The sequence below is a fragment of the Ancylobacter terrae genome (assembly GCF_045108345.1).
Lineage (GTDB): Bacteria > Pseudomonadota > Alphaproteobacteria > Rhizobiales > Xanthobacteraceae > Ancylobacter.
Genome location: NZ_JBJGXH010000002.1, coordinates 224,494 through 337,211 on the forward strand (window position 1 = coordinate 224,494; position 112,718 = coordinate 337,211).

At 68.2% G+C, this 112,718-nt stretch carries 103 protein-coding genes, 1 tRNA gene and 7 pseudogenes (2 of these 111 only partly in view); 62 read left to right on the top strand and 49 right to left on the bottom strand.

The features are described 5' to 3' along the window. Both ACEUEL_RS15320 and ACEUEL_RS15325 read left to right on the top strand, forming a co-directional pair. Positions 1–266, top strand: the 3' portion of a protein-coding gene (locus ACEUEL_RS15320; protein WP_405707167.1) for a F0F1 ATP synthase subunit epsilon. The gene continues 154 nt to the left of window position 1, outside the view; 266 of the gene's 420 nt are visible here — the last part of the coding sequence; its start codon lies off the left edge, out of view; it ends in the stop codon at positions 264–266. 156 nt (positions 267–422) lie between these two features. Further along, the gene (locus ACEUEL_RS15325) at positions 423–1,157 is read left to right on the top strand and encodes a GntR family transcriptional regulator (protein ID WP_405707169.1); all 735 of its coding nucleotides are present in this window, start codon (positions 423–425) and stop codon (positions 1,155–1,157) included. A gap of 240 nt (positions 1,158–1,397) precedes the next feature. On the opposite strand, the gene infA is transcribed toward ACEUEL_RS15325, so the two are convergent. Continuing rightward, positions 1,398–1,679, bottom strand: a complete 282-nt coding sequence (infA, locus tag ACEUEL_RS15330; RefSeq protein WP_013168254.1) for a translation initiation factor IF-1 — start codon at positions 1,677–1,679, stop codon at positions 1,398–1,400. Between the two features lie 71 nt (positions 1,680–1,750). Continuing rightward, positions 1,751–3,199 carry a DEAD/DEAH box helicase gene (locus tag ACEUEL_RS15335; RefSeq protein ID WP_405707172.1) on the bottom strand — a complete coding sequence of 483 codons (1,449 nt, stop codon included), beginning with the start codon at positions 3,197–3,199 and terminating at the stop codon, positions 1,751–1,753. Positions 3,200–3,445: 246 nt separating this feature from the next. On the opposite strand from ACEUEL_RS15335, the gene ACEUEL_RS15340 reads away from it, so the two are divergent. Beyond that, positions 3,446–4,174, top strand: coding sequence for a class I SAM-dependent methyltransferase (locus ACEUEL_RS15340; protein ID WP_405707174.1), 729 nt, complete (start codon positions 3,446–3,448; stop codon positions 4,172–4,174). An 82-nt stretch (positions 4,175–4,256) separates the two neighbouring features. Next, positions 4,257–5,105, top strand: a complete 849-nt coding sequence (locus ACEUEL_RS15345) for a DUF6236 family protein (RefSeq protein WP_405707176.1) — start codon at positions 4,257–4,259, stop codon at positions 5,103–5,105. A 6-nt stretch (positions 5,106–5,111) separates the two neighbouring features. Here ACEUEL_RS15345 and metW read toward each other — a convergent pair whose 3' ends face one another. After that, on the bottom strand, positions 5,112–5,744 hold the full coding sequence (gene metW / locus ACEUEL_RS15350; protein WP_405707587.1) for a methionine biosynthesis protein MetW: 633 nt from the start codon (positions 5,742–5,744) through the stop codon (positions 5,112–5,114). Positions 5,745–5,776: 32 nt separating this feature from the next. Next, complete coding sequence (metX, locus tag ACEUEL_RS15355; protein ID WP_405707589.1) at positions 5,777–6,862, bottom strand: homoserine O-acetyltransferase MetX; 1,086 nt, start codon at positions 6,860–6,862, stop codon at positions 5,777–5,779. A gap of 353 nt (positions 6,863–7,215) precedes the next feature. Between metX and hisC the strand changes: the two genes are divergently transcribed. Together hisC and ACEUEL_RS15365 are read left to right on the top strand one after the other, a co-directional pair. Then, positions 7,216–8,325 carry a histidinol-phosphate transaminase gene (gene hisC / locus ACEUEL_RS15360; RefSeq protein WP_405707178.1) on the top strand — a complete coding sequence of 370 codons (1,110 nt, stop codon included), beginning with the start codon at positions 7,216–7,218 and terminating at the stop codon, positions 8,323–8,325. A gap of 14 nt (positions 8,326–8,339) precedes the next feature. Next, complete coding sequence (locus tag ACEUEL_RS15365) at positions 8,340–9,275, top strand: prephenate/arogenate dehydrogenase family protein (RefSeq protein WP_405707180.1); 936 nt, start codon at positions 8,340–8,342, stop codon at positions 9,273–9,275. 12 nt (positions 9,276–9,287) lie between these two features. On the opposite strand, the gene ACEUEL_RS15370 is transcribed toward ACEUEL_RS15365, so the two are convergent. Then, positions 9,288–10,472 (bottom strand): DUF2125 domain-containing protein, encoded by a 1,185-nt coding sequence (locus ACEUEL_RS15370; protein ID WP_405707182.1) that lies wholly within the window; start codon positions 10,470–10,472, stop codon positions 9,288–9,290. A 2,546-nt stretch (positions 10,473–13,018) separates the two neighbouring features. Between ACEUEL_RS15370 and ACEUEL_RS15375 the strand changes: the two genes are divergently transcribed. Continuing rightward, positions 13,019–13,567, top strand: a complete 549-nt coding sequence (locus tag ACEUEL_RS15375; RefSeq protein ID WP_405707183.1) for a gamma-glutamylcyclotransferase — start codon at positions 13,019–13,021, stop codon at positions 13,565–13,567. A 254-nt stretch (positions 13,568–13,821) separates the two neighbouring features. Here the strand turns inward: ACEUEL_RS15375 and ACEUEL_RS15380 are convergent, their stop codons facing one another. The 4 genes from ACEUEL_RS15380 to ftsE all read right to left on the bottom strand — a co-directional run bounded on the left by ACEUEL_RS15380 (position 13,822) and on the right by ftsE (position 16,534). Continuing rightward, on the bottom strand, positions 13,822–14,148 hold the full coding sequence (locus ACEUEL_RS15380) for a hypothetical protein (RefSeq protein ID WP_405707185.1): 327 nt from the start codon (positions 14,146–14,148) through the stop codon (positions 13,822–13,824). Between the two features lie 124 nt (positions 14,149–14,272). After that, the gene (locus ACEUEL_RS15385; protein ID WP_405707591.1) at positions 14,273–14,863 is read right to left on the bottom strand and encodes a YdcF family protein; all 591 of its coding nucleotides are present in this window, start codon (positions 14,861–14,863) and stop codon (positions 14,273–14,275) included. A 65-nt stretch (positions 14,864–14,928) separates the two neighbouring features. Further along, positions 14,929–15,882 (bottom strand): cell division protein FtsX, encoded by a 954-nt coding sequence (locus ACEUEL_RS15390; RefSeq protein WP_405707187.1) that lies wholly within the window; start codon positions 15,880–15,882, stop codon positions 14,929–14,931. Then, entirely contained in the window at positions 15,875–16,534 is a 660-nt protein-coding gene (gene ftsE, locus ACEUEL_RS15395) for a cell division ATP-binding protein FtsE (RefSeq protein ID WP_405707189.1), read from the bottom strand. Before ftsE ends, ACEUEL_RS15390 begins: the two co-directional genes overlap by 8 nt. A gap of 207 nt (positions 16,535–16,741) precedes the next feature. On the opposite strand from ftsE, the gene hpt reads away from it, so the two are divergent. Further along, the gene (gene hpt / locus ACEUEL_RS15400) at positions 16,742–17,281 is read left to right on the top strand and encodes a hypoxanthine phosphoribosyltransferase (protein ID WP_405707191.1); all 540 of its coding nucleotides are present in this window, start codon (positions 16,742–16,744) and stop codon (positions 17,279–17,281) included. Positions 17,282–17,290: 9 nt separating this feature from the next. Here the strand turns inward: hpt and kduD are convergent, their stop codons facing one another. From kduD to ACEUEL_RS15415, 3 genes are read right to left on the bottom strand one after another with little or no spacing between them, the layout of a single operon-like run. After that, positions 17,291–18,055, bottom strand: coding sequence for a 2-dehydro-3-deoxy-D-gluconate 5-dehydrogenase KduD (kduD, locus tag ACEUEL_RS15405; RefSeq protein ID WP_405707193.1), 765 nt, complete (start codon positions 18,053–18,055; stop codon positions 17,291–17,293). Beyond that, on the bottom strand, positions 18,055–18,894 hold the full coding sequence (gene kduI, locus ACEUEL_RS15410; RefSeq protein WP_405707195.1) for a 5-dehydro-4-deoxy-D-glucuronate isomerase: 840 nt from the start codon (positions 18,892–18,894) through the stop codon (positions 18,055–18,057). The genes kduD and kduI overlap by 1 nt, the downstream gene beginning before the upstream one ends. A gap of 37 nt (positions 18,895–18,931) precedes the next feature. Continuing rightward, positions 18,932–19,609 carry a GntR family transcriptional regulator gene (locus tag ACEUEL_RS15415; RefSeq protein ID WP_405707197.1) on the bottom strand — a complete coding sequence of 226 codons (678 nt, stop codon included), beginning with the start codon at positions 19,607–19,609 and terminating at the stop codon, positions 18,932–18,934. 113 nt (positions 19,610–19,722) lie between these two features. Here ACEUEL_RS15415 and ACEUEL_RS15420 point away from each other — a divergent pair, with 113 nt between their 5' ends. The 16 genes and pseudogenes from ACEUEL_RS15420 (at position 19,723) to ACEUEL_RS15495 (ending at position 34,702) form a co-directional block, all read left to right on the top strand. Next, entirely contained in the window at positions 19,723–20,511 is a 789-nt protein-coding gene (locus ACEUEL_RS15420; protein WP_405707199.1) for a 2-keto-4-pentenoate hydratase, read from the top strand. A 109-nt stretch (positions 20,512–20,620) separates the two neighbouring features. After that, complete coding sequence (locus tag ACEUEL_RS15425; protein ID WP_405707592.1) at positions 20,621–21,586, top strand: TRAP transporter substrate-binding protein; 966 nt, start codon at positions 20,621–20,623, stop codon at positions 21,584–21,586. Between the two features lie 91 nt (positions 21,587–21,677). Beyond that, entirely contained in the window at positions 21,678–22,199 is a 522-nt protein-coding gene (locus tag ACEUEL_RS15430) for a TRAP transporter small permease (RefSeq protein WP_405707201.1), read from the top strand. Then, positions 22,199–23,479: a TRAP transporter large permease gene (locus ACEUEL_RS15435; RefSeq protein WP_405707203.1), complete on the top strand. Its 1,281-nt coding sequence runs from the start codon at positions 22,199–22,201 to the stop codon at positions 23,477–23,479. Before ACEUEL_RS15430 ends, ACEUEL_RS15435 begins: the two co-directional genes overlap by 1 nt. 156 nt (positions 23,480–23,635) lie before the next feature. Next, entirely contained in the window at positions 23,636–24,541 is a 906-nt protein-coding gene (locus tag ACEUEL_RS15440) for a LysR family transcriptional regulator (RefSeq protein WP_405707204.1), read from the top strand. 273 nt (positions 24,542–24,814) lie between these two features. Continuing rightward, positions 24,815–26,020 (top strand): NAD-dependent formate dehydrogenase, encoded by a 1,206-nt coding sequence (locus tag ACEUEL_RS15445; RefSeq protein WP_405707205.1) that lies wholly within the window; start codon positions 24,815–24,817, stop codon positions 26,018–26,020. 373 nt (positions 26,021–26,393) lie between these two features. Further along, positions 26,394–26,533: pseudogene (locus tag ACEUEL_RS15450) on the top strand (transposase); the annotation flags it as partial. A gap of 185 nt (positions 26,534–26,718) precedes the next feature. Beyond that, positions 26,719–27,663 carry a YeeE/YedE thiosulfate transporter family protein gene (locus ACEUEL_RS15455; protein ID WP_405707207.1) on the top strand — a complete coding sequence of 315 codons (945 nt, stop codon included), beginning with the start codon at positions 26,719–26,721 and terminating at the stop codon, positions 27,661–27,663. A 213-nt stretch (positions 27,664–27,876) separates the two neighbouring features. After that, complete coding sequence (locus ACEUEL_RS15460) at positions 27,877–28,473, top strand: thioredoxin family protein (protein WP_405707209.1); 597 nt, start codon at positions 27,877–27,879, stop codon at positions 28,471–28,473. Positions 28,474–28,530: 57 nt separating this feature from the next. Beyond that, positions 28,531–30,108 carry an FAD-dependent oxidoreductase gene (locus ACEUEL_RS15465; protein WP_405707211.1) on the top strand — a complete coding sequence of 526 codons (1,578 nt, stop codon included), beginning with the start codon at positions 28,531–28,533 and terminating at the stop codon, positions 30,106–30,108. Further along, positions 30,105–30,473 (top strand): 4Fe-4S binding protein, encoded by a 369-nt coding sequence (locus ACEUEL_RS15470; protein WP_405707213.1) that lies wholly within the window; start codon positions 30,105–30,107, stop codon positions 30,471–30,473. Before ACEUEL_RS15465 ends, ACEUEL_RS15470 begins: the two co-directional genes overlap by 4 nt. Beyond that, positions 30,470–31,306, top strand: a complete 837-nt coding sequence (locus ACEUEL_RS15475) for an ABC transporter ATP-binding protein (RefSeq protein ID WP_405707215.1) — start codon at positions 30,470–30,472, stop codon at positions 31,304–31,306. The genes ACEUEL_RS15470 and ACEUEL_RS15475 overlap by 4 nt, the downstream gene beginning before the upstream one ends. A 12-nt stretch (positions 31,307–31,318) precedes the next feature. After that, a complete protein-coding gene (locus ACEUEL_RS15480) occupies positions 31,319–32,179 on the top strand; it encodes an ABC transporter permease (protein ID WP_405707217.1) in 861 nt (286 codons plus the stop codon). A gap of 48 nt (positions 32,180–32,227) precedes the next feature. Continuing rightward, positions 32,228–33,256 carry an aliphatic sulfonate ABC transporter substrate-binding protein gene (locus ACEUEL_RS15485; protein ID WP_405707219.1) on the top strand — a complete coding sequence of 343 codons (1,029 nt, stop codon included), beginning with the start codon at positions 32,228–32,230 and terminating at the stop codon, positions 33,254–33,256. A gap of 181 nt (positions 33,257–33,437) precedes the next feature. Next, positions 33,438–33,752: a hypothetical protein gene (locus tag ACEUEL_RS15490; protein ID WP_405707221.1), complete on the top strand. Its 315-nt coding sequence runs from the start codon at positions 33,438–33,440 to the stop codon at positions 33,750–33,752. Then, positions 33,704–34,702, top strand: coding sequence for an MFS transporter (locus tag ACEUEL_RS15495; RefSeq protein ID WP_405707594.1), 999 nt, complete (start codon positions 33,704–33,706; stop codon positions 34,700–34,702). The genes ACEUEL_RS15490 and ACEUEL_RS15495 overlap by 49 nt, the downstream gene beginning before the upstream one ends. 174 nt (positions 34,703–34,876) lie before the next feature. On the opposite strand, the gene ACEUEL_RS15500 is transcribed toward ACEUEL_RS15495, so the two are convergent. From ACEUEL_RS15500 to epsC, 3 genes are read right to left on the bottom strand one after another with little or no spacing between them, the layout of a single operon-like run. After that, on the bottom strand, positions 34,877–36,823 hold the full coding sequence (locus tag ACEUEL_RS15500) for a family 2A encapsulin nanocompartment cargo protein cysteine desulfurase (protein ID WP_405707222.1): 1,947 nt from the start codon (positions 36,821–36,823) through the stop codon (positions 34,877–34,879). Beyond that, entirely contained in the window at positions 36,798–37,745 is a 948-nt protein-coding gene (locus ACEUEL_RS15505; RefSeq protein WP_405707224.1) for a family 2A encapsulin nanocompartment shell protein, read from the bottom strand. Before ACEUEL_RS15505 ends, ACEUEL_RS15500 begins: the two co-directional genes overlap by 26 nt. Positions 37,746–37,756: 11 nt before the next feature. Beyond that, positions 37,757–38,779 carry a serine O-acetyltransferase EpsC gene (gene epsC, locus ACEUEL_RS15510; RefSeq protein ID WP_405707226.1) on the bottom strand — a complete coding sequence of 341 codons (1,023 nt, stop codon included), beginning with the start codon at positions 38,777–38,779 and terminating at the stop codon, positions 37,757–37,759. Positions 38,780–38,977: 198 nt separating this feature from the next. On the opposite strand from epsC, the pseudogene ACEUEL_RS15515 reads away from it, so the two are divergent. Together ACEUEL_RS15515 and ACEUEL_RS15520 are read left to right on the top strand one after the other, a co-directional pair. Further along, positions 38,978–39,892 (top strand): annotated as a pseudogene (locus tag ACEUEL_RS15515) (molybdopterin-dependent oxidoreductase); the annotation flags it as partial. Between the two features lie 111 nt (positions 39,893–40,003). Then, positions 40,004–40,187 (top strand): annotated as a pseudogene (locus ACEUEL_RS15520) (transposase); the annotation flags it as partial. 255 nt (positions 40,188–40,442) lie between these two features. Here ACEUEL_RS15520 and ACEUEL_RS15525 read toward each other — a convergent pair. From ACEUEL_RS15525 to ACEUEL_RS15555, 7 genes and pseudogenes are all read right to left on the bottom strand, one after another. Continuing rightward, positions 40,443–41,462, bottom strand: a complete 1,020-nt coding sequence (locus ACEUEL_RS15525; protein ID WP_405707595.1) for an HAD family hydrolase — start codon at positions 41,460–41,462, stop codon at positions 40,443–40,445. 126 nt (positions 41,463–41,588) lie between these two features. Further along, entirely contained in the window at positions 41,589–43,124 is a 1,536-nt protein-coding gene (locus tag ACEUEL_RS15530) for a DUF1254 domain-containing protein (RefSeq protein ID WP_405707228.1), read from the bottom strand. An 82-nt stretch (positions 43,125–43,206) separates the two neighbouring features. Beyond that, a complete protein-coding gene (locus tag ACEUEL_RS15535; protein ID WP_405707229.1) occupies positions 43,207–44,703 on the bottom strand; it encodes a DUF1254 domain-containing protein in 1,497 nt (498 codons plus the stop codon). A gap of 109 nt (positions 44,704–44,812) precedes the next feature. Then, positions 44,813–45,790: an AraC family transcriptional regulator gene (locus ACEUEL_RS15540; protein WP_405707231.1), complete on the bottom strand. Its 978-nt coding sequence runs from the start codon at positions 45,788–45,790 to the stop codon at positions 44,813–44,815. A gap of 543 nt (positions 45,791–46,333) precedes the next feature. After that, a pseudogene (locus ACEUEL_RS15545) lies at positions 46,334–46,636 on the bottom strand (MFS transporter small subunit); the annotation flags it as partial. Further along, on the bottom strand, positions 46,567–47,577 hold the full coding sequence (locus tag ACEUEL_RS15550; RefSeq protein WP_405707233.1) for a cache domain-containing protein: 1,011 nt from the start codon (positions 47,575–47,577) through the stop codon (positions 46,567–46,569). The pseudogene ACEUEL_RS15545 and the gene ACEUEL_RS15550, both read right to left, overlap by 70 nt. Further along, entirely contained in the window at positions 47,561–48,895 is a 1,335-nt protein-coding gene (locus ACEUEL_RS15555; protein ID WP_405707235.1) for a sigma-54-dependent transcriptional regulator, read from the bottom strand. The genes ACEUEL_RS15550 and ACEUEL_RS15555 overlap by 17 nt, the downstream gene beginning before the upstream one ends. A gap of 199 nt (positions 48,896–49,094) precedes the next feature. Here ACEUEL_RS15555 and ACEUEL_RS15560 point away from each other — a divergent pair, with 199 nt between their 5' ends. Further along, on the top strand, positions 49,095–49,394 hold the full coding sequence (locus ACEUEL_RS15560; RefSeq protein ID WP_405707236.1) for a hypothetical protein: 300 nt from the start codon (positions 49,095–49,097) through the stop codon (positions 49,392–49,394). Here the strand turns inward: ACEUEL_RS15560 and ACEUEL_RS15565 are convergent. The 9 genes from ACEUEL_RS15565 to ACEUEL_RS15605 form a co-directional block, all read right to left on the bottom strand. After that, positions 49,358–49,879 (bottom strand): hypothetical protein, encoded by a 522-nt coding sequence (locus ACEUEL_RS15565; RefSeq protein WP_405707238.1) that lies wholly within the window; start codon positions 49,877–49,879, stop codon positions 49,358–49,360. The two genes, ACEUEL_RS15560 and ACEUEL_RS15565, sit on opposite strands and share 37 nt — an antisense overlap. A 142-nt stretch (positions 49,880–50,021) precedes the next feature. Then, positions 50,022–52,244 (bottom strand): mechanosensitive ion channel family protein, encoded by a 2,223-nt coding sequence (locus tag ACEUEL_RS15570; RefSeq protein ID WP_405707240.1) that lies wholly within the window; start codon positions 52,242–52,244, stop codon positions 50,022–50,024. A 131-nt stretch (positions 52,245–52,375) separates the two neighbouring features. Continuing rightward, on the bottom strand, positions 52,376–53,122 hold the full coding sequence (locus ACEUEL_RS15575; RefSeq protein WP_405707242.1) for an ABC transporter ATP-binding protein: 747 nt from the start codon (positions 53,120–53,122) through the stop codon (positions 52,376–52,378). Next, complete coding sequence (locus tag ACEUEL_RS15580) at positions 53,119–54,039, bottom strand: ABC transporter permease (protein ID WP_405707244.1); 921 nt, start codon at positions 54,037–54,039, stop codon at positions 53,119–53,121. Before ACEUEL_RS15580 ends, ACEUEL_RS15575 begins: the two co-directional genes overlap by 4 nt. Further along, positions 54,036–55,013: an ABC transporter permease gene (locus ACEUEL_RS15585; protein WP_405707596.1), complete on the bottom strand. Its 978-nt coding sequence runs from the start codon at positions 55,011–55,013 to the stop codon at positions 54,036–54,038. The genes ACEUEL_RS15580 and ACEUEL_RS15585 overlap by 4 nt, the downstream gene beginning before the upstream one ends. Before the next feature lie 568 nt (positions 55,014–55,581). Then, positions 55,582–57,222 (bottom strand): ABC transporter substrate-binding protein, encoded by a 1,641-nt coding sequence (locus tag ACEUEL_RS15590; protein ID WP_405707245.1) that lies wholly within the window; start codon positions 57,220–57,222, stop codon positions 55,582–55,584. Between the two features lie 106 nt (positions 57,223–57,328). After that, entirely contained in the window at positions 57,329–58,378 is a 1,050-nt protein-coding gene (locus ACEUEL_RS15595) for a dipeptidase (protein WP_405707247.1), read from the bottom strand. A gap of 75 nt (positions 58,379–58,453) precedes the next feature. Then, the gene (gene uraD, locus ACEUEL_RS15600) at positions 58,454–59,344 is read right to left on the bottom strand and encodes a 2-oxo-4-hydroxy-4-carboxy-5-ureidoimidazoline decarboxylase (protein WP_405707249.1); all 891 of its coding nucleotides are present in this window, start codon (positions 59,342–59,344) and stop codon (positions 58,454–58,456) included. Positions 59,345–59,495: 151 nt separating this feature from the next. After that, entirely contained in the window at positions 59,496–60,890 is a 1,395-nt protein-coding gene (locus tag ACEUEL_RS15605; protein ID WP_405707251.1) for a nucleobase:cation symporter-2 family protein, read from the bottom strand. Positions 60,891–61,159: 269 nt separating this feature from the next. Between ACEUEL_RS15605 and ACEUEL_RS15610 the strand changes: the two genes are divergently transcribed. The 12 genes from ACEUEL_RS15610 to ACEUEL_RS15665 all read left to right on the top strand — a co-directional run bounded on the left by ACEUEL_RS15610 (position 61,160) and on the right by ACEUEL_RS15665 (position 74,273). Next, entirely contained in the window at positions 61,160–61,813 is a 654-nt protein-coding gene (locus ACEUEL_RS15610) for a TenA family protein (protein WP_405707253.1), read from the top strand. Positions 61,814–62,038: 225 nt separating this feature from the next. Then, a complete protein-coding gene (locus ACEUEL_RS15615) occupies positions 62,039–63,280 on the top strand; it encodes a glutamate-5-semialdehyde dehydrogenase (RefSeq protein WP_405707597.1) in 1,242 nt (413 codons plus the stop codon). A 32-nt stretch (positions 63,281–63,312) separates the two neighbouring features. Further along, a complete protein-coding gene (locus ACEUEL_RS15620; protein WP_405707599.1) occupies positions 63,313–63,942 on the top strand; it encodes a nicotinate-nucleotide adenylyltransferase in 630 nt (209 codons plus the stop codon). 128 nt (positions 63,943–64,070) lie between these two features. Then, on the top strand, positions 64,071–64,478 hold the full coding sequence (rsfS, locus tag ACEUEL_RS15625; RefSeq protein ID WP_405707601.1) for a ribosome silencing factor: 408 nt from the start codon (positions 64,071–64,073) through the stop codon (positions 64,476–64,478). Positions 64,479–64,486: 8 nt separating this feature from the next. Beyond that, positions 64,487–64,969, top strand: a complete 483-nt coding sequence (gene rlmH / locus ACEUEL_RS15630) for a 23S rRNA (pseudouridine(1915)-N(3))-methyltransferase RlmH (RefSeq protein ID WP_405707255.1) — start codon at positions 64,487–64,489, stop codon at positions 64,967–64,969. A gap of 69 nt (positions 64,970–65,038) precedes the next feature. Continuing rightward, positions 65,039–66,403: a murein hydrolase activator EnvC family protein gene (locus ACEUEL_RS15635; RefSeq protein WP_405707257.1), complete on the top strand. Its 1,365-nt coding sequence runs from the start codon at positions 65,039–65,041 to the stop codon at positions 66,401–66,403. Next, positions 66,400–67,767, top strand: coding sequence for a S41 family peptidase (locus ACEUEL_RS15640; RefSeq protein ID WP_405707258.1), 1,368 nt, complete (start codon positions 66,400–66,402; stop codon positions 67,765–67,767). The genes ACEUEL_RS15635 and ACEUEL_RS15640 overlap by 4 nt, the downstream gene beginning before the upstream one ends. Positions 67,768–67,970: 203 nt before the next feature. After that, positions 67,971–68,342, top strand: coding sequence for a hypothetical protein (locus ACEUEL_RS15645; RefSeq protein ID WP_405707260.1), 372 nt, complete (start codon positions 67,971–67,973; stop codon positions 68,340–68,342). 7 nt (positions 68,343–68,349) lie between these two features. Then, entirely contained in the window at positions 68,350–68,859 is a 510-nt protein-coding gene (locus ACEUEL_RS15650) for an RNA pyrophosphohydrolase (RefSeq protein WP_405707261.1), read from the top strand. 325 nt (positions 68,860–69,184) lie between these two features. Continuing rightward, positions 69,185–69,832 (top strand): TetR/AcrR family transcriptional regulator, encoded by a 648-nt coding sequence (locus tag ACEUEL_RS15655; protein WP_405707263.1) that lies wholly within the window; start codon positions 69,185–69,187, stop codon positions 69,830–69,832. After that, positions 69,829–71,085: an efflux RND transporter periplasmic adaptor subunit gene (locus ACEUEL_RS15660; RefSeq protein ID WP_405707265.1), complete on the top strand. Its 1,257-nt coding sequence runs from the start codon at positions 69,829–69,831 to the stop codon at positions 71,083–71,085. The genes ACEUEL_RS15655 and ACEUEL_RS15660 overlap by 4 nt, the downstream gene beginning before the upstream one ends. Next, positions 71,085–74,273 carry an efflux RND transporter permease subunit gene (locus tag ACEUEL_RS15665; protein ID WP_405707266.1) on the top strand — a complete coding sequence of 1,063 codons (3,189 nt, stop codon included), beginning with the start codon at positions 71,085–71,087 and terminating at the stop codon, positions 74,271–74,273. The genes ACEUEL_RS15660 and ACEUEL_RS15665 overlap by 1 nt, the downstream gene beginning before the upstream one ends. A gap of 182 nt (positions 74,274–74,455) precedes the next feature. On the opposite strand, the gene ACEUEL_RS15670 is transcribed toward ACEUEL_RS15665, so the two are convergent. Together ACEUEL_RS15670 and trxA are read right to left on the bottom strand one after the other, a co-directional pair. Beyond that, complete coding sequence (locus tag ACEUEL_RS15670; RefSeq protein ID WP_405707268.1) at positions 74,456–75,124, bottom strand: LON peptidase substrate-binding domain-containing protein; 669 nt, start codon at positions 75,122–75,124, stop codon at positions 74,456–74,458. 14 nt (positions 75,125–75,138) lie between these two features. Continuing rightward, positions 75,139–76,050: a thioredoxin gene (trxA, locus tag ACEUEL_RS15675; protein ID WP_405707270.1), complete on the bottom strand. Its 912-nt coding sequence runs from the start codon at positions 76,048–76,050 to the stop codon at positions 75,139–75,141. Positions 76,051–76,278: 228 nt separating this feature from the next. Between trxA and ACEUEL_RS15680 the strand changes: the two genes are divergently transcribed. The 11 genes and pseudogenes from ACEUEL_RS15680 (at position 76,279) to ACEUEL_RS15730 (ending at position 86,605) form a co-directional block, all read left to right on the top strand. Then, entirely contained in the window at positions 76,279–77,730 is a 1,452-nt protein-coding gene (locus ACEUEL_RS15680) for a two-component system sensor histidine kinase NtrB (RefSeq protein ID WP_405707272.1), read from the top strand. Next, the gene (locus ACEUEL_RS15685; RefSeq protein WP_405707274.1) at positions 77,727–78,386 is read left to right on the top strand and encodes a response regulator transcription factor; all 660 of its coding nucleotides are present in this window, start codon (positions 77,727–77,729) and stop codon (positions 78,384–78,386) included. The genes ACEUEL_RS15680 and ACEUEL_RS15685 overlap by 4 nt, the downstream gene beginning before the upstream one ends. Positions 78,387–78,587: 201 nt before the next feature. Next, on the top strand, positions 78,588–78,947 hold the full coding sequence (locus ACEUEL_RS15690) for a response regulator transcription factor (RefSeq protein WP_405707603.1): 360 nt from the start codon (positions 78,588–78,590) through the stop codon (positions 78,945–78,947). Between the two features lie 580 nt (positions 78,948–79,527). Continuing rightward, positions 79,528–80,280 (top strand): AraC family transcriptional regulator, encoded by a 753-nt coding sequence (locus ACEUEL_RS15695; RefSeq protein ID WP_405707276.1) that lies wholly within the window; start codon positions 79,528–79,530, stop codon positions 80,278–80,280. 414 nt (positions 80,281–80,694) lie between these two features. After that, positions 80,695–80,868, top strand: a complete 174-nt coding sequence (locus tag ACEUEL_RS15700) for a hypothetical protein (RefSeq protein WP_405707278.1) — start codon at positions 80,695–80,697, stop codon at positions 80,866–80,868. 40 nt (positions 80,869–80,908) lie between these two features. Continuing rightward, positions 80,909–80,983 (top strand) — tRNA-Gly (locus tag ACEUEL_RS15705). A gap of 574 nt (positions 80,984–81,557) precedes the next feature. Beyond that, positions 81,558–82,016, top strand: a pseudogene (locus ACEUEL_RS15710) (DUF932 domain-containing protein); the annotation flags it as partial. A 30-nt stretch (positions 82,017–82,046) separates the two neighbouring features. Continuing rightward, complete coding sequence (locus ACEUEL_RS15715) at positions 82,047–82,463, top strand: lytic transglycosylase domain-containing protein (RefSeq protein ID WP_454892298.1); 417 nt, start codon at positions 82,047–82,049, stop codon at positions 82,461–82,463. A 243-nt stretch (positions 82,464–82,706) separates the two neighbouring features. Beyond that, a complete protein-coding gene (locus ACEUEL_RS15720; protein WP_405707279.1) occupies positions 82,707–84,446 on the top strand; it encodes a relaxase/mobilization nuclease domain-containing protein in 1,740 nt (579 codons plus the stop codon). 21 nt (positions 84,447–84,467) lie between these two features. Further along, positions 84,468–86,171 (top strand): conjugal transfer protein TraG, encoded by a 1,704-nt coding sequence (locus tag ACEUEL_RS15725; protein ID WP_405707281.1) that lies wholly within the window; start codon positions 84,468–84,470, stop codon positions 86,169–86,171. 47 nt (positions 86,172–86,218) lie between these two features. Continuing rightward, positions 86,219–86,605 carry a hypothetical protein gene (locus ACEUEL_RS15730; RefSeq protein ID WP_405707283.1) on the top strand — a complete coding sequence of 129 codons (387 nt, stop codon included), beginning with the start codon at positions 86,219–86,221 and terminating at the stop codon, positions 86,603–86,605. Positions 86,606–86,896: 291 nt separating this feature from the next. On the opposite strand, the pseudogene ACEUEL_RS15735 reads toward ACEUEL_RS15730, so the two are convergent. Further along, a pseudogene (locus tag ACEUEL_RS15735) lies at positions 86,897–87,079 on the bottom strand (hypothetical protein); the annotation flags it as partial. Here ACEUEL_RS15735 and ACEUEL_RS15740 point away from each other — a divergent pair. The 9 genes and pseudogenes from ACEUEL_RS15740 to ACEUEL_RS15780 all read left to right on the top strand — a co-directional run. Then, positions 87,074–87,595: pseudogene (locus tag ACEUEL_RS15740) on the top strand (ABC transporter permease); the annotation flags it as partial. The pseudogenes ACEUEL_RS15735 and ACEUEL_RS15740 overlap by 6 nt on opposite strands. After that, a complete protein-coding gene (locus ACEUEL_RS15745; protein ID WP_405707285.1) occupies positions 87,592–88,680 on the top strand; it encodes an ABC transporter ATP-binding protein in 1,089 nt (362 codons plus the stop codon). The pseudogene ACEUEL_RS15740 and the gene ACEUEL_RS15745, both read left to right, overlap by 4 nt. A 295-nt stretch (positions 88,681–88,975) precedes the next feature. Beyond that, positions 88,976–89,443, top strand: coding sequence for a MarR family winged helix-turn-helix transcriptional regulator (locus ACEUEL_RS15750; protein WP_405707287.1), 468 nt, complete (start codon positions 88,976–88,978; stop codon positions 89,441–89,443). Between the two features lie 383 nt (positions 89,444–89,826). Then, on the top strand, positions 89,827–89,916 hold the full coding sequence (gene kdpF / locus ACEUEL_RS15755; protein WP_405707289.1) for a K(+)-transporting ATPase subunit F: 90 nt from the start codon (positions 89,827–89,829) through the stop codon (positions 89,914–89,916). An 11-nt stretch (positions 89,917–89,927) separates the two neighbouring features. Beyond that, positions 89,928–91,619: a potassium-transporting ATPase subunit KdpA gene (gene kdpA, locus ACEUEL_RS15760; RefSeq protein ID WP_405707291.1), complete on the top strand. Its 1,692-nt coding sequence runs from the start codon at positions 89,928–89,930 to the stop codon at positions 91,617–91,619. A gap of 8 nt (positions 91,620–91,627) precedes the next feature. Next, on the top strand, positions 91,628–93,670 hold the full coding sequence (gene kdpB, locus ACEUEL_RS15765; protein ID WP_405707293.1) for a potassium-transporting ATPase subunit KdpB: 2,043 nt from the start codon (positions 91,628–91,630) through the stop codon (positions 93,668–93,670). Positions 93,671–93,683: 13 nt separating this feature from the next. Next, on the top strand, positions 93,684–94,274 hold the full coding sequence (kdpC, locus tag ACEUEL_RS15770; RefSeq protein ID WP_405707295.1) for a potassium-transporting ATPase subunit KdpC: 591 nt from the start codon (positions 93,684–93,686) through the stop codon (positions 94,272–94,274). 17 nt (positions 94,275–94,291) lie between these two features. After that, positions 94,292–97,015, top strand: a complete 2,724-nt coding sequence (locus ACEUEL_RS15775; RefSeq protein ID WP_405707297.1) for an ATP-binding protein — start codon at positions 94,292–94,294, stop codon at positions 97,013–97,015. Then, the gene (locus ACEUEL_RS15780; protein ID WP_405707299.1) at positions 97,012–97,713 is read left to right on the top strand and encodes a response regulator; all 702 of its coding nucleotides are present in this window, start codon (positions 97,012–97,014) and stop codon (positions 97,711–97,713) included. Before ACEUEL_RS15775 ends, ACEUEL_RS15780 begins: the two co-directional genes overlap by 4 nt. Before the next feature lie 133 nt (positions 97,714–97,846). On the opposite strand, the gene ACEUEL_RS15785 is transcribed toward ACEUEL_RS15780, so the two are convergent. The 8 genes from ACEUEL_RS15785 to nthB form a co-directional block, all read right to left on the bottom strand. Then, positions 97,847–98,440: a histidine phosphatase family protein gene (locus ACEUEL_RS15785; protein ID WP_405707301.1), complete on the bottom strand. Its 594-nt coding sequence runs from the start codon at positions 98,438–98,440 to the stop codon at positions 97,847–97,849. A gap of 23 nt (positions 98,441–98,463) precedes the next feature. Next, entirely contained in the window at positions 98,464–99,117 is a 654-nt protein-coding gene (locus ACEUEL_RS15790; protein ID WP_405707302.1) for a hypothetical protein, read from the bottom strand. Next, positions 99,114–99,872, bottom strand: coding sequence for a CbtA family protein (locus ACEUEL_RS15795; RefSeq protein WP_405707304.1), 759 nt, complete (start codon positions 99,870–99,872; stop codon positions 99,114–99,116). Before ACEUEL_RS15795 ends, ACEUEL_RS15790 begins: the two co-directional genes overlap by 4 nt. A gap of 11 nt (positions 99,873–99,883) precedes the next feature. Then, positions 99,884–100,102 carry a CbtB domain-containing protein gene (locus ACEUEL_RS15800; protein WP_454892297.1) on the bottom strand — a complete coding sequence of 73 codons (219 nt, stop codon included), beginning with the start codon at positions 100,100–100,102 and terminating at the stop codon, positions 99,884–99,886. Positions 100,103–100,177: 75 nt separating this feature from the next. After that, positions 100,178–100,699, bottom strand: a complete 522-nt coding sequence (locus tag ACEUEL_RS15805; protein ID WP_405707306.1) for a DUF1097 domain-containing protein — start codon at positions 100,697–100,699, stop codon at positions 100,178–100,180. A gap of 103 nt (positions 100,700–100,802) precedes the next feature. Further along, the gene (locus ACEUEL_RS15810) at positions 100,803–101,141 is read right to left on the bottom strand and encodes a nitrile hydratase accessory protein (RefSeq protein ID WP_405707308.1); all 339 of its coding nucleotides are present in this window, start codon (positions 101,139–101,141) and stop codon (positions 100,803–100,805) included. A gap of 13 nt (positions 101,142–101,154) precedes the next feature. Continuing rightward, on the bottom strand, positions 101,155–101,772 hold the full coding sequence (nthA, locus tag ACEUEL_RS15815) for a nitrile hydratase subunit alpha (RefSeq protein ID WP_405707310.1): 618 nt from the start codon (positions 101,770–101,772) through the stop codon (positions 101,155–101,157). 65 nt (positions 101,773–101,837) lie between these two features. After that, positions 101,838–102,512 carry a nitrile hydratase subunit beta gene (gene nthB, locus ACEUEL_RS15820; RefSeq protein WP_405707312.1) on the bottom strand — a complete coding sequence of 225 codons (675 nt, stop codon included), beginning with the start codon at positions 102,510–102,512 and terminating at the stop codon, positions 101,838–101,840. A 502-nt stretch (positions 102,513–103,014) separates the two neighbouring features. Between nthB and ACEUEL_RS15825 the strand changes: the two genes are divergently transcribed. From ACEUEL_RS15825 to ACEUEL_RS15835, 3 genes are all read left to right on the top strand, one after another. Next, a complete protein-coding gene (locus tag ACEUEL_RS15825; protein WP_405707314.1) occupies positions 103,015–104,169 on the top strand; it encodes a transporter substrate-binding domain-containing protein in 1,155 nt (384 codons plus the stop codon). Between the two features lie 8 nt (positions 104,170–104,177). Then, positions 104,178–104,819, top strand: a complete 642-nt coding sequence (locus tag ACEUEL_RS15830) for an ANTAR domain-containing response regulator (RefSeq protein ID WP_405707315.1) — start codon at positions 104,178–104,180, stop codon at positions 104,817–104,819. Between the two features lie 125 nt (positions 104,820–104,944). Continuing rightward, entirely contained in the window at positions 104,945–105,934 is a 990-nt protein-coding gene (locus ACEUEL_RS15835; protein ID WP_405707317.1) for an acetamidase/formamidase family protein, read from the top strand. A 55-nt stretch (positions 105,935–105,989) separates the two neighbouring features. Here the strand turns inward: ACEUEL_RS15835 and ACEUEL_RS15840 are convergent, their stop codons facing one another. From ACEUEL_RS15840 to ACEUEL_RS15870, 7 genes are all read right to left on the bottom strand, one after another. Continuing rightward, on the bottom strand, positions 105,990–106,223 hold the full coding sequence (locus ACEUEL_RS15840) for a hypothetical protein (protein ID WP_405707318.1): 234 nt from the start codon (positions 106,221–106,223) through the stop codon (positions 105,990–105,992). A 163-nt stretch (positions 106,224–106,386) separates the two neighbouring features. After that, positions 106,387–107,886 carry an aldehyde dehydrogenase gene (locus tag ACEUEL_RS15845; RefSeq protein ID WP_405707319.1) on the bottom strand — a complete coding sequence of 500 codons (1,500 nt, stop codon included), beginning with the start codon at positions 107,884–107,886 and terminating at the stop codon, positions 106,387–106,389. 15 nt (positions 107,887–107,901) lie between these two features. After that, positions 107,902–108,963 (bottom strand): Ldh family oxidoreductase, encoded by a 1,062-nt coding sequence (locus ACEUEL_RS15850; RefSeq protein WP_405707321.1) that lies wholly within the window; start codon positions 108,961–108,963, stop codon positions 107,902–107,904. A gap of 26 nt (positions 108,964–108,989) precedes the next feature. Further along, positions 108,990–109,808 carry an ABC transporter permease gene (locus ACEUEL_RS15855; RefSeq protein WP_405707323.1) on the bottom strand — a complete coding sequence of 273 codons (819 nt, stop codon included), beginning with the start codon at positions 109,806–109,808 and terminating at the stop codon, positions 108,990–108,992. A gap of 1 nt (position 109,809) precedes the next feature. Next, the gene (locus ACEUEL_RS15860) at positions 109,810–110,577 is read right to left on the bottom strand and encodes an ABC transporter ATP-binding protein (RefSeq protein ID WP_405707325.1); all 768 of its coding nucleotides are present in this window, start codon (positions 110,575–110,577) and stop codon (positions 109,810–109,812) included. 171 nt (positions 110,578–110,748) lie between these two features. Continuing rightward, the gene (locus tag ACEUEL_RS15865) at positions 110,749–111,765 is read right to left on the bottom strand and encodes an ABC transporter substrate-binding protein (protein ID WP_405707327.1); all 1,017 of its coding nucleotides are present in this window, start codon (positions 111,763–111,765) and stop codon (positions 110,749–110,751) included. Between the two features lie 43 nt (positions 111,766–111,808). After that, a protein-coding gene (locus tag ACEUEL_RS15870; protein WP_405707329.1) for a UxaA family hydrolase crosses the window boundary here: on the bottom strand, positions 111,809–112,718 show its 3' portion. Its footprint extends 278 nt past the window's final position; the window shows 910 of its 1,188 coding nt (coding positions 279–1,188); its start codon lies off the right edge, out of view — the gene reads right to left on this strand; its stop codon occupies positions 111,809–111,811.

The window sequence follows — 112,718 nt, forward strand, 5'->3', positions numbered from 1 at the left end:
TCATCAAGGGCGATGGCGCGCCGCGCAAGCTGTTCGTCCGCTCCGGTTTCGCCGAGGCCAATCCGAAGGGCCTCACGGTCCTCGCCGAAGCCGCGACGCCGCTCGAGGAACTGCACGCCGACCACCTCGCCAAGCTGATCAAGGATGCGGCCGAGGATGTCGAGGACGCCCGCGACGAGGCGACCCGCCTGCGCCGCCAGTCCGACCTCGACCAGCTCCGCGCCGCCGCCCTGGCGCTGGAGACCGAAGGGCGTTCGCCGCACTGAGCGCGCTCTTCCGCGGCCCGACCCGCCGCGCCGGTGGCATCGCCGGGCGGAAGATGATCTAGTTCCCGGCATTGCACCGGCCGCTCGTCCGAGAGACCGGTTTCCGGCCGGCACCCGCGCGACGGCGTCCGGCATTTTCGCGATGCGGTGAGGACGATGCTGCCTTCAGCGGATGCAACGGTCGAGGCGGAGCGCGGGCGCTCCGAGGCACCGATCCGCGCGCGCATCCTCCAGGCCATCTTCGAGCGCCGGCTCATGCCGGGAGAGAAGCTCACCGAGGAGCGCCTCGCCGGGCTGTTCGGCGTGAGCCGCACCGTGGTGCGTCAGGCGCTGGCCCGGCTGGCGCAGGATTCCATCGTCGTGCAGCACCCCAATCGCGGCGCCTTCGTCGCGGCCCCCAGCCGGGCCGATGCCGCCCATGTGCTGGCGGCGCGCACCGTCGTCGAGCCCGAGATCGCCGCCATGGTCGCCCGCGCCTGCGATTCGGCCGTGCTGGCGCGCCTCGAAAGGCACGTCGCGGACGAGGATGCCGCCCGCACCGACGGCGATCGTGCCGCGCTGATCCGGCTGACCGGCGAGTTCCATGTGACGCTCGCCGAACTGAGCGGCAATCCGGTGTTCGCGCGCCTGCTCACCGAGCTGCACGCGCTGAGTTCGCTCGCCATCCTGCTCTATGCCCGGGGCGAGCACGATTGCTGTCCCGAGAACGAGCACCGGTCCATCGTCGCGGCGATCGGACGGGGCGAGGCCTCGCGCGCGGCGGAGCTGATGCGCACGCATCTGCGCCATGTCGGTGCGGAAATGGACCTTGCCGAGCCGGCGCGGCCCGCGCGGACCCCGACGACTCCCGCCGCATCCCCCGCCCCGCCCGTGCGGGCCCCCAAGCCGTAGCCAGCCGGGTACGACCGGAGCCGCGAGCCGACGGAAGCGATCGAGCCGCCGGCCTGCCACCGAACCGGTGTCGAGGCGGTGCCGCGTCGGGAGCGACCGGGTCGATGGCGCGCCATCCTCTCCCAACCGCATTCGCGACGCGGAAAAGGCCGGCCCGCCGGCCATCAGCCGCGGCACCAGCCCGGAAATCACAGCGTCGCACGGATCCCCGGCCCCTCCTCGGGCGCCGGGTCAAAGGCCTCAGCGGCGGCGGCCCGGTGGCGGGCGGCGCTGGCCACTGCCGATCGGCGGGGTCGGCCCACCGGTCTTGTGGCGGAAATTGATGCGCCCGCGCTCGAGATCGTAAGGCGACATCTCCACCACCACACGATCGCCGACGATGGTGCGGATGCGGTTCTTCTTCATCTTGCCCGCCGCGTAGGCGAGTATCTCGTGCTCATTATCCAGCACCACGCGGAAATTGCCGTCCGGCAGAACTTCCGTCACCGTGCCGTCGAATTCGAGCAGTTCCTCTTTCGCCATCCCTGGCTCTCCTCGTACGCCGTTCCTGTCCGTCCCGCCGCCGGCCGAGCCGCGGCGGGACGCTGTGTCGTTCAGCGTGCCGGCCGCCGGCCCGCCCCGCGGAAACCTTCGCGCCGGCCCTCGCGGCCCGGCTCGCCCGCGCCGCGCGCCGGCGACTGCATGAAGCGCACGCCCTGCATGTCACCGGAGCTGCGGCCCTCGCCGCGCTCATGGGCGGGACGCTCGGAACGCGGCCCGCGGTGGTCGGCGCGCTCGCCATGGGGGCGGCCGGCACGCGGGCCGGGGCGCCCGTGACGCTCGCCCTCATGATGGCGCGATTCGCCGCCGCGCGCCTCGCGGCCCTCGCCCTGGCGCGCCTCATGCCCGCGCCCGCGCGATTCGCCGCGCCGGTCGGTGGAGGGGATGGAGATCTTGATGAGGCGCTCGATGTCGCGCAGGAACGCCCGCTCCTCGCCGTCGCAGAACGAGATGGCGATGCCGTCGGCGCCGGCGCGCGCGGTGCGGCCGATGCGGTGGACATAGCTCTCGGGAATGTTCGGCAGGTCGTAATTGATGACATGGCTGACCCCCGGCACGTCGATGCCGCGCGCGGCGATATCGGTCGCCACCAGCACCCGCACCTTGCCGTCGCGGAACGCGGCGAGCGCCCGCTCGCGCTGGGGCTGCGACTTGTTGCCATGGATCGCCTCGGCATTGACGCCGGCGGCGACGAGGCCCTTCACCACGCGGTCGGCACCGTGCTTGGTGCGCGAGAACACCAGCGCCCGGTCGACGCTGGCATCGGCCAGCACTTCGTTGAGCAGGCCGGGCTTGCCGGCGCGATCGGTGAAGATCACCTTCTGCTCGATCTTGTCGGCGGTCTTGGCGACCGGGGTCACCGCCACGCGCACCGGGTTGGTGAGCAGCTGGCCGGCCAGCTTCTCGATCTCCTTCGGCATGGTGGCCGAGAAGAACAGGTTGCGGCGCTCGGCCGGCAGCTTGGCGACGATGGAGCGGATGGCATGGATGAAGCCCATGTCCAGCATCTGGTCGGCTTCGTCGAGGACGAAGACCTCGACCTCGTTCAGCCGCACCGCGTCGTTCTCCATCAGGTCGACCAGGCGACCCGGGGTCGCGACCAGCACGTCGATGCCGCCGGCGAGCGCGCGGGCCTGACGGCCGAGCGGCACGCCGCCGATGGCGAGCGCGGTGGAGGGGCGCACATGCTTGCCGTAGAGCCGGAAGCTCTCGAGGATCTGGCCGGAGAGCTCGCGGGTCGGGCTCAGCACCAGCACGCGGGCGGTGCGGCGCTCGGGACGGCGGCGGTTGGTGACGAGGTGGTTGAGGATCGGCAGCGCGAAGGCGGCCGTCTTGCCGGTGCCGGTCTGGGCGATTCCGACGAGATCGCGGCCGGCGAGCACCTGCGGCACGGCTTCGGCCTGGATCGGAGTGGGAGTGGTGTGGTTCGCTTCCGCGAGGGCTTTCAGAATAGGCTCGGCAAGGCCGAGTTCGGCGAAAGTGGTCAAGTAGAGTTCTTTCATCGGCGCGGCAGGACCGCGCGCGGAAATGCGCCGGCCCACGCCATCGCGGGGGGTTTGAAGACACCCCGCGCAGCCTGGGACGTCGAGCATTCAGCGATTGGGAGGGGCCGAAGACCTGAGACGGCATGTGCCGAAGCGGAAATCGAGCGACGCGGCCCCCGATACGGACGGTTCCATCCGTACTCGCGCACTATGTGGCGCAAATGCGTGGTGATTTCAAGGCGCCATGCGGGTTAAGCTCGCACCATGTTCCCCGACGTCGTCGATCTCCGCTCCTTCTATGCCCAGCCGCTCGGCATCGTCACCCGCCGGCTGGTCAGCCGCGCCGTGCGGGCGCGCTTCAACGACGTGCGCGGCCTCTCCCTGCTGGGCATCGGCTATGCCACCCCCTATCTCGGCGTGTTCCGGGAGGAGTGCGAGCGGGCGCTCGCCTTCATGCCCGCGGCGCAGGGCGTCACCCGCTGGCCCTCCGCCGCGCCCACGCTCGCCGCCCTGGTCGACGAGACGGAATTGCCGCTGCCCAACGCGACGGTCGACCGGGTGATCGCCGTGCATCTGCTGGAGATGACGCCCAACGCCGACGAGGTGCTGCGCGAGGTCTGGCGCGTGCTGGCACCGGGCGGACGGCTGCTCTGCGTGGTGCCGAACCGCCGCAGCGTCTGGGCCCGCGCCGATACCACGCCGTTCGGCCATGGCCGGCCCTTCTCGCGCGGCCAGATCACCGCCCTGCTGCGCGAGACGCTGTTCACGCCGGTCGGCTGGGGCGAGGCGCTCTACATCCCCCCCGTTCCGCGCCCCTGGTTCCTGCGCAGCGCCATCGCCTGGGAACGGCTCGGGGCGGGGCTGTCGCTCCCCTTCGCCGGCGTCCACATCGTCGAGGCGACCAAGCAGGTCTATCGCCCGATACCCGTGCGCAAGCGCGCCCGGCTGCGGGTGCTGGAACCCGCCCTGGTGCCGCAGGCGGTGGGGGGGTGAGGAAGAACTACCTTGGGTTGCGGTCGACTTCGTGCGAACATACGCCCTCTCACCGGGGAGGACGCTATGAGGAGGCGAAGCGATGCAAGCGGCAGATCGTGAAGACGTAAAGCCTTGGCGCGGCTTGGTTGTGTCTCCTCCGATCGAATCGACGGGTACGATACTGAAACTTAAGTCCGGTGTTCTGGATCCGCAGGCATTGCGATCCAGCCTGCTTTTCTGGGATCGGCTGGATTTTCCAGATCAGCGCCTCATCAAGTTCGGGTTGAACTCCGATGCAGAATTTCTTGCGAGTGCAGGGGTTCTCAAAAGAACAGAGGTTAAAATTTCAGGCTCGGGGGATTTCGCCGCTGCGGTTCGGGACGCTCAGGTCGCCGCCTTCCGTTATCTTGACAAAGAGAACCCGGGTCGATGGAGCCTGGCAACCGGCGAACCGTTCTTTTCCTTCGGCGACGAATCGCTGGAGCCAGGTCGTGGCGCGCTCGTCCGGTTATACGGAGCAGTCCCGGTGCCAGATAAAGACGTTCCGCTTCAAGACATTCTGGAATTCCGGGTACGGCGAAGCGACGAACTTCTCGCGCTCCGAACTCATTTGGAGACGGTTTATCAGCGCGTGATCAGCGCAGGCGATGGTGAACTCGCTTGGAACACAGAGATCGAGGCCCTGCAGCGTGCGATTCAGGATCACATCAAAACGTCCAGGGAATCCGGCTTTCGTCTCCGCCTAGCGGATTTAAGTGCTAGCTTGAATTTGTATACCATCGGAAGCAGTGCAATTGCAGCGTATACTGCGGGACTTCCGATGGTTCGTTCGTTGATAAACGGCGCTGTGGCCGGCCTCAGCGTCGAGGTAGGGGCCGCCCTGAAGCATCACAAACCATCCCCAACACCATTCCAGTACATCACCTCATATCATGACGAGGTTTTCTGACCCGCCCTACTCCTTCCGCGTCAGCAGGAACACCGCCTGCTCGCCGAGCAGGTTCCACACCCACCACGGCAGGGTGAAGCGCACGCGGTGGCCGGAGCCGTCGAGCGCGGCGGCCTTCTCGATGCGCGCGCCGATCTCGCCGGACAGTTCCACGAAGTCGCGGATGGTGCAGAAGTGGATGTTCGGCGTGTCGTGCCAGCTATAGGGCAGGTTATCCGTGCGCGGCATGCGGCCCTTGCTGACGAAATCGAGCCGCATCCGCCAGAAGCCGAAATTCGGGAACGAGACGATCGCGCGCCGCCCCACCCGCAGCATCTGCTCCAGCACCCATTTCGGCCGGCGCGTCGCCTGGATGGTCTGCGACAGGATCACATAGTCGAAGGAATCGTCCGGGTAGTCGGCGAGGTCGATGTCGGCATCGCCCTGGATCACCGCGAGGCCGCGCCCGACGCTGGCGTTCACGCCCTCGCGGGAGAGCTCGATGCCGCGCCCGTCGCAGCCGCGCGTGGTGGTCAGGAGCTGGAGCAGTTCGCCGTCGCCGCAGCCGACATCGAGCACGCGCGAGCCGGGCGCCACCATCTCCGAGACCAGCAGGAAGTCGACGCGCGCGCCCGAGGCGGCCCGCGCCGCCTCCTGCATGGTGAGGTCCTGAACCGTCTGCTCGCGCGGCGTCATCCGGCGACCCCGAGCGTGCGCGCGGCCGAATCGAGGAAGCCGCGGGTGATGGCGAAGAGCTCGGGCTCGTCGAGCAGGAAGGCGTCGTGGCCGCGGTCGCTCTCGATCTCGGCGAAGGAGACCGGCGCACCGGCCGCGTTCAGCGCGTGCACGATGGCGCGCGAGGCGCTGGTCGGGAACAGCCAGTCGGAGGTGAAGGAGGCGAGGCAGAAACGGGTCTTCGTGCCCCGGAAGGCGTTGGCCAGCACGCCGTCATAGTCGGCGGCGAGGTCGAAATAATCCATCGCCCGGGTCACGTAGAGATAGGAATTGGCGTCGAAGCGGTCGACGAAGGATTCGCCCTGGTGGCGCAGATAGCTCTCCACCTGGAAATCCGCGTCGAAGCTGAAGCTCTGGCCGGTGCGGTCCTGCAGGCCGCGGTCGAATTTCCGCTGCAGCGACACCTCGGACATGTAGCTGATATGCGCCGCCATGCGCGCCACCGCGAGGCCGCGGCGCGGATTGCCGCCCTCGACCAGGTAGCGCCCGCCGCGCCATTCCGGATCGGCCATGATCGCCTGCCGTCCCACCTCGTGCAGGCCGATGTTCTGCGCGGAATGGCGCGCGGCGGTCGCCATCGGCAGCGCCGCGAAGACGCGCTCGGGATAGCTCGCCGCCCATTGCAGCACCTGCATGCCGCCCATCGAGCCGCCGACCACCGCCAGCAGCTGGTCGATGCCGAGATGGTCGATCAGCAGCGCCTGCGCCCGCACCATGTCGCGGATGGTCACCAGCGGCAGGTCGAGCCCGTAGGGCACGCCGGTATCCGGGTTGATCGACGACGGCCCGGTCGAGCCCATGCAGCCGCCCAGCACGTTGGACGAGATCACGAAGAAGCGCGTCGTGTCGATCGGCTTGCCCGGCCCGACCAGCGTCTCCCACCAGCCCGGCTTGCCGGTGACGGGGTGGACGTTCGCCGCGTGCTGGTCGCCCGACAGCGCGTGGCACAGCAGGATGGCGTTGGAACGCGCCGCGTTCAGCTCGCCATAGGTCTGGTAGGCGATCTGGAACGGGCCGAGATGGCCGCCGGCATCGAGCGCCATCGCCCCGCGCCCGAACCGCACCACCGCGGAATGCGGATGGTCCGCCTCGCCGCGCGCAATGGCTTCGGTGAGGCTGGCGTCGGGAGAGCCGGAGGATGAGGCAGCGGTGCTGATGGCCATGGCAACCGTCCTGACGGACGAAGAGTTCGTTATAACGGACGCTCCGATGAGCCCGCGGCGCCCGCTTGTCAATATTCGTTTTGATCTCGGGCGCGCGCGGGTCTAGAGCATGGGCCGCGAAGATGGGGTCGGCGCCGGCAAACGGCAACGGCGTCGCCTCGCACCCCGCCGCAACGGCCACCCCGGCCCGCATCCGAACTGCGCCGTCCCTCGCCGATCCTCCGGAGCCGCCCATGTCGACCGCCACCCGCCCCGTCCCGCGTCCCGGCGTCATGGAGATCGAAGCCTATGTCCCCGGCCGCGCCAAGGCCGGCGGCACCGGCAAGGTCCACAAGCTCTCGGCCAACGAGAACCCGCTCGGCGCCAGCCCGAAGGCGATCGAAGCCTTCCGCGCCAGCGCCGACACGCTGGAGTTCTATCCCGACGGCGCCGCGTCGAAGCTGCGCGAGGCGATCGCCCGCAGCTACGGCCTCGATGCCGCGCGCCTCGTCTGCGGCACCGGCTCGGACGAGCTGATCACCCTGCTGGCGCTCGCCTTCGCCGGCCCGGGCGACGAGGTGCTCTATTCGCAGTACGGCTTCCTGGTCTACCGCATCGCCACGCTGGCCGCCGGCGCCACCCCGGTGGTCGCCCCCGAGACCGGCTACCGCACCGATGTCGACGCGCTGCTGGCGGCGGTGACGCCGCGCACCCGCATGGTCTTCCTCGCCAACCCCAACAACCCGACCGGCACCTACCTGCCCTTCGACGAGGTGAAGCGCCTGCAGAAGGGGCTGCCGCCGCACGTGCTGCTGGTGCTCGACGCGGCCTATGCCGAATATGTCCGGCGCAACGACTATGAGTCCGGCATCGAACTCGTGGCGACCAGCGAGAACGTCGCCATGCTGCGCACCTTCTCGAAGATCCACGGCCTCGCCGCCCTGCGGGTGGGCTGGATGTACGCGCCCGCCGCCGTCACGGACGCGGTGAACCGGGTGCGCGGCGCGTTCAACGTCAACGCCCCCGCCATCGCCGCCGCCACCGCCGCCATCGAGGACACGGCCCATGTCGAGGCCGCCGTCACCCATAATGAGCGCTGGCTGCCCTGGGTGACCGAGCAGCTCACCGCGCTCGGCCTTACCGTCACGCCGAGCGTCGCCAATTTCGTGCTGGTGCACTTCCCCGGCACGGCGGGGCGCACCGCGGCGGCGGCAGACGCCTTTCTCGGCGAGCGCGGCCTCGTGCTGCGCCGCATGGACGCCTACGGCCTGCCGGGCGCGCTGCGCCTGACCATCGGCACCGAGGAGGCGAACCGCGCCCTGGTCGCCGCGCTGACCGATTTCCTCGGCACGGCCGGCGCATAGCAGGACACCCCGCCATGGTGCTCGATCCCCCGCTGCCGCGCCCGCTGGTCGGCACGCTCGCGGTCATCGGCGTCGGCCTGATCGGCTCGTCGATCCTGCGCGCCGCCCGCGCCCGCGCCATTGCCGGCCGCCTCGTCGCCACCGACCGCTCGCCCGCCGTGCGTGCGCGCCTCGCCGAGCTCGGCATCGCCGACGAGGTGGCGCCCGACAACGCCGCGGCCGCCGCCGAGGCCGACCTCGTCATCATCTGCGTGCCGGTCGGCGCCGTGGCGGCCGTCGCGGCCGACATCGCGCCGCATCTCGACCCGGACGCCATCGTCTCGGATGTCGGCTCGGTGAAGGGCGCGGTGCTCGCCGCCCTTCAGGCGGCACTGCCCGGCCACCGCGCCATCGTCCCCGCCCATCCGGTCGCGGGTACCGAATATTCCGGCCCCGACGCCGGCTTCGCGACGCTGTTCAAGAACCGCTGGTGCATCCTCACCCCGCCGGCGGACGCCGATCCGGCGGCCGTGGCGACGCTGTCGCAGGTGTGGACCGCGATGGGCGCCAATGTCGAGACCATGGCCGCCGATCACCACGACCTCGTGCTGGCGATCACCAGCCACGTGCCGCACCTCATCGCCTACAACATCGTCGGCACCGCCGCCGATCTCGAGCAGGTCACCCAGTCCGAGGTGATCAAGTTCTCCGCCGGCGGCTTCCGCGACTTCACCCGCATCGCCGCCTCCGACCCGACCATGTGGCGCGACGTGTTCCTCAACAACCGCGAGGCGGTGATCGAGGTGCTCGGCCGCTTCACCGAGGATCTCATCGCCCTTCAGCGCGCCATACGCTGGAGCGAGGGCGACAAGCTGTTCGACCTGTTCACCCGCACCCGCGCCATCCGCCGCTCGATCATCGAGATGGGCCAGGAGACGGCGGCGCCCGACTTCGGCCGCGCGCACGAGTGAGCCGGCCGCCCTTCAGTAGAGCGGGCCGATCGATCCGAGCGGGATGAAGCCGAGCGAGATCTTCCCGCCGCGGAAGGCGAAGGGGAACTGCACCGCCTTGCGCCCGTCGATCTCGGTCGGCGTGCCGGCGGCGAGCAGGGTGGGCCCGAGCGCGGCCACCGCCGGCGGCAGCACGCCCTGCTCGGCGAGTTGCGTCAGCAGCCGGTCGCCGCCGGCCAGCGCCAACCGCACGGACCCGTCGAGCCGCCCGCGCGGATCGAGGCCGAGCGCGCCGCTCGCCGTCAGCGCGGCATCGCCGGAGGTGATCTTGGCGAGGATGAGGTCGAGCCGCCCATCCGCCGCCTGCCAGGCCCGCAGCCGCTCCTCGACGGGCATCGAGTGCAGATCCGCGACGCCGGTGACCCGCGCCTGGATTTCGAGGTCCGCCAGCGGCGGCGGCGGCAATCCGGCATCGCCGCCGGCCTTCGCCGCCGTGCTGCCGGCGCGGATCGGTGCCGGCCGGCCGACGGCGGGCAGCGCCACGCTCCCGGAGCGGGCGCCATGGACGCCGGCAGCGAAGTCGAACGCCTCGCGCGTCTCGGCAACCACCCGGCGCACATGCATCTCGGCATGCCGCGCCACCAGCAGCGGCGGCGCAGGCGGCGCGGCAGCGGCGCCGGCCTCGACGATCTCCAGCCCGTCGGCCGCGACGGAGACGCGATCGGGGCGCCCGCCGCTGCCGATCGCGCTGGTCTGCAGCAGGCTCCAGCGCGCCTCGAACCGCCGCCCGCTCGCCACCTCGGTGACGGCGGCCGGGCTCGCGAACTCCGCGATGATGTGGTTGGGCGCCCAGACCTGCGCCACGGCATGGGCGCGTTCTGCCCCGACCTCCCAGCCATCGGCGCCCGCAAAGACCAGACGCGGCTGCGCGCAGATCAGCTCGAACCGAAAGGGAAAACCGCCGATCGTGCGCTCGCCGCAGCTCCAGTTGCGGCCCTGTCCGGCCTCGCGCGCGATCCAGCCGTCGATCTCGGCGGAGGCGCGCCCCGCCGCCCAGAACCACGCCCCGCTCCACGCCGCGCCGGCGGCGAGCACGAGCAGCACCGGCAGCACGATGAGCGCGCGCCGCGTGCCGGACACCGGGGGATGGGTCGCGCGTGCGTCGGCGGTGGCGGCCGGCGCGGGGCGCCGGGACTCATCGCGATCAGGATCGTTCATCGTGCTCCCCGGGTTTCGGCAGGGCGAGTTAGCCCGGATGACCGCGCTTTGCGACGATTATATGCCGTGATCGTCGGAGCCTGCCCTCCGCCACCCGCCCGCGCGTCAGCCGAATACGGGGTTGCGCAGGGCACGACGCAGCCCTCGAACGGGCCGGACATCGCCATGACGTCGCCCCGCGGACCCTTGAGCGACCCTGGCAGTCGCGGCCCACCGGCATGGAAAGACGCCATGCCGGCAGATGGCCGCAGCCGGCTCGGACGGGGACGTTGCCCCGCGCATCGAGCGCACGGTCTCCGGCGGGCGCCGCCCAGTCGTCCCATGCCTGGGCCGGCGCACATGATCCCGGCGGCGGCAGGGGTGCCGCGGCCTTGGTGCCCGCACCGGCACGGCGGATGATGGATATCGCCATGGTTCGCGTCCCCCGCCGAAGCGCAGGACGGCACGCCTCGCGCCCCGCGGAATCCCGGCGGCGGCAGGGGTGCCGCGGCCTTGGTGCCCGCACCGGCACGGCGAATGATGGATATCGCCATGGTTCGCGTCCCCCGCCGAAGCGCAGGGCCGCACGCCCCGCGCCCCGCGGAATCCCGACGGCGGCAGGGGTGCCGCGGCCTTGGTGCCGCACCGGCACAGGTGATGGCGGACATCGCGATGGTTGCCGTCATCCGCCCCGGCCTCTGTCCCCCGCCCGATCCTTCATCGGCCGGACGGGGACAGCACGACGGCCGGAAGCTGGTGCCTCGCCCTCTCCTGCAGCCGTCCCGGCGAAGCGAGCCGCACAAAAACGAACCGCAGACGCGCCAAATCCTGTCCTGTCCTGAAGCCGCCCACCAAAGCGGTCCGGCGATAACTCTGCCCAGCGGAGACAGCTTTCGCTGTCACCTACAGCCCCCCAAACGGTCAGACGACAACGTGAGCGATCCGTGCCCGCGCGGAGAGCCGCCTGCGGCCCTCCCGGCGAAGCTGTCGGACGACAACGAGATGACGGTCGGGGCGGAAAATCCGGCGCCTGCAGCCGTCCCCCGAAGCGACCCGCGCGATAACTCTGCCCAGCGGAGACCGCTTTTGCTGTCACCTACAGCCGCCCAGGCTGTCAGACGACAACGTGAGCGATCCGTGCCCGCGCGGAGAGCCGCCTGCGGCCCTCCCGGCGAAACTGTCGGACGACAACGAGACGACGGTCAGGGCGTAGAATCCGGCGCCTGCAGCCGTCCCCCGAAGCGACCCGCGCGATAACTTTGCCCAGCGGAGACCGCTTTTGCTGTCACCTACAGCCCTTCAAGCGGTCAGACCACACCGAAGCCGAGCCGACAGAGGAGATGGGTGTCGCCGCCATCCCCGAACCTGTCTCCGGTCGGGATCGCAGTACGTCGCGCCGCCACATCGGCGTTCGTTGCCTGTCCTGCCGCATAGGCTGCCCCGGTCAGCCACGCTTTCCCCCTCGGGACCGCGAGGCATTGCCCGCCGTGGCCGACCGCCCCCGGCAGCGAAACCGGGGCTTTCGCGGAGCGGAGCGCCTCTAGGGGCATTGGCGCGTGGCGGCAGGATACTGGCGGGTCCCCTCCGCCGGCGTATCCCGGCATCCGCGCCGGGTGCCCGGCCATCGGCATGCAGGCCGGCTCTATCCGCGACGATGCCGAGTGCCCCATGGGCTGGTCCGCCAACGGCCCGCAGCGCCCAGCTCGACGCCCGATTACAGACGCCAGAAGACGGCCCGGGGGGCTTTTGCATTGCAGCTGAGGGGAATGAAAGCCCGGCGTCGCCTGAGGTGGAGTGAAAGCCCGCCGTCGCCTGCCGGCTCTGTCCGCGATGTCTCTGCGGGGCCGGGTGCCCCGGACCCGCCTGCCCGGTCGGAAGTTTCGCCGCTCCCGCTGCCCGGCGGATCGCACAGGGCCCGGCAGGCCGGCGGTCGCAACGACGACATGGGCGCCGGGTACATGCCCGGCCGGAGGTGCGCCGCCCGTTGCCCGGCGGATTGCACGGCGCCCGGCAGACGGGCGGTCGGAACGACGACATAGGCACCGGGTACATGCCCGGCCGGAGATGCGCCGCCCGTTGCCCACGGATAGCACGGCGCCCGGCAGACGGGCGGTCGGGACGACGACATCGGGCGCCGGGTACATGCCCGAACGGGAGCGCGCCGCTCCCGTTGCCCGCGGATCGCGCGGCGCCCGGCAGGCCGGGCGGGCGGAACGCCGACATGGGCAGAACCAACCGCGCGGACACGACGCGGACGGGGCTGAACGCCCACCAGCGAATCGCTCGCGGTCGATAGGGCCGCGATCCGCCGCGGCAAGGGCGGCGTCACGCCATTCGGCGTGGTCGAGGAGACGGGCGCTCGGCGCGGGCAGGACGGTCGCCTTGCCGGCGACGACCGGCGCGGGATCGCAACGGCCCCGTGCGCTCCGCCCTCCGCCCGCCAAATCGGCGGGCTTGCTTTTTGCCGGCGGCTGGCCTCTTTCATCCGGACATCGCCGCCGCACCTCGCGACGTCGCGGCCGCCGCGTCGCATGTCCACGCTCCTCCGTTCCGACCAGCACCCTCCGATGCCGCATCCCCCATCCTCGTCGACCGAAACCGATGAATTCTGGGTGTTCGGCTATGGCTCGCTGATGTGGAACCCCGGTTTCGCCTATGAGGAGCGCTGCGGGGCGCGGCTGATCGGCGCCCACCGCTCGCTCTGCGTATTGTCGGTGCACTGGCGCGGCACGCCCGAGCGTCCCGGCCTCGTGCTCGGCCTCGACCAGGGCGGCAGTTGCATGGGCGTCGCGTTCCGGATCGCGTCGGCCCAGCGCGACGCAACCATCGCCTATCTGCGCGAGCGCGAACAGGTCACCCGCATCTATCGCGAATCGACCCGCCGCGTCTGGTTGAAGGACGGCAGCGAGCGGACGGTGCCGGCTCTCACCTATCTCGTCGACCGCAGCCACCCGCAATATGCCGGCAGCCTCGACCGCGAGGTTCGGCTGCGCATCGTGCGCGCGGGGCATGGCGTGGGCGGACCCAATCCCGATTATGTGACGGCCACCCTCGCCCATCTCGCCGAACTCGGCCTCGACGATCCGGAACTGCGCTGGATCGTCGAACGTCTCTGAGCTCCACGGCGGCACACGGTCTGCGCGGCATCACAGGGCCGGATGCACGACGTCCGGCCGGATACGCGACGTCGCTCAGCTCGCCCGTCGACACCCGAGCCGGGCAGCGGGCGACGCGTGGACGCGTCAGGGAAACGGACCCAAGCGCTCCCGACGCACCCCGTGGGGCGTGTCGCACCGATCGGCCTGACTGCACCGACCATCCACCCCACTGCACTGACCATCCACCCCATCGAACCGGATGGAACGTGCGATCAATGCCACTCGGAACCGTCGGCCGGAGCGAGAGGACCGCTCTCGGCGTCGGGGAGAATCCGCAGGTGGATCTCGTCGGCGCCCGCCCGTTCGGCCGCCCGCCGCGCGCCCGCGCCGGCCGGCCCGGCCCAGACCACCACGCGCCGGTCTTCCATACGGCGCACCGCGAGGGCTACGGCCGCCGGATAATCGGGAGCGTCATCAAGATGATAAACCGAATAGACGTGGCGCTGCCCATCTTTGCCGCGCCACAGCCGGAAGCGCCCCGAAAGGCGCGGGTCAACCGCTGCCGCCAGCGGTCCGTCGTCGAGAAGCACGTCGTCCATCGCCATGATCATGAGAACAAAGTTAGAACATTCGCTGTGGATGTCAACTTCTGCTTCATGGTTAATCGCGCGACGCGCGCATTGGTTCCCGCACCCGCCGCATCATGCCCGTAATCGTTGAATTTCAGGTGGTTGGCTCGGCCGCCACGGCCGGAGAGGTGCGGATGCGGGCCTGCGCCAGCAGGAACTTGAGGTACTCGACCAGCAGCAGCCGTGTGGTGGGCAGGCTCCACCACGGCGTTTCCCGCATGCGGTCGGTGACGACCGGATAGGGCACGAGTTCGACACTGCCCAGCACGCGCCGCAATTCCACCAGCGCGCGTGGCATATGCCAGGCCGAGGTGACGACGATCAGGGAGTGGAACCGGTGCTGGTGCGTCCAGTCGGCCGTTTCGATGGCATTTCCGCGCGTGTTGAGTGCCGACCGTCCGATGTCGACGCAGCATTCCAGCACCCGGCGGGCCGATGGAACGGTCTGCCCGATCTCCTGCAGCGTCGTGTCGGGGTGGACGCCGGTGATCAGCAGCCGCTCACCTCGGCCCTGCGCGAGCAGATCGGTCGCCTCGGCGATGCGGTCGGCCCCGCCGGTGAGCACGACGATGGCGTTGGCGGACTGCGTGAAGGGCGTGTCCCGCCATTCGATGAGGTTGAGAAACCACACAAATCCCGCCACGAACAGCCCAAGGCTCGCCGTCCCGCCCAGCAGGGCGAGCACGAGCAAGCGGCGGAGCCGGCTGGGGGGGCGAGGAGCATATGGAGCGGCGCCGGACACGGTCGCGCTCAGCTGATATGGCGCAGGGTGCGATAGACGGTCACGCGCGACGTCACCGCCGTCACCAGCGCCACCAGCACGCTCACGCCCAGGATGCCGCCATAGCCGCGGGGATCCAGAGCCATGCCGCTGATCAGCGTCTGGGCACCGCTGATATCGAACGTCCCGCGCAGCCAGGAAGGCACGGTGGTGAAGGCGAAGAACATCGCCATCGCCGCCCCCCCGCCGATGGCCCCGCCAAGCAGCCCGACATTCAGGAAATGATGCTGGAATTCCGCGGCGATGAAGGTGTCGTGGGCGCCGACGAAATGCAGCACCTCGACGATCGAGCGCGCGGCCGCGACAGCCGCCCGCGTTGCGAACACGACGCACAGCACCGTTGCCGCCGAAACCAGCGCCAGGACCGCAAGCCCCAGGGCGACGACCGTTTGCGCCGTACCGGAAAGCCGGTCCGACCATTGGCGGTGATCATCGAGGCTGGCGGAGGGGACGCTCTCGCCGAGCGCCTTCCGCAACGCGGCGATCGTATCGGCGCGCCCGCCCGATGCCAGCGTGACCACCACGAGACGCGGCACCGGCAGGCTCGACAGATCGAGGCCGCTGCCGAGCCAGGGTTCCAGCAGGCTGGCGGTTTCCGACGGTCCGAGCGCGCGGGCGGAGGTGACGCCCGGAACCCCCTGCGCCACCTCGACCGCCTTCGCCAGGGCGGCGGCAACATCGAGCCCGTCGGCGGGAGTGATCTGGATCGTCGTTTCGCGCACGATTTCGGATGTCCAGTCCGCGGCAAGGCTGCGGACGGCGGATACACCGCCGATGGTGAGGCCCGCGAGGAACGTCATGATGGCGACCACCGCGATGAGGGCATGGCCCGTCACCGTGGCGCCGGGAACGATCGGCGAGGTCGGGTGTGCGACCGGTCCGGCTTCGCCCGCCTGGGTGGATTGGTGGGGGATTTCAGTCATAGATCCGCAGCCGTCCATCGGAGATCACCAGCCGCCGGGCATCAAACTGGTCCATCAAGGCGATGTCGTGGGTCGCGATCAAGACCGCCGTCCCGGACTTGTGCAACTCGACGAACAGGCGCAGCAGGCGTCGCGCGAGGTGGGGATCGACATTGCCGGTGGGTTCGTCCGCCAGCAGCATCTCGGGCCGGCTGATGAGGGCACGGGCAATGGCCGCCCGCTGTTTCTCGCCGCCCGACAGCACCGGCGGCAGCACGTGAATGCGCTCGCCCAGGCCCACCCAGTGCAGCAGTTCGGTGACTTCGGCGCGGTAGCTTTCCTCGGCGCGCCCCTGCACCCGCAAAGGCAACGCCACGTTCTCGTACGTGGTCAGGTGATCAAGCAGCCGGAAGTCCTGAAACACGATGCCGATCCGGCGGCGGATCAGCGCCATCTCGTCCGGCCCCATCAGCGACACGTCGCGGCCGAACAGGTTGATCAGCCCGCGGGTCGGCCGCAGTGACAGGAACATCAGCCGCAACAGCGTGGTCTTGCCCGCGCCGGATGGACCGGTGAGGAATTGGAACGAGCGCGGCGGTATGCCGAACGTGACGTCACGCAGCACCTCCGGGCCCATGCCGTAGCGAAGACCGACATTCTCGAAGCGGACCAATCCCGAAACCCTCGCGCCGAACCCTTCGGCAAAACCGATTCTGCCCCGCCTGCTCTACCCCGCCCCCTCCGCACTAGCATATTCGGCGACGAGCGACACCGGTGCGGAACCGGCATTCGGCGCCGAGGGTGGACGGCCTCCCGCCCGACGGTCCATCCTGCCGTGGCGACCGCCGCGCCACGGCGGCACAGTTGTTCGAGGAAGACGATGGACCAGCAGACCATAGAGGTGTTGTTCGACGCCGAGACGATCGCCGCGCGCAACCAGGAACTTGCCGCCGAGATCGTGGCCGCGAAACCCGAGAAGCTGGTCGTCATCGCCGTACTCAAGGGCAGTTTCGTGTTCGCCGCCGATCTGATCCGCGCCATGCACGGCGCCGGACTGGCACCGGAGGTCGAATTCATCACCCTGTCGAGCTACCGGAACGCCACCATTTCATCCGGCCACGTCACCGTGCTGCGCGATGTCGAGACCGAAGTGCGCGGCCGCGACGTGCTGCTGATCGACGACATCCTCGAATCGGGACGCACCCTCGCCTTCGCCAAGGACCTGTTGGCCGCCCGGGGGGCGAGGCGTGTCTTCGTCTGCGTGCTGCTGGAAAAGCCGCATAAGCGCGCGGTGCAGATCGAGGCCGACTTCGTCGGGTTCAAGTGCCCGGACTATTTCGTCGTCGGTTACGGCATGGATGTCGCCCATGCCTTCCGGCAGCTTCCCTTCATCGGCTACATTCCCGAGGCTGCGGGCTGATGGCCGAGGTCACCGTGCCAGCCAGCCACCATCGACCGGAATGACCGCGCCCGTGACATAGGACGACGCGGGCGAGGCCAGGAACAGTACGGCCGTCGCGAGGTCGTCCGGCACGCCCCAGCGGCCCGCCGGTATGCGCTCCAGAATCTGCCGGGTGCGGACGGGATCGGCCCGCAGCGCGCTGGTGTTGTCGGTTTCCATGTAGCCCGGCGCGATGGCGTTCACGGTGATGCCGCGTGGCGCGAGTTCGTTCGCCATCAGCCGGGTGATGCCGACGACACCGTGCTTGGCGGCGGTGTAGGACGGCACGCGGATGCCCCCCTGAAAGGAAAGCAGCGAGGCGATGTTGATGATTCGCCCGGGCGTCGCACGAAGCGCCCAGCGCCGCGCCACCGCCTGCGACAGGAAGAACAGGCTCTTCAGGTTGACGTCCATCACCGCGTCCCAGTCGGCCTCGGTGAAATCGAGCACGTCGGCGCGGCGGATGATGCCCGCATTGTTGACGAGGATGTCGATCGGCCCGTGTGCCGCCTCGATGCCCTCGACGAGGAGGTCGAGCCCCGAGGCATCGCCGAGGTCGCGCACCACCTCGTGGAAGCGCCCCCCCTGCGCCTCCACGCGCTCCGCCGTCTCCGGCATCGGCTGGGAGCCGAGGCCGATGATGTCGGCGCCCGCCTCAGCCAGCGCCAGTGAGATCGCCCGGCCGAGACCCGTGCGCGCGCCGGTCACCAGCGCGGTACGCCCCGGCAGGTCGAAGAGAGCGCCGGCGCTCATCAGCGCAGTTCCGCCATCGGCACGAAGTCCATGTCGCCGAAGGACTGGTTGTCGCCCGCCATCGCCCAGATGAAGGCATAGGCGCCGGTGCCGGCCCCTGCATGGATGGACCAGGGCGGCGACAGCACCGCCTGCTCGTTGCGCACGACGATGTGGCGCGTCGCCTCGGGGCGCCCCATCAGGTGCAGCACCATGCTGTCGGGCGCCAGTTCGAAATAGAAATAGGACTCCATGCGCCGATCATGCGTATGGGCCGGCATGGTGTTCCACACGCTGCCCGGCTCCAGCCGGGTGAGGCCCATCACGATCTGGCAGGTCGGCAGCACGCCGGGATGCAGGTATTTGAAGATGGTCCGTTTGTTCGACGTCTCCAGGCTGCCCATCGGCTGCGGTGAAGCCTCTTCCCGGCGCACCACGCGGCTCGGATGGCGCATGTGCGCGGGCGCCGAATTGGCGTAGAGCCGCGCCGGGCGCGCGGTATCGACATTGGCGAAGGTCAACGCGCGCGCGCCCATGCCGAGATAGAGCGCTTCCTGCGGCCCGACGATGAATTCCTCAGCGTCGGCAAGGACACGCGCCGGCCCCTCCCCGACATTGATGGCGCCGAGCTCGCGCCGCTCCAGCAGGAAGTCGGTGCCCACCAGCGTGGCGATCTCCGCGCCCATTGCCAGCGGCGCCGCAGCCGGGGCGATGCCGAGCACGAGCATGCGGTCGTAATAGGTGTAGGCGGCGGTGATGCGGCCGTCCTCGAACACCCGCTCGATCAGGAAATGCGCGCGCAGCCCCTCGCTGTCGAGCGCCTCGGCCTGCGCGGGATGGACGGCGTGGCGGATGTTCATGATGCTCCCTCCATGATGGACCGTTGGCCGGCCGTCTTCAGATGAACAGTTCGGCATGGGCCGCCCGCACGGTCGGCAGCGCCTTCAGGATTTCCGACAGGTGCGCCCGCAGCGCCGCCTCGGCGGCATCCGGATCGCGCGCATCGATGGCGGCGAGGATGGCGCGGTGCTGGTCGATCAGCCGCGGCAGCGCGGTCGCCGACGGCAGGGTAAGGTGGCACACCCGGTCCATATGCGCCTTGATGTCGTCGATCACCGTCCACGCCGAGGGGCAACCCGCCCCTTCCGCCAGCGCGGCATGGAACATCTCGTCCGCGCGCTGAAACTCGTAATGCTCCCCCGCCTCGGCGGCGAGCGCTTGGGCATCGAGATAGAAATCGATCCGGGTGCGCACGCTGGCATCGAAGCGCTCGCAAGCCCGGCGCACCACCGCGCTCTCCAGCGATTCGCGGATGAAGCGGGCTTCCAGCATGCGCTCCAGCGATATCTTGACGACGAAGGTGCCCCGGCGCGGCACGATCTCCACCAGCCCCGCCCGCGAGAGCGCGATGAAGGCCTCCCGCACCGGCTGGCGGGAGACGCGGTAGCGGGCCGCGATGTCCTGCTCCGACAGCGGCGCGCCCGGCTCGATCTCCATGGTGATGATCGCCCGGCGGATTTCCTGCTCGACGCGGCGCGCGCTGGTCTGCACCGCATCGCCGATCCCGATGTTCACCGCCTCACCCTCCACCGCGACGTCGCTTCCGATTTACGCTTGACGTTCTACCATACTAGAAGCACTATCTACCATACCAAAAATGATCGACGGTTGAGAGCGGGAGGCGCAGAGTGGCGAGCACGGCGGAGCAACTGGTCGCGGCCCGCGCCGAAGCCCGGCCGCTGGCCGATTTTCCCGGAACCCTGCCGGCCGACCTCGCCGGTGCTTACGCCATACAGGACGCGGCGCTCGCCCTCGTCCCTGGCGCTCCGGTCGGCTGGAAGGTGGCGATGATCGCGCCCGCCTTCCGCGAGCGCTACACCGCCGAGCGCCTGGTCGGGCCGATCGCGGCCGGCACGGTGCAGACCGTCGCCGATGGCGGCCGCGTTACGGCGCGCGTTTTCGAAGGCGGCTTTGCCGCTGTCGAGGCGGAATTCGTCGTGCGTGTCACCGGCACGCCACCGACCGAGCCGGGCGAATGGCTCGGCGACACCCGCGCCTTCGCCAGCCTCCATGTCGGCGCCGAGATCGCCTCCAGCCCGCTGGCGACGATCAACGCGATCGGGCCGGGCGCGGTGATCTCCGACCATGGCAACAATGCCGGCGCCATCGTCGGGCCGCAGATACCCGACGCCCGCTTCGGCGACTGGGAAGGGCTGATATCGCGGACCGTCGTCGACGGCGCGCTCGTCGGCGAGGGCAGCGCCGCGCGGGTGCCGGGCGGGCCGTTCGCGGCCGTCGCCTTCCTCGCGGCGCAGCTGGCCGGGCGCGGCCGCACGCTGGCGCCGGGCGATGTGGTGCTAACAGGTATGACCACCGGCGTCCATTCCGTCCGGATCGGACAAGTCGCCCGCCTCGAATTTCCGGGTATCGGCACCTTCGAGGTGGATTTCAGCCCCTGCCCAGACGGGAAAAAATAGTCATACTATTTACATTGCCACGACCGGCAACGACCGGCCGCGCAGATCGACGAAGGGCGGGGCAACCGTCCGCGACAACCGGAGGAAACGCTTCATGAAGACCGTTCGCATGCTCTCCCTTGCCGGCGCGCTCACTGTCTCCGCGCTCGCCGGCCCAGCCGTCGCGCAGACCATCACCCTGCGCTCCGCCGACATCCATCCCGACGGCTACCCCACCGTCGAGGCCGTCGCCTATATGGGCAAGCTGGTCGAGCAGAAGACCAATGGCCGGATCAAGATCCAGGTCATGAACAATGCCGCGCTCGGCAGCGAGAAGGACACGATCGAGCAGACCCGCTTCGGCGTGATCGACATGAACCGCGTGAATACAGCGCCGTTCAACAATCTCGTGCCGCAAACCAAGGTGCTCGGCATGCCGTTCCTGTTTCGCTCGGTCGACCACATGCATAAGGTGGTGGACGGCCCGATCGGCGACGAGATCCTCGCCGCCTTCACCCCGCACGGGCTGGTCGGCCTCGCCTTCTACGATTCCGGCGCACGCTCCTTCTACACCACCAAGAAGCCGATCAAGTCGCTCGCCGACCTCAAGGGCCAGAAGATCCGCGTCCAGCAGTCGGACCTGTGGATCGCCATGATGCAGGCCTTCGGCGCCAATGCGACGCCGATGCCGTTCGGCGAGGTCTACTCCTCGCTCGAGACCGGCGTGGTCGACGGCGCCGAGAACAACTGGCCCTCCTATGAATCCTCGCGCCATTTCGAGGTCGCCAAGAACTACACCCTCACCGAGCACTCGCTGGCGCCCGAGGCGCTGGTGATCTCCAAGATCAGCTGGGACAAGCTCTCCCCCGACGACCAGAAGATCCTGCGCGAGTCAGCCAAGGAGTCGGTGGTCAAGATGCGCGAACTGTGGAGCGCGCGGGAAAAGGCCTCGGAAGAGAAGGTCCGCGCCGCCGGCGTCAACGTCATCACCGTCGACAAGCAGCCCTTCATCGACGCGATGAAGCCGGTCTACGACAAGTTCGTCACCGAGCCGGGCATGAAGGATCTGGTGACGCGGATCCAGGCGGTCCAGTAGCCGCCAGCCGGTCCCGTCCGACCCGCCACGGCTTTCCCGGCGTGCGCTCTCTCGGGCGCACGCATCCTCCCGGCGAACGAGGACTGCCTCGATGACGTCGTTCCTGCTGACCATCCGGCCGATTCTGGCGTTTCTCTCCAAGGCCGCGCTCTGGATCGCGAGCATCGGCCTCGTCACCATGACGGCCGTCGTCGGCTGGCAGGTCTTCGCCCGTTACGTCCTCAACGACACGCCGAGCTGGGCCGAGCCCATCTCGCTGCAGTTCATGGCCTGGTTCATCCTGCTCGGGGCCGCGGTCGGCGTGCGCGAGAGCGTGCATCTCGGCCTCGACCTGTTTCACCACCTCGCCTCGCCGACGGTGCGACGCCTCATGGACATCGTCAATCTCGGCCTCGTGACGCTCTTCGGGGCGGCGATGGCCTGGTATGGCGCACAGCTCGCCATCGGCACCTGGACTGCCACCATCCCCGTGCTCGGGCTTCCCGGCGGCGTGGACTTCTTTCCCCTGATCGGCGGCGGCGTGCTGATCGCGCTTTTCGCAGCGGAACGGCTGGTCGACGCGATCCTCGGCATCGAGATCGACGCGGCGGTCGCCGTGCAGGAGGTGGTGTGATGGTCTATCTGATCCTGTTCGGAACCTTCACCCTTCTCATGCTGATCGGCACGCCGATCGCCTTTTGTCTCGGCATCTCCTCGCTGGCGACGGTGCTCTATCTCGGCCTGCCGCCGATCGTGGTGTTCCAGCAGATGAACTCCGGCATGAGCGTGTTCGCCATGATGGCGATCCCGTTCTTCATCTTCGCCGGCGACCTGATGGTGCGCGGCGGCATCGCCGGCCGGCTGATCCGATTTGCCGCCGGCCTGGTCGGTCACCTGCGGGGCGGCCTCGGCCAGGTCAACATCGTCGCCTCCACCCTGTTCGGCGGCATCTCCGGCTCGGCCGTCGCCGACGCCTCGGCGGTCGGCGGCCTCATGATCCCGCAGATGGCCCGGCGCGGCTACGACCGCGACTATGCGGTGAACGTCACCGTGAACGCCGCGATCATCGCGCTGATGATCCCGCCCTCGCACAACATGATTCTGTATTCGATCGCGGCGGGCGGCAACGTTTCCGTAGCCGACCTCTTCACCGCGGGCATCGTGCCGGGCCTGCTGCTGGCGCTTTCGCTGATGGTCACTGCCTATTGGGTGGCCCGCCGGCGGGGCTATCCTTCCGAACCTTTTCCGGGCTTCTCCCGCCTCGGCTACTACCTGCTCGCCTCGCTGCCCGGCCTGCTCCTCATCGCCATCATCTTCGGCGGCGTACGTTCGGGTGTGTTCACCGCGACGGAGAGTTCCTGCATCGCCGTGCTCTATGCGCTGCTCATCGCGACACTCGTCTACCGCGAACTCGACTGGCACGGCTTCCTGGAGGCGACCGCGGGCGCGGTGCGCACGACCGCGATGGTGCTTCTCGTCATCGGCGCGGCGGCGTCCTTCGGCTGGCTGATGGCCTATCTGCAGGTGCAGCAGTCCACCATCGCCGCCATCAAGACGATCTCCAGCGACCCGATCATGGTGCTGCTGCTGATCAACGTCGCGCTGCTGTTCCTCGGCACCTTCATGGACATGGCGCCGATGATCATCATCTGCACGCCGGTGCTGCTGCCGGTGGTGAAGGCGTTCGGGATCGACCCCGTGCATTTCGGCGTGGTGATGATCCTCAATGCCGGCATCGGCCTCAACACGCCCCCCGTGGGCACCGTGCTGTTCGTCGGCTGCGCGGTTGGTGGCATAACCATCCGCGAGGCGATGCGCACCATCTGGCCGTTCTTCGGCGCCAGCGTCTTCGTGCTGCTGCTGGTGACGTACATACCGGCGCTCTCGCTCTGGCTACCGGCCCAGTTCCGCTGACCGCTGACAACCCACCTTCGAAACACTCCAGAAACGGGGCGTTTCCGCCATTCATCACGACGAAAATCGGCTCAACGGCACGGATTCGAGGCGATTTTCGCGCCGAGGTGCTCCTCGATCCTGTTCCGGGAGCCCAGCCGATGGCATGATGGCGGCATGTTCGTACGCCAGATGAACTATCTCGTCGCCCTCGCCCGGGAGAAGCATTTCGGCCGGGCGGCCGAAGCCTGCAACGTTTCCCAGCCGACGCTCTCCGCCGGCATCCGCAAGCTGGAACAGGAGCTCGGCGTCCCCATAGTCGTGCGCGGCCACCGTTTCCTGGGCCTCACCGCCGAGGGCGAGCGCGTGCTCGGCTGGGCGCGCCAGATCGTGGCCGACTATGACAGCCTGCGCCAGGAGCGGGCCGAGACGGGAGGTCGTCTGACCGGAACGCTGCGGGTGGGCGTCATTCCGGCGACGGTCCCTGCCGCGCCGCTGCTGCTCGCTCCCTTCCGCGTGCGCCATCCCGAGGTCAAGGTCCAGATGCTGGCGGTCTCATCCGCCACCATCCAGCGCGGGCTCGACGAACTCGAGCTGGATGCCGGGATTACCTATCTCGACAATGAGCCGCTCAATCGCGTCCGGCGGCTGACGCTCTATCGTGAACGCTATGTTTTCGTCGTTCGCGCCGACAACCCGATGGCCCAGCAGCGAACGGTGGGCTGGGCCGAGGCCGCGGCGGCGCCCCTCTGCCTGCTGACGCCGGACATGCAGAACCGGCGTATCGTCGATCAGGTCATGGCGGAGGAGGGCCTAGCCTCGCGCCCCCTCGTCGAGACCAACAGCTTCATGGGCGTGTGGTCCTTCATCCGGCATGCCGGCCTCGCCTCGATCGTCCCGCTCGCCTGCCTGCGCGAGGGCGCGACCGCGGATCTCATCGCCGTCCCGCTCGCCGAGCCGGTGCACAACCAGCCGATCGGGCTGGTGATTTCCGATCGCGACCCCGTCAGCCCCGTGGCAGACGCCCTCTTCCGCATGGCCGGACGGGCCGATCGGGACGCCCTGTTCCGCCCGATCTCCTGAGGCCCGGTCGAGGGCACGGCGGATCTTCATTCGCGTTGTCTATCGATCGTTTCGCCCATTCGATTTGAGCGACGGCGGCGAGGCGGGCACAGTCGCACGGTCGGCGACACAGACCGGAGCGGGACAAGCCCGGACGATCGCCGCCGAGGACGCGCCTGCGGCCCCAGCGGCCGGAACAGCACACCATCGAACCGCACTTTGCGGCTCAGGCCGGCCACGCAATGCCGTGGCGGGAGCGTCCTCGCCGGTCCATTCACACGAGGAGATGCCGCGATGGCGAAGGTTCTGTGCGTCCTCTATGACGATCCGATTGACGGCTACCCCAAGACCTATGCCCGCGATGACCTGCCGAAGATCGACCACTATCCGGGTGGCCAGACCCTGCCGACCCCGAAGGCCATCGACTTCACGCCGGGCACCCTGCTGGGCAGCGTTTCCGGTGAACTCGGCCTGCGCAAATATCTCGAATCCCAGGGCCACACGCTGGTCGTGACCTCGGACAAGGACGGCCCGGACTCGGTGTTCGAGAAGGAACTCGTCGACGCCGACGTGGTGATATCGCAGCCGTTCTGGCCAGCCTACCTCACCCCCGAGCGCATCGCCAAGGCGAAGAACCTCAAGCTGGCGCTCACCGCCGGCATCGGCTCCGACCATGTCGACCTTCAGTCGGCGATCGACCGCAACATCACCGTCGCCGAAGTCACCTACTGCAATTCGATCAGCGTCGCCGAGCACGTGGTGATGATGATCCTCGGCCTCGTGCGCAACTACATCCCCTCGCACGACTGGGCGCGCAAGGGCGACTGGAACATCGCCGACTGCGTGGCGCACTCCTACGACCTCGAGGCGATGAGCGTGGGCACCGTCGCCGCCGGGCGCATCGGACTCGCCGTGCTGCGCCGTCTCGCACCCTTCGACGTGAAGCTGCACTACACCGACCGCCACCGCCTGCCGGAAGCTGTCGAGCGCGAGCTGAACCTCACCTTCCATGCCACCCGCGAGGAGATGTACCCCCATTGCGACGTGGTGACGCTCAACTGCCCGCTGCACCCCGAAACCGAGCACATGATCAATGACGAGACGTTGAAGCTGTTCAAGCGCGGCGCCTACATCGTCAACACCGCGCGCGGCAAGCTGTGCGACCGTGATGCCATCGTCCGCGCCATCGAGAGCGGACGGCTTGCAGGCTATGCCGGCGACGTGTGGTTCCCGCAGCCCGCGCCGCAGGATCATCCCTGGCGCACCATGAAGTGGGAAGGCATGACGCCGCACATCTCCGGCACCTCCCTCACCGCCCAGACCCGCTACGCGGCCGGCACGCGCGAAATTTTGGAGTGCTTTTTCGAGGGGCGTCCCATCCGCGATGAATACCTCATCGTGCAGGGCGGCAACCTTGCCGGCGTCGGCGCGCATTCCTACTCGAAGGGCAATGCCACCGGAGGATCCGAAGAGGCGGTGAAGTTCAAGAAAGCGGTCTGATCGGCCGTCTGAAAATCGGGGCGCCGTTCGCGCGGCGTCCCGGTGTGGCGACATCCGGACCGCACCCCTCCCGGCGCGTCCCGTATGGCGAAACGCAAGGAGCGCTCCTCGAACGTGGAGCGCTCCTGTCATTTATGCCGCCCGATGTCGATCAATCCGCGCCCTGGGATATGCCGATCCCGCGTGGGGCGACCAGCGTCGGCTTCCTGCGATAGACTCTAGGAAAACGGCCGCGTGAGGTTCTCAACCTTCGGCAGGTCGTCGATGACGATACAGGGACACGCGGGATTTTTGGTCAGGAAGTCCTGAATAGACGACCGAGAGGTCCGCGACCTGATAACCGCGTTGCAGGCAGAGGCTATGGGCCAAATGAATGGCCGGAGTGCCGGTCTCGGAACTGTGCCGCAGGCACGGGGTCGGCGATGCCGGCCTCTACAAATACAGCCCAGTCTCCGTGGGGTGGACGTATCGGAGGCGGCACGGCTGCGGACACTGACGAACGAGAACGCCAAGCGGTAAGGCGGCGTCTCCACGTCCTGCTCAGGGGAGGGCTTCCCCGTTAACGGTTCTGGCACAACCCGCGATGAGCGGCTGCGCGACGATCGATATCGGTCGCGTAGCGCCTGACGGCGCAGTGAGCCTGATTGTATATTTATATGATAGACTATTGACAGATCTCCTTCCCTTGGGTCACGCTGGTGATCGGGGCATGGCTGCCGGCGCCAACGCCCGGGCGCCTGCCGCCGGACGCGCATATCGGCCCGGTGAGCGGGGCACTGGTGCTGGCCGCCTTCGCCTTCGGCCTCGGCATGGCGATCTCGGGCTCCTGCATCTCCGCGCATCTCTACCGGCTGGGCGAGGGCTCGCCGGTCTCGCCCTTCGCGCTCATTGGCACCGCGGCGGGCTTCGCGCTCGGCTTCCTGACCTGGAATCCGCTCTATCTCGCCATCGTCTCGGAAGCCCCGGTGGTCTGGCTGCCACACCATCTCGGCTATGCCGGCACGCTTGCCGCCAGCCTGGCGATGCTTGCCCTCCTCGCCATCCTCGCGCTCGTCCGCGCGACCCCACGCCCGGTGCCAGATCCCGTAGAGGATGCCGGCACCCTGGCCGGGCTGGCTCGCAGCGTCTTCCAACGGCGCTGGCCGGCGGCGGTCGGGGGAGCGGCGGTAGGCGTCATCTCGGCAGCGAGTTATCTGCGCGTCGGCCCGCTCGGGGTGACGGCGGAGATCGGCAGCCTCGCCCGCAGCGCCGCGAATGGCTGGGGCCTGTTGCCGGAAACGCTTCACGGGCTCGACGGCTTTCGCGGCTGCGCCACCGTTGTGAAGCAGATGCTGCTGTCGGAGAACGCACTTTTCGTGCTTGGCCTCGTCGGCGCCAGCTTCGCCAGCGCGCTCGTCGCCGGCCAGTTTGCGCCGCGCCGCCCGAGCGGACGGGACATCGCCGCCGGGCTCGGCGGAGGCCTGCTCATGGGATGGGGCGCGATGACCGCGCTCGGCTGTACGGTCGGCGTACTGCTCTCCGGCATTCATGCCGGGGCGCTGGCCGGCTGGGTGTTCCTCATCGCCGCCCTTGGCGGCGTCGTCCTCGGGTTGGCGCTGCGCCGACGGCTCGAACCGGTGTTCGGGGTAGCGGTGAAGCATTGAGCTCCGAGCTCGGACCCGGCGCGTGCTTCGGTCGCCAGCATAGGCTCGATGGTCGATGAGCGGGCTCGATACCGGCCGAGCCGCGCCAACGCCCCTGTCGCCATCGACCACGCCTAACCATCGCGGATTTCCAGACCCTTCCAAACGAGCTTGACGCCGGGTCTATAAATTATATTATCTATCGAATTAATATAATTCTCCACGAGATCGACCATGCCCCTTACCGCCTCCAACAACATCGCCATCGGAACCAGGGCACCGGACTTCCAGTTGCAGGACACAACCGGGCGCACCCGTTCCCTCGCGGACGTCGTAGAGGCCAGGGCTCTGCTGGTCGCGTTCCTTTCCACCCAATGCCCCTTTGTCGTCCATGTTCGCGAGGCCCTCGCGGCCTATGCGCGGGATTACGCCCCGAGCGGCGTTCGCGTCATCGCCATCAATTCCAATGATTCCGCCGTCCATCCGGCCGAATCCGCCAGCGCGCTGGGCGAAGAGGCGCTCCGGTATGGTTATGTGTTTCCCTACCTGAAGGACGAGACGCAAGCCGTGGCCAAGGCCTATGGCGCGGCGTGCACGCCGGATCTCTATCTTTTCGACGGTGAGCTGAAGCTGTTCTACCACGGCCAGTTCGACGACAGCCGGCCGACCAATGGATTGCCGGTGACCGGGGCGGACCTGCGTGCCGCAACCGACCTCGTGCTGGCGGGAAAATCCTCCCCGTCCGAGCAGAAGCAGGCCATCGGCTGCAACATCAAGTGGCGCGCGGGCGAGGGGACGGTGTGGTCCCACGCGGGCGTTGCAGCGGAATGATCGCCGGGGCGGCGCGGCACCGGGGCCGCACATCCTCCTGCGTATCCGTAGGCTCCCATGGCTGACATCATCCGGCTTCACTCCGACGTTCTCGTCATTGGCGGCGGGCCCGCGGCCTGCTGGGCGGCGCTTGCCGCGCGCGAGGCCGGACGCAGCGTCGTCATGGTCGACAAGGGCTATGTCGGCACCAGCGGCGCCACCGCTCCTTCGAACACCGGCACATGGTTTGCCACGACGCCGGCGAGCCGGGCGCGCCTCATCGAGGAGCGGGCGAGGCAATCCGAAGGTCTGGCCGACATCCGCCAGATGGGTCGGGTCATCGATAGCGCGACGCAACATCTGCATGTCCTCGCCGAGCGCGGCTATCGCTTTCCCCATGACGACGAGGGCAATGTCTACATCGCCAATCTGCGCGGCCCCGACTATATGCGCTTCATGCGCATGCAGGCCGTACGGGCCGGCGTGACGATCCGCGACCATCATCCCGCACTCGAGCTTCTGGTGTCCGGTGAGGTAGTCGCCGGCGCGGCCGGCTTTGCCCGCCAGCTCGACCAGCAATGGGAGGCACGGGCGGGAGCCGTGGTCATCGCCACCGGCGGCTGCGCCTTCGGCTCGCGTATCCTCGGCGCAACCGGCCTCACCGGTGACGGCCAACTGATGGCCGCCGAGCTCGGGGCGGCGCTGTCGGGCATGGAGTTCTCCAACCAGTACGGCATCGTTCCGCTGCACAGCTCGGTCAACAAGGGGCTTCCCTATTTCTGGGCGAGCTTTTTCCGCAGCGACGGTTCGCCGATCGACATCCCGCCCGGCCAGCGCTTCCCGGTGCTGGCGCGCGAGGGCCTCGAGGGGCCCGTCTACGCGCGGCTCGACAAGGCGACCGGCGGGCTGCCCGAAGCACTGCGACGCGGCCAGCCGAACTGCTTCCTGCCGTTCGACCGGGCACATATCGATCCCTTCACCGACCTGTTCCCGATCGCCCTGCGCTCGGAGGGTACCGTTCGCGGCACCGGCGGGCTGAAGCGCACGGATGATGATGGCAGCATCGGCATACCGGGCCTCTACGCCGCCGGCGACGCGCTCGAACGCCAGGATATCGCCGGCGCGGCGACCGGCGGCGGTGGCCCGAACGCGTCATGGGCGATCGCAACAGGAGTTTGGGCCGGCAACGGCGCCGCGGCCTTCGCAGCACGCCTCGGAGAGCGGGCGATCGAGCGGGCTGTGCGGCCTTCGGGGCAGGCGGGACTGCGGCCGGCGGCCGGCGTGCGCCAGGTCGATCCTGCCGCCGCCGTTGCGCTGGTGCGCGAGGAGCTTCTGCCGGTCGACCGCAATTTCTTCCGCAGCGCCCCCAAGCTCGCCGCCTCGCTGGCGCGCCTCGACGCGGCCTGGGAAGAGCTTCGCGACCACGCGCAAGGCTCGGGAATGGCCGCGTTGCGCCTGCGCGAAGCCGCCGGCCTCATCGCCACCAGCCGCTGGGCCTATCGCGCGGCGGAGCTGCGCACGGAGACGCGCGGCATGCACCGGCGCCTCGACGCACCGCAAGGCAATCCCGCTCTGGCCCGGCGCATCTCCATTTCCGGTGTCGACCGGCCTCTTCTCGCCGTCGATACCCTTGCCCCGGAGGTCGCCGCGTCGTGATCGAGGTTCTATCCGAAAGCCGCTGCACGGCGTGCAATGTCTGCGTCAAGGCCTGCCCGGCCAATGTGTTTGAGGCCGTTCCCGGCGGGGTGCCGATCATCGCCCGGCAGCAAGACTGTCAAACCTGCTTTCTCTGCGAGATCTACTGCCCGGTCGACGCGCTCTACGTCGCCACCGACCCGGAGAGGATTACCGGCAGCACGGAATTTGCCGTGGCCGAAGCCGGCCTGTTCGGCAGCTATGCGCGGGCGCTCGGCTGGAAGAAGGGGCGCGAGGGCGGGGCGGACCGGGATCCCACCCATCGGCTCCGCCAGGCATCGCTGACGGGCCTCGCGGCCGGCGCCAGGCAGGAGACAAGGACATGAACCGCATCGCCATCACCGAGGTCCGCAAGACCTTCCAGCTCAAGCCCGGCCAGAGCGTGACCATCGACGGGCGCGCCAGCGACCGCATCCCGGTGCTGTCCGGCGTCGACCTCGACATTCGCAAGGGCGAGTTCGTCACCCTTGTCGGCCCCTCGGGGAGCGGCAAGTCGGTGCTCCTCGACATCATCGCGGGACTGACCGAGCCGAGCTCCGGCTTTGCCGCCATCGACGGGCAGAAGGTAACGCGCCCGCACCAGGAGACGTCTTACGTCTTCCAACAATATGCGCTGTTTCCCTGGCGTACGGCGCTTCAGAACATCGAATACCCGCTGGAAGTGCGAGGCGTCGGCCGAGCCGAGCGACGCGCGCGGGCGCAGCATTTTCTCAGCCTGTTCGGGCTCAACGGCTTCGAGGACCGCTATCCGTCGCAGCTTTCCGGCGGCATGCAGCAGCGCGTGGCGATCGCCCGGGCGCTGTCGACCGACCCGGAGGTGCTGCTGATGGACGAGCCGTTCGCCGCGCTCGACGCGCAGACCCGCGACATCCTGCAGAGCGAGTTGCTGCGCATCTGGGAGCAGATCAAGACCACCGTCGTCTTCGTCACCCACTCGATCGACGAGGCCATCTTCCTCGCCGACCGGGTCATCGTGATGACGGCGCGTCCGGCACGGGTGAAAGAGAGCATCGACATCGACCTGCCCCGGCCGCGCGACATCGAGATCCGCAACAGCGATGCCTTCAACGCCTATCGGGCACGCGTGTGGGATGCGCTCAAGGAAGAAGTGCGCAGGGCCCAGCAGGATTGGGCGCTCGCGTCCGCCTATAGCAGTTGAGGAGATCGGACCATGACGCTTGCGACCGACAAGTCGAGCGATGTCCCGCCGCGGCTGTGGTGGAGCCGCCCGGCCTTCGTCCCTTCCCCGTCCACGCTGCGCCAGACGGTCAACCGGATCGGCCTCGGCCTGCCGGCGGTGCTCGTGCTGGCGCTACTCTGGGAACTGGCACCGCGACTCGGCTGGATCAACGCGATCTTCTTCCCTCCGCTCAGCCAGGTGCTGGCGGCGCTCCACGAGATGATCGTGAGCGGCCTGCTCGCCCAGCATATCGGCGTCAGCCTTGAACGGGCGGCGATCGGATTTCTACTCGCGGTCGTCGTCGCCGTTCCTCTCGGCCTGCTGATGGGTCGCTATCCGCTATTCGAAAAACTAAGCGATTTCCTCGTGCAGACGCTGCGCAACACGTCGCAATTCGCGCTTCTGCCGGTCTTCATCCTCGTACTCGGCATCGGCGAGGCCTCGAAGATCGCCATCACCTTCTACGCGGCGGTGTTCTTCATCCTGATCAACACCATCGTCGGCGTTAAGTCGGTCGATCCCCTGCATCTCAAGGCCGCGCGCTCCATGGGGACGTCGGACTGGGACATGTTCCGAAAGGTCATCCTCCCCTCCTCTGTACCCTCCATCGTCGCCGGCGCACGGCTCGGCATCAAGAGCTCGCTGTTCTCGGTCATCGCCGCCGAGATGCTCGCTGCCCAATCGGGCATCGGTTACCTGATCCAGAATTCGTCGCTGATGCTCGAAACCGACCGCATGTATGCGGGCATCCTCACGCTGACCGTCATCGGCTTCCTGCTGAATTACGCGCTGGTCGCCTTCGAGGCGCGCACCACGCGCTGGCGCGCCTCCGAGGACAAGGGCGCCGTTTGACCCCCGCTCGTTTGATCTCGATCCGAACCGTTTGAAGGACGCCTTCCCATGTCGCTACCTGTCTTCTCACCAACGCGCCGAACCCTCGTAAAGGCACTCGGCGGCGCCGCTCTTGTGCCCCTCGCGGGCTTCGCGCCGGCCCGTGCGGCCGACAAGCCGGAGGTCATCCGCATCGGCTCGACCGCGCCCGGCCATCTCAAATTCATCCTGTTCCGCAACAAGAAGCTGCTGGAACAGGAATTCGCCAAGGACGGCATCAAGGTCGAGCTCGCCACTTTCGACGGCGGCGGGCCGGCTTCGGTCGCCATCGGCTCGGGCGCCATCGAGTTCACCTATATCGGCAACAATCCCTCCCTGCGTCTCGGCGGCGCGGGCGCCGACGTGAAGGCCATCGGCCTGTCCAGCTGGGTCCCGTCGAACGAGACGCTGATCGTCGTGCGGCCGGATTCGCCGCTGAACAACATCGCGGAACTGAAGGGCAAGAAGGTCGCGGTGCTGACCGGCACCGTCCGCCACTCGACCTTCGCAAAGGCCCTGAAAGATGCGGGCGTGTCGATCAAGGACGTCGAGCTGCTCAATATCGGCATTGAGAACTCGGGGCCTGCCCTCGCCCGTGGCGACATCGACGCGATCGTCGAAAGCACCGGCCCGGCCCAGAAGCTGGTCGACGTCGGCGGCGCGCGCGTAATCTTCGATGCAGGCATATCGGGAAAGAAGGAATGGGCCGTACCGCACGTCATCAGCGTGAACGGCGCCTTCGCCCGCAAATATCCCGATATCGTCGCGCGTGTGCTCGCCATCGACATCGCAACGGCGCGCTGGGCGGATGCCAATCCCGAGGAGACGATCCAAATCTTCGTCAAGGAGACCGGCAGCAGCGAAAAGGCCGTGCGTTCGACCTACGCCGACGGCAAGTTCTGGCAGGATCCGCAGATCACCGACGCGGCCGTGCGCTCGCTGCAGGGCGAGGCAGCCTTCATGGCCGACGCCGGGCTGCTCAAGGGCAAGATTGAATACGACAAGTGGATCGACCGCTCCTATTACGAGGCGGCGCTGAAGAAGCTTGCCAACAATTGAGCAACTACTCGGGAAGGCCGGCCACGCCGCCGGTCTTCCCCAGCGAAAATGCGCCCTGCGCTCACCGTAGCCGATCCGACCGACTACTGACGTTCGTTGTGAGATGACGTGGTGAAGCGCGCTCCGCACATTCGTTCGACGCGGACTGCGCCGCATCGCTGGACCACGCGGACGATCGTCGATGGCTGAAGACCAGGAAGCCGAGGAAGCCGGATCCAGCCGCGGCTACATACTTTATGCCATCGCGCAATCGATCTCATCGACCGGCACCTGGATGCAGCGCCTCGCGATCGGCTGGCTGGCCTGGGACCTGACGCAGTCGACAAGCTGGGTCGGGGCGATGGCACTGACCGAGATCGTCGCGGCGCTCTGGGTGGCGCCGCTCGCCGGCTTATCACCGACCGCAGCAATGCCCTACGCATCAATCTGCTGTTCCAGTGCTGCGGCATCGTCGTCTCGCTCGCGCTCTGTCTGGCGACGGCGACGGGGGCCCTGACGATCTGGCTGCTGTGGCTGCTCGCTCTCGCCGACGCCACATGGCAGGGACTGGGACAGCCAGCGCGCATGGTGGCCGTCGGCCTGGTCGCGGGCCGGAAGAACATGGCTCAGGCGATCGCCACGAGCTCGATCGGCTTCAACGTCGCCCGCGCCGCGGGTCCCGCCACCGCCGGCCTGATCATGGTTCATGGCAGCCCGGCACTGGTGTTCCTCGTCGATGCGGCGAGCTTTCTGGCGATGATTCTCGCCCTTCTCCATCTGCGCCGTCGCCTCGACCGTCCAGGTCCGGCGACGGGCGCGGACATATTGCAGGACATCGTCGGCGGCTATCGCTACATCTCCCGCACGCCAGCCGTGGCAACGGTGTTTCTGACAGCGGCGGTGTTCTCCGTGCTGGGGCGACCGTTCACCGAACTTTTCCCTGCCATAGCGGGAGAGATCTTGGGCGGCGGGCCGGGCATGCTGTCGGTGCTGATGAGCGCCCAAGGGCTGGGCGCGCTGGTCGGCGGCGCATGGATGCTGCGCCGGCGGTCTCTGCCCGCACTGGTGCGGATCACCTATCTCACCGGTCTCGTCATGACCGGCGCCGTTGTCGCCTTCTCGGTCGCCGATGGCACGGAACTCGCCGTTGCGCTCATCGCGGTCGCCGGCCTCGGCCATGTGATGTGCAATATCGGCATGCAGTCGCTGGCCCAGCTCTCGGCCGACATCGCCTTCCGCGGCCGGACCATGGCGATCTACGGGCTGATCTTCCGCGCCGGACCGGCGGCGAGCGCGGCGATCATCGGCGTCGGCGCCGAATGGCTCGGGCTGCGCCTGCTCCTCGGCGTCGCTGCCGCACTATGCGCCGCCGCGCTCGTGCTCATCGGCCTTCAGCGTCGCGGAACCTTGATCGAGCCCGCGACCGCCCACCGTCACGACCCGGCGGCGCATCAGGGCGGTGCATGACGACCCCATCTGCCGCCCGGGTCGCCAGCCCGTTCGCCCGAAACGGAGGCGACCGCCGGCAGCACCTCAGCAAAACGGCGCGTGATGAACGCGCCTGCCAGCGCTGGTACTATCATGCGCCGCCTCTACCGGTGCCTCGCCAGCGGACGCCCGCCCCGAGGCCAATGAGGCCGTTCAGGACCGGTAGCCGCGTCCGGCCTGTATGCGCTTCAGCGCCGTAGTGAGCGCGTCCACATCGTCCTTCGTATTGTAGAAGGCGAGGGAGGGCCGCACCGTGCTCTCCAGCCCGAACCGACGCAGGATCGGCTGCGCGCAGTGGTGGCCGGCGCGCACCGCGATGCCCTCGCGGTCGAGCGCCACGCCGACATCCTGCGTACGACAGCCGTCGAGCACGAAGGAGAGCACGCTCGCCTTCTCTCTAGCGGTGCCGATCAGCGTCAGCCCCGGTACGGTGAGCAGATTCTCGGTCGCATAGACCAGAAGTTCGTGCTCGTAGCGGGCGATCACCTCCATGCCGATCGCCTCGACATAGTCGATCGCCGCCCCCAGCCCGACCGCGTCGGCGATGTTGCCGGTACCAGCCTCGAAGCGCTCGGGCGGGCCGTTATAGATGGTCTTCTCGAAGGTGACGTCGGCGATCATGTTGCCGCCGCCCTGCCAGGGCGGCAGGTCCTTGAGCACGTCCGGCTTGCCGTAGACCACGCCGATGCCGGTCGGGCCGAACACCTTGTGGCCGGAGAAGACGAAGAAATCGGCATCGAGCGCCTGCACGTCGACCGCCATGTGCGAGACCGACTGCGCCCCGTCCACCAGCACGCGCACGCCGTGGCGGTGGGCGATGGCGGTCAGTTCCCTGACCGGCACCACCGTGCCGAGCGCGTTCGACACCTGCGTGATCGAGACGATGCGGGTGCGCGGATTGATGAGGCGCTCAAACTCCTCGACGATCACCTGGCCGGTATCGTCCACCGGCGCCACCCGCAGCCGGGCGCCCTTCTCGGCAGCCAGTTGCTGCCACGGCACGATGTTGGCGTGGTGCTCCAGATGGGTGACGACGATTTCGTCGCCCTCCTTCACATGGCGCCTGCCATAGGTCTGGGCGACGAGGTTGATGGCCTCGGTCGCGCCGCGCACGAAGATGATGTCCTTCGTCGAGCCGGCATTCAGGAAGCGGCGCACCTTCTCGCGCGCGGCCTCGTAGGCGTCGGTGGCGCGCGCGGCCAGTGTGTGGGCGGCGCGGTGAATGTTGGAATTCTCGTGTTCGTAGAAGCGGCTCAGCCGGTCGATGACCGATTGCGGCTTCTGAGTCGTCGCGGCGTTGTCCAGCCAGATCAGCGGCTTGCCGTGTACGTTCTGCTGCAGGATCGGAAAATCGCGCTTGACCGAATGGGCGTCGAACGGACGGGGCGCTGGGCCGAGATCCGGCACGAGTTCCGGGCGAAGGCCCGCCGAGACACCGCCGAAATCCAGCGTCCGTGCTGCCGGATGAGACGGCTCGGGCGGAACGCCACCCGGCGCCGGCGCGGCAATTTCCGCCGGTGCACGGGATTCACCTTCGCGCAGGAAATAGAACCCGTCGGTACTCGGCCGGGCGATGTGGTCGGGCACCGCCGGCACATCGCCGCCAACCGGCGGGCGGCGTGAATCCAGCGCGACGACGTTGCGCAGCCCCGCCGGGAGCTGGCTGAAGTCGAACGGCCCCGGGAAGGGCGGTACGAACAGTCCCGGCGAGCCGCCCGGCTGCGGCACGCCCGGCGAGCCCGGCACGGTCACCGCGGCCGGCGCGCTGGGCGCCGGTATGTTCGGCGTCGGCACGATGGAAGGAATCGTCACCGGCGGCAGGTCGGGCGGGCCGACCGGGGGCTGTGCCGGGATATGCGGCGCCGCGCCGGTCACCACCGATGGCGCCGGCACGATGGCCGGGCTCGGCGGCGAGGCCGGCAGCGTCGCGACATGCGGCGCGGCCGCCGTGTTCGGCGATGCCTGGAAGAAGGCGTTTGCCAGTTGCTGGAGGATGGCGGGATCCGGCCAGGACGGGGCGCCGCCGGTCGGCGCCGGGACGTTCGGCAGATCGCCTTCCGTGGCTGACGCGGGTTCAGGCATAGGTGTCAGGATAGGCATGATACTTCCCGACTTCGACGCCTTCCAGCACCGCCAGCGCGTCGTGCGTCAGCACGGCGGCGGAGCAGTAGAGCGACACCAGATAGGAGGCGATCGCCTTGCGGTTGATGCCCATGAAGCGCACCGAGAGGCTCGGCGCGACCTCGCCCGGCACGCCCGGCTGGAACAGGCCGACCACGCCCTGCTTCTTCTCGCCGGTGCGCAGCAGCAGGATGCTGGTCTTGCCGTTCTCGTCGATATAGAGCTTGTCGGACGGCACCAGCGGCAAGCCGCGCCAGGTGAGGAACGGCGTGCCGAACAGCGTGACCGTCGGCGGCGGCACGCCGCGCCGGGTGCATTCGCGCCCGAAGGCGGCAATGGCCCGCGGATGGGCGAGGAAGAAGGCCGGCTCCTTCCAAACCTTGGTGATCAGTTCGTCGAGATCGTCCGGGGTCGGCGCGCCGGTTCGGGTGCGGATACGCTGCGACGGCGCCGCATTGGCGAGAAGGCCATACTCGCCATTGTTGATGAGCTCGCTCTCCTGCTCTTCCTTCACCTTCTCGATCAGCAGGCGGAGCTGCTCCTGGATCTGGTCATAGGGGTGCGAGTAGAGGTCGGAGACACGGGTCTGGACGTCCAGAACGGTAGTAACCGCGTTCAGCGAGTATTCGCGCGGGGCCTCCTCATAGTCGACGAACGTCTCCGGCAGGTCCGGATCCTGATCGCGGCGGGGAGAGCACTCGACCTCGGCATCGATATCGCCACCGGCCTCCTTCACGCGGTTGAGCCGATAGATGCCGGCCTCGACCGGCGTCCACGGCAGGAAGGACACCAGCCAGCGCGGCGAGATGCCGGACCATTGCGCGCGCGTCTTGGTGGCGTTGGCGAGTTGCCTCGCGGCCGCCTCGTTCAGTGTCCGGCGGATTGCAGGTTCGTCCGTCATTCCGTTCCCCGTCAGGATGAAGCCCCGGACGCAGGCGCCCGGTCGGTCGTGCCCTCGCCGCCGGTCGAGCGGGTCTGGGCCTGGGTGATGTGGCTGCCCGGCGGCACGCTGTGTGTCAGCCAGACATTGCCGCCGATGCTGGAGCCGCGACCGACGGTGACCCGCCCGAGAACGGTGGCGCCGGCATAGATGACGACGTCGTCCTCGATGATGGGATGGCGGGCCCTGCCCTTGATCACGGCTCCGTGCTCGTCGGCCGGAAAGCTCTTCGCGCCGAGCGTCACCGCCTGGTAGAGCCGCACCCGCTCGCCGATCACGGCGGTTTCGCCGATGACCACGCCGGTACCATGGTCGATGAAGAAGCTCCCGCCGATCTGCGCGCCCGGATGGATGTCGATGCCGGTACGCGAATGGGCGATGTCCGAGATGAACCGTGCCAGGAAGCTCGCGCCGAGACGGTGCAGCGCATGGGCGAGCCGGTAGTGGATCACGGCAGTAAGGCCGGGATAGACCAGCAGGATCTCTGAATAGCCGGTCGCCGCCGGATCGCCCTCGTAGGCGGCACGCAGGTCGCTGACGAGGAGGCCGCGTATCACCGGCAGCTCCGCGGCGAAAGCGCGGGTGATCTCGACCGCCTGCCGCTGGAAGGTCTCCTCGCTGAGGTCCTGCTGGAGGGTGAAGGGCAAGCTTCGCTTCACCTGTTCGCTCAGTGTCGTAAGCGCGTCGTTCAGCGTCGCGCCGACGAAATAGTCGATCGTTTCCGGCGTCAGCCCCGGTTCGCCGTAATGGGCAGGGAAGAGAGCCGCGGCAAAACCCTGCAATGCCGAGACAATGGCTTCGCGGGACGGCGGCGGGCGCAGCCGGCCACGGTGGCGAATGTTATGACTGACGTCACGCGACAGCTTGAGCCCGGCAACCACGGCATCGAGGTTCCAATGCGGCGCGCCAGTTGCCGCATGGCGAGGCGGTATATTCGCAGCCGACCGCGCCACATCTGCCTGCTTGTGCAGATCCCGCCCATCGATGCCGTTCATGTCCGCTGCGCCTCCCGGCGACGTGACGACGAGTGCGCCGCCGACAGAATGGGTGGCACGGCATTTTCTAATTGTCTAGCGATTTTATATATTTTAATTCTGACCCACTTCCGGCGTAGTTCACACCGGAAATCGGTGCCAACTCACCGGCCCGGTTCCCGGTGACCAGACCGGGCGACTCCCGGTGGAAATCACGCCATGCCCCCGTCCGACGCCGCACCTTCGTCGTTCACCTTGTTTCATTGGGGGCTCTACGAGCTCGAAGGAAGCGGCGAAGGAACGTGGCTGACCCCTTATCGCGGCGATCCCGATCCGACGCCGATAGGCCTCGATCAGCTTGCACCATCGGTGCTCCGCCTGAGGATCCGGCGGCCGGCGATACGTCGCGGATGGCTGGAAGGTGAGCGGGGCGGCGGAGGCCGGCGCGGGCATGAGAGCTTCGTCGAGGTGCCGTGGGACGAGGCGCTGGAGCTCGTCGCGGACGAGATCGAGCGGGTTCGCCGCGATCACGGCAACCAGGCGATCTTCGGCGGTTCCTATGGCTGGGCCAGCGCCGGGCGGTTCCACCACGCGCAGAGCCAGATCCACCGCTTCCTCAATGCGGCGGGCGGCTTCGTGCGGCATGTCGACAGCTACAGCCTCGGCGCCGCGCGGGTGCTGCTGCCCCATATCGTGGCTCCGGTCGACCAGCTTCAGGCCGGGCACACCTCGTTCGACGTGCTCGCGGGCAATACCGAACTGTTCATCGCCTTTGGCGGCCTCCCCCTCAAAAACGCGCAGACCAGTTCGGGCGGCGTTGGCGACCACCGCCTTCGGGCCGGGCTGCGCGCCATGGCCCGCGGCGGCACGCGCTTCGTCAATATCGGGCCTGCGCGGGATGCACTTGAGGTTGACGGTGCGGTCGAGTGGATTCCGATCCGGCCCAATACCGACACCGCGCTCATGCTGGCGCTGGCTTACGTACTGGAAACCGAAGGGCTCGCCGATCGCGGCTTTCTCGCCGCTCATCGCTCGATCGTCAATGTCGCGTGGTCGCTGCAGCGCGCCGATCATGGCGAACAGCCCTACTGGACCCTGATCAGCCTCGCCGCCATGCTGGGTCAGATCGGCAAGCCGGGCTCACGCGCGACCACGGCGCTTCCGGCCTGTCGCAGGGCTGTGCGGCGCAGAGCTGTCTCGTGGAGGTCGTTCGCGCGGCGGATCAGGACAGCGAAGCGGCGGCGCATGAGGCGCAGCCTCTTCACGGCAGAGCAGATCATCGGCATCCTGAAGGAGCATGAGGCCGGGGTGCCAGTACCGGAAGCACGGGGTGAGCGATTCCCGCCTCTACAAGTGGAAGGCCCGACTGAGTGCGATGAACGTGTCAGAGGCGAGGCGGGCGCAGGCACTCGCGGACCATAACGCAAAGCGGACCGCGCACCCGCGGCGGCATCCGACGCTACGCACCATGAGCGGCTCCGCGACTGATACCGCCGCTCAGCCCGCCCGAGAGGGCAAATCCAACCTTCCGAGCGAACTCACAGATGCATAGAAGTTGGGACAATATCAGCCGCTTCGCGTGCGACGGACCTGCAGTTGGACAGTTAACGGACGCGGCACAAGAACTCTCGAAACTATCGAATGCCGGATCGGCGACGGCGCGAAACTACCCCGCTTTCCGATCTCATCGCTCGGACGGGAAGATCGTCTTCCAGTCGTTCTTCATGTCGATGAGGAGCCAGCCGTTGCTTGGCGCGAGATCCAGCCCCCTGTCGAGGCGGCCGAAGGCGGTGGCGCGGTCATAGGCGTATTCACGCGCCGCATCGGTGTGATGAACCAAGGCGCCGAGGCGCGCGCCGTCACCGGCGGTCGTCCATTGCAGCATCTGAATGTCGCCGTCGGAATTGCCGAAGGCAGCGATCGGGCGCTGGCCGATATGCAAATTGATACCGACCGGCTTGCCGGGGCCGTTCTCGATGAAGCTGATCTGCGGGCGCCGGATCAAGGTCGGCGTGCCGTCGACCAGCTCGAACTCGGTGTTGATGCTCGATCCCACCACCTGCGCCGGCGGAATACCATAAGCCTTGTTCGTCCACGGGCGCATGAATTCGATGCCCCCGCCCGAGACGATATAGGTTCTGAAGCCGTTGGCGCGCAGATAGTCGAGCAACTCGACCATCGGCTGGTAGACGAGATCGGTATATTTGCGCTTGAAACGCGGGTGCTCGGCGGTGGCGAGCCAGTGCGTCACGATGGCCTCGAAGGCCGCGGGCGTCATTCCCGCATGCGTCACCGCCACGAGTTCGACGAGGCCCTTGTCCCCTGCCGCCATCAGGGCTGGGAGGTCGTCTTCGATCGCCGCCTTGAGAACGGGGTTATCGAGCCATTCAGGGTGATCCGGCGCCAGCAGCTTCACCCGGTCGAGCGTGAAGGCAAGCTTGGTGTACATTGGATGCTCGACCCACAAGGTTCCGTCATTGTCGAACACCGCGATGCGGTCCTCGATCGGGACGTAGTCCTTGCCAGACCGATCGGTCACCTTCTCGACGAAGGAGGTAATGGCCGACTTCGTGGCCCCCTCATTCCAGGAGACCAGTGGACCCGTCGTGGCACGTGCCGGAGCGAACGCCGTTCCAAGTGCGATAAGCACCGTGACGGCGAGTGCAGCGAGACGGCGGCGGGTCGTGACTGATTGCAGGAGCATGAGGCGACGCCCCGGGCGACCCGACAAGCCGCCCCTTCAGGTGGAAACAACCGCGCGGAGGAACGCGAGTGACGGCACGAGCGCAAGGTCCGATCAGCGTGCTGGGCACGTTGACCGGCACATGCTCTAGGGAAGCTTTTCGAAGTCGCCTGGCGTCCAGCTGTAATCGATGGCCGCCTCGGTCGGGCCATAGAGGCGCAAAATGGCAAAGAAGCCCCGCTCCGGCGCCGTCGGCAGCCAGTTGGCTTCCTTGCCCTCGGGGGGCTTCGGGTCGATGAAAAGATCCGTCGAGCCGTCGGCATTGCGCACCGGCTTGTCGCGCGAGCCGAGCGAGGGGAAACGCCGCTGCTCTGTCGCAAGGCCCGAAGCGTTGGCGGCCTCATAGAGTGTCACCGACCAGAACATTTCTGCCGGAATGTTGGCGGGCAGGTTCAGCCTGTAGCTATCCTTGCCGATGAGCGGCTTGCCCTCGGCGTCGTTGAACGTGATCGCATAGGCCGCGCCGCGACCAGGACTCTGCGACACCATGCCGGGGCTAATCGAGTAATAGTTGGTGAAAAACCAGAAGCGCGGCTCGAAAGCATAATAGCCGTCCGCCTTGTCCCGGAAATCGAGATCAAGCGCCTTCTCGGCACCGGGGGTGGACAGGTTGTTGACCGGATTGACCCACTGGCGATCCTTCCAGACGCGAAAGTTCGCGCCGCCGAGACCGGGCAGGAAGCCGACCGCGCGGCTCATGTCGTAACCGGACTTCGCGGCGGCGTTCAGCAGCGTGCGCTGTTTTGCATCGGGTTCGAAAGGCTTGCCCGCGACGAGACCGACACTGGCGAGGATGCCGAGCCCGTCGGGTCCGGCAAGGTGCCGGCCTTCCTTGTCGACCAGCCATTTGAGCTGCTCGAACGCCTCGATACCCGAGCGCGGCAGCATGTTGGCCGGCACGCCCGAAGCATCCGGGAACTGCATCGGCTTGCGCGCGGCTTCCGCCACGTTGAGCGGGTAGATCTTCGTCTTTTCCAGATGCGCGACGGCGGGAGCCAGATTGTTCGGGTCCTCATAGAAACCGCGCAGGAAAACAAAGAGATTGTTCGTGCCCGAACGATAGACGTAGTAGCCGTCCGGCACGGCGCCGTCATAGCCTGGCGGCAGCACGAGGAACTTGCCGCCCTTGCCCTGATCGGGGCCGGGCAGGCCGACATCGCCGAAATATTTGCCACCATCGACCGGGATCGGCCGCTGCAAGAAATCGAGAAGGATGCCCTGAAGGCCGGGAGGCGCGTCCAGAACGATGGGGCCGGTCTCGCTCATATCAATATAGCTCATCGCATAGAGCACGTCGGAGTTCGGCGTCGTGACCAGCGTCTTCGGATCGAGCCGCTGTTTCCAGATCGGCAGCACGTTGTAACCGGTGCCGAACACTTTGTCGGAGCCGTACTTCATACCGAGCGTGTTGATCAGCGGCATCGCCCAGAGATAGGCCTGCGTCGCCTGCTGGAAGGCGAGGGTCTCCAGCAGCGTGTTTGCGGTTTCAGATGTCGGCCGGTTGAAGTCGAACGGGAGATTGGCGATCTCGTCGAAGCGCAATGGCTGGGCGGGCACCACACCATAAGAGCCCAGAAGAACGGCCAAGGCCGCAGCAGATGCCATGAGCGTGTTGCGGATCATACAGATTGCTCTTCTCGATACACTGTGCCGGTTTATGGAACGACGGGATGCGGCGCGACCAACGAGGCCGCGCCGCGCCGTGTCACTTCACGACTTCGAAATCGGCGAGGGTGAAGGTCTTGTCGAAGAACTCTTTCTTCGGCGCATACAGGCGGAAGTAGACAAACCAGCCCTCACCATCCACCAGCTTCAGGTGGTTGGCTTCCCGGCCTTCCGGTGCCGTCGGGCCGACGAAGATGTCGATGCTGCCATCCGCATTGAACGCGAGGTCCTTCATGCGGCTGTCGATGCTGGCGTCGCGCGGCTGCGTGCCGCCATTGTCGTAGGTCGTGCGGGTGTTCTCGCTGTAGAGCGTGAGCGACCAGAACTGCTCGACGGGTACGTGTGCCGGGACATGCAGCCTGTAGGTGCGGTCGCCGCGCAGCGTGTTGCCGTCGGCATCGCGCTTGGTGGTCATGTAGATCTGGCCCTCACCGACCTGCGGGTCGACCATGCCCTTGCTGGTAGCGACGGCTTCATAGAACCAGGTCGCGCGCTCATCGATCTGCTGGATGTCCACCGTTTCCTGTGGGATCACGAAATCGACGCTCTTGTACCAGGAGGTGCCCGGCCAGAACGGCTCGGTGTAGCGCGGATTGACCTGGAGGTTGCGCGCCATGAGTTCCCCCATCGCGCCGCCCTTGAGCAGGATATCCTTCAAGCGCTCATCGGGCTCGAACGGCTTGCCCTTTGCGATGCCAAGGGGGGCGACCATCGCCATCCATCCCTTGTCGATCTCGCGAACAGGTTCGTCCTGAATGACCTCGGCGAGCGTCTTCCAGTAGTCGAGGCCGCGCGGGGGCGTCGCCAGCCATTTGACGTCCTTGCCCTTGATGAAGCGGCTCGGTTTCAGATCGCCGGCCGGGCCCATGCGGTAGTCGGACGTGAACTTGCTATAATAGCCGGGCTCCTGACTGAGGATGCGCAGACCGACGAAGATGTTGTTGGTCGCGCTCTGCACGACGACGGCGCCATCCCGCTTGTACGTGGCCGGATCGTCGTCGGGGCCGACGACGATATAGGTCGCGCCCTTGCCCTGATCAGGGCCGGTGAGGCCGAGATCGCTGATAGGGCGCTGCCAGAAGTCCAGTATGCCGCCGGCCGTCTGGCCCGCGGGATAATCGATCTCGATCGGGCCATCCTTGAGATTGCTGAAATTGAAGATGTAAGGCGTCGTCAGGTTAGGTGTGAGAATGCCGCTCTTCTCGCGCACCGTCTCCAGCACGACGAAGTCGGTGGGGCTGTCGACACCGAAAGCCGCATTCTCCGTATCGCGCCATGTGGCGGAGCTGACGAGCGGCAGGCTCCAGATATAGGCCTGCGCCGCGCGCTGATAATCCATCTCGTCGAACAGGCGCTTGGACGCGTTCGCGTCGAAATAACTGTCGGTGAGCCTGATCTCGCCGATCGGGGTGGCGATCAGCTCATCGCCGTGCAACTTGGCGTCTTCGAGAGCGACCGGCCCGGCCAGAGCGGTCGAACCCAGCAGCGCGGTCAACAGGAGTGGAGCAATCCCCCACGGTGCGGTTTTGCTGGCCATTTATCGCCTCATCTGGAGAGGTTGCCGCGATAGGAAGCACTGACTGCTTCTTATTTGGTCGCGGCATGATCCCCAAAGGAGACGCGACTGGCTATGCGTTTCCTGCCAATCAGTGCAGTTGCGGCGGGCGGCTCGCACGACCCAGCCTCTCACGGGTTTGGGAGGGCAGTTCCCCGAACAGTTCGCGATACCAGCCCGCGAGCCGTCCCAACTCGCTTATGCCCCAATGATTGGCGATCGTGGCGAGCGTCGTCGTTCTCTCCAGATCTGAGATCACATCGTATCGAATGCGGTGAAGTCGGAGCTTCAGGACATAGGAATAGGGCGTTTCATCCAGCCGCTCCCGAAAGGCACGATGCAACGTGCGCGGCGAGGTTGCGGCAGCTGTTGCTATCAGTTCCACCGACATCGGCGATCCGAGATTATCATGGATGAAGGCACGGGCGCGTCTGACGATCCGCTCATAGCCACGGGGGGTGCGCAGTCCGATGACGGCGAGCGGCGGCCGGCCGATATGGTCGATGAGGGCCTCGATGAGGGCAGCGGCCGGATCGAGGCCGGCCGGCCCGCGGTCGACGGCAGGGTCGTGAAGCGGCCGGAACAAGCGCTTGAGAAGGTTCAACTGGGGAGCGGCAAGCCGCCGCCCGTGAACGCCGCTGCCGCCGAGTTCGCGTGACGAGAGGACGAGCTCGCGCTGGGCCGCCGGCTCAAGAACCTCATCGCTCAAGGTGAAGACCGCGTAGAGCGATCCCGGCACATACAGCGAGTCATGTTCGTCACCCGGCATGAAGACGCCGACATTGCCCGAGCTCACATCATTGAGCCAGTGACGCGTTCCCGGAGGCAGGTCGATGCCAAGACCGATGGTTATCCAGTCTTCCGACAAAGGTCCGGTGAGCGATACGCGGCTGTCGATCATACCCGTCGAGAAGCGAATGCCCCGGCTCTCGGTAAAGGCCAGGCTACCGGTAACCGGCGCAGCCGACATCTGCGTGGCGCTGAGCCCGGCACCATGCACCGCCTCGCTCAAATCCTCGATGCTCGACAACCGAACGACAGACCAATCCGATGTGAGCGACTGCGTCAATTGATCAAATCCACTCCGGCGCCGATGAGGCGGCAGCGGCAAGCTTAATAGTACCGTCCGCTTTTTCCAACGCAGGCTCGTGCATTGATGGGACGGGTTCCGCAGCGTTCCAAGAGTTGATCAATGTCCCACTCGCCCTGCGGTCACGATCCCCATTCTCCGCGAATGATCGGGGTCGGCGGGTTGATCCCGGTTCCTGCACGATTACCGATAGACCGGCGATGGACATCTATCCGCTCGTGCCTGCAGATATCGGCCAGGCCATCAATACCGGGTGGATCATGCCATGATTTCTGCGGGAACCGGATCACCGTCAAAGCGATCCGAGTACGGTGAGCAGCCCGCCTAAGCCGTGATCGACAGGATCGTTTCGTCTGTCGCGCGCCCGAACGGGCCGTCCGCATCCGGGTCGATGTCCCGGTCATGCAAGACCTGACACGGGGTCGAGTGAAAAAATGGGCGCGGCCAAGGCCGCGCCCAATACCGGCCGCGTCCCCACACGGCGGATTCCGGTTTGACCGGAATGGGATGTCGCTTTCGCTCTCAGAAAAGGGCCGCCGTCTTCTGGAGCGTGATCCAGATGCCGAAGACGAGCGGAATGCCCACGGCCGTCCATGCGAGCGCGGCGGTCAGATCGAGCCCGCCCCGGCCGATGCCGAAGGAACCGGAGATCACCACATCGGATGCGGCGGACTTGGCCTGCACGGCCGCGAGTTCCTCGTCGCTCATGTACCAGCGGGCGGCGACGGGGCGCACCAGCGCGTTGGCGATCAGCCCTACCACCAGAAGTCCCGCCAGAATGTACATGGTGAAGTCGTACACCTGGTCGCGCGGGACGCCGGCATTCGCCGGCCGAAGCTGTCGGTGATCGGCTCGTAGGCCGACATGTACCAGTCGTTTACGACGAAGGCGCTGCCGAGCCATATCCGGCCGTCCTGCAGAACGGCGGTGCGCACCGCGTTCGACACCCGCGTGCCAAGTGCGCGCCGGCCCTCGAACAGCCGGACATTGGTGCTGATGCGTACATCGTCGAGAAACAGCGTCGCCGTGCCCACGCTGCCTTCCGGGAGCGAGCCCGCGCGATAGACGAGATCGTTGATCGTGTCGATGAAGACGAGGTTCTGGTTGAGCAATATGCCGCCCACCAGCACCACGGTCCTCCCGTCCGGCAGGCGCATCCCGACGGCGGTATGCACAACCATGCCCTGCGTCTCCTCGGAGAGCGCGGACGGCGCGGCATTCGGCGTCGGCACCAGCTCGATGCGCGCGCGCTCGGCGAGCATGGGCGAGATCGCGGCCAGCTCGGCCGGCGAGAAGATGTCCACCGCCGTCCGCGAGCCGCCCTCGAAAGCCGCGGCGATCACCGGCCAGTCCGCGCGCGGCCGCGTGGCGGCCAGAGGCATGGCGGAGGCGGCGACGTCCCCGCTCTTGTCCAGCACATACAGGAAATCGAGCCCGAGCACCTTGCGCCGCTCGTCCAGCAGTTCGACGAGCATCTCCGCCCTGTCCTCGGTCTGCAGGCTCTGGAACAAGGCGGACAGGCCGAGCGCCTCCACACGATCGCCTGTGGTTTCGAGGATGCGGGCCAGATACTGGCGGGCGATCGTCAGATCGCCTTGTACCTTCGACTGCAGCAGCGCATCGAACTTGCCGTTCCAGCGCACCATGGTGATGCCCAGCAGTAGCGGCAGCACGACCAGCGTCGGCAGCAGCGCAATGGCGAGCAGGCGGATGCGGACCGGAACGGCGCGTCGCGGCCGGGCGGCGGGTTCAATGAGAGCCGACATTCCACTGCGCACATTTTCGGTCGATGGTCTTGCGCGAAACGCCCAGCCGGCGCGCGGTCTCCGCGCGGTCGAAGCCCGTCTGCTCCAGCATGGCGAGGATATGCCGGCGCTCCAGGTCGTCCAGGCTTTGCCCTTCGCCGGACGAGGCGCCTAGGCGGCTGGCCGGCAAGTCGTTCGCGAAGCGGCCGAGGATGAGCGAACGCTCGATCACATTGCGCAGCTCGCGGATATTGCCCGGCCAGCGATAGGCACGCAGCGCCGCACGCGCCTCTTCATCGAGCCGGATCGCGGGCACACCGAGCTGGCGCGTCAGCGTCGCCAGGAACTGCAGGGCCAGTTCGTCGATGTCCTCGCGGCGCTCGCGCAGCGGCGGCAGTCGGATTTGCATCACGTTCATGCGGTAATAGAGATCGGCGCGGAAGCGCCCGACTGCCACGTCCTCCTCGAGATCGCGATTGGTGGCGAAGACGAGGCGGACATCCACCGGCATCTCGCGTTCGGCGCCGACCGGGCGCACCCGCCGTTCTTCCAGCACGCGCAACAGCTTGCTCTGCATCGGCATCGGCAGTTCGCCGATCTCGTCGAGGAACAGCGTGCCCCCGTCCGCATGGATGAACAGGCCGTCACGTGCGGTAAGCGCCCCGGTGAAGGCGCCCTTCAGATGACCGAACAGCTCGCTCTCGATCATGTCCGGCGGTATGGCGGCACAGTTGACGGGTACGAAGGGTTTGTCGGACCGGTCGGACATGGCATGGAGAACGCGCGCGGCCACCTCCTTGCCGGTGCCGGATTCGCCCGTGACAAGCACCGACGTCGGCAGCGGTGCGACCCGCGCAATGGCCTCGCGCACCGCCCGGATCGCTGCCGACTGGCCGAGCAGCTTGTGCGGCGATTCACCGTCGCCGGTCGCACGCAGTTCCTGCCGCAGCACCCCGTTCTCGCGCCTCAGGCTTTGGCGGTCGAGGCAGCGGGCGACCGCGTTCAGGATCTGGTTGGAACGAAATGGCTTGAGGACGAAATCCGCCGCACCGGCCCGCAGGGCCTCGATGGCGGTTTCGAGGTCGGCATAGGCAGTGATGAGGATCGCATCCGAATAGAAACCAATCGCGCGCTGCTCGCCGAGCCAGCGAATGCCGGTGGTCCCCGGCATGACGTTGTCGATGATCACGACATCATAATGCCGTTCATCCATCTTGCGGGAGGCTTCGCCGGCATCCTGGGCCTCGTCGACAAGCCGGCAGCGCGGGCCAAGGGTGCGCAGCAGGAAATTGCGAATGCCCGGCTCGTCGTCGATCACGAGGACGGCCGCCTGCCGCAATGCCGCTCCGAAATCCGACCCCGTTGCAACCGGCTCTCCTGGTCGCCCAGTCGTTTCCACCAAGCCGTCTCCCTCGCTCTTGTTCTGTTACGCCAAACTAGGAGCAGAGAATGAAGCCTGACAAGGCGTGCCTGAGGGAAGCAGCACAGGAGCCGCTCACCGCTATCCCGCAGCCGGAAAAGAACTTGCACGGATCGAGGTGACTGGTTCGATCTATCGAATCTCTCGCATGATTTATTGGAGACGGAAACCGATCGTCTGGTGCGAACTCATGACGCTTGTGGCGGCGGGCGTGCGCTCCGGCCTCGCTCTCGGATACGGCGCCGCGGTTGCGATCGCCCATGTCCTGGGAGAACGTGGCGGCTTCCGCATGCCGGTCGAATACAGTGTCGCCGATCCCGGCGTCCTCGCGGCTCTCTTCGCGGCGGCGGCTGTAATGGCGGCCATCCCCGCCCTTCTTGCCTATCGGCTGCCACCGGCAGAGGCACTGCGCGGATAGGCGTCCGGCGCGTCCGACGCACCGAACCGCCGCGCGGCTCGTACCCCGAGCAGGATGAAAACGGCGAGGGTGATGAGTTGCGCCACGGCGAACGGCGGCTCGGCCTGCGTCGGCGCCAGGGCGTGCAGAGCCGGCACCTTCAGGAAGGCCTGCGCCACCAGCACGAAAACCAGCAGGTACTGGCTCACCACGATCCCGATGGCGTAGATCCAGCGCCAGACACCGGCGTGGCGCCCGCCATAAGCGGCATAAAGCGTCACAGCCAGCACCAGCAGCGCCACCGCCCCCACCACGTGCGAAGGCAATATGCCGTTGAAGGGGAAGAAATAGCCGGTGACGCTGGTGGCGATGGCTGTCCCGAGAAACAGGGGCGTCCACACGGGCGCGATCCGCCCACGGAAAAGTCCGGCCATCGCCGGAATGCCGGCGATGATCGCGACGAGGCTGAGCGCGGTATGCACGGCCGTCAGCGTGGTCAGGTCCATGGTGCGCAGATTCCGGCGCCGGCCGCGACGACACCGCGTCGACCGCGCATCGGCAATCACATCCTTCCCCGTTTCCGCCCGCGTGTCGCGCCCATTTTCACCGTGCCCGCACGAAATGAATACGCCGCCCGCACGTGGCTCTTCAGGCGGATGCCGCCTCCTGAGCCGCCGCGATCGCCTGGTCGGACACCGCCTTGGCCCGTGCCGCGGCGGCAGCGGCCGTGGTGTCGCCGCCACCCAGCGCCTGTACCGCCACCGTGGCATTGGCGAACTCGATTCCCTGCTGCGGCAGGGTCCGGATCATCCGCTTGATCGCCTCGCGCTGGATGAAGGTCGGCTTGCTCGGCTTCACCGTGAATTTGAAGCGGACGATGAGTGCGCTGTCGGCGATATCGGCAACGCCTTGCATCTTCAGCGGTGTCAGGAACTCGTCCTTCATCTCCGGATCTTCCAGCATTTCCTGGCCGATCTTCTTGACCGCCTTGCGCAGCTTTTCGAGATCGGTATCGCGGGTGAAGCGCAGGTTGAACTTCAGGGTCGACCAGTCGCGGCTGAAATTCGTGATCTGGCCGAGCTGGCCGAACGGAATGGTGTGCACCATGCCGTTCTGGTGCCGCAGCTTCAGCGAGCGCAGCGTGAAACCTTCCACCGTGCCCTTGGCCTTGCCGCAGTCGATATATTCCCCGACCCGGAACGCGTCGTCGACCAGGTAGAAGACGCCGGAAACGATGTCCTTCACCAGCGTCTGGCTGCCGAAGGAAATGGCGAGGCCGATGATCGAGGCGCCCGCGATCAGCGGCGTGATGTTGATGCCGAGTTGGGACAGCACGGTCAGCCCCGCCATGACCACGATGGCGATGATCAACGCCACGCGCAGCAACGGCATCAGCGTGGCAACACGCGAAACCGTGGTCGCAGCCGCGTCATCGGGATCCTGCAGGCCCGGCACGCCGGCCGCGGGGGTCCGGTACAATCCGGTGAAATATTCCACCGCCTGCCACGCGCAATAGGCGCCGAACAGGATGGCGCCGGCCGGCAGCGCCGCCGCCGCGACCGCGTTGTAGCGGCTCATCTCCATCATCCCGACGCCATCGACCGCCCAGATCCGAACCAGCAGAGCGCCCGCGCCGATGAACAGAGCCACGCGGACGCAACGCATGACGGCCTCGATCGCCCGCTCGCGCGCCTTGGATCCGACCTGTTGCAACTCGCCCTCGAGCAGCCGGCAGGTCTTGTCCATGAGCGTCTCGAGCAGCAGCAGGCCGACCACCACGTTGACCGTTGCGACGAGCGCCTCGACGGCGCCGGTACGGCCGGTCAGCGCGCCATGGATGCGGGTCAACCCGATCATCAGCAGAACCGGGATGGCAAGGCCCAACCAGGAATGAGCAAGCGCCCGAAGCACCGGACCCGGCCTTCCCTGCCGCGACTCGCCCCGGATCCAGCGGGCCACCGGAGCCCGCAGGCGCACTGCCGTGACGATGAAAAGGGTGGTCATCACCGTCGAGTTCAGCAGGAGCGTGAAGGCGATCACCTCCTCCGTCGAACGCATCCCGTCGAGGATGCGGCGGATATCCGCCAGGACGATCGCCAGCAGAATGGCCGCACTGACCCAGCGGTAAATCTGCCGGGCGTCATCGTCGCCGATGTCGGCAAGTCGCGCCTGGCTCAGGGAAGGGCGCAGGATGACGCGGAACACGGTCGCATAGAGCCGCCAATAGAACAGCGTGGTGAGCGCCAGATATCCCAGTTGCGACTGGGGGCTGCCCTGCGGAAACCAGGTGATGACGAAGCTGTGGACGACCAGCCAGAGCGCGACGAGGCCGACGGCATCGAGCGCCAGCAGGGCGAACAGCGCCCACAGCCCGGGCGCGCCGATCACCTGCCCCGCAAGCCGGTGACGCAGCGGCCGGCAGACCGCACGTATGCCGAGCTCGGTCGCCAGGGTCACGATGACGGCAACGATGAGCTGCAGAATGAACAAGCCCGGGGTACGCCCGCCGTTGCGATCCGCCGTCAGAAGCGAGGGAACGCGGGCCAGCTGGCTGATATAGCCCGGCGATGCCAGCAGGATATCATCACCGCGCTCGAGGAGGCCGATGAACACCTCGCTGACCGGTTCCTCATGGCTCATCGCCATCATCGGCGCGTCGGTTCCAGCGGTCGCCGCCGGCTTAGCCGGTTCGGCGGGGGCCGATGGGGCCGGCGCCGTATTGTGGAGCCGTTCGGCCACGGCCTTGCTGAGCGAGTCGACCAACTGGTCGAACTGCTGCTGGGTCAGCGGCGCGGGAGGGGTCTGCGCCATGGCCGCGAAGGGCAGCATCACCAGCAGCAGGGCGGAAAGCGCAGCACGGAGAAGTTTCATCGGAGCACCGGTCGGGGGCGAACACCGGACGACCCGCCGTCCGGTCCCTGCACGCCTGCTGGCCGTATCACGACGATGTTAAGATCGCACCAACGGGATTAGTATCGGGGTGATCACCTGTGCCGGCCCGCTCAGTCCCTACGGAAGCCCGTGCTCGCGGAAATCAGCGTCTGTGTATAGGGATGCGCCGCTCGCCCTGCCGCCAGATCCGGCGCGGAGAGCCGCTCCACCACCTCGCCATCCTTCATCACGATGAGGCGTTCGCACATGTGATGGACAACGGACAGGTCATGGCTGACGAGCAGGAAGCTCAAGGCCCGATCGGCTCGGATCTGTTCCAGGAGGTTGAGGATCTCGGCCTGGACGGAAGCGTCGAGCGCCGATGTCGGCTCGTCGAGCAGGAGCAGCGTGGGTTCGAGGATCAGAGCGCGGGCGATGGCGACGCGCTGGCGCTGGCCGCCGGAGAGCTGGTGGGGATAGCGGAAGCGGAAGCCGCTTCCCAATCCCACCTCGTCAAGCACACGGGCGATGCGGCGGTCGACGTCATCGAGCGCGTGGATGGCAAGCGGTTCCAGCAGCAGCCGGTCGACCGTCTGGCGTGGGTGCAGCGAGCCGTAGGGATCCTGAAAGACCATCTGGACCCGGCGGTGGAACGCCATATCCCGGCGCCGGGCGAGCGGCTGCCCATCGAGACGTATGCTGCCCGCCACCACCGGGGCGAGGCCCGCAATGGCCCGCAGGACGGTAGACTTGCCGGAACCCGATTCGCCAACGATGCCAAGAGCCGCACCGGCCGGCATCGCGAGACCGAACCGGTCGAGTGCCGTGAAGCCGGCATAGGCCACGCTGACGCTGTCGAGTTCGATCAACGGGTTCACGGCTCGGCCTCGCGGGGATCGAGCGCATCGCGCAACCCGTCGCCGAGCAGGTTGAAGCCCAGGCTGACGATGAGGATCGCAGCGCCGGGCGCGGCCGCGACCCACCATTGATCCAGAATGAAGCGGCGCCCCGAGGCGATCATGGCCCCCCATTCGGGAAGCGGGGGTTGCGCACCGAGACCGAGGAAGCCGAGGCCCGCCGCAGTCAGGATGATCCCGGCCATATCGAGGGTGACGCGGACGATGAGGGAGGCGAGGCACATCGGCATGATGTGACGCAGGACGATGCGCAGCGGTGAGGCGCCCATGAGCCGCACGGCGGCGATGTAGTCCGAGTTCCGCACGGTCAGAGTTTCGGCCCGTGCGATGCGCGCATAGGGCGGCCAGGAGGTGATCGCGATCGCGATGATCGCGTTCTCGATCCCCGGACCCAGCGCCGCAACGAAGGCAAGCGCCAGTATCAGCTTGGGAAAGGCGAGGAATATGTCGGTGATCCGCATGAGCAGACCATCGATCCACCCACCCGCATAACCCGCCACCGTCCCGACCAGCAGACCGAGGGGGGCGGCGATCACCGCGACCAGAGCCACCACCATCAGCGTGATCCGCGAGCCCCAGATCAGCCGCGAGAGGATGTCCCGCCCCTGGTCGTCGGTCCCGAGCCAGTGCGCCGCGTCGGGCGGCAGCAGGCGGGTGGTGCGCAGGTCGCCGGCGGTGGGCGAATAGGGCGCGATCCACGGTGCAGTCAGTGCAACGATCAGGAGTGTCAGGAGGATGATCAGACCGATCAGTGCGAGCCGGTTGGCCCGGAAGCGCCGCCACGTCGCATAGGCCCGGCCGCACCGCGCCTGCAGCCGCGAGGCCGGCCGGTCGCTGGCCAGCCACTCCCGCCACGACACCCCGCCCGCCCCGCTCATCGCGTCCTCGGGTCGAGCGAGCGGTAGAGGAGGTCGGAGACGAGGTTGATGCCGACGAACACCGCCCCGATCACGATGGTGCCGCCGAGCACGGCGTTCATGTCGGCGTTCTGCAGCGAATTGGTGATGTACAGCCCCAGCCCCGGCCAGGCGAATACCGTCTCGGTCAGCACCGAGCCCTCCAGCAGCCCGGCATAGGAGAGCGCGATCACCGTCACCAGCGGCACCGCGGCGTTGCGGAGCGCATGGCCCCAGACGATGCGCGTCTCCGACAACCCCTTGGCGCGGGCGGCGACGATGTATTCCTGCCCGAGCTCGGCCAGCATGAAGCTGCGCGTCATCCGGCTGATATAGGCCAGCGAGAAATAGCCGAGCAGGCTGGCCGGCAGGATGATGTGGGCGAAGAGATCCCGCAGCACCGCCCATTCCCCCTGCCGCAGCGCCTCGACGAGATAGAAGCCGCTCGCCGGGCTGAAGCTGTATTCGTGGACGACGTCGATCCGCCCCGGCCCCGCCGTCCAGCCGAGCCGGGCGTAGAATACCAGCAGCGCCAGCATGCCGAGCCAGAAGATCGGCATGGAGTAGCCGAGCAGCCCCACCACCCGCACCAGCTGGTCGAGCAGGCTGCCCCGCCGCACCGCCGCCATCACCCCGAGCGGCACGCCGAACACCACGCCGATCAGCGTGCCGAGCGTGGCGAGTTCGATGGTGGCGGGAAAGACCCGGGCGATGTCGTCCATCACCGGCCGCGTCGTCAGCACCGAGGTGCCGAAATCGCCTGACAGCGCCTTGCGGACATAGATGACGAACTGCTCCGGCAGCGGCCTGTTCAGCCCCATTTCCTCGCGCGTGCGCTCGACTACGCTGGTCGGCGCCCGGTCGCCGACGATCGCCAGCACCGGGTCGACCGGGATGACGCGTCCGATGAAGAAGGTGACCGCCAGCAGGCCGAGGAAGGTCACGGCCATGACCATCAGGAAGCGCAGCCCGGCGAGGAGCCGCGACTCGATGCCGGGCGGCGGCGGGCGCCGGCGGGCGGCCGGCAGAGCGGGATCGGCGAGGCTCACCGCTCCGATCCCTTTCGAGGGCGGGGCCGGGAGGGCCGTGCGACGATCATCGCGCCACGGACCTCCCGCCTCTTTTGGCCGCCGAGAACAGGCGGCGGCAGGCGCCGGGCCGAAGGATGCCGGCCGGCGGCGCGGCGGCGAAGCCGCCCGATCGCACGCCCCTGCCCTCTCATCCACAGGCCCCCGTCATGCCGAGGTGCCCCGCGCATCGGGGCTTTGAGACACGCACGGGAGCGCGATGGCCGGGCAGCCAAACCGGCTTCGGAAAACAACGCCTGTCCGCCCCCGTCCGCCGCGAGTTGCGCCGAAGCCTCCGTCGAGGCTCGCGGCGCTCGCACCTCAGGACGACGCCGGCGGAATACCCACCCGCCGCCTTCCGTGGCTCGGGGAAACGGCACATGCGCATCCGCCTGCCGCCGACGGGCGGCCGGCTCGGTGCGTGTCGCGCCTCGGGGGAACCGCACGCGCGCGGCCGTCAGTTCTTGGTCACCCGATAGACATAGGTGGTGTCGGACGACGGCCCCAGCTTGAAGTTCTGCACGCTCTTGTTGACCCCGGCGGCTTCCGTCATCTGGAACACCATCACGAAGGGGCTGGTCTCGCGGAAGGTCTTCTGCAGGTCCTCATAGATGGCGACGCGCTTTCCGGCATCCGATTCCAGCACCGCCGCCTTGGTCTTGGCGGTGAGATCCGGGATATCCCACGAATTGCGCCAGGCCAGCGTCTTGGCCGGGGTGTTGTCGGAATTGTCGACATTGCGGGTGAAGGTGTCGGCGTTGGAATTGGGATCCCAGTAATCGACGCCCCACTGGCCGATATAGAGGTCGTGGTTGCGGGCGCGGTACTTGGTCAGCGTCTGCTTGCCGTCGCCGGGGATGATCTCGATCTTGATGCCCGCCTGCGCCGCGCTGCGCTGGACCGATTCGGCGATGCCGGTCACCGGCTGGGTGTTGCGCACGTCGAAGGTCACGCTGAAGCCGTCCTTGAGCCCCGCCTTGGCCAGCAGGTCCTTGGCCTTGGCGACATCGAGCGTGTAGGGCTTCGCGTCGGAGGCGCCGAGGATGCCCTTGGGCAGGAAGTTCTGGTGGATTTCGCCGATGCCCTTGATCAGGGTGGCGCCGATGCCGTCGTAATCGACCAGATATTTGAACGCCTCGCGCACCTCGGGCTTGGCGAGGTTCGGGTTTTTCTGGTTCAGGCTGAAATAATAGACCGTGCCCTTGGGGGTCGCGGTGGTGACCAGCTTGTCGTTCTTCGCCACCGCCTCGAGGTCGCCCGGCTCGAGGTTGCGGGCGATGTCGATGTCGCCGCTCTCCAGCAGCAGCCGCTGCGTCGCGCTTTCCTTGACGTGGCGGTAGATGACGCGGGCGAGCTTGGTCTTGTCGCCGTGGTACTTGTCGTTCTTCTCGAGAACGAGAATCTCGTTGGCCCGCCAGTCACGGATCTTGAGCGGGCCGGAGCCGGCATAATTGGTCTTCAGCCAGGCATAGCCGAGATCGCCGTCCTTCTCGTGCTCCAGCACCAGCTTCTTGTCGATCACCGCCGCGATGTTGGCGGTGAGGCAGTTCAGCACGAAGGTGGGCGCATAGGGCTGGTCGGTCTCGAACACGAAGGTGCCGTCGGGCATCGCCTTCGCCTTCTGCGCGACGTTGTCCTTGGTCAGGCCGAACTGGTTGAGGATGAAGGCCGGCGACTTGTCGAGCTTGACCGCCCGCTGGATCGAAAAGGCGACATCCTCGGCGGTGATCGGGTTGCCGGAGGCGAAGACGAGGCCGGGCTTCAGCTTGAAGGTGAAGGTCTTGCCGTCGGGCGAGACGGTCCAGCTCTCGGCGAGGTCGCCATAGAGCTTCGAGGGGTCGGCCGGATCGAAGCGCACCAGCCGGTCATAGCTGTTGCCCATGATCTCGCCGGCGCTGATCTCGAAGGCCTCGCCGGGATCCAGCGTGATGATGTCGTCGATCGCCCAGGCGAGGACCAGCGTGTCCTTCGGGGTGGCGGCGAGCGCCGCCGGCGCCGTGCCCGCGAGCATGAGCGCCAGCGCCGCCCCGCCGAGAAGCCGGCGGGTGGGGCGGAAGGCGATGGGGGAGAACAGGGTGGCAAGCGACACGGTCGGCATGGGGGCGCCCTCGGGTGAGTGCCGCACGACCCTGGCTGCGCGCCTGCCGCGCCCGGTCACGGAGGCCCCCGGTCGATCCGGCGGCGGCGCCCGATCGGGAAGAGCCCTATTCGTGCCAGGCGCCGCGCAGCACCCGCAGCCAGTTGGTCCGGCAGATTTTCGCTACGTCAGCGGGAGCGTAGCCGGCCGCCCGCAGCGCCGCAACGAGATGTTGCAGCCCGCCCGCATCGCCGATCGCGTCGGGGATCAGTGCACCGTCGAAATCCGAGCCGAGCGCGACGCCCTCGATGCCGAGCCGCCCGACCAGGTGGTCGATGTGGCGCACCATGTCGGCGAGCGGGGTCGCCCCCTCGCGCGCGCCGTCCGGGCGCAGCATGGTGACGGCGAAGTTGAGCCCGACCAGTCCGCCGCTCTCGGCGATGGCGTCGAGCTGGCGGTCGGTGAGGTTGCGCGCGACCGGCGTGATGGCGTGGACGTTGGAATGGCTGGCGACCAGCGGCTGATCGGTGATCGCCGCCACGTCCCAGAACCCCTGCTCGGTGATGTGGGCGAGGTCGATCAGGATGCCGAGCCGGTTGCAGGTGCGGATCAGCTCGCGGCCGGCATCGGTCAGCCCCGGCCCGGTGTCCGGGCTCATCGGATAGGCGAACGGCACGCCATGGCCGAAGATGTTGTGGCGGCTCCACACCGGCCCGAGCGAGCGCAGCCCGGCGGCGTACAGCACCTCGAGCGCGGCGAGGTCCGGGCCGATCGGCTCGCAGCCCTCCAGATGCAGCACCGCCGCGAAGCGCCCCGCCGCCAGCGCGGCGTCGATCTCGGCGCCGATGCGGCAGATCTCCCAGCCGCCGGCGCGGGCGATGCGCAGCGCGATCGCCGCCATCTCCAGCGCGATGTCGAGCGAGGGCGCCCGCTCCAGCGGATCGGCGAGCGGGGTGACGTAATGCCCGTTGGCGTCGGGCTCGGTGAGGATCAGCTCGCCCGAGGGGACGTAGATGGCGCACAGCCCGCCGGCGAGCCCGCCCGCCTGCGCGCGGGGGAGGTCGATATGGCCCTCGCCGGTGCCGTCCAGGAACGCGGCGACCGGGTCCTGCCCCGCCCGCGCCTGCGTCCACAGCCTGAGCAGCACGTCGTTATGTCCGTCGAACACCGGCTCCATCGGCCCGCGATCCCCTCGTGATCCACGCCCCGCGCTTCGCCCGCCGGTGCGGCGGCAAGATGGCGGCGCGCCGCCTCAGCTGCCGCGATAGGTGGAGTAGCTCCACGGCGTCGCGACCAGCGGCACGTGGTAGCGCCCCTCCGGCGCGTCGATGCCGAAAGCGATGGTCACCGCACCGAGGAAGGGGATGTCGGGCAGCGCGACGCCCTTGCCGCGGAAATAGGCGTCGAGCCCGAACACCAGTTCGTAGCGCCCCGCCCGCAGCGGCGCCCCGCCGAGCAGTGGCGCGTCGGTACGGCCATTGGCGTTGGTGACCGCCTCGACCAGCTTCGCCCGGCCGCTGCGGCCGACCTCGTACAGCGCCAGCGCCACCCCTTCCGCCGGCACGCCGTGATAGGAATCGAGCACATGCGTCGACAGATGCCCGGCCACCACCGGCATGCCCGGCCCCTCGACCCGGTCGGCGAGGCGCAGCCGGGTGATGTGGCCGATCTCGTCGAGCGCGGCGGCGATCTCCTGCGCCTCGTCATGGGCGAGCCGGCGGCGATAGCCGTCGAGCACCGCATCGCGGGTCTGCCGCCGCACACAGACGATGTAGGGAATGCCGAACTTCGCCCGGTAGGCCGCATTCAGCCGCTGGAATTCGTCATATTCCGCGTCAGACAGCCGGTCGAGGCCGAGCCCGGCCTGTTCGGAGACCGAGGCCGGCGCCATCGCCCCCGCCCGCGCCGCCTTGCCGGCGAGATCCGGGTGGCCCTTCAGGAAGGCGACCTGCGTCTCCGGCGCGCTCGCCGCCACCGCCGCCATCATCGCCGCGTGAAGATCGGCGACGCCGGCGAAGGGCCGTGCCGCCGCCGCCGCTTCCGCCACCCAGGGCGCATGCTCGAAGATGTCCCCCAGCGCGGCGACGAAGGCGGCAGGCGTGGCGGCGTTGAGGGTGTCGAGGCTCAGGCGTTCGGTCGGCATGCGGCGTCTCCGGGGCGCGGCCGGCGCAAGGCCCGGCCGCCGGCGAGGGTAGGCGCGAAGCTACACGTGGAGGCGGCCCCGCCGCCACGGGGCGGGCGGACAAATGCGCCGGCGTGGGGCACTGCCCGCGCGGCGAGGTGGGATACCCGGATCACACGTGCTCGCCCGCCGCTGCCGCAGAGGCGGCGTGTTCGGCGAGGTCGACCCCCTTCACGCCGTTGAAGAAGGCGTTCAGCGCCACCGCGACGATGGCGGCGAGCAGGATGCCCGATTCCAGCAGCGGGTGGAGCTGGTGCGGCAGGTTCGCGAAGAAGGTCGGCGCCACCAGCGGGATCATGCCGAAGCCGACCGAGAGCGCGACGACATAGAGGTTGAAGGCGTTGGTGCGGAAATCGACCTGGGCGAGGATGCGCGCGCCCGTCGCCGCCACCATGCCGAACATCACGATGCCGGCGCCGCCGAGCACGACCTGCGGCACCGCCTCGACGATCGCCGCCATCTTGGGCAGCAGGCCGAGCACCAGCATGATCACCCCGCCGGCGGCCGTGACGAAGCGCGAGCGCACCCCGGTGACCCCGACCAGCCCGACATTCTGCGAGAAGGAGGTGTAGGGGAAGGTGTTGAACACGCCGCCGATCAGCGTGCCGACGCCATCGGCGCGCAGCCCGGCGGTCAGCGCGGCGCGATCGATCTTCCGGTCCGTCATGTCGCCGAGGGCGAGGAACATGCCGGTCGATTCGATCATCACCACCACCATCACGATGCACATCGTCAGCGCGGGCACGAGGTGGAAGGTCGGCACGCCGAAATGGAAGGGCAGGATGAGACCGACCCAGTGCGCATCCGCCACCTTCTCGAAATGCATCACCCCGAGCAGCGAGGCCAGCACCGAGCCGGCGACGATGCCGAGCAGCACCGCGACATTGGCAACGAAGCCCTTGCCCCAGCGGATCAGCGCGAGGATGACGAGCAGCACGAACAGGGCGATGCCGAGCCCCTGCAGCTGGCCATAGGCGGGATTGGGGAAGGCGCCCTTCACGCCGTCCAGTTCCTTCGTCACGGTCGGCAGCCCGCCGCCCGCCCAGTTGATACCCACCCGCATCAGCGAGATGCCGATGACGAGGATGATGGTGCCGGTGACCACCGGCGGGAACAGCGGCAGCAGCCGGCTGATGAACGGCGCGACGGCGATGCCGAACAGGCCGGCGACGATCACCGAGCCGTAGATGCCGAGTAGGCCGATGGAGGGATCCCCCGCCATGGCCAGCATCGGCCCGACCGAGGCGAAGGTGACGCCCATCATCACCGGTAGCCGGATGCCGACCCCGCGGAAGCCGACACACTGGATCAGCGTGGCGATGCCGCAGGCGAAGAGATCGGCGCTGATCAGGAAGGCCACGTCCTCGCCCGACAGCTTCAGCGCCCGGCCGACGATGAGGGGCACGGCCACCGCGCCGGCATACATCACCAGCACATGCTGGACCGCCAGCGGCAGCAGCCGCGCGAGAGGAAGCCGTTCATCGACCGGGTGGACCGCTGACGCCATCTGTCGCTCCGTGGTGGGCGGGAAAGGTAGCATGGCAGGTAGCAAGGAGCGCGCCAGAGGGCAGATGTCGCCGGACGCGGGCAGGCGGCACGGGCGAGGACGTAGGGGATTCGCCGCCACGAGGCCGCCGCGACGAGGGGCCATGCACCCCCGCCCTGCGCGCCCCGCAGCCGCCGCATGCGCGCATCGGCCTTGCCAGCCCCGGCGCGAGCCCCTTCCATGCGCGCCCCTGCCCCGGCCATCCGGCCCCGATCGAGGACAGCCTCCCGATGAGCGACCGCTATTCCGAACGCCTGCGCACCGCCTTCGCCGCCGACTGGTCGGCCGCCATCGGCCACCGCTTCGTCGACGAACTCTTCGCGGGCACGGTGGCGCCGGAACGGATGCGCGCCTATCTCGTGCAGGACTACCAGTTCATCGACCGCTTCGTGGCGCTGCTCGGCTCGGCCATCGCCTCGGCGGATCTCTTCACCTCGCGCGTGCGCCTCGCCCAGTTCACGGCGATGATCACCGGCGAGGAGAACACCTATTTCCAGCGCGCCTTCGACGCGCTCGGCGTGCCGGCGGGCGAGCGCGAGGCGCCCGCGCTCGCACCGGTGACGCGCGATTTCCAGGCGCTGATGGGCGAAGCCGCCGATAGCCGCGACTACGCCGCCTGCCTCGCCGTGCTGAGCGTCGCCGAGGGGCTCTATCTCGACTGGGCCGACCGTCCGGGCACCACGCTGCCGGCCGACTTCATCCACGCCGAATGGATCACGCTGCACAACAACGACGTGTTCCGCGCCTTCGTGGCCTGGCTGCGCAGCGAACTCGACCGGGTCGGCGCGACGCTTGCCCCGGAGCGCGAGCGGCAGGTGCGGGCGCTGTTCGGCCGGGCGGTGGCGCTGGAGCGCGCCTTCTTCGACCATGTCTATGCCCCGTGACGGCAAAACCCGTCTGATTTCAGGCGGCTGGCCGGGCAATACCGGCGCCGCGCTTCAACTTTGCCGGACAATCGTCTATGACGGGCGGCGCCGCGCCTTGCGCCGCCTTTCGGGAAACCCGCCATGTCCGCCGCCAGCCCTGCCGCCCTCACGCCCCTCCGCGCCGCCACCGATCGCGGGCCGCAGGCGGTGGCGCCGGCGCCGGACGCGGACGTCGCCGCGCTGATGGCCGATATCGGCCGCCGCGCCCGGGCGAGCGCCCGCGCCCTCGCCCTCGCCTCCGCCGAGACCAAGCGCACCGCCCTCGACGCCGCCGCGGCGGCGATCCGCGCCCGCCGCGCGGAGATCCTCAAAGCCAATGCCGAGGACGTGGCGGAAGCCCGCACTGCCGGCATGAGCGCGGCGATGCTCGACCGGCTCACCCTCACCGAGGCGCGGATCGAGGCCACCGCCAACGCGGTGGCGATGGTCGCCGCCCTGCCCGACCCGGTCGGCGCGGTGACCGAGCGCTGGACCCGCCCGAACGGGCTCGCCATCGAGCGCGTGCGCACGCCGCTCGGCGTCGTCGGCGTCATCTATGAGAGCCGGCCCAACGTCACGGCGGATGCCGGCAGCCTGTGCCTCAAGGCCGGCAACGCGGTGATCCTGCGCGGCGGCTCCGACAGCTTCCGCTCCAGCCGCGCCATCCACGCCGCGATGGTCGAGGGGCTGGTCGCCGCCGGCCTCCCCGCCGACGCCATCCAGCTCGTGCCGACCCGCGACCGCGCGGCGGTGGGCGCCATGCTCGCCGGGCTCGACGGCAATCTCGACGTCATCGTGCCGCGCGGCGGCAAGAGCCTGGTCGCCCGCGTGCAGAGCGAGGCGCGGGTGCCGGTGTTCGCCCATCTCGAGGGCATCGTGCACGTCTATGTCGACCCGACCATCGACGTCGCCAAGGCGACCGACATCGTCCGCAACGCCAAGCTGCGCCGTACCAGCGTCTGCGGTGCCGCCGAGACGCTGCTGGTCGACCGCGCCGCCGCGCCGACCCACCTCGCCCCGCTGGTCGCCATGCTGCTCGACGCCGGCTGCGCGGTGCGCGGCGATGCGGCGGCGCAGGCGGTCGACCCGCGCGTCTCGCCCGCAAGCGAAGCGGACTGGAAGACCGAATATCTCGACGCCATCATCGCGGTGAAGCTGGTCGACGGGCTCGACGCCGCGATCGACCACATCGAGACCCACGGCTCGCACCACACCGACGCCATCCTCACCGAGGATGCGGAGGCCGCTGCGCGCTTCCTCGACGAGGTCGATTCGGCCATCGTCGTGCACAACGCCTCGACCCAGTTCGCCGATGGCGGCGAGTTCGGCTTCGGCGGCGAGATCGGCATCGCCACGGGCCGGATGCACGCGCGCGGGCCGGTCGGGGCCGAGCAGCTCACCTCGTTCAAGTACCGCGTGCACGGGACGGGCCAGACCCGCCCGTGACCGCCGGCCGCGCCTCGGCCTCGGGGGTCCCGGTGGGCGGGGAAGCGCCGCACGACCGCGCGCTCGCCCGCATCCCCCCGGTCGCCGCGGGGATGCGGATCGGGCTCTATGGCGGCTCCTTCAACCCCGCCCACGACGCCCACCGCGCCGTCAGCCTGCTGGCGCTGAAGCGGCTCGAGCTCGACCGGGTCTGGTGGCTGGTCTCGCCGGGCAACCCGCTCAAGGACAACCGCGCCTTGCCCCCGCTCGGCGCGCGGATCGCACAGGCGCGCCACCTCGCCGCCCATCCCGCGCTGGTTCCCACCGGCCTCGAGGCCGGGTTCGCCACCCGCTACACCCGCGATACGGTGGCCCGGCTGGTGCAGCGCTGCCCGCAGGTGCATTTCGTCTGGATCATGGGCGCCGACAACCTCGCCGGCTTCCACCGCTGGCAGCGCTGGCGCGATCTCGCCAGTCTCGTGCCCATCGCCGTGGTCGACCGCATGGGCGAGACCTTCGCGGCGATGAGTTCCCCGGCGGCCGGCGCGCTGGCCCGCTGGCGCATCCCGGAAGCCGAGGCCGCGCGCCTGCCGACGCTGGCCCCGCCGGCCTGGGTCTACCTGCACGGGCTGAAGTCGCCGCTCTCCTCCACACGGTTGCGGGCGGCGCAGCATGGGTTGTAGTTGAAAATAAGCCTCCGGGCCCTTATCTTGGAAGGCGCGGCAGCGGCGAGACGGATTGATCCGTCCGCGAGAGGCCGCAGACGAGAGGATTCCGCCCCCTGTCAACCCCGGCGCTCTCCGCGGCCGCCATCCCGAGCACTCCGGCGCCCGCCCCGGTTTCCCAAGCGTCCGTCGACGCCGAGGAAATCCTCGCTTTCGTCCTGGCCAGGCTTGATGACGACAAGGCCGAGGACATTGTTCCCATCGATCTGCGCGGCAAGACCTCGATCGCCGACCACATGGTCGTCGCCTCGGGTCGTTCGCAGCGCCATGTCGGCGCCATCGCCGAGCACCTCATCGAGGCGCTCAAGGCGCGCGGCGTCCGCGACATCCGCGTCGAGGGCCTGCCGGCCTGTGACTGGGTGCTGATCGATGCCGGCGACCTGATCGTCCACGTGTTCCAGCCCGAGGTCCGCAGCTTCTACAATATCGAGAAGATGTGGGCGGGCGCCCGCCGTGACGGTGCCGAGCGCCTTCACGTCGCCCCGCGCGGCTGAAGCCTAACGTGCGTCTCCTGATCGTGGCGGTCGGCCGCCTGAAGGCCGGGCCGGAACGTGAACTGTGCGAGCGCTACATCGAGCGCGCGCGCCAGCTCGGCCGCAACATGGGCCTTTCCGGCCCCGACATCGTCGAAATCCCCGAGAGCGCCGCCCGCCGGCCGGTGGACCGCATGGCGGAGGAAGCCGCCGCCATCGTCGCCGCGGTGCCGGAGGAAGCCGCCGTCCTCGCGCTCGATCCCAACGGGGTGGCCTTCTCCAGCGAGCAGATCGCCGGCGACATCGCCAGCCTGCGCGACCGCCGCGCCCGCTCCTTCGCCTTCGTCATCGGCGGGGCGGACGGGCTGGGCGAGGCCGTGCGCGAACGTGCCGATCGCCAGCTTTCGTTCGGCCGCGCCACATTTCCGCACCAGATCGTACGCGTTCTGGTCGCCGAGCAGTTGTACCGGGCTGCGACGATTCTCGCCGGGCACCCCTATCACAAGGCGTGACGTCGCGCCGGCGCCGGCCGGCCCGACATGGTTTACGCCGTATTAACAGGCTTTGCGGTTCCCTCGCGCATGCACCCCCGTGCCCATAGGCTCCGCCGCCATCGTCCCGCCCGCCTGCGGCGCGCGGCGCTGGTCGCCTGCGGCTTGGCCGTGCTGGCCGTCCCGGCCGGTGCCGCCCCGGGGGACGAGAGCGGCGGCAAGACCGCCGAGCAGCAGCAGAAGATCGAGCGGCTCAACGCCGAGATGATGGGCAGCGCCGCCGAGCAGGACCGGCTGAAGGCCGAGATCGAGGCGATCCGCAGCGACCGGGCCAAGCTGAACGCGGCCCTGCTGGAGGCCGCCGCCCGCCAGCGCGAGGCCGAGGCGAAGCTGGATGCCAGCGAGGAGCGCCTGTCCAATCTGGAGAAGGAAGAGGGCGATATCCGTCGCTCGCTCGATTCGCGCCGCGGCGTGCTGGCGCAGGTGCTGGGCAGCCTGATGCGGATGGGCCGCCAGCCGCCGCCGGCGCTGCTGGTGCGCCCCGACGATGCGCTCGGCTCGGTGCGCTCGGCCATGCTGCTCGGCGCTGTGCTGCCGGAACTGCGCGAGGAGACCGACCTTCTCGTCGCCGAACTGACCGAGCAGGAGCGCGTGCGCGCCGAACTGACGCGTGAACGCGACGCCCTCGCGGAATTGAAGGGATCCTTCGAGATCGAGCGGCGGCGCATCGCGGCTCTGGTCGAGCAGCGCCAGCGCAATCAGGAAAGCGGCGAATCGGCGCTGGCCGGGGAGCGGAAGCGGGCCGCCGCCCTCGCCGCCGAGGCCTCCAACGTGCGCGAGCTGATGGAGCGCATGGAGACCGAGATCGCCGCCGCCCGCCGTGCCGCCGAGGAAGCGGCCAAGGCCGACGCCGCCAAGGCGGCGGAAGCGGCCAAGGCGGCCGCCAACATGGCCGCGCCGCAGCCCGGCGACCGGCTGGCGGCCCTGCAGAATCCCGGCCGCCTGACCCCCGCCGTGGCCTTCGCCGAAACGCGCGGCCATCTGCTGATGCCGGTCAGCGGCCAGCGGCTGCGCGATTTCGGAACGCCGGACGGGTTCGGCGGCGCCGAGAAAGGCCTCACCATCGGCACGCGGCCGGAAGCGCAGGTGACGGCCCCGGCCGATGGATGGGTGGTCTACGCCGGCCCGTTCCGCCGCTACGGCCAACTCTTGATCATCAATGCCGGCGATGGCTACCATATCCTGATGGCCGGCATGGACCGGATTTCGGTCGAGCTCGGTCAGTTCGTGCTGTCCGGCGAGCCGATCGCCGTGATGGGCCGTTCACCGCAAGTTGCGGCGGTCGGCCTTGGAACCGCCCAACCCGTCCTCTATGTTGAGTTCCGCAAGGACGGCACAACAATCGATCCAACGCCCTGGTGGGTGACGAGCGAGAGCGAGAAGGTACGCGGATGATGCGTCGGACGTCAGTTTTCCTCATGGGTGCCGCCGTCGGCGCGATCATCGCGGTCGGTGCCTCGCAGCCGGCGCTGCTGGCGAAGAGCGGGCTGCTGAGCAGCAGCGCCGTCGCCGCGGCCTCGGACACCTACCGGCAGCTCAACCTGTTCGGCGACGTGTTCGAGCGGGTGCGTGCCGACTACGTCGACAAGCCCGACGATGCCAAGCTGATCGAAGCGGCGATCAACGGCATGCTCTCCTCGCTCGACCCGCACTCGACCTTCATGGACTCCAAGGAGTTCCGTGACATGAAGGTGCAGACCCGCGGCCAGTTCGGCGGGCTCGGCATCGAGGTGACGATGGAGGACGGCCTGGTCAAGGTCGTCGCGCCGATCGACGACACCCCGGCCGCCAAGGCGGGCGTGCAGGCCGGCGACCTGATCTCCGCGCTCGACGGCGAGGAGGTGAAGGGCATGACCCTGAACCAGGCGGTCGAGAAGATGCGCGGCGCCGTCGCCACGCCGATCAAGCTGACCATCATCCGCAAGGGCTCCGACAAGCCGCTCGAGCTCACGCTGGTGCGCGACATCATCAACGTGAAGTCGGTGCGCGGGCGGCCCGAGGGCGACGATATCGGCTATATCCGCATCACCTCCTTCACCGAGCGCACCGGCGAGGGCCTGAAGCAGGCGATCGAGGATCTCAACGCCAAGATCGGCGCGGACAAGATCAAGGGCTACATCATCGACCTGCGCAACAACCCGGGCGGCCTGCTCGACCAGGCGGTGGAGGTGTCCGACACCTTCCTCGACCGCGGCGAGATCGTCTCGACCCGCGGGCGCAACGCCGACGAGACCCAGCGCATCAACGCCCGCGGCGGCGACCTCGCCAAGGGCAAGCCGGTGATCGTGCTGGTGAACGGCGGCTCGGCCTCGGCCTCCGAGATCGTCGCCGGCGCGCTGCAGGATCACAAGCGCGCCACCATCCTCGGCTCGCTGACCTTCGGCAAGGGCTCGGTGCAGACCATCATCGAGCTCTCCAGCAACCAGGCGATGAAGCTGACCACGGCGCGCTATTACACGCCGTCGGGCCGCTCCATCCAGGCCAAGGGCATCCAGCCCGACATCGAGCTGGTGCAGGACGTGCCCGCGGACGTGAAGGCCAAGGCCGGCATCGACGCCGGGGCCGACACCTCGACCAAGGGCGAGGCCTCGCTCAAGGGCCACCTGAAGAACGGCGACGAGGAGAAGACCGGCTCGCCGGCCTATGTGCCGCCGGATCCGAAGGACGACAGCCAGCTCAAGATGGCCGTCGACCTGATCCACGGCGTGCAGAAGAACGCCGCCTATCCGGCCGATCCCAAGGCTGCCGTTCCGAACTGACCGGCACGCTGCCGGCCCTGACGGTTCCCAATCCCGCCGGCGACCCCGGCGGGATTTTCGTCGGCGCGCACGCCGTGACCGGCGCGCCGGACCGCCTTGCACCCGGATCGATCGTTCCGGGCGTGAAATATTCGGCGCCCGCCCCGTTCCTGCCTTGGTCGTGGCTGATAGAATCCCAACGATTCGCGTTGAAAGCGGTGGCAATGAACGAGCTCGATCAGCCGCTCGGCCTCGATCTGTCGGGACGTGACGGCGCGCATGGACGGGCCGCGGCGATGATCTTCGGCTTCGTCGGCGCCACCATCCTCGCCGGCGCGGTCGGCTGGTTCACGCTGCGCGCGCCCGCTCCGCGGCCGGAGATGAGCGCCGAACTCCCCGTTCCCGCCCTCACCGCCGTGCCGCCCGATGCGCCGATGCTGCGCTCGGAGCTGCGCAACGAGCCGGTCTCCGCCGCGGCCCCTTCCGACCGGCGCACCATCACTATCATCGACGGCAAGACCGGCAAGCGCGAGGTCATCACGGTCGGCTCCGAGGAGGAGGACGGCCTCACCACCGGCTCCCTCGCCAAGCCGTGACCGGGCGATGACCCGCGTGGCAGAGCTCCTCTACCGGCCCTGCGTCGGGATCGCGCTGGTCAACGGCGCCGGCAAGGTGTTCCTCGGCCGCCGCCGGGGCGTCGACGACAGCATCGCCGGCTCCTTCGCGTGGCAGATGCCCCAGGGCGGCATCGACGAGGGCGAGACGCCGCTCGAGGCGGCGCTGCGCGAGCTCTACGAGGAGACCAACGTCCGCTCCGTCGAACTGATCGCCGAGGCGCCGCGCTGGCTGAGCTACGACCTGCCGGCCGCCTTCGCCCGCAAGTCCTGGAAGGGGCGCTACCGCGGCCAGACCCAGAAATGGGTCGCGCTGCGCTTTACCGGCCCGGATTCCGAGATCGACGTCGCCCGCCCCGGCGGGGGCGTGCACAAGCCGGAATTCGCCGACTGGCGCTGGGAGGACCTCGCCCGCACGCCGGAGCTGATCGTTCCGTTCAAGCGGCCGGTCTATGAAGAAGTCGCGCGCCTGTTCGGGCCGCATGTGACGCCCGGCTGATCCTCCCCTCCGCCGCCGCCGGACAAACGCTGCCCCGCCCTCGTCGTTCCGTCGCCAGATCGGGCGGGTGGACGCAACCGATCTCTCCCCGCCCCGCACCACTTGGCGGCCGCCGCACCGGCCGTGGCTTCTGAAATCGAGGCCGTCCCGGCAAGCCCCCGCCGCACCGCCCGCTCACCTCCGCCGGCGGCGCGGCCCTTTATGGGTCGCAACCAAAGTCTATCGACCGGCGCGACGCGAACGAACGTTCGCTCTTGACTCGCATCATGGTCCCGCCTTAGTTGCGAACGAACGTTCGGTCCGCTCCTGTAAGGCTCGTCCCGCCATGCCATCAGCCGCCCTCAAGGCCGCATCCGCCCCGCCCGCAACGCCGCGCCGCGACCCGCGCCGGCGGATCCTCGACGCGGCGCGCCAGTGTTTCGTGCGCGGGGGCTTTCACGCCACCAGCATGCACGAGATCTGCGCCGCGGCCGAGATGAGCCCCGGAGCCCTCTACCGCTACTTCCCCTCCAAGGACGCGATCATCATCGCCATCGTCGAGGAGGAGCGCAGCGAGCGCGCCGAACTCGTCGCCCTGCTCGACACCGCAACCAGCTTCGCCGGCGCCCTGTCGGAGATGGGTCGTCGCCTGTTTGCCGGCGAGACCTCGTTCCTGTGCGCGGAACTCGGCCCCGAGATCTTCGCCGAAGCGACCCGCAACCCGAAGATGAAGGCGATGTTCGAGACGGTGGAGGACGAGATCGACGGCGCCATGCGCCGGGCGCTGGCACGGGCGCAGGCGCGCGGCGAGGTCGCCCGCGACATCGACACCGAGCAGGTGATGCTGCTGCTCAACGCCATCGGCGACGGCCTCGTCATGCGCTATCGCCTCTATGACCGCACCGACATGGCCGCGCAGATGCCGGCTCTCGGCGCCCTGATCGCGCGCATGCTGGCCCCCGCGCCGGCGCCCGCCACGGAACAGAACCCATGAGTACCGGACCTTCGACCCGCGCCCGCGTCCTTGCCTGCCTCGCGCTGACCGCGCTGGTGGTGGGAATCGGCGGCTATGCGTTCCGCGATCGCCTGCCGGAAGGGCTGATGCCCGACCTCGCGCAGGCGGCGGCGCCCGCCGAGCCCCCGGCCGCGGCGCCCGAGCCCCGCGGCGTCACCGTTTCCGTGGTCGCCGCCGCCCCGCGCGAGGTGATCGAACGTCTGCCGGTCACCGGCACGCTGGTGGCGCGGGAAGAGATCATGGTCGGGCCGGAGCTCGACGGCTACCGCATCGTCGAGATCCTCGCGGAGGAAGGCGACCGCGTCGCCAAGGGCCAGACGCTGGCGCGCCTCTCGCGCGACATGCTCGACACATTGCTGGCGCAGAACGCCGCCAACGCCGCCAAGGCGCAGGCCGCCATCGCCCAGCAGAAGGCGGCGCTGGTGCAGGCCGAAGCGCAGCAGGTGGAGGCGCAGGCCTCGGTGGAGCGCGCCCGCACCCTGCGCAAGACCGAAGCCACCTCGCAGGAAGTGCTCGACCAGCGCGAGCGCGCGGTGAAGGTGGCCGGCGCGCAGGTCGTCGCCGCGCGTGAATCGGTCACCGCCGCCGAGGCCGAAGCCGAGCAGATCCGCGCCAATCGCGCCGAGATCGAGGTCCGGCTCGGCCGCACCGAGATCCGCGCGCCGGAAGCCGGCCTCGTCACCGCCCGCTCGGCACGGCTCGGCGCCATCGTGCTCTCGGCCAATGCCGAGCCGCTATTCCGCATCGTGCGCGACGGCGCCATGGATCTCGATGCCGAAGTGCCCGAGGCGATCCTGACGCGCATTGCGCCCGGCCAACCGGTGGCGGTGACGCCGGCCGGCTATACGACCCCGGTCGCCGCCAAGGTGCGCCTCGTCGGCGCGCAGGTCGACCGCACCACGCGGCTCGCCCGCGTCGCCGTGGCGCTGCCGGAGGATGCCGGCCTGAAGCCCGGCGCCTACGCCCGCGGCGTCATCGAGATCGCCCGCCACGAGGGTGTCGCGCTGCCGCAGTCGGCGGTGCAGTTCACCCCCGAGGGCGCCCATGTGCTGGTGGTGAAGGACGGCGTGGTCGCCACCCGCAAGGTCGCCACCGGCCTGCGCGGCGACGGCTATGTCGAGATCACCGACGGGCTGGCCGCGGGCGAGAGCGTCGTCGCCCGCGCCGCCGGCTTCCTGCGCGACGGCGACCGGGTCAACCCGGTGCCGCTCGCCAATGGGGGTGCCGCCTGATGGCCCTCAACGTCTCCGCCTGGGCGATCCGCAAGCCGATCCCCTCGATCGTGCTGTTCGTGGTGCTGACCGCGCTCGGCCTGTTCACCTTCGACCGGCTGCCGATCACGCGCATGCCGAATATCGACGTGCCCATCGTCACCGTCGTCGTCACCCAGCCCGGCGCGGCGCCGAGCGAACTGGAGACGCAGGTCACCAAGAAGATCGAGACCACCGTCGCCGGCGTGCAGGGGGTGAAGCATATCACCTCCTCGATCTCCGACGGCTCCTCGATCACCACCATTGAGTTCCAGCTGGAGACGCAGGTCGACCGCGCCGTCAACGACGTGCGCGACGCCGTGACCAAGATCCGCACCGAGCTGCCGCAGGGCATCGAGGAGCCGTTGATCCAGCGCATCGATGTCGAGGGCATGGCGATCGTCACCTATGCCGCCTCGGCGCCGACCATGACGGCGGACGAGCTGTCCTGGTTCGTCGACGACACCGTCATCCGCGCGCTGCAGGGCGTGCGCGGCGTCGCCCAGGTGAAGCGCGAGGGCGGCGTCGACCGCGAGATCCGCATTTCGCTCGACCCCGACAAGCTCGCCGCGCTCGGCGTCACCGCCGCCGACGTCAACCGCCAGCTCGCCGCCACCAATGTCGACCTCGCCGGCGGGCGCGGCGAGATCGGCACGCAGGAACAGTCGATCCGCACGCTGGGCGGGGCGCTGACCGTGGAGGGCCTCGCGGAGACCCGCATCGCCCTGCCCGGCGGGCGGCAGGTCCGGCTCGCCGACCTCGGCACGGTGACCGACGGCGCCGCCGAGCCGCGCATCTTCGCCCGGCTCGACGGCAAGCCGGTGGTCGCCTTCGGCATCTACCGCGCCAAGGGCTTCTCCGACGTCGTCGTCGCCGAGAACGCCGAGGCCGAGCTGCGCCGGCTCGAGGCGCGCTACCCGGACGTCGACATCACGCTGATCGACTCCACCGTCAAATACACCCATGCCGACTATGAATCGGCGATGCACACGCTCGTCGAAGGCGCCCTCCTCGCCATCCTCGTGGTGTTCCTGTTCCTGCGCGACTGGCGTGCGACGCTGGTCTCGGCCACCGCCATCCCGCTCTCCATCCTGCCCACTTTCTGGCTGATGGACGTGCTCGGTTTCTCGCTGAACGGGGTCAGCCTGCTCGCCGTCACGCTGGTCACCGGCATCCTCGTCGACGACGCCATCGTCGAGATCGAGAACATCGTGCGCCACATGCGCATGGGCAAGTCGCCCTATCGCGCGGCGATCGAGGCGGCCGACGAGATCGGCCTCGCGGTGGTCGCCACCACGCTGACCATCGTCGCGGTGTTCATGCCGGTGTCGTTCATGGGCGGCATCGCCGGCCAGTATTTCAAGCAGTTCGGCATCACGGTGGCCATCGCCGTGCTGTTCTCGCTGCTGGTGGCGCGCCTGCTGACGCCGATGATGGCGGCCTATTTCCTGCGCGACCACGGCCATACCGAGAAGCCGGACGGCGCGGTGATGCGCGGCTACGTCGCCCTGCTGAAGGCCTGCGTGCGGCACCGCTGGATCACCATCGTCGCCGGCATCGGCCTGTTCGCGGGCTCGATGTACCTCTCCACCCTGCTGCCCTCCGGCTTCATCCCGAACGCCGACGTCTCGCGCTCGGTGCTGGCGCTGGAACTGCCGCCGGGCTCGACGCTGAAGTCGACGCAGGACGCCGTCGACGAGGTCACCGCCCTGCTGCGCAAGCAGCCGGAGGTCGCCAGCGTCTTCGCCACTGCCGGCACCGCCGGCGCGGGCAACGGGGGCGGCACCTCGGGCGAGGTGCGCAAGGCGACGCTCATCGTCAATCTGGTGCCGCGCGCCGACCGCACGGCGACGCAGAAGGAGTTCGAGACCCGCATCCGCGCCGAGATCGCGGAGATCCCCGACATGCGCACCAATTTCGGCGCTTCGGGCGGGGCCGGGCCCGGCGGGCGCGAATTCACCCTCATCCTGTCCGGCTCGGACGGGGCGGTGGTGGAAAAGACCGCGCTGGAGCTGGAACGCGAGATCCGCACCAGCGTGCCGACGCTGGCCAATGTGGTGACCACCGCCGCGCTGGACCGACCGGAGATCCGCGTTGTGCCCAAGCTCGGCGAGGCCGCCGAGCTCGGCGTCTCCGTCGCCGACATCGCCGAGACGGTGCGCATCGCCACCATCGGCGACGTCTCGCAGAACCTCGCCAAGTTCTCCGCCGGCGATCGCCAGGTGCCGATCCGGGTCCAGCTCGACGAGGGCGCGCGCGGCGCGCTGGCCACCTTCCAGACGCTGAAGGTGCGCACGGCGAGCGGGAACTCGGTGCCGCTCTCGGCGGTCGCCGACATCACCTTCGGCGTCGGCCCCTCCAGCCTCGACCGCTACGACCGCGCCCGCCGCGTCGCCATCGAGGCGGATCTTGCCGGCACCGCCCAGCTCGGCGAGGCGCTGGCGCAGGTCTATGCGCTGCCGGCGGCGAAGAATTTGCCGGCCGGGGTGGTGCTGAAGGAATCCGGCGACGCCGAAATTATGATGGAGGTGTTCAACGGCTTCGCGGTGGCGATGGGCGCGGGCGTCATGCTGGTGCTCGCCGTGCTGGTGCTGCTGTTCGCCGACGTGCTGCAGCCGGTCACCATCCTGGTCGCGCTGCCGCTGTCGGTGGGCGGCGCCTTCATCGCGCTGCTGCTCACCAACAACGCGATGACGCTGCCGGTGGTGATCGGCTTCCTGATGCTGATGGGCATCGTCACCAAGAACGCCATCCTGCTGGTGGATTTCGCCATCGAAGCGATCGCCGCCGGCCACGACCGCACCACCGCGCTGGTTGAGGCCGGCCGCAAGCGGGCGCAGCCGATCGTGATGACCACCATCGCCATGGCGGCGGGCATGGTGCCCTCGGCCATCGGTCTCGGCGAGGGCGCCGCCTTCCGCGCGCCCATGGCCATCGCGGTGATCGGCGGGCTGCTGGCCTCGACCGTGCTGTCGCTGGTCTTCGTGCCGGCGGTGTTCACGCTGATGGACGATCTCGGCGGGCTGCTGCGCCGGGTGTTCGGCCGCTTCGTCGGCGCGAAGGACGAGCCGCCGGAGCACGACGCCGGATCGGGATCGCCCGCCCCGGCGACCGGTCCCGCCGCCTATCCGCTGCCCCAGCGCCCGCACCGGCCGATGGCCGCGGAATAGGGTCGCGCGGACCGACGCCGCGCCAGCCCGGCGGGGATGGATCCGCCCTCTCCTGCCATCGCAGGCCTCATCCCGGACGCCGCAAGGTGGCGATCCGGGATCGGGTGACGGGAGCAGACTTGGTCGGAGAGCGATTCCGGCGCTTCGGCCGGGATGACGACGCGGCCGCCGGACGAGGCTCCCTACTGCAGCGGCGCGTCGCCTTCGTTCACCGTGCGGGCGAGCGCCATCTCGGTGATGGCGATCAGCATCTCGGCGCGGGTCTTCAGGTCGCGCGCCTCCAGCAGCGCCTGCTTCTCGCGGGCGCCATAGGGCGACATCATCGCGAGGCCGTTCACCAGCGCCTCGTTCGGCGCGCCCTTCACATTGTCCCAGTCGACCTCGAGCTTGTTGGCGTCGAGATAGGCCGCCAGCGTGCGCAGCAGCGCGGTGCGATCGACAGCGCCGGCGCCGGCATCGGGCGTGAAGTCGTCGGCGAAGGCGGTGAAATCGAGCTCGGCCTGGCGGTAGGGCGTATCGACCGCGATCTCGCGGGCGAGCCGGAAGCGCGCCACGCCGGTGAGCGTGACGAAATAGCGCCCGTCGCCGCTCTCGGAAAACTCGGTGATGCGCCCCGCGCAGCCGACGCCGACCAGCTTCGGGGACGGGCTGGGATCGCCGGGCTGCTCCGGCTGGATCATCGCGATCAGCCGGCTGCCGGCGATGGCGGCATCGACCATGGCGAGATAGCGCGGCTCGAAGATGTTGAGCGGAAGCTGGCTGCGCGGCAGCAGCAGCGCCCCTTCGAGCGGGAACAGCGGTAGCACCGCCGGCAGTTCCCCCGGTCCGGCATAAGGCCGGTTGATGGCCATGGGCGCAGCCTCCGTCAGGCGAACAGCACGGAGGACAGCCGGCGGCGCCCGGTCAACGTCATCTCGTCGGTCGGCCCCCAGGCCTCGAAGAACTGCACGAGCTGCTTGCGCGCGCCGTCCTCGTTCCAGGCGCGGTCCTTCCTGACGATGGCGAGCAACTGGTCGATCGCCTCCTCGCGCTTGCCGCGGGCATTGAGCGCGAGGGCGAGATCGAAGCGGGCCTGATGGTCGAGCGGATGCGCGGCGACCTTCGCCTCGAGCTCGCCGACGTCGCCGAGCGCCGCCGCGGCCTCTTCCAGCTCGATGGCCGCGCGCACCGCGGCGATGGCGGCATCGTTCGCCGCCGCCTCCGGGGCCGAAGCGAGCGTCGCCTTGGCCTCCTCGACCTGGCCGGCGGCGAGCTGGGCTTTGGCGATGCCGGCGATGGCCTTGGCATTGGCCGGCTCCTCGCCCAGCACATGGGCGAACACCTCGATGGCGCCGGCGAGATCGCCCTCGGCGAGCGCCGCCTCGCCGGAGACGATCAGCTCGGCGATGTCGGCACCGACGGCACCGCCGATCAGCTTCTCGACGAAGGCCTGGATCTGCTTCTCCGGCTGTGCGCCCATGAAGCCGTCCACCGGCTGGCCGTTGACGAAGGCGTAGACGGTCGGCAGCGACTGGATGCCGAGCTGCTGGGCGACCGCCGGATGCTCGTCCGTGTTCATCTTGACGAGCTTCACCTTGCCCTTGGCCGCCCGCACCACCTTTTCGATGATCGGGGTGAGCTGCTTGCAGGGGCCGCACCAGGGCGCCCAGAAATCGACCAGCACCGGGCGGTGACGCGACTCCTCGACGACATCCTTCATGAAGGTCTTGGTCGTGGTGTCGATGACGAGATCGTCGCCGGCGGGCGCCGCCGCGGGGGCGGATGTGTTGAGCAGCATCGTGTCGTCTCCAGCTACGTCCGGATGCGCGGGCGCGCGTCTGAGCGGCCCCGCGACGTTGGCGCTAAGATGGTCGGTTCCGCGCCGAATGCAACGCCGCTCTCGCCGCGCGCCGCGCCTGTCGCAAGCGCACGGCCTGTCGCGAGCGCACGGCCGGATCGCCCGGCGGCGGCGCCGGCATACCTATGTATACGACCATTGGCAGGGGAAGCTGCTAGTCTGCCGCCCATGTCCGTTCCCCTCCAGGCCGAGCTGTCACGCGCCGCACCCTCGCCCGTCATTCCGACGGTCGCGGTGATCCTCGGTGCCGTGGTCTTCGCCATCGATACGCTGACCCCGCTCGATACCGCCATCGCGGTGCTCTACGTCGCCGTGGTGCTGCTGATGGCTGACCGGCTGTCACGGGCGGGCATACTGGCCCTCGGCGGGCTGTGCGTGGTGCTGACGCTGCTCAGCCTGATGCTGGTGCATGGCGAAGCCTACGAGCCCGAGGCGATCATGCGCGCGGTCGTCAGCGTCGTCGCGATCCTGGTCGCCACCCTGCTCTCGCTGCGCGGACAGAGAGCCACCGAATCGCTGCGCAGCCAGGCCGCGCTGCTCGACCTCACCCATGACGCCATCCTGGTGCGCGACGAGCACGACACCATCCTGTTCTGGAACCGCGGCGCGGAGGAGCTCTATGGCTGGACCGCGCGCGAAGCGGTGGGCCGCCGCACCGCGGAACTCCTGCACACGGTATTTCCCGGTCCCGCCGACGCGGTCGCGCGCGAGCTGGGCGAGGAGGGGCGCTGGGAGGGCGAGCTGGTGCACACCCGCAAGGACGGCTCGCAGGTGAGCGTGGCGAGCCGCTGGTCGCTGCAGCGCGACGCCCGTGGCCGTCCCGTCGCCACCATGGAGACCAACAACGACATCACCGCCCGCCGCCGCTCCGAGGACGAGCTGCGCAAGGCCCAGGAGGCGCTGGACCATGTCGAGCGCGTGACCACGCTCGGCCAGATGACCGCGACCATCGCGCATGAGGTGAACCAGCCGCTGGCCGCCGTGGTGGCGAATGGCGAGGCGGGCCTGCGCTGGCTCCGCCGCCCTGAACCGGATCTGCGCGAAGTGGAAGAAGCGGTGGTCCGCATGATCGCCAACGGCCGGCGGGCCGGCGCGGTCGTCACCCGCCTGCGGGCGCTGGCGCGGCGCGCCGCGCCCGAGCACGTTCCGGTCGATCTCGCCACGGTCGCCACCGAGGCGGCGGCGCTGCTCGAGCGCGAGCTGGCCGATCATCGGGTCGAGCTGACGCTCGCGCTGCAGCCCGGCGTGCCGGCCGTCACCGGCGATCGCGTCCAGCTGCAGCAGGTCGTCATCAACCTGATGATGAACGCCGCCCAGGCCATGCAGGACAGCCCCCTGCCCCGGCGCCTCACGGTCGCCGCGCGCTGCGAGCGCACCGACGAACGCGGCCCGCGCGTCCTGCTCGACGTCCGCGACGGCGGCATCGGCGTCGCGGAGGCCGACCTGCCGCACCTGTTCGAGCCGTTCTATACCTCGAAGCCGAACGGCATGGGCCTCGGCCTGTCGATCTGCCGTTCGATCCTCGAGGTCCATGGCGGCACGATCGATGCCATGCGCCGCCCCGAGGGCGGCATGGAGTTCCGCCTGAGCCTGCCCCCTGCCAAGGAGCCCGCCGCGTGACTGCCCCATCGCAACCGCGCCCCGCCACCGTTCCGTCGAGCGATCCCCTCGTCATCGTCGTCGACGACGACGCCGGCCTGCGCGAGGCGCTTTCGAGCCTGCTGCGCTCGGTCGGCCTCAAGGTCGCTCTCTACGGCTCCGCCGCCGAACTGCTCGCCGCCCGGGTGCCGGACGTGCCGCGCTGCATGGTGCTCGACATCCGCCTGCCGGGGGTCAGCGGCCTCGATTTCCAGGCCCAACTCGCCCGCTCCGACCGCGACATGCCGATCATTTTCATGACCGGCTATGGCGACATCCCCATGACCGTGCGGGCGATGAAGGCCGGCGCCGTCGATTTCCTCACCAAGCCGTTCCGCGATCAAGACCTGCTCGATGCGGTCTCCGCCGCCATCGAGCGCGACCGCACCCGCCGCAAGGCGGACGAGGCGCTTTCCGGCCTGCAGGAGCTCTACCAGACGCTCAGCCCGCGCGAGAAGGAAGTGATGGCGCTGGTGACCTCCGGACTGATGAACAAGCAGGTCGCCGCCGAGGTCGGCCTGAGCGAGATCACCGTGAAGATCCACCGGGGCAACGTGATGCGGAAGATGGAGGCTCGCTCGCTCGCCGATCTCGTGCGCATGGCGGAGACGCTGGGCCTGCAACCGCCCGGCAAATAGCCCGGCACGTCAGCCCGGAAGGCCGCCCCGGCGATGCACCGGCGTCGACCTGCCTACCGCTACGGCAATTGCCGAAGAGATGGGCATGCCAAACCTAGATATGATTCCAAGACGGCGCGTGAAGGCGGATAAGCACAGCATGCGGCAAGGGGCCGCCATGGCCCGCCGGATGGAAGGATCAAAGCCGTGAGCCAGCCTGCGATGATCTCGATCATCGACGATGACGAAGCCGTCCGCACCGCGACGGCGAGCCTCGTACGCTCGCTCGGGATGAAGACGACCACCTTCGCCTCCGCCGAGGAATTTCTCCGCTCGCCCTGTATGCGCGATACCGACTGCGTCATCACCGACGTGCAGATGCCCGGCATGAGCGGCGTCGAGCTCCAGGCCCGGCTGCGCGAGGCGGGCCGAGCATTGCCGCTCATCTTCATCACCGCCTTTCCGGAGGAGCGCATCCGCCGACAGGTGACCGAGGCGGGCGCGATCGGCTTCCTCAGCAAGCCCTTCGAGGGCACCGACATCATCGCCTGCCTCGATACCGCGCTCGGCGGCATCGGCTGAGGCGGAAGGCCGCCCGCGCCTCCCGACACTGTGCCGCCGTCCGGTATCGGCGCGCCGTCCGGACCGACCGGAGCGAGGCGGGATGCCCGCACACCATCGACCTTCATCGCTGAATCCGGCCCGTCGCCGCGGCAGCCGGGTGGCCCCCGCAGGCCGCGCCTCTGCGGCCGACGCGGGGCGATGCGGTCACCTGCTCGACAGGAAGGGTTCCAGCCGCCGCAACCGGCAACGCGGTTCGACGCGGCGATCTTTCGGCCGTCGGCGGCATGCCCGTGGCCTGCCCCACGCACCGGCATCGGCCCGCCACGTTGCGGAAGCCCCGTGCGTCCGGCCCTCGGGCCACGGCCGGCCGCGGCCACGGCCGCAGGCGTCGCATACCAAGGTATGGGCGGCCCAAACACATCATATAGGCCCGCAAACGCTCGTAGAATGGAGGGATTCCGGCCCATCGTCGATGCTCTCCCCATGGCCGGCCGTCGTGGAAACGCCGCGGCGCCCGGTCGAAGAGCCGCCCGACATTCTCTTCCGACGCGGTGTCGAGGGATCGGAGCGGTTCACAGGGCAAACGGGGAGACCGATCATGTCGATGCATGTCATGCCGCCATCCGAAGGCCTGGCCACCCGCGCTCCCGCCGGCGAGATGATCGCCGCGCGCGCCCTGGCCGCCTTGTCCCGCCCCGACGCTCCCACGACGATCGATCGCGCCGGCGCGGACATGGCGGCGATCATCGCCCGCCTCTCCGGTACGCCCGGCAGCGATGCGGCGCAGTCCGCAACCGGAGCCGACCCGATGGTCCGCCGCCTGTCGCAGGCCCTTGCCGCTATCGAGCGCGAAGCGCCGGACGAGCAGGGTTTCGCCGCCGTCTACGCCGATGCGCTGCGCCTCGCCATCATCACCCGCGTCATGGATCTGCCCTCCGCGGGCGGCGACCGCTCCGATCCCGCGACCGACGCATCCGACTTCTCCGCGCCGAGCGCGCGCCAGCGTGCCGCGTCCGGCCTGCAGAAGTGGCGGCTGAAGCGCGTGGTCGCCTATATCGATGAGAACCTCGCGAGCAAGGTGACGCTTCAGGGCATGGCGGAGGCCGCCGGGCTGAGCCGCATGCACTTCGCCGCGCAGTTCCGGGCCACGACCGGCGAGCGCCCCCATGAATATCTGCTCCGCCGCCGGATCGAGCGTGCGCAGGCGCTCATGCTGGAAACGCGCGATTCGCTGGTGGCCATCGCCCTCGACGTCGGCTTCCAGACCCAGGCGCACTTCACCGCCGTGTTCCGCCGCTTCGTCGGCGACACCCCCTATCAGTGGCGCTGCGCCAACCGGGCCGGCGCCTGACACGGAAGCGGTGCGCCCTGCACCTGCCGCCACCGCGTCGCGCGCGCCGGGCTGTGCCTGCGAGCCGCAGCCGGCACCCGCCGCGTTGGACAGTGCCGTCCAACCTGTTGCGGTGATATCGCGACCACAGCCGCATTGCTCTCGCCGGGCTGCACCCACGAGCCGCGGCAGGCGCCCGCCGCGTTCGGCAACCCCGTCCGACCTGTGGCGGTGATACCGCGGGCACAGCCCCGTTGCTCTCGCCGGGCTTTGCCCGCGAGCCGCAACAAGTGCGCGCCGCGGTCGGCGCCGCCGTCCACCCGCTGGCGGAGTTACCACCCGCCCCCTTACAGCCTCGCCACTCCCCGCTTGATACCGGCCGTCGCACGATATGGCGCGTGCGGGCCAGAACGCGGCCAACGCCGGAGTTGACGGATGTCCCTCGTGCTCATTGCCACACCGGCGCTGGCCGGCCTCATCCTCCTCGCTGTCGGCGCAACGCTCGTCGCGGATGCGGCCCGCCGCACGGCTGTGCCCGCGCCTGCGACCGGCGGCCATCGGACGAAGGTGATTTTCCCCTGTTGCAATCCCCGCCGCCATTTGGCATAGAGACGCGCCGGCGCCGACGAGGCCGCCGACAGCGAGCGGTGCGGGTGTAGCTCAGGGGTAGAGCACAACCTTGCCAAGGTTGGGGTCGTGGGTTCGAATCCCATCGCCCGCTCCAAATTTTCTCAATAAAATCAGATGGTTAGCAAGCACCCTTCGGGGCGTTTTCTGCTTACCAGCAACGGCTTCGCTATTTCGGTAAGCAGACGGTAAGCGCGGCAAGGAAAGCCGTGGCGCGCTTCAGCGTAGGCGCCCGCCCTGCCCGACCGGTCAGCGACAGCGCGGAAAAGCGATGCGGCTGTTCGGCAGACCACCTCTCCCGCGTACGGGATGTCCTTTCGCCCACTGAGAGTGAAAGGTAGGATCGGGATCCCGCGACGGGTTGAGGGCCGGAAGAGGACTTCCGGCGCCCGTCATGGAGTCAAGGCTGAGGTCATCCATCGCCGAGGTCCTTGGCGATCCTTCGAGGCCGTCGAGGTTGCCACGCTGACCTGGGTCGACTGTTTCAACCATCTCTGGCTGCTGCAGGAGAGTTCTTTCGGGATAATTTCAGATCACACCTCCCTGACTGTCGGGCAGACCCACCCAAAGCCCTCAGGGCGCCAAAGTGTGAGAGGCTGGTCTGGATTTCCGTGACGGGTTGAGGGCCGAGAGAGAGTGTCTTCCGGCGCCCGTCATGGAGGGTGATCCCCATGAACATGCAGGTTCTGGATGCCGGTCGCGACGCCACTGGCGGCTACAAAGTGAATGTCACGCGCGGCGAGCGGGTCGGCCGCGTGTCGTCTGAATGGTTCTCACGGCCGGATGACGAGCGCTTCCTGTCGCTCGGCGAACTGACCGCGATGGTGCGGGGCCGGGCCGATCACAGCCGGTCGCGCCTTGTGGAGACGTCCCGCATCCATGTGGAGGCGAGCCGGTCCAATACCGAGCGGCTGGCGCTGGTGCTGCCCGGGGCGGACGCACCCGTTGAGCCCAACCATTGGTCCTTCGGCCAGCTCGCGGCCCAGATCGGGGCGCCGGCCGCCTATCTGCGCCAGCTTCCCGCCGCGCTGGCCGGCATCAACCTGCAATATGGCCTGACCGCGCACCGCGCCGAACAGATCAAGACCTATGAGACCGACAACGGCCGCACCGAGCTGCGCGCCATCTCACCCGCCGGTGCCATGGGGCTGATGCAGATCATGCCCGTGACCTGGGACGAGCTTCGGAACCATTACGGTCTCGGCGCCGATCCCTTCGACCCGCGCGACAACATCCTGGCGGGCGCGGCCTACCTGCGCCAACTCCACGACCGATATGGCAGCGTCCGCGCCATGCTCGCGGCCTACAATGCCGGGCCTTCGCGCTATGAGGCCCCGCTTTCCGGAAAGCCGCTGCCGCCAGAAACGCGCACTTACATCGCGGCTATCGCGCCGATCATCGACAAAGAGCCTGCAGCCGGCGCCACCGGATCGGTGCGGCCAATGGCGCAAAGCTGGCGCGCGGCGCCGCTGTTCTCCACGCCGCCCGCGCGCAGCAATCCCACCGATGCGGCGCTCCTCACCCCGCGACCGGGCGCGCTCTTCGTTGCACCTTTGCCAGCACGAAGGGCGCCATGACGCGGCGGACCCGTTTTCGCATCCTGTCGGGCTCTGGCGTTCCGTGGCGAGGAAGGAGGCGCAGCACAGGAATCACGACCGCACGAGGGCAGGATAAAAGGGCGCACAGTGCGCGGCGGTCGGGATGTTGTTTTTGCAGGTGTTTTCCTCGCTCTCGGCACCTTGCAGAGCAGAACCGCAAGGTTCGCGCGTGCCGCAAAGGGCGGCACATCAACGATTTTCCGCACATTGCGAGGCTTCGCCATGAGCGATGACCGCGAGTTCCGCGTCCGTCCCGGCCGCATCCGCTCGACCCGCGCCCAGCAGGCCCGCCCCTTCGTCGCCCAGGCGCTCGCTGCGGCCCGCAAGGCCGGCGGCGGGGTCTCTCGCACCGGCAAGATCGCCGCCGGCAACCGCTCGCGTTTCGGCAGCGGGCAGGTCGCCAGCCTTCAGGCCAGCCGCCGGATCACGCCGCACTCACGCGGCGCCGTGGTGAAAGCCCGCGTCGTCCGACACACAGCCTGCGTGGGCTCCCTCAGTCAGCACCTCACCTATCTCCGCCGCGAGGGCGTGATGCGCGACGGCGAGAAGGCGCGGATGTTCGGTCCCGAGAGCGAAGGCGTGGATGTCGACGCCTTCACCGAGCGTTGCCGCGATGACCGTCACCATTTCCGCTTCATCGTGTCGCCCGACGACGCCTTGGAGATGGAGGACCTGCGGGCCTTCACCCGAGACCTCGCCCGGCAGATGGAAAAGGACCTCGGCACCGGTCTCGACTGGGTCGCCGTCGATCACTGGAACACAGAGCATCCCCATGTACATCTCATCGTCCGGGGCCGCCGCGACGACGGCCAGGATCTCGTGATCTCCCGCGACTACATCAAGGAGGGCATGCGCGACCGCGCCCGAGACCTCATCACCCAGGAACTCGGTCCCCGGACCGAGCTCGACATTCGCCGGAGTTTGGAACGCCAGATCGAGGCCGAACGCTGGACCGAGCTCGACCGCCAGCTTCTCCGCGAGACCCGCGAGAGCGGCATCATCGACATGGCGCCGGCTCCAGGCCGACAGCCGAGCGAACACCATGCGCTGAAGATCGGGCGCCTCAGGAAGCTGGAGGCGCTTGGCCTCGCCAGTGAGATCGGCAATGCCCAATGGGTGATGGGGCCGGACGCCGAGGCCACCCTGCGCGGGCTCGGTGAGCGTGGCGATATCATCAAGCGCATGCACCGCGCCCTGAACGAGCGGGGCATAGAGCGCGGCACGGCAAGCTATGTCCTCGCCGCCGAGAGTCTCGATGTGCCGGTGATCGGCCGGCTGGTCCCGCGCGGCCTCGACGATGAACTCCACGGCTCCGCCTATGCCATCGTAGATGGTGTGGACGGCCGCTCCCATCACATCCGGCTGCCCGAACTCGATGCCGCCGGCGATGGCGCGCCGGGCTCCATCGTCGAACTGCGCACCTTTGACGATGCACATGGCAAGCGGCGCGTCGCGCTCGCTGTGCGCTCCGATCTAGATCTCGCCCATCAGGTGACCGCCACTGGCGCCACCTGGCTCGACCGGCAGGCCATTGCGCGTGACGCCATCGCCTTGTCGGACGGCGGCTTCGGCGCTGACGTGAGTCAGGCACTTGACCGACGCGCCGAACATCTCGTCCGCGAGGGGCTGGCTGAGCGGCAGGGACGGCGGATCGTCTTCGCCCGCAACCTCATCGAGACGCTGCGCCGCCGTGAGCTGGACGCTGTCGGCGAGAAGCTCGCCGCCGAGTTCGGCTTGCCGTTCAACAGGGCCGGCAGCGGCGAGTACGTCGCCGGCACCTATCGCCAGCGCCTCAACCTCGCCTCCGGCCGCTTCGCCATACTCGACGACGGCCTCGGCTTCCAGCTCGTGCCCTGGTCACCCTCGGTGGAGCGCCAGCTCGGCAAGCATGTCTCCGGCGTCGCCCGTGACGATGGCGGCGTCGATTGGAGCTTCGGCCGCAAGCGCGGCCTCGGCCTCTGACCCGAGAGAGGGATTATCACCATGTCGGCGACGAAAATCCTCTGGGGGCAGATCCTCACCGTGCTGCTCATCGTGCTGGCGGCGATCTGGGGCGCGACACAATATGTGGCCTGGAGCCTCGGCTTTCAGGCGCAGCTGGGCGCGCCGTGGTTCGCGCTTCTCGGGCTGCCCGTCTACTATCCGCCGGCCTTCTTCTGGTGGTGGTACTTTTTCGACGCCTATGCGCCGGACGTGTTCTTCCGGGGGGCGCTGATCGCCGCCTCGGGCGGCTTCCTCTCCATCGCGGTCACCATCGCCCTGTCGGTCTGGCGGGCGCGGGAGGCCTCCAGGGTCGAGACCTATGGTTCAGCGCGCTGGGCCGAGAAGGAGGAGGTCCGGGCCGCCGGGCTGCTCGGCTCGGATGGCGTCGTGCTCGGCCGGTATGAACGGGACTATCTGCGTCATGATGGACCCGAGCATGTGCTGTGCTTCGCGCCGACCCGCTCCGGCAAGGGCGTCGGCCTAGTGGTGCCCTCGCTGCTGACTTGGCCAGGATCGGCCATCGTCCATGACATCAAGGGTGAGAATTGGCAGCTCACCGCAGGCTTCCGCGCCCGGTATGGCCGCGTCCTGCTGTTCGACCCGACCAATGCCAGGTCCGCCGCCTACAATCCGCTGCTCGAGGTACGGCGCGGCGAATGGGAAGTGCGTGACGTCCAGAACATCGCCGACATCCTGGTGGACCCCGAAGGCTCGCTGGAAAAGCGAAACCACTGGGAGAAGACCAGCCACGCGCTGCTCGTCGGCGCCATCCTCCATGTCCTCTATGCCGAGACGGACAAGACGCTCGCCGGCGTCGCCGCCTTCCTCTCCGATCCGAAGCGCCCGATCGAGACCACGCTCGACGCCATGATGAAGACCGCCCACCTCGGCGAGGCAGGCCCACACCCCGTCATCGCCAGCGCCGCCCGTGAACTGCTGAACAAATCCGACAATGAGCGCTCGGGCGTGCTCTCCACCGCCATGTCCTTCCTCGGCCTGTACCGCGATCCGGTGATTGCCGAGGTGACGAGGCGCTGCGACTGGCGCATCGCCGATATCGTCGGCGGGAGAGCCCCTACGTCGGTCTACCTCGTGGTTCCGCCCTCGGACATCAATCGCACCAAGCCGCTGATCCGCCTGCTCCTCAACCAGATCGGCCGACGGCTGACCGAGGACCTGCAGGCCAAGGGCGACCGCCATCGTCTGCTGCTCATGCTCGACGAGTTTCCCGCGCTCGGCCGGCTCGACTTCTTTGAATCGGCGCTCGCCTTCATGGCCGGCTACGGCTTGAAAGCCTTCCTCATCGCCCAGTCACTGAACCAGATCGAGAAGGCCTACGGGCCGAACAACTCCATCCTCGACAACTGCCATGCCCGGGTGAGCTTCGCCACGAACGACGAGCGCACCGCGAAGCGTGTGTCGGATGCGCTCGGCACCGCCACCGAGATGAAGGCGATGAAGAACTATGCCGGCCACCGGCTCTCGCCCTGGCTGGGTCATCTGATGGTGTCGCGCTCGGAAACCGCACGCCCGTTGCTCACCCCCGGCGAGGTCATGCAGCTGCCGCAGGGGTGGTGTTCCTCGCTCAGCACGAGATGGAGAACATTGTCCTGCAGCACGCCGACCTATGCGCACATATTCTGGACGACGTGTCGTTCGCCACTCTGGGTTCGCGGGACCGGGCGACGGTCGAAAGCACAATAGCCATGGTTCTAGAGAGGCAGTTCAATGGCGCCCTCTGCAAGTATGCGATGGTCCACCTGGTGCATCGGAACAAGACGGGCAAAATTATTGCAAAGGTCTATTGGGGTGACGAGACGATCGACGAGGACCACCTTCGGGCACGGGTGACGGCGGCCGAGTTCGTTTGGGACGAGTTCACCGCTGAGCGCTTCAACGTCCGCTCAGCGGTTCAACAACGTCTGGAGGGCCTTCCGGATGTCATCCGCACCTACCACCGCAACAGGATCGCAGATGGAAAGACGGCTTTAGCGTATCTGGAGCATACGTTCGGCATCGCAAAGAACTGGCACGGCCATTTGATAAAGCAAATGTCGGACACGCCGTATTTCAGCCGGTTACGAGACGAGATTCTCCGGATAGCACGCGACAAATCTCGCGAAGCCACGTGCCGATGACGCCGCTGTCGCCAGGCGAGGGGTGTTCTGAACGGCAGCAACACGCCGATGATCGCTCGAATGGTCTGTCCGCAGCACGACCCCAAATGAGCCACCGGCACGGCCGCATACCCAGTGGCTGCTTTCCAACATACCATGATCAAAAGCGGACAGTCCGCTCCCGGCCCCCATACCGGACGTGCAGACACCCACTTGGCAAGGTCCGTTTCTGACGCATCCTGCAGGTTGAAAGCGGATGTCCCCCGGGGCGAAAGGACAAAGCGGTTGCGCCACTGACGTTGCCGCCCGCAACTATCCGCGCGCACCCTGCAGGTTAAGGTGGTAGCGCGTGTAGCGGCGCTCGCCAGTGCGCGTCAGGGCGCCTTTCTCGACGAGATCGTGCAGATCGCGCGTGGCGGTGGGTCGTGAGGTGCCGGTGATGGCGAGGTAGTTCTCCGCGCTCAGGCCTCCCGTGAAGCCACCGGGGCCCTCGCGCGCGGCACCTTCCGCGGCCGCGAGGCGCTGCGGGCGCTGTTCCTCACCCCGATGATCCTGCCGGTGGTGGTGCTGGCGGTCGCGCTCTATGCGTTCTTCCTGCGCCTGCACCTGAACGGCACCTTCATCGGCTTCGTGCTGGCGCATCTGGTGATCGCGCTGCCCTTCTCGATCATCGCCATCTGCAACGCGCTGGAACAGTTCGACCGCGACATCGAGACCGCGGCCATCGTGTGCGGCGCCAGCCCGCTGGAGGCCAAGATCCGCGTCACCCTGCCCGGCATCCGGCTCGGGCTGATCAGCGCGGCGATCTTTTCCTTCCTCGCCTCCTGGGACGAGGTGGTCATCGCCATCTTCATGGCGAGCCCCGACCTCCAGACCCTACCGGTGCGCATCTTCGGCACGCTGCGGCAGGACCTCTCGCCGGTCATCGCCGCCGTCTCCACCGTCCTCATCGCATTGACCGCCGGCCTCATGGCGCTCGCCGCACTGCTTCGCAAGGACGTCCGCTCATGACCTCGCCCTTCCTAGACATCCGTGCCGTTTCCAAGAAGTTCGGCAGTTTCGCCGCGGTCAGCGACGTCTCGCTCGAGATCGCCCGCGGGGAGTTCGTCACCTTTCTCGGACCCTCCGGCTCGGGCAAGAGCACCACGCTCTACATGATCGCCGGCTTTTTCCAGCCGTCGGACGGGGACATCCGCATCGACGGACGCAGCATCCTTGCCGACCCGTCGAACAAGCGGAACATCGGGATGGTGTTCCAGCGCTACACGCTGTTTCCCCATCTCAGCATCGCCGAGAACGTCGCCTTTCCGCTGCGGGTGCGGCGGTGGTCGAGGGCCGAGATCTCCCGCAAGGTCGAGGGGATGCTGGCACTCGTTCGGCTCGAGAGCTTCGCCGACCGCATGCCCGCCCAGCTCTCCGGCGGCCAGCAGCAGCGCGTCGCGCTGGCGCGAGCGCTCGCCTATGGTCCGCCGCTGCTGCTGATGGATGAGCCGCTCTCGGCGCTTGACAAGAAGCTGCGCGAGGAGATCCAGGCCGAGATCCGCCGCATCCATCGAGAGACCGGCGTGACCATCCTCTACGTCACCCACGACCAGGAGGAGGCGCTGAGCCTGTCCGATCGGGTCGCGCTGTTCAATCACGGCCGCATCGAGCAGGTGGGCAAGGGACGCGAACTCTATGAGGAGCCGCACACCCGTTTCGTGGCCGGCTTCGTCGGCCATTCCAACTTCCTCGACTGCACCATTGCGGGCCGGAAGGACGACCGCGTCGACATCGTCTTTCCCGACGGCAGCGGCTGCGCCGATATTCCGCTGCGCGCGGCGACTTCCCCCGGCGCCTTGGCACAGCTCATGATCCGCCCCGACCGATTGCAGCTCGCCGACCCGGCGCAAGCGGCCGCGCGGCCGGGCATCGACGCCGTGCTGTCCGACGCGACCTTCATCGGTGAGACCTTCCACTTCGCGGTGACGACCGGCTGGGGTGCGCAGGTGAATGTCCGGCTGCCCGCCGGCGCGCCGATGGCGCATGATCCGGTCATCGGCGAGCGTGTGCGGCTGAGTTGGGAAGCCTCTGACGTTCGCCTGTTCGCAGGCTGAGGAACCGCGCCCGGCGAACTCCGACACAGCTGGCGCCCAAGAGGGCCGAGGATCGCTATCAGCGCCGCAGGCAACTCTCCTTGAGGCATCAGGCCCACCTGCTTGCTCACTTCGATCAGCCCAACCGAGCCGGCCAAGCGCATCGGCCGCTTGGCGTATCGCACATATTTATCGAGATATCGATTATCGATGTATATATTCAAAGGCAGCACGTAGAATTGTCAGGGACGTAATTATCGCGATACCTGTCTTGTGTCCTCGCCAACGCTACAGGCCTTTGCGGGAAGGGCGCACCATGAATGACCGACCAGATGATCCGCCGGCATTGGACGACCAGTTGTGCTACGCGATCTATTCAGCCGAGATCGCGATCCAGCGGCTGTACAAACCCCTTCTCGACGGGCTTGGACTGACATACCCGCAATATCTCGTGCTCAACGTCCTGTGGCGGCAGGACGAACGCACCGTTGGAGCGATCGCCGAGAAACTAGCGCTGGAGTCGAGCACTCTTACCCCTGTGCTGAAGCGTCTCGAAGCGGCCGGCCTGCTGCGAAGGACACGCAACCCGGCGAATGAACGGCAAGTCGTCGTCACCTTGACGAGCACCGGGCGCGCGCTGCAATCGAGAGCCGGATGCCTTGGCAGCGCCTTGCGGGCGGCATCGACGCAGAGCCCGGACGCACTGGCCAAGCTCAACCATGACATCAGGCATCTGCGAGACGCGATCTACTCCCAGATCGGTGGCTGGAGCGCGCCCACCTGATCGGGACGGAGAGCTTCGCGGTGTCCCTCGGCTCAGGCATCATGGGTCACCGCAGGGGCTTCAAGTCCTGCGGCTTCGATGCCGTGTTTCCAAGGCGCGCTGAAGTCTTCGGGGCGCAACTTATGCCTCGGGTGCGTTTGCATTGGCGCCCACCGTTACGGGTCGGGCCGTTCGGGCAGCCGTGAACAGCCTCCGTTACGCCGCCTTTATGCGCGTGGAAGCATTTCGCCTATCGGCTTTATGCGCGTGAGGCGTAGCTCCGGGTGAGTTTGAACCGGAGCTTATCATGATCGCCGACCTGTCCTTTCTTGCGGGAGGCCTCGCCCTCTTCGCGCTCGCCTCCGTCGCCGTCGTCACCGCCGACCGCATCTGAGAGGCGCGCCATGACCCTCGACCTCAGCCTCGGCCTGGCGACGGCCGTTCTCCTCTTCGCCTATCTCCTCGTGGCGCTGCTGCGCCCCGAGTTGTTTTAGGAGAAGCCGGCATGGACGCCGATCTCCTTCAGTTTGTCCTGTTCTGCGGGCTGCTCCTCGCAGTCGCTGTTCCACTCGGCGCCTACATGGCGGCGGCCTTCGCCGGCGAAATGCGCTTTCTAGCGCCCGCGGAGCGGGCCTTGCTTCGGGCCGCGGGGCCTGCGGGCGAGAAGCCCCAACGCTGGACCGGCTATGCGCTTGCGCTCCTCGCCTTCAATGCGGCGGGGTTCGCGCTGCTTTTCCTGATGCTGGTCTTCCAGCACCTGCTGCCGCTCAACCCCGCGGACCTTCCCGGGCTGTCGGCGCCGCTGGCCTTCAACACCGCCCTGTCGTTCGTGACCAACACCAACTGGCAGTCCTATGGCGGCGAGACGACGCTCTCCAACTTCAGCCAGATGGTGGGTCTCACCACGCAGAATTTCGTCTCGGCCGCCACCGGCATGGCTGTCGCCGCCGCGGTGGCGCGCGGCTTCGCGACCCGACAGGGCCGGACGATCGGCAATTTCTGGGTCGATCTCACCCGGGCCACCCTCTATATCCTGCTGCCCGGCGCCTTGCTGCTGGCATTGGTGCTCGCCTTTGGCGGCCTGCCGCAGACGTTGGCCGCGGCCTTCGACGCCACCACGCTGGAAGGCGCGCACCAGACCCTTTCGCTCGGCCCGGTAGCGAGCCAGGTCGCGATCAAGCAGCTGGGCACCAATGGCGGCGGCTTCTTCAACGTCAATTCGGCCCACCCGTTCGAGAACCCGACGGCGGTCACCAATCTCCTCTCGACGCTGGCCATCCTCGCCCTTCCCGCCGCCTTCTGCTTCACCTACGGCCGGATGGTGGGCGACCGGCGGCAGGGGCGCGCGCTGTTCGCCGCCATGGCGCTGCTGTTCGTCGCGGGCTTTGCGGCCCTCTATGCCGCCGAGCAGGCCGGCAACCCGCTGCAGGCAGGACTGGTGGACGCCGGCTCCGGCAACATGGAGGGCAAGGAGGTCCGCTTCGGCATCCTCGGCTCCACCCTGTGGGCCGCCGCGACCACCGCGGCCTCCAATGGCTCGGTCAACGCCATGCACGACAGCTTCACGCCGCTCGGCGGACTGGTGACAATGCTGAACATCCAGCTGGGCGAGGTTGTGTTCGGCGGCGTCGGCGTCGGTCTCACCGGCATGCTGCTGTTCGTCATCCTCGCCGTGTTCCTGGCGGGCCTCATGGTCGGGCGGACACCGGAATATCTCGGCAAGAAGATCGAGGCGCGGGAGGTGAAGCTGGCCGCGCTCACCCTGCTGGTCATGCCGCTCGGCGCGCTGATCCTGCCCGCCCTCGCCATCGCCGCCGGCACGGCGCAGAGCTCGGTGCAGGACGCCGGCCCGCATGGCCTCTCCGAACTGCTCTATGCCTATTCCTCCGCCACCGGCAACAATGGCTCGGCCTTTGCGGGCTTTTCCGCCAATACGATGTGGCACAATACCTTCCTGGGCATCGCCATGATGCTCGGCCGGTTCGGCTACATCATCCCGATCCTCGCCATCGCCGGAAGCCTCGCCGCCAAGAAGACGGCGCCGGCAACCGCCGGCACCTTCCCGACCCACGGCGCGCTGTTCGTCGCGCTGCTGATCGCCACCATCCTCATCATCGGGGCACTGACCTTCCTCCCCGTCCTCGCCCTCGGACCGCTCGCGGAGCACGTCTCCCTGCTGGCCGGCCGGACCTTCTGAGATCTGCCATGAGCAAGCATTCTTCCCCCCCACTCGGCCTTTTCGCGCCCGGGATCATCGCGCCGGCGGCGGCCCAGGCGCTGCGCAAGCTCGATCCGCGCAGCCTCGCCCGCAATCCGGTGATCTTCTCCACCGCTCTCGTCAGCCTCGTCGCCACCGTGCTGGCGTTGCGCGAGGCGCTGGCGGGCGGCCCGAACGCTTTCATCGGGCTGCAGATCGCCATCTGGCTCTGGTTCACGGTGCTGTTCGCCAACTTCGCCGAAGCCGTAGCCGAGGGTCGCGGCAAGGCGCGGGCCGATGCGTTCCGCGCCACCAAATCCTCCGCCAAGGCCAAGGCGCTTGCCACTCCCGCGGATCGCACCACGATCACCACCAAGGACATCGCGCGCGTCGAGGTCGGCGAGCTGATCCTGGTGGAGGCCGGGGATACAATTCCCACCGACGGCGAGGTGGTCGAGGGTGCCGCCTCCGTGGACGAGAGCGCCATCACCGGCGAGAGCGCGCCGGTGATCCGCGAATCCGGCGGCGACCGCTCCTCCGTCACCGGCGGCACCCGTCTCGTCTCCGACTGGCTGGTGGTGCGCGTTACGGCGAAGCCCGGCGAGACCTTCCTCGACCGCATGATCGCGCTGGTGGAAGGCGCGAAGCGCCAGAAGACCCCCAACGAGATCGCCCTCGACATCTTACTGGCGGCGCTGACGCTGGTGTTCCTGCTCGTCGTGGTGACGTTGCCGGTCTTCGCGTCGTGGTCGGGCACCACCATCCCGGTGATCTACCTCGTCGCCCTGTTCGTCACGCTCATTCCCACCACGATCGGCGGCCTGCTCTCGGCGATCGGCATCGCCGGCATGGAACGGCTGGTGAAGGCCAATGTGGTGGCGAAGTCGGGCCGCGCGGTGGAGGCCGCCGGCGATATCGACGTGCTGCTGCTGGACAAGACCGGCACCATCACCTTCGGCAACCGTATGGCGGATGCGTTCGAGCCGGCGCCGGGCGTCACCGAGCAGGAACTGGCGGAAGCCGCGCTTCTGGCCTCGCTCGCCGACGACACGCCCGAGGGCAAATCCATCGTCGACCTGGCGCGGCGTCGGTTTGCCCTGATCGCGACGCCGGATGCGCGCGCCGTGTTCGTGCCGTTCAGCGCCCACACCCGCATGTCGGGCGTCGACCTGCCCGGCGGCGTCGCCCTCCGCAAGGGGGCGTCCGATGCCATGGCGCTGCTGTCAGGCGCGCCGCTGAGCCCGGCGGTCGACCAGATCGTCAAGCGCATCGGCGCGTCCGGCGGCACCCCCCTGGTCGTGGCGAAGGATCGACGCGTGCTCGGCGTCATCCACCTGAAGGACGTGGTGAAGCCGGCCATTCGGGAGCGCTTCGCCGAGCTGCGCCGCATGGGCATCCGGACGGTTATGATCACCGGCGACAACCCGCTCACCGCCGCCGCCATCGCCGCCGAAGCGGGAGTGGACGATTTCCTTGCCGAGGCGACGCCGGAGAAGAAGCTGGAGCTGATCCGCCGCGAGCAGGCAGAGGGACGCCTCGTCGCCATGTGCGGCGACGGTTCAAATGATGCGCCCGCGCTCGCGCAGGCCGACGTCGGGGTCGCCATGAATACGGGCACCCCGGCGGCCAAGGAGGCCGGCAACCTCATCGATCTCGACAGCGACCCGACCAAGCTCATCGAGATCGTGCTGGTCGGCAAGCAGTTGCTGATTTCCCGGGGCGCGCTCACCACCTTCTCGGTCGCCAACGACGTGGCGAAATACTTCGCCATCCTGCCCGCCCTGTTCGTGGCGGCCTATCCGGGCCTCGGCGCGCTTGATGTGATGGGGCTGGGGAGCCCGCAATCCGCCATCCTGTCGGCCGTCATCTTCAATGCCCTGGTCATCGTGGCGCTGATCCCCATCGCCCTGAAGGGGGTGTCCTACAAGCCTGCCTCCGCGTCGGCGCTGCTGGGGCGCAATCTCCTCGTCTACGGGCTGGGCGGGCTCGTCGTTCCCTTCATCGGCATCAAGGCCGTCGACCTTCTCGTCGATCTCCTGCATCTGGCCTGAGAGACTCACACAGATGAACACCTATCTTCGCCCCGCGCTGGTCCTTCTTGCCTTGTTCACCGCGCTGACCGGCATCGCCTATCCCCTCGCCGTCACCGGTATCGCCCAGATGGCGTTCCCCTCCGCGGCTAACGGCTCGCCGGTGACGGTGGAGGGTCGCGTGGTCGGATCGGCCCTCATCGGCCAGTCGTTCACCTCGGAACGCTATTTCCACGGCCGCCCCTCCGCCACCACCGCCCCGGATCCACAGGATCCGGCCAGGAGCGTGGACAGCCCCTATAACGGCGCCAGTTCCACGGGCTCGAACCTTGGTCCGAGCTCGGCCGCACTCGCCGGGGCGGTTCAGGCACGGGTGGCGGCGCTGGGTGGCGGCCCCGTTCCCGCCGATCTCGTGACCGCCTCGGCCTCGGGCCTCGATCCCGACATCTCGCCGGCGGCGGCCGCACGTCAGGTCGGCCGTGTCGCCAGGGTCAGGGGGCTGTCGGAGGCGGAGGTGCGGGCGCTGGTGAAGCGCATTACCATCGGCCGCACCTTCGGCGTCCTCGGCGAACCGCGCGTCAACGTGCTGGCGCTGAACCTCGCCCTCGACGACCTGAAGCGGTGACGGACCTGCGTGCTGCCATGTCGACCCCTCCCGAGGAACGTCCCGGCCCTGAGTCCTTCCTGGAGGAGGCGCGCATCGAAGCGCGCAGCCGGGGCGGGCCGGGGCGCCTGAAGATATTCCTCGGCGCCTCCCCCGGTGTCGGCAAGACCTTTGCCATGCTCGAGGAAGCGCGCGCCCGCCAGCTGGCGGGCGTCGACGTGCTGGTGGCGCTCGTGGAAACCCACGGCCGCTCGGAAACCGCGGCGCTGCTGCGCACGCTGGAGCAGCTGCCGCGCCGTACCGTCGAGTATCGCGGTCAGAACCTGAGTGAACTCGATCTCGACGCGCTGCTCGCCCGCCGTCCCGACCTTGCCCTCATCGACGAGCTCGCCCACACCAACGCTCCGGGCTCGCGGCACCCCAAGCGCTGGCAGGATGTGCTGGAAGTTCTGGACGCCGGCATTGATGTGACGACCACGCTCAACATCCAGCACATTGAGAGCCTCAACGACATCGTCTCGCGGATCACCGGGGTGCGCGTCACCGAGACCGTGCCCGACCATGTGCTGCAGCGCGCCGATGGCGTGGAGCTGATCGACCTGCCGCCCGAGGAACTGATCAAGCGCCTGAAAGACGGCAAGGTCTACGTTCCGCAGCAGGTCGGGCGGGCGCTGGAGAACTTCTTTTCCAAGGGCAATCTTACCGCCCTGCGCGAACTCGCCCTGCGCACCGCGGCGAGCCGCGTCGATGCGGAAATGCTCGCTTATATGCGGGCGAACGCCGTCAAAGGGCCGTGGCCCACCGAGGAGCGCCTGCTGGTCTGCGTCAATGAGGCGCCGGTGGCAAAGGCGCTGGTGCGGGCGGGAGGGCGCATGGCGGACCGCGCCCGCATTCCCTGGACGGTCGCCACGGTTCTGACCCCGCGTCACGAGACGCTGCCGGCGGAGGCCCGCGCCGCCACCCTGGACGCGCTGCGCCTCGCCGAGACGCTGGGCGCGGAGACCGTCACCCTTCACGCGGAATCGGACGCGGTCGCCGAGCTTCTGCGTTTCGCCCGCAGCCGCAACGTCTCCCGCCTCGTGGTGGGGCGCCCCCGCGGCCACGGCGCGTGGTGGCGGAAGCTGGTCGCCGTGGTGCGGGAACCGGTGGCCGAACGCCTGCTGGACGCCGCGACCGATTTCGAGATCACCATCGTCACCGACCACAACCCGACGGGGCGACGCGCGCGGATGCCGTGGCCGGTGGCCCGCCCGGACTGGCGGGGATACCTCGCCGCGCTCGGCGCCATCGTGCTTGCGAGCGTGATCGCCTGGCCGATCGGGATGTGGGATGCGATCCCGGGCGGCGCGATCACCGCCATCTACCTGACCGCCGTGCTGGTCGTGGGCGCGAATTACGGACTGGCCGCCTCGCTGGTCGCCACCGCGCTCGGCTCGATCGCCTACAACTTTCTCTATACAGCGCCCTACTACACCTTCGCCGTGAGCAACCCCGAGGATGTGGTCTCGATCCTCGTCTTCCTGGTGGGTGCGATCTTCACCGGCACCCTCGCCGGCCGGCTCACGGCGCAGGTGCAGAGCATGAGGGTGGCGCAGCGCCGTACCGAAACGCTCTACGACTTCGCCCGCAAGATCGCCGCCGCGAGCAGTTTTGACGACGTGCTGTGGGCGGGCGCCTACCATATCGCCGCCACGCTCGACTGCCGGTCGCTGATCCTCATGCCCGGCCCGTCCGGCGCGCTCGAACAGGTGCAGGGTCATCCCTCCATCGAGGAGCTCGACGCACGCGCCGAGGGCGCGGCGCGCTGGGCCTTCGAGCGGAACGAGCCGGCGGGGTCCGGAACGGCCACGCTGCCCATGAGCGAGTGGCTGTTCGTGCCTCTCGCTGCGGGCGAGACGACGCTCGGCGTCATCGGCGTGCGCTTCAGGGACCGCACCCGCAGCCTCGATCCCGAGACCCGGCGCCTGCTGCTGGCGGTGGAGGACCAGGTTGCCGTGGCGGTGGAACGGGTGCGCCTCGCCGAAGAACTGGCGGATGCGCGGGTGTCGAGCGAAAGCGAGCGGCTGCGGGGCGCGCTCCTCAATTCCGTGAGTCATGATCTGCGCACCCCGCTCGCCACCGTCATCGGCGCCGTCTCGGTGCTCGCCGAGGACGCCGACGCCCTCAGCCGTACCGACCGTCGCGACCTTGCCGGCGCCGCCCTCGACGAGGCGCGGCGTCTCGACCGCTACGTGCAGAACCTTCTCGACATGACCCGCCTCGGCCACGGCGCCCTGAGCCCGCGGCGCGCGCCGGTGGAGCTTGCGGAGATCATCGGACGCGTGCGCACCGACCTCGCGCGGCTTCTTGCGGCCCACCGGCTGGAAGCGGCGATCCCGCCCGACCTTCCCATGCTGAACGTGGATCCCGTGCTGATCGGTCAGGCGCTGACCAACGTGATCGAGAACGCCGCCAAATACGCCCCCGCGGGCACCGCCATCTCCGTGACGGCGCGCGTGCAGGGCACCGAGGCGCTGGTATCGATCGCAGATGAGGGCCCCGGCATTCCCGGCCACGAGAGGGAGAAGGTGTTCGACCTTTTCCATCGCGTCACGCAGGGCGACGGCCGGCCGGCCGGCACCGGCCTCGGCCTTGCCATCGTTCGCGGGCTGGTGGAGGCTCATGGCGGCACGGTCGTGGCTCTGCAGGGGCCGAATGGACGGGGCACAACCATCGTGCTGAGACTGCCTCTGGCTCCGACGCCCACCGATGACGGAACATGACGAACGCCGACGCGCACCGGGCTCGCATCCTCGTGGTGGAAGACGACGCTCCGATCCGCCGTTTCCTGCGGATCGCGCTGGGCAGCGGCGGCTACGACGTCGCCGAGGCGGAGCGCGGACGGCAAGGTATCGAGCTCGCCGCCACCTCTGCGCCGGACTGCGTGGTGCTCGATCTCGGGCTGCCGGACATGGACGGCAAGACGGTGATCACCGCCATCCGCGAATGGTCGCGCGTACCCATTCTCGTTCTGTCGGTACGCGATCAGGAGACGGAGAAGATCGCGGCACTCGATGCGGGCGCCGATGACTATGTCACCAAGCCGTTCGCCGTCGGTGAACTACTCGCTCGCCTCCGGGCGCTGCTGCGCGCCCGGCAGGACCGGGTCGCGGAGCCTGCCGAACAGGTGCTCGGCAGCCTCGTGGTCCATCTTGCGAATCGCACGGTGCGTGTCGAGGGCCGCGAGGTAAAGCTCACGCGCAAGGAGTTCGACGTGCTGGCCCTGCTGGCCCGCCACCCCGGCCGCCTGGTGGCCCACAGCCAGTTCCTCACCACCGTGTGGGGCCCGGCGCACGTGAACGACACGCACTATCTGCGTATCGCCATCGGCCACATCCGCGACAAGCTGGGTGACGACGCCGCCAATCCCCGCTTCATCCTCACCGAGCCCGGTGTGGGCTACCGCCTGCGAGAGGGCTGAACACGGCAGGCAGGTCGCCCCGACGAAGATCCGTGGCGCGAAGCCGCTAGCGCGACTGCCCTGCCTGCCCGCACAGGTTCCGTGCAAGGTGTTGTCCCGGGCGGGCGGGCCTGGACCCTTCCGGGACCGTCCGTCAGGAAGCTGAAGACCCTGGGCCGCTCCGGGCGTCACTCTCGATAGCGGCGGGCAGCCGCAGGTTCCAGCGCCGTCCGTCGCTCACGAAAGTGGCGTGGCTCAGGGGTTCGACATCCATCCGGAAATAGGATGTCGGCGGCGCGGCGAGCGCGTGCAGCAGGCAGGCCTTCACGACCGAGCCCGGCGCGACGGCAACGGTGCTGCCCGCCAGGGCCGCACAGGCCGACAGGAACCAACCGAGACGATCGAGCAGATCTTCGATGCACTCGCCGCCGTGAGGCGCCGCCGACGGGTCGGAAGTCCAGCTCCGGAAGCCTTTGGGATCGGCCCGGGCAACATCCTCAAGCGGCCGCCCTCTCCACGTACCGAAATCGATATCGGCCAGTTCGGGACGAATCTCGGCCTCGAGGCCGAGCGCCGTCGCGCTTCGGCGCGAGATCGGATCCGGGCCGCACCAGAAGCGGCCAGCGCGGAGCACGCTCCTCGGCACCCGCGCGGGCGGCTCGTACTCATCGCCATCCGCGGCATCGCCTCCCGGAAAGACAAGCCGCTTGGGTCGCGCGGCACAAATCATGACCAGACGATGCGTCATCATGTCGGTCCGGTAACGGTCCCTCAGTCGAGACGGGATTCGGAACCTGACGACGACCGGCGCAGCGAGCCGGCCGCCACGCCGCCGCCCGCCAGGAGCAGCATCACGCCGAGGATGATCGCGGCGACGCCGGGATCCGCGACCATTTCGGCCAGACGCGGTCGGACGACCGACGCCGTATTGAAGGCCTCACCACTCGAGGAGCAGATCTCCCCCGCCTCCGGTGTCTCGCGACGGCGTGCCTCGAGGCGATCGAGGATGGCGAGTGCCGCATGCGAGCTGGCGGGCTGGCGGCTCATCTCGACCAGCAGCACCTTGGCCGTCGCGAGATACGCGTGAGCGCAGGCGTTGAACGGGCTGTCCTCACGCGTCACGCCACCGGGCGCGAGCCCCCAGAAGCAGTAGGCGAGCTGAACGCCGAAATGATTGTAGAGACGCCGTATCGGACCGTCGGTCGCGCTTTGGCGCCGGGCGAGCGCCACGATCTCGTCGAGCCGCTCGTCCACCAGCGCCATCTCGCCATGCGAAATCGGCGGGATCGACAGGCCGGAGCGCGGTCCTTCCGCAGAGCCGCCCGAATGCGCGACGGCCATGCTGGGGAGCAATGCCGACGCCAGGACAACCGCGACCCGGGCTAGCGGCCCGAGCCGCCAGCACCGCGAAGCGACCCGGCTCATCGGAGGACACTCGCGCGGGACATCACCCGCGGCGCGACGCCTCTGCGGGCCGCGGTCTCGGCAAGGGCGCCGAATACCAGGCCCAACGCCGCCCACAACACCGACTGGACCCCGATCGAGGCGATGCGGAAGTTCCAGAGGGCGGCCGGCGAGAAGGCGGCGGGCACTTCCTCGATATCCGGCAGGGCCGCGAACATCACCGCGATGACCGCGACATAGACGAGGCCCGCGATGGTCGTGGCGTTCCAGTCACCCAGCCGTTCGGCAAGGCGACGCGCCAGCATGACGACGGCCACCATCAGCACGATCGAAAACGCCATCATGGCGAAGAACAGTTCCGTCCGTGCCACGATCGTGTCGGCGCTGCCGACGGCAGGCGGATTGGCCGGGTATTTGAGCTGCGGGACCAGGACGATCGCGATGAAGCCGAGTGTCGCGATCAACGCCGCCACGGAACGCGGTCCCATGCGTCCGAGCCGGCCATTGGCAAAGGCAAAGGCCAGCGCGAACAGGCCGCCTATCGCAGCGCCATACACGACGAGGCCGGTGAAGAGCCCGACGCCCGCCTGCGTGTCGCGGCTGATCGCCTCGGTCCCGTCCGAGGCGTCCGCCACGCCCGCGGCGTGGCTCGCTTGCTCCTCGAACGCAATCGCATACTCCACCCAGGGCTCACCAAAGACCTTGGCGAAACAGAAGGCGAGAAGGCCGGCGAGCACGCCGACCATCATGCCCCTCAACAGGAGGTTGCCGACCATCTCACTCTCCGTCAGTGGCAGGGGAAGCCGAGAAGGTGACGGCCGTCATGCACGAACTCATGCACGACGGAGCCCCCGACCAGCGAGGTGGCCCCCTCCTCGGCGCCGACGAAGTAGACGGTGAGGAGCAGCATCAGGCCGCCAAAGACAGCCCAGGGCAGGACCACCGAAACCGGGATCGGCTCGGCGCGCGCCGGCATCGGCGCAGTGGTGACATAGGCGTTGGTCATGACATATCTCCGGAGTTGAGGATTGGAGGGTCGCCGCGCGGTGGTTCCGCACGGCAAGCGGACGGAAACGGAGGGTCACCGTGCGTTGACGGGTTGCTTGGGCGCGATCCCGTGAATCCAGCCCGCCAGTTTCGCCGAAGCGAAGGCAAAGCAGGCGCCGATGATCATCGAGAACGGCACGATCAGTAGTGCGTTGCGGCTCGAACCCGAGAGCATGACGGCGGGCGTGAAGGCGTCCGCGTTCTGGGTCAGGAACGAGAAAGTGCAGGCATAGCCATAGGTCACGGCGGGGATCGACGCGAAGGCGGGGATGTGGGCGGCAAGGATGTAGATGGCGATCGATGCCGCCACGATCACAGCCCCGAGCACGGGCCCCGGCGCGAGGATTGCGAGCAACAGACCCGCGGTCCAGGCCACCGCCACCCCGAACAGGTTCGAGACGATCGTGGTCCGGAACGCGGTGGCGTCGCCGCCGCTGTGGTAGAAGCATGCCCAGGCGACGAACGCCGCCCAGATGAGGAACGCGTTGGTGGCGAGGAACAGCCAGGTGCAGATGCCGCCGAGCAGTCCCACGCTGATGGCGAGAGGGATGATCATGTTGGCGCCCTTCCAAGACGCGTGAGGACAAGGCTCCCCGTTCCGGCGCTCCAGACGGGCGCCGGCCGAAGGAAGCATCGGAGAAAGACCGCCCGGCTGGAGGTCAGATGACCTCGTCGCGGGTGCGGTGGAGGAACTCTTCCGTGCGGCGGTCGAGTTCCTCGTGGTTGATCAGGCCCTTCTCCAAAGCCAGCTTCTCGAAGGCCGCCAGCCACTGCTCATAGTAGCTCCACGTCTCGTCACCGGGCTCGTGGCTCTTGTCCCATTCGCCGATGGTGCTGATCAGGCTCTTGCGGAAATCCTCGTAAGGGTAGGATTTCGCTTCGGCGAGGGCGAGCACCATGCCGAAGGCGCGCCCCTGCCAGGGCTCGTCGAACTTCAGGCTCTCGCAGTTGCGCGGGATGGCCTCACGGCCGGTCAGGTCGTCGATATAAGCATCCATGCCCCGCCTCCGTTCACGCGGCCGCCAGGCCGAGGCCCTGCATGGCCTCGGTCGAGACCAGCGCCGCCAGTTTCTCCTCCGTCCAGCCTTCGGTGCCGGCGGGCCGCTCCGGGATCACGAAGTAGCGGACCTGCGCGCTCGAATCCCAGATCTCGATCTTGTGGTCTTCGGGCAGCGTCACCCCGAAATCGGAGAGCACACCGCGCGGCTCCCGCACGACCCGGGCGCGGAATACCGGATCCTTGAACCAGTAGGGCGGCAGGCCGAGCAGCGGCCAGGGCCAGCACGAGCAGAGCGTGCAGCAGACCATGTTGTGGATGCCGGGCCGGTTCTCGACCACCTTGAGGTTCTCGCCCTCGATGCCATCGCGCATGCCGAGTTCGGCGATCGCCTTGTTGGCATCGGCGAGCAACCGGGCCTTGAACGCCGGATCCGTCCAGGCCTTGGCCACGACCTTGGCGCCGTTGAACGGGCCCATCTCGTGCTCGAAGAAATTGATGACCCGGTCGACCGTATCGGTCCCGATGAGGCCCTTTTCGCGGAACAGGGACTCCAGTGCCTTGGTGCGCGCGGCGTAATAGCTCTCGCTCTCGCGCAGATGATGATGATGATGTTCGTGATCGCCGCTCATGGAAATCGCCTTTTTATTGACGGGTGTGCCGCCGTTATATTGCTTGATGCTGGACGGATGACGGATTACGCCGCCTCGAGATAGACCTCGAAACAATCGTTATAGAGAACGTCGCCCTTGTCCGGGATGTCGTCCCACAGATCGCGGGTCTTGAATTTCACGAGATAGACCGGCTGCGCCGTGGAGATGCCGTCGGTCGGCACGTTGTCGGCGTAGAGATAGGCCCCCTTGTAGACGGTCTCGACAACGCCGGTCTTGTTGCGCAGATAGCCGGGAAGGCGTGTATGGACCGCCGGGGGCATGTCCTTCACGCGCACTTTATCGCCGACCTTGAAGGTCGGATTGACCGCGATGTCACGGTAGGGATTGGCCCCGGTGTAGAAGTATTCGATGACCCGGCCGGTAACATCGTCGTTGCCGGCATTCGGCTGCGCCGCATCCGGATTCTGGAGATAATACGCCGTCTTGGCGTCGAGTTCTTTCTCGGAGATGTAGTTCCGGGACACCAGGAACTTGCACATGCCGCCGAGCCACTTGATGTAGTAGCGGTACTTGAAGTAGTCGAGCGGGTTCATGGACTCGGCCAGCACCCGCAGGTCCGGCCAGGCCCAGATTCCCGTTCCCATCATCGTCGTGTGAACCGCGAAGAGCTGCGCCTCCCACGGCTCGACGAACACACGCTTTTCCACCTCGACCGGGCCGAGATTCTCGATGCCGCCAAGGTAATGCTGGACTTTCATGCTGTGGTCTCCGCGATCGCTGGGCGCCCCTCCGGAAGGCGACGCCTCGAATGAAACCAGCCCGAACACCAGCCACAACCGCGGCCTAGCGCAGGCGAGCAAAATCAAAGATGCAAGGCTCCTCCGCGCAGCAGCCCCTGGCAGACAAACGCAAAAAAGCCCGTCAGCATCTTGCTGCGGGCGACTATGCCGAATTCCTATGATCTGCATGACTTGCGTCTACTTGGGCAGCACTGCCCGACGCATGGGAGAAGATTGAACTCCGCCCAGTCGGCAGTCAAGCATAATTTTTGAGCGACGGGTCGGCGGATTTTATTTTGCCCAAGCCGCAGGATCCGCTTGACAAGATGGCCACGCCGATCAAGCCTAAGAGATAGGCGCAGGGCAAGGATGCCCAATTGAGCGCCAACACTTCGATGAACATCACCCGCGCGGATTTGCGCGCCAGGCAGCGACGCCCTCAAGCCTCACGGCGCGAGGGCTTTTTTCGTTCGGCGACCGGATGACGACAGACACCTTCCGCATCGGCCTGATGTTCTCCTCGACCGGCCCCTACGGATCGGTCGCTGGCGCCATGCTGAACGGCGCCATGCTGGCGGTCTCGGAAATCAATCAAGCCGGGGGCGTGAGGCTGGCCCCCGTCGTCGTGAACCCCGACGGCGATCTCGCGCGCTATGCGGCGCTGAGCTCGCAGCTTCTCGCGTCGGGGATCACGCAGGTCGTGGGCTGCTACACCTCGTCGAGCCGGAAGGAAGTGATCCCGGCCTTCGAGAAGCATGACGGGATGCTGTGGTATCCCTCGCACTACGAAGGATTCGAGAGTTCCGACAATGTCGTATACACGGGCGCGGCTCCCAATCAGCACATCCTGCCGCTGATCGACTATCTCATGTCGTCCCATGGCGACCGCGCGTTCTGCGTCGGCTCCAACTATATCTGGGCCTGGGAGAACAACCGGATCCTGCGCGAGGTCGTGGTCGCCCGCGGCGGCACGGTGCTCGCGGAGCGCTACCTGCCGGTCGGCGAAACCGACTTCGCCAGAACCATCGAGGCCATCCTCGCGGCCCAGCCGAGCTTCGTCTTCTCCTCGCTGATCGGTGTCAGCGGCTATTCCTTCATCCGCCACCTGCGCGAGGCCTGCATTTCCCGCGGGATCGACCAGCCGGCGGTCATGCCGGTCGCGAGTTGCAATCTCAACGAACCGGACCTGATCGATATCGGCCCCGGCGCGATGGACGGGCACGTCAGTTCCAGCGTCTATTTCTCGTCCTTGCCGACTCCGGAAAGCCGCCGCTTCGTCGCGAACTATGCGGCCGCCTATCCGGACAAGCCTTGGGCGTCGGCCGATGCCGAGGCTTCCTACATCGCCGTGAAGCTCCTTGCCGCCGCCATGGCCGAAGCGGGATGCGACGAGATCGGCGCCGTGCGCCGAACGTTGGCGAACCAGCATCTGGCCGCGCCTCAGGGCGAAATCCTCGTCGATGCCGAGACCATGCATCTCTATCTCACCCCGCGCATCGGCCGGTCCCGCTCGGACGGTTCTTTCGAGGTAATCCGCCAGGAACCCGCCCCCATCCGCCCCGATCCCTATCTCGTCCGCTTCTCCGCGACGGATGGGTGGGGTTCGTCCACCTCCCGGCTGCGCGTGGTGAGATGATGTCCCAGATGCCGGTCCAGAACTTCCGCGGCATGCGCGCCTTGATCTTCGCCTCCGGCGAGGGGGGCGTCGACACATTGGCCTCGGTGCTCGTCAAGCTCGGGCTCTCTGTCGAAAGGCCCGGCGTTCCCGCCCCGATGGCGCATGTCGACATCGGGGCGCTCAGCCCTGATCGCGACGTTCTGTTCGTGGATGGAGACGTCGAGGGCGTGCTGCCCCCCGAGGCGTTGGTCAACGGCCTGCCGCCCGTACCCGTGATCGGCCTCGTCGGCGTGGAGGCGCCGAGCCGGTTGAAGGCTCTCTTGGCGCAGGGCGCAACCGCGTTCCTGCGCAAGCCGGTCTATGCGGGCGCGGTCTACACCACGCTGTTTCTCGGCGTGAACCAATATCTGCAGCGACGGGCACTGGCCGACCAGCTCAGCGAGCACCAGGACCGCCGACGGCGCCGACGACTGGTCATCAAGACCATCGTGCGCCTCATGGAGGTGCATGCCGTCGACGATGACGAGGCGTACGCCATTCTGCGGCGGGACAGCATGCGCAGCCGGCTCAGCCTCGAGGATTACTGCGAACAACTGCTCGCCTGCCGGTCAGAGCCGACCGGAACGTCCCAAGACGCGTCGGAAGGGCGGACTCTCTCCCGACGCTGACCCATCGACCCATTGACGCACATGTTGGCCGACGTTCGCCGAAGTGGCGACGCGGCGCCTTGCGCATTTCAGGGAACGAGGGGTGCCACCGGCGCCAACCCGCGTTCCATCAGGAGAACGGCATCATGAGCTGGCTTGAGCAATCGATCATGGCGGCGCGCGGCGAAGCAAATGGGCGACCCGGCGACACCTTCTCCATCACCGAGGCGATCCAGGGCAAGTACCACTACGTCTATGGTCCCTACGCCGAGCCGGTCCTGCGAGTTGACCCTGGCGCCGTGGTCTCGGCCGAAACGCATGACGCGATGGAAGGCCAGATCCGGCATGAGAGCGACAGCCCGAGCGCCATCCTGAATTTTCCGTTTCTGAACCCGCAGAACGGGCCGATCTTCGTCAATGGCGCCGAGAAGGGCGACTGCCTCGCGGTGCATATCCGGAAGATCGTGCCCCGCGGCCCGCAGCCGGTCGGCACGACATGCATCATGCCGGAATTCGGGGGCCTCGTCGGTACCGGAGACACCGCGCTGCTCAACCCGCCACTGCCGGAAGTCGTCAAGAAAGTGGAGGTCACGCCCGAAGGCGGGGTGGTCTGGAACGACAAGATCACGCTGCCCTACGAACCGTTCATCGGAACGATCGGGACCTCCCCGGAGATCGAGGCCATTTCCTCCCTCGTTCCGGACTACTACGGCGGCAACATGGACTTGCCGGACGTCGGGCCCGGGGCCGTGATCTACCTCCCCGTTCACGTGAAGGGCGCCCTGCTGTACCTCGGGGATTGTCACGCCACGCAGGGGGATGGCGAGATCTGCGGCTTCGCCATCGAGCATCCGACAGTGACGACGATCCAGATCGACCTCATCAAGAACTGGTCGTTTCGCTGGCCTCGCCTGGAAACAGAACACGCCATCATGACGATCGGGTCCGGTCGGCCGATGGAGGATGCCGCCCGCATCGCCTACCGCGAACTGGTGCGCTGGATGGCCGCCGATTATGGCTTCGACGAACTGGAGGCCTACATGCTGCTCACACAGGCCGGCAAGCTCCGGGTCGGCAACATGGTGGATCCGAAATACACGCTGGGTGCGTCGATCCGGAAGTCACTGCTCCGATAGTCGCGCAGGTGAGCGCGATGACGTCGGCACCCTGGCCGTTCCACGAAGCGGGCGGTCACGAATCGCGCTGCAGCAGCGCATTGCTCTCCGCCCACCAGCTGAAGGCTTCGCCCGCCTCGACCACGTCGCCGGGATCGGTAGCCGCCTGAAGCCGCCGGATGAGGCCCTTGTAGTCACCCTTCGGCCGCGGATTGGCCATGGCGAACGACAGGGCCTCGTCGAGCGTATCGATATCGAATACGGCCGACCCCGCACGCACCCTCACCATCGGGATGGCGGCGGAACCCACAGAATGTATCCGATCCACAACAGGCATGGCAAAACCTCCAGCAATGGAGTATCAACGCGCGTAACGCTGCGCCGTTCCCGCGACTGATCGGAATGTCGTCCCCAGTTTTCCCCTCCGATCTCATGGCCGAGCGGGTATGGCTCGCGGGCGTCGCGCCCCCGAGCTATTTCAGCGTGATCCAGATCGCCTTGGTCTGCAGATACTGGTCCATCGCCTCGGTGCCGTTGTCGCGGGTCAGCGAGCCCGAGCGCTTGTAGCCGCCGAAGGGCGTGGTGATGTTGCCCTCGGAGAAGCCGTTGATCGCCACCGTGCCGCACGGCAGGCGCCGGGCGAGGTGGAACGCCTTGTCGATGTCGCGGGTGAAGATCGTCGCGTGCAGCCCGTAATCGCTGTCGCGCGCGATGGCGAGGGCCTGCTCGGCGCTGTCGACCGGGATGACGCCCAGCACGGGCCCAAAGATCTCCTCGCGCGCGATGCGCATGGCGGGGTCGAGCCCGTCGAACACGGTGGGATCGACGAAGCACCCGTCCAGCCCGGCGCTCGGGCCGCCGCCGGCGAGCAGCTTCGCGCCCTCGCCCTTGCCGATCTCGATATAGGACAGCACCCGCTCGCGATGCTCGGCGCTGACCATCGAGCCGAGGTCGGTCGCGGGATCGAGCGGATCGCCGACGACGAGCGCCTTGGCCTTTTCCAGCACCGCATCGAGGAACGCGTCCTTCACCTTGGCGTGAACGATCTGGCGCATGTTCGCGGAGCAGTTCTGCCCGCCGTTCCAGAAGGCGGCGGAAATGGCGGAGGAGACCAGCGTGTCGTCGATATCCGCATCGTCGAGCACGATCATCGGGCTCTTGCCGCCCATCTCCAGCCCGACCGGCTTGAGGTTGCTCTCGCTGGCGTACTTCAGGAAGTAGGCACCGACCTCGGTCGAGCCGGTGAACGACACCGCGTCGATGTCCCTGTGCCGGCCGATCGCCTGTCCGGCGGTCTCGCCGAAGCCGGGTACCACGTTCAGCACGCCCGCCGGCACGCCGGCTTCAGCCGCGAGTTCCGCGAGACGCAGCGCCGAGAGCGGGGTCTGCTCGGCCGGCTTCAGCACGGCGGAACAGCCCGCCGCCAGCGCCGGCGCGAGCTTCCACGCCGCCATCAGCAGCGGGAAGTTCCACGGCAGCACGAGACCGACCACACCGATCGGCTCCTTGACGATGAGGCCGAGATTACCCTCGCCGGTCGGCGAGACCTTGCCGAAGCTCTTGTCGATCAATTCCGCGTACCACTGGAAAAACAGCGGCACCTCATGGCCGATCTCGTTGAGGCAGTCCTTGATGGTCTTGCCGGAATCGAGGCTCTCCAGCACCGCGAGTTCCTCGGCGTGCTCGCGCACGAGGCTGGCCAGCTTGAGGAGCACCGCCTTGCGCTCCTCCGGCGCCGCGCGCGACCACACGCCCGCCTCGAAGCTGCGCCGCGCCGCCGCCACCGCGAGGTCGACATCGGCTCCATCGCAGGCCGCGACCACGCCGAGCACCGCGCCGGTCGCCGGATCGATATTCTCGAACACCTTGCCCGACGCGGCCGCGTGCCACGCGCCATCGATGAACGCCTTCGAGGGCACGGCGAGGCCCCCGGCGATGGTGCGGTACTGGTCAGCGGACTTGTAGGCGCTCATATCGAGATTCTCCGGTCAGATGGCGGGTTCGGGAAGCGGCGTCGGCGCCGACAGCCCGAAGCGGGTGGCAAGGCGGGCGAGATCGTCGGCGATGCCGGCATGAAGTTCGACGCCCTCCGCCAGCGCCCGGCGCTTGCGCGCGAGCGCAGCCTCGCCCGGCAGGCGCACGGCCGGCGCGTCCTCGGGCACGCTTGACTGCCGGCAAGCATCGGCGAGCCAGGAGGTCTCGCGCAGGAAGCCGTCGAGACCGCCGAAGGCGGCTGGCGCGAAGGCCAGCACCAGCACGCTGGCGCCCCATTGCGTCGGCGCCTCGGCACGGCCGAAGGCCCCTAACCCCTGCGTCAGCGCCTCGACCATCAGCGACAGGCCGTAGCCCTTGTGGCCGTGATCCAGCCCGCCGATCGGCAGGATCGAGCCGCCGGACTTCAGCGCATTCGGGTCGTCGGTGGTGTTGCCCGCGCCGTCCTTCAGCCACATCCCCGGCAGCCGCTTCCCGCCCGCCCGCGCCCGCCCGCACATGGCAGCGGTGGTGACCGAGGTCGAGACGTCGATCAGGATCGGCTCGGGCGCGCAGGGGATTCCGGCGGCGATGGGGTTCGGCGTCATCACCGGCGTCAGCCCGCCGAACGGGGCGACATGGGCGTCGCTCGGATCGGACGAGAACACCAGCGTCAGCAGGCCAGCCCGCGCCGGCGCCTCCAGGAAGGTCGCGAGGCAGGCGATGTGGTGGCTGCGTCGGATGGCGATGGCGCCGATGCCATAGGTCGCGGCGCGGCGCGCCGCCTCCTCCACCGCCAACGCGGTGGTCCACACGCCCGGCAGCCGGCGCGCATCCCAGGTCGCCACGGCGGCGAGGTCGGAGACTACCTCCGGCCGGCCCTCGCGCTCCATCGTGCCGTTGTCGAGTTCCTCGACATAATCGGCCAGCAGCGCGAGCCCGTGCGTGGTGTGGCCGAGCAGGTCAGCCTCGCTGAGCCCGCGCGCCACCGCATTCGCCGGCTCGTCCGGCAGGCCGGCGGCCTGCAGCACGCCCTGCGCGAGGGTGACCAGATCGGAACAGGCGTAACGCGGCGCCATTGAAAATCCTCAGGTACCAGCGCCGCTCAATGGCGGCGGACGGAAATGTGCCAGGGAATGAGCAGCTTCTCGGCCAGCGAGACGGCGCCGAACAAGGCAAGGCCGAGCAGAGTCAGGAAGAAGATGCCGGCGAAGGCGAGATCGGGGCGCATGTTGCCGGTGGCGATCTGGATGTAGAAGCCGAGCCCCTGATCCGACCCCATGAATTCGGCGATGGTCGCCCCCACCGTCGCGTTCAACGCGGCGTATTTGAACCCGACGAAGCATTGCGGCAGCGCCGCGGGCAGCCGCACCTTCCAGAACGTGCGCAAGGGTCCGGCCCCGGTCGAGCGGCAGAACCGGGTGAGTTCGTCCGAGAGCGAGCCGAACGCGTGGATCGAGTTCAACGCGACGGGGAAGAAGCACACCAGCACGACGATCACCACCTTCGGCAGCAGGCCGAAGCCGAGCCAGGCGATGAACAGCGGCGCGAAGGCGATCTTCGGCACCATCTCCAGGCTGACCAGGAACGGGTAGACCGTGCGCTGCAACGGCCGCCAGAAGGCGATGGCGAGCCCAACCGGCACGCCGATGCAGATGGCGAGCACATAGCCGATCACGCTCTCCAGCCCGGTGATCAGCGTGTAATCGATGAGGCGCGGGATGTCCGCCCAGCCCTTCGTGACGATGTCGGAGGGCGTCGGCAGGATATAGGCGGGCACCTTGAACAGGACGACCGAATATTCCCACACCAGGAAGAAGCCGACGAAGAAGGCGAGGAACGGCCAGGACCGGGTGATCGCCCGCCACGCCGCCGCGCCCGCAAAGGTGGCCGCGCGCGCGATGGGGCCCAGTTCCGGCGGCATGCTAGAGGACACCATAGTCATGGAAGATCCCCTGAATCTCGCGCACATACTGGGTGAAACGGGGGCTGGACTTGACCTCCATGTCGCGCGGCCACGGCAGGTCGATCGGGATCGACCGCTCCACCCGGCCGGGCCGGGGGGTGACGACGCAGACGGTGGAGGACAATTGCACCGCCTCCTCGATGGAATGGGTGACGAACACCACGGTCGGCCGGCGCTTCATCCACAGCGACTGGAGGTCGGTGCGGATGCTCTCGCGCGTCATCGCGTCGAGCTTGCCGAGCGGCTCGTCGAACAAGAGGGTGTCCGGCTCGTGCACCAGCGCCTGGCAGAAGGCGGCGCGCTGCTGCATGCCGCCGGAAAGCTCATAAGGGTGCCGGCGGGCGAATCCCTCCAGCTTCACCGAGCGCAGCAGGTCGTCGATGCGTCCGGCATAGTCGGCCGGATCGAGTCCACGCAATTCGAGCTGCAGCGCGACATTGCCCCACACCGTGCGCCACGGCACCAGCGTGTTGTCCTGAAACATGATGCCGATATCGGTGCGCGGCTTGCGCACCGGCGCGCCGTCGAACGACACCTGCCCGCTGGTGGCCTCGAGCAGGCCGGCAATCATCAGCATCAGCGTGGACTTGCCGCAGCCCGAGGGGCCGAGCAGCGAGACGAAGCTGCCCGCCTCGATGGTCAGGTCGACAGGGCCGAAGGCGTGCACCGCCTGCGGTCCCACTCCGAAGGTCTTGGTCAGCGCGCTTATCTCGATCGTCGCGGCCATTGCCTGTTCCGTTCGCCGTGGTCGATTCCGGGTCTTCCGGCAGCCTTCCGCCGGCGTCATCCCGGAATGGCCGCAGGCCGTATCCGGGATCGAGACCCATGCTGGCTGGCGATCCCGGCTCGCAGGCTGAGCCTGCGGCCAGGATGATGTTCCTTGGAAGCGAGGACGCGCCTATTTCGGCAGGAAGTCGTTGGTGTAGAAGGCGCTGGCCGGCTCCTTCGTCTCCAGGCCGTTGTACTTCTTCATCAGGTCGACCATGTCGGTCCAGTCGGCCGGCACATTCATGCCGAGCACCTTGCCGGTATTGGCCTTGGAATAGAGCACGTCGAGCGTGACCTTCTGCACCTCGGCCGCCTGCTTCTTGCCGGCCTCCTCGTTCATCGTGCCGCCGACGATGTCGCCCATGGCGTTGATCGCCGCCTGCGGGTCGGCCTCGGCCGCCTTGTAGGACTTCACCGTCGCCGCGAGGAAGCGCCGCACGAGGTCGGGGTTCTTGGCGATGGTGTCCTTGGTGGTGACGATGCAGTAACCGACCTGGTTCACGCCGTAGTCCGAGTACGGGAAGGTGATCGGCGCCGCCCCGCCCGCCGCCTTGATCTCGGCCGGCTTGTCGTCGAGCCCGCCGAGCAGGCCGACGGTGCCGCCGGCGCCCTGCAGGTAGCTCGACACGAGCGCCCCGTCCGGCACGTTGATGATGCCGACATCGGCCTCGGTCAGCCCGGCATTCTTCAGCACCAGCGGGAAGAAGGTGTTCACGCCGGCATTGGCGGTGGTGAGCAGCTTCTTGCCCTTGAGGTCGGTGATCTTGGTGACGCCCGCATCCGGCCGCACGATGATGGCTTCCGTGCCCATGGCGTCGATCACCGCCACCGAGACCAGCGGCGCGCCCTTGGCGGCGAGGTTCACGAGGCCCGCGCACGAGCCGTAGGAGAAGGTCGAATCGCCATTCGCGACGAGGCGGTGCGCCGAGCCCGAGCCGTTGCCCGAGCGAATGTCGAGGTTAATGCCGGCATCCTTGAAGTAGCCGCGGTCCTTGCCCAGCGCGAAAGCCGCGTGTGAGCCGTACCACATCCAGTTGAGCCGCAGCCGCACATCGTCGAGCGCCTTTGCCTCGCCGGCCGCGAACAGGCTCACGGCGAGAAGCGCCGCACCGGCGAGTCGTTTTCCGAAGGTCGCAGTCCTGGTCATGTCGATCCCCTTCTGGTTTTTGCTTCAGCGTGACTGGAACCGCTCAGACCGGCAGGCAGCCGGGACCGAGCGCCTCGTAGGTCTTGTAGGTCAGGACGAATTCCTGGTGGCCGAGGGCTTCCGACTTGGTCGGCACGCCCGACGCGGCCGCGATGATCGCGTCCACGAGGTGCCGCCCGACGTCCTCCACCGTCTCCACGCCATCGGCGATCGTGCCGCCGTTCACGTCCATGTCGCCTTCCATCCGGGCGAAGGTGCGCGAGTTCGACACGCTCTTGATGACGGGCGCGACCGCCTGGCCCACCACGGAGCCCGCACCGGTGGTGAAGAGAATGAGATGGCATCCGCTCGCCACCATCTCGGTGATGGTCTGGGTGTCGTTGATGTTCGGGATGCCGTAGCGCACCGGCCCGTCATTGACGGTGTCCATCAGGTAGAGGCCGCCGGCGGGGGCACGCACGCCGGGCTTGATGAGGCCGCTGATCGGCCGCGACCCGCTCTTGGCATAGGCGCCGAGCGACTTCTCCTCGAGGGTGGAGAGCCCGTACTTGATGTTGCCGCCGCCGAAGCTGCCATGGCCGAGATCGGTGTAGTAAGTGTCGGCCTTGCGGACCGCCTCGCGCAGCGCCTCGGCAAGTTCGGGGGTCGTGGCACGACCGGCCATGTGGCCCTCGCAGCCGATGAGTTCGCAGGTTTCCTCGAACATCACCGTCGCGCCGGCGTCGACCAGCAGATCGGTGGCATGGCCGACCGCCGGGTTGATGGTCACACCCGACAATCCGTCCGATCCGCCGCATTTGGTGCCGATGACGAGGTCCGACAGCGCGAGGGGAACCGAGGGCGCCTGCGCCAGCTGGGCAAGTTGCGACTCCACCCAGGCCCGCCCCTTCGCCACCGTGCCGGCGGTGCCGCCGAGCGCCTGGATGGTCATCAGTTCGACCGGACGCCCGCTC

Bases quoted from the DNA above. Each gene is read 5' to 3' on its own strand.
- ACEUEL_RS15325 (WP_405707169.1), top strand. From the start codon at position 423: ATGCTGCCTTCAGCGGATGCAACGGTCGAGGCGGAGCGCGGGCGCTCC.
- infA (WP_013168254.1), bottom strand. From the start codon at position 1,679: ATGGCGAAAGAGGAACTGCTCGAATTCGACGGCACGGTGACGGAAGTT.
- ACEUEL_RS15335 (WP_405707172.1), bottom strand. From the start codon at position 3,199: ATGAAAGAACTCTACTTGACCACTTTCGCCGAACTCGGCCTTGCCGAG.
- ACEUEL_RS15340 (WP_405707174.1), top strand. From the start codon at position 3,446: ATGTTCCCCGACGTCGTCGATCTCCGCTCCTTCTATGCCCAGCCGCTC.
- ACEUEL_RS15345 (WP_405707176.1), top strand. From the start codon at position 4,257: ATGCAAGCGGCAGATCGTGAAGACGTAAAGCCTTGGCGCGGCTTGGTT.
- metW (WP_405707587.1), bottom strand. From the start codon at position 5,744: ATGCAGGAGGCGGCGCGGGCCGCCTCGGGCGCGCGCGTCGACTTCCTG.
- metX (WP_405707589.1), bottom strand. From the start codon at position 6,862: ATGGCGCTCGATGCCGGCGGCCATCTCGGCCCGTTCCAGATCGCCTAC.
- hisC (WP_405707178.1), top strand. From the start codon at position 7,216: ATGTCGACCGCCACCCGCCCCGTCCCGCGTCCCGGCGTCATGGAGATC.
- ACEUEL_RS15365 (WP_405707180.1), top strand. From the start codon at position 8,340: ATGGTGCTCGATCCCCCGCTGCCGCGCCCGCTGGTCGGCACGCTCGCG.
- ACEUEL_RS15370 (WP_405707182.1), bottom strand. From the start codon at position 10,472: ATGAACGATCCTGATCGCGATGAGTCCCGGCGCCCCGCGCCGGCCGCC.
- ACEUEL_RS15375 (WP_405707183.1), top strand. From the start codon at position 13,019: ATGCCGCATCCCCCATCCTCGTCGACCGAAACCGATGAATTCTGGGTG.
- ACEUEL_RS15380 (WP_405707185.1), bottom strand. From the start codon at position 14,148: ATGGACGACGTGCTTCTCGACGACGGACCGCTGGCGGCAGCGGTTGAC.
- ACEUEL_RS15390 (WP_405707187.1), bottom strand. From the start codon at position 15,882: ATGACTGAAATCCCCCACCAATCCACCCAGGCGGGCGAAGCCGGACCG.
- hpt (WP_405707191.1), top strand. From the start codon at position 16,742: ATGGACCAGCAGACCATAGAGGTGTTGTTCGACGCCGAGACGATCGCC.
- kduD (WP_405707193.1), bottom strand. From the start codon at position 18,055: ATGAGCGCCGGCGCTCTCTTCGACCTGCCGGGGCGTACCGCGCTGGTG.
- kduI (WP_405707195.1), bottom strand. From the start codon at position 18,894: ATGAACATCCGCCACGCCGTCCATCCCGCGCAGGCCGAGGCGCTCGAC.
- ACEUEL_RS15425 (WP_405707592.1), top strand. From the start codon at position 20,621: ATGCTCTCCCTTGCCGGCGCGCTCACTGTCTCCGCGCTCGCCGGCCCA.
- ACEUEL_RS15430 (WP_405707201.1), top strand. From the start codon at position 21,678: ATGACGTCGTTCCTGCTGACCATCCGGCCGATTCTGGCGTTTCTCTCC.
- ACEUEL_RS15435 (WP_405707203.1), top strand. From the start codon at position 22,199: ATGGTCTATCTGATCCTGTTCGGAACCTTCACCCTTCTCATGCTGATC.
- ACEUEL_RS15440 (WP_405707204.1), top strand. From the start codon at position 23,636: ATGTTCGTACGCCAGATGAACTATCTCGTCGCCCTCGCCCGGGAGAAG.
- ACEUEL_RS15445 (WP_405707205.1), top strand. From the start codon at position 24,815: ATGGCGAAGGTTCTGTGCGTCCTCTATGACGATCCGATTGACGGCTAC.
- ACEUEL_RS15460 (WP_405707209.1), top strand. From the start codon at position 27,877: ATGCCCCTTACCGCCTCCAACAACATCGCCATCGGAACCAGGGCACCG.
- ACEUEL_RS15465 (WP_405707211.1), top strand. From the start codon at position 28,531: ATGGCTGACATCATCCGGCTTCACTCCGACGTTCTCGTCATTGGCGGC.
- ACEUEL_RS15475 (WP_405707215.1), top strand. From the start codon at position 30,470: ATGAACCGCATCGCCATCACCGAGGTCCGCAAGACCTTCCAGCTCAAG.
- ACEUEL_RS15480 (WP_405707217.1), top strand. From the start codon at position 31,319: ATGACGCTTGCGACCGACAAGTCGAGCGATGTCCCGCCGCGGCTGTGG.
- ACEUEL_RS15485 (WP_405707219.1), top strand. From the start codon at position 32,228: ATGTCGCTACCTGTCTTCTCACCAACGCGCCGAACCCTCGTAAAGGCA.
- ACEUEL_RS15490 (WP_405707221.1), top strand. From the start codon at position 33,438: ATGGCTGAAGACCAGGAAGCCGAGGAAGCCGGATCCAGCCGCGGCTAC.
- ACEUEL_RS15500 (WP_405707222.1), bottom strand. From the start codon at position 36,823: ATGCCTATCCTGACACCTATGCCTGAACCCGCGTCAGCCACGGAAGGC.
- ACEUEL_RS15505 (WP_405707224.1), bottom strand. From the start codon at position 37,745: ATGACGGACGAACCTGCAATCCGCCGGACACTGAACGAGGCGGCCGCG.
- epsC (WP_405707226.1), bottom strand. From the start codon at position 38,779: ATGAACGGCATCGATGGGCGGGATCTGCACAAGCAGGCAGATGTGGCG.
- ACEUEL_RS15525 (WP_405707595.1), bottom strand. From the start codon at position 41,462: ATGCTCCTGCAATCAGTCACGACCCGCCGCCGTCTCGCTGCACTCGCC.
- ACEUEL_RS15530 (WP_405707228.1), bottom strand. From the start codon at position 43,124: ATGATCCGCAACACGCTCATGGCATCTGCTGCGGCCTTGGCCGTTCTT.
- ACEUEL_RS15535 (WP_405707229.1), bottom strand. From the start codon at position 44,703: ATGGCCAGCAAAACCGCACCGTGGGGGATTGCTCCACTCCTGTTGACC.
- ACEUEL_RS15550 (WP_405707233.1), bottom strand. From the start codon at position 47,577: ATGTCGGCTCTCATTGAACCCGCCGCCCGGCCGCGACGCGCCGTTCCG.
- ACEUEL_RS15565 (WP_405707238.1), bottom strand. From the start codon at position 49,879: ATGGACCTGACCACGCTGACGGCCGTGCATACCGCGCTCAGCCTCGTC.
- ACEUEL_RS15570 (WP_405707240.1), bottom strand. From the start codon at position 52,244: ATGAAACTTCTCCGTGCTGCGCTTTCCGCCCTGCTGCTGGTGATGCTG.
- ACEUEL_RS15580 (WP_405707244.1), bottom strand. From the start codon at position 54,039: ATGAGCGGGGCGGGCGGGGTGTCGTGGCGGGAGTGGCTGGCCAGCGAC.
- ACEUEL_RS15585 (WP_405707596.1), bottom strand. From the start codon at position 55,013: ATGGTCATGGCCGTGACCTTCCTCGGCCTGCTGGCGGTCACCTTCTTC.
- ACEUEL_RS15590 (WP_405707245.1), bottom strand. From the start codon at position 57,222: ATGCCGACCGTGTCGCTTGCCACCCTGTTCTCCCCCATCGCCTTCCGC.
- ACEUEL_RS15595 (WP_405707247.1), bottom strand. From the start codon at position 58,378: ATGGAGCCGGTGTTCGACGGACATAACGACGTGCTGCTCAGGCTGTGG.
- uraD (WP_405707249.1), bottom strand. From the start codon at position 59,344: ATGCCGACCGAACGCCTGAGCCTCGACACCCTCAACGCCGCCACGCCT.
- ACEUEL_RS15605 (WP_405707251.1), bottom strand. From the start codon at position 60,890: ATGGCGTCAGCGGTCCACCCGGTCGATGAACGGCTTCCTCTCGCGCGG.
- ACEUEL_RS15610 (WP_405707253.1), top strand. From the start codon at position 61,160: ATGAGCGACCGCTATTCCGAACGCCTGCGCACCGCCTTCGCCGCCGAC.
- ACEUEL_RS15615 (WP_405707597.1), top strand. From the start codon at position 62,039: ATGGCCGATATCGGCCGCCGCGCCCGGGCGAGCGCCCGCGCCCTCGCC.
- ACEUEL_RS15635 (WP_405707257.1), top strand. From the start codon at position 65,039: ATGCACCCCCGTGCCCATAGGCTCCGCCGCCATCGTCCCGCCCGCCTG.
- ACEUEL_RS15640 (WP_405707258.1), top strand. From the start codon at position 66,400: ATGATGCGTCGGACGTCAGTTTTCCTCATGGGTGCCGCCGTCGGCGCG.
- ACEUEL_RS15645 (WP_405707260.1), top strand. From the start codon at position 67,971: ATGAACGAGCTCGATCAGCCGCTCGGCCTCGATCTGTCGGGACGTGAC.
- ACEUEL_RS15650 (WP_405707261.1), top strand. From the start codon at position 68,350: ATGACCCGCGTGGCAGAGCTCCTCTACCGGCCCTGCGTCGGGATCGCG.
- ACEUEL_RS15655 (WP_405707263.1), top strand. From the start codon at position 69,185: ATGCCATCAGCCGCCCTCAAGGCCGCATCCGCCCCGCCCGCAACGCCG.
- ACEUEL_RS15660 (WP_405707265.1), top strand. From the start codon at position 69,829: ATGAGTACCGGACCTTCGACCCGCGCCCGCGTCCTTGCCTGCCTCGCG.
- ACEUEL_RS15665 (WP_405707266.1), top strand. From the start codon at position 71,085: ATGGCCCTCAACGTCTCCGCCTGGGCGATCCGCAAGCCGATCCCCTCG.
- ACEUEL_RS15670 (WP_405707268.1), bottom strand. From the start codon at position 75,124: ATGGCCATCAACCGGCCTTATGCCGGACCGGGGGAACTGCCGGCGGTG.
- trxA (WP_405707270.1), bottom strand. From the start codon at position 76,050: ATGCTGCTCAACACATCCGCCCCCGCGGCGGCGCCCGCCGGCGACGAT.
- ACEUEL_RS15680 (WP_405707272.1), top strand. From the start codon at position 76,279: ATGTCCGTTCCCCTCCAGGCCGAGCTGTCACGCGCCGCACCCTCGCCC.
- ACEUEL_RS15690 (WP_405707603.1), top strand. From the start codon at position 78,588: ATGATCTCGATCATCGACGATGACGAAGCCGTCCGCACCGCGACGGCG.
- ACEUEL_RS15695 (WP_405707276.1), top strand. From the start codon at position 79,528: ATGTCGATGCATGTCATGCCGCCATCCGAAGGCCTGGCCACCCGCGCT.
- ACEUEL_RS15700 (WP_405707278.1), top strand. From the start codon at position 80,695: ATGTCCCTCGTGCTCATTGCCACACCGGCGCTGGCCGGCCTCATCCTC.
- ACEUEL_RS15715 (WP_454892298.1), top strand. From the start codon at position 82,047: ATGCCCGTGACCTGGGACGAGCTTCGGAACCATTACGGTCTCGGCGCC.
- ACEUEL_RS15720 (WP_405707279.1), top strand. From the start codon at position 82,707: ATGAGCGATGACCGCGAGTTCCGCGTCCGTCCCGGCCGCATCCGCTCG.
- ACEUEL_RS15725 (WP_405707281.1), top strand. From the start codon at position 84,468: ATGTCGGCGACGAAAATCCTCTGGGGGCAGATCCTCACCGTGCTGCTC.
- ACEUEL_RS15730 (WP_405707283.1), top strand. From the start codon at position 86,219: ATGGTCCACCTGGTGCATCGGAACAAGACGGGCAAAATTATTGCAAAG.
- ACEUEL_RS15745 (WP_405707285.1), top strand. From the start codon at position 87,592: ATGACCTCGCCCTTCCTAGACATCCGTGCCGTTTCCAAGAAGTTCGGC.
- ACEUEL_RS15750 (WP_405707287.1), top strand. From the start codon at position 88,976: ATGAATGACCGACCAGATGATCCGCCGGCATTGGACGACCAGTTGTGC.
- kdpF (WP_405707289.1), top strand. From the start codon at position 89,827: ATGACCCTCGACCTCAGCCTCGGCCTGGCGACGGCCGTTCTCCTCTTC.
- kdpA (WP_405707291.1), top strand. From the start codon at position 89,928: ATGGACGCCGATCTCCTTCAGTTTGTCCTGTTCTGCGGGCTGCTCCTC.
- kdpB (WP_405707293.1), top strand. From the start codon at position 91,628: ATGAGCAAGCATTCTTCCCCCCCACTCGGCCTTTTCGCGCCCGGGATC.
- kdpC (WP_405707295.1), top strand. From the start codon at position 93,684: ATGAACACCTATCTTCGCCCCGCGCTGGTCCTTCTTGCCTTGTTCACC.
- ACEUEL_RS15775 (WP_405707297.1), top strand. From the start codon at position 94,292: ATGTCGACCCCTCCCGAGGAACGTCCCGGCCCTGAGTCCTTCCTGGAG.
- ACEUEL_RS15780 (WP_405707299.1), top strand. From the start codon at position 97,012: ATGACGAACGCCGACGCGCACCGGGCTCGCATCCTCGTGGTGGAAGAC.
- ACEUEL_RS15785 (WP_405707301.1), bottom strand. From the start codon at position 98,440: ATGACGCATCGTCTGGTCATGATTTGTGCCGCGCGACCCAAGCGGCTT.
- ACEUEL_RS15790 (WP_405707302.1), bottom strand. From the start codon at position 99,117: ATGAGCCGGGTCGCTTCGCGGTGCTGGCGGCTCGGGCCGCTAGCCCGG.
- ACEUEL_RS15795 (WP_405707304.1), bottom strand. From the start codon at position 99,872: ATGGTCGGCAACCTCCTGTTGAGGGGCATGATGGTCGGCGTGCTCGCC.
- ACEUEL_RS15800 (WP_454892297.1), bottom strand. From the start codon at position 100,102: ATGACCAACGCCTATGTCACCACTGCGCCGATGCCGGCGCGCGCCGAG.
- ACEUEL_RS15805 (WP_405707306.1), bottom strand. From the start codon at position 100,699: ATGATCATCCCTCTCGCCATCAGCGTGGGACTGCTCGGCGGCATCTGC.
- ACEUEL_RS15810 (WP_405707308.1), bottom strand. From the start codon at position 101,141: ATGGATGCTTATATCGACGACCTGACCGGCCGTGAGGCCATCCCGCGC.
- nthA (WP_405707310.1), bottom strand. From the start codon at position 101,772: ATGAGCGGCGATCACGAACATCATCATCATCATCTGCGCGAGAGCGAG.
- nthB (WP_405707312.1), bottom strand. From the start codon at position 102,512: ATGAAAGTCCAGCATTACCTTGGCGGCATCGAGAATCTCGGCCCGGTC.
- ACEUEL_RS15825 (WP_405707314.1), top strand. From the start codon at position 103,015: ATGACGACAGACACCTTCCGCATCGGCCTGATGTTCTCCTCGACCGGC.
- ACEUEL_RS15830 (WP_405707315.1), top strand. From the start codon at position 104,178: ATGCCGGTCCAGAACTTCCGCGGCATGCGCGCCTTGATCTTCGCCTCC.
- ACEUEL_RS15835 (WP_405707317.1), top strand. From the start codon at position 104,945: ATGAGCTGGCTTGAGCAATCGATCATGGCGGCGCGCGGCGAAGCAAAT.
- ACEUEL_RS15845 (WP_405707319.1), bottom strand. From the start codon at position 107,886: ATGAGCGCCTACAAGTCCGCTGACCAGTACCGCACCATCGCCGGGGGC.
- ACEUEL_RS15850 (WP_405707321.1), bottom strand. From the start codon at position 108,963: ATGGCGCCGCGTTACGCCTGTTCCGATCTGGTCACCCTCGCGCAGGGC.
- ACEUEL_RS15855 (WP_405707323.1), bottom strand. From the start codon at position 109,808: ATGCCGCCGGAACTGGGCCCCATCGCGCGCGCGGCCACCTTTGCGGGC.
- ACEUEL_RS15860 (WP_405707325.1), bottom strand. From the start codon at position 110,577: ATGGCCGCGACGATCGAGATAAGCGCGCTGACCAAGACCTTCGGAGTG.
- ACEUEL_RS15865 (WP_405707327.1), bottom strand. From the start codon at position 111,765: ATGACCAGGACTGCGACCTTCGGAAAACGACTCGCCGGTGCGGCGCTT.